Source organism: Cupriavidus sp. H39 (genome assembly GCF_050271075.1).
Classification (GTDB): Bacteria; Pseudomonadota; Gammaproteobacteria; order Burkholderiales; family Burkholderiaceae; genus Cupriavidus; species Cupriavidus necator_B.
On sequence record NZ_CP189848.1, the window covers coordinates 1,290,935 to 1,402,229 of the forward strand.

Sequence of the window (111,295 nt, forward strand, 5' to 3'; positions counted from 1 at the left end):
TACCTTGAATCTCGAAGCCTACTTCCCCGTTCTCATCTTCATCATTTTCGGTGTCGTGCTTGGCGTGGCGCTGATGTCGATCGGTCGGATCCTCGGTCCGAACAAGCCCGATCCCGCGAAGCTGTCGCCGTACGAGTGCGGCTTCGAAGCGTTCGAGGACGCGCGCATGAAGTTCGACGTGCGCTACTACCTCATCGCCATCCTGTTTATCCTGTTCGATCTCGAAACCGCCTTCCTGTTTCCGTGGGGTGTTGCCCTGAAGGATATCGGCTGGCCGGGTTTCATCGCCATGGGCGTGTTTCTGCTGGAATTCATCGTGGGCTTCGTCTACATCTGGAAAAAGGGCGCGCTCGATTGGGAGTGATGTGAAATGGCAATCGAAGGCGTTCTCAACGAAGGCTTTGTCACGACTACCGCTGACAAGCTGATCAACTGGACCCGCACCGGGTCGCTGTGGCCGATGACCTTCGGCCTGGCCTGCTGTGCCGTGGAAATGATGCATGCCGGCGCCGCGCGCTACGACATGGACCGCTTCGGCGTGATCTTCCGCCCGTCGCCGCGCCAGTCGGACGTGATGATCGTGGCCGGCACGCTGTGCAACAAGATGGCCCCCGCGCTGCGCAAGGTCTACGACCAGATGGCGGAACCGCGCTGGGTGATCTCGATGGGCTCGTGCGCCAATGGCGGCGGCTACTACCACTATTCGTATTCGGTGGTGCGTGGCTGCGACCGCATCGTGCCGGTGGATATCTACGTGCCGGGCTGCCCGCCGACGGCCGAAGCGCTGATCTACGGCGTGATCCAGCTGCAGAACAAGATCAAGCGTACCAACACCATCGCGCGCAAGGGCTGAAATGGCGAAGCTCGATACCCTGAAGGCCGCGCTCGAGAAAACTCTCGGCAAGCGCGTGCAGAAACTGGTCGAGGCGACCGGCGAACTGACGCTGATCGTCAAGGCCGACGACTACCTGGAAGTTGCCCAGATCCTGCGCGACGATCCGTCGCTGCGCTTCGAGCAGCTGATCGATCTGTGCGGCGTCGATTATTCCGAATACGGCGATGGCGCCTGGGACGGCCTGCGCTTTGCCGCGGTCTCGCAGCTGCTGTCCATTACGCATAACTGGCGCCTGCGCCTGCGCGCGTTTGCGCCGGACGACGACTTCCCGGTGCTGCCGTCGCTGATCAACGTGTGGAACGGGGTCAACTGGTTCGAGCGCGAAGCCTTCGATTTCTACGGCATCGTGTTCGATGGCCATCCCGACCTGCGCCGCATCCTGACCGACTACGGTTTCGTCGGCCATCCGTTCCGCAAGGACTTCCCGGTTTCCGGCTTTGTCGAGATGCGCTACGACCCCGAACAGAAACGGGTCATCTACCAGCCGGTCACGATCGAGCCGCGCGAACTCACGCCGCGCGTGATCCGCGAGGACAAGTACGGCGGTGTGGAGTACTGAGAACGCGTCATGGCAGATATCAAGAATTACACCCTGAACTTCGGCCCGCAGCACCCGGCCGCGCACGGCGTGCTGCGCCTGGTGCTGGAACTGGACGGCGAAGTGATCCAGCGCGCCGACCCGCATATCGGCCTGCTGCACCGTGCCACCGAGAAGCTGGCCGAGCAGAAGACCTGGATCCAGAGCGTGCCGTACATGGACCGCCTCGACTACGTGTCGATGATGGTCAACGAGCACGCCTACGTGATGGCCATCGAGCGGCTGCTGGGCCTCGAGGTGCCGGTGCGGGCGCAGTACATCCGCGTGATGTTCGACGAGATCACCCGCCTGCTGAACCACCTGATGTGGATCGGCTCGCATGCGCTCGACGTGGGCGCGATGGCGGTGTTCCTGTACGCCTTCCGCGAACGCGAGGACATGTTCGACATGTACGAGGCGGTGTCGGGCGCGCGCATGCACGCGGCCTACTACCGTCCGGGCGGCGTGTATCGCGACCTGCCTGACACGATGCCGCAATATCGCGCGTCCAAGGTACACAACGAGCGCGCCATCAAGGCCATGAATGAGGCGCGTTCGGGCTCGCTGCTGGATTTCATCGAGGACTTCACCAACCGCTTCCCGAAGTACGTCGACGAATACGAGACGCTGCTGACCGACAACCGGATCTGGAAGCAGCGCCTGGTGGACATCGGCGTGGTCAGCCCGGAACGCGCGCTGCAGATGGGCTTTACCGGCCCGATGCTGCGCGGCTCGGGGATTGCGTGGGACCTGCGCAAGAAGCAGCCGTACGAGGTCTACGACAAGCTGGACTTCGACGTGCCGGTGGGTGTGGGCGGCGACTGCTACGCGCGCTACCTGGTGCGCGTGGAAGAGATGCGCCAGTCCAACCGCATCATCCGGCAGTGCGTGGAATGGCTGCGCCGCAACCCGGGGCCGGTGATCACCGAGAACCACAAGGTGGCACCGCCCTCGCGCGTCGAGATGAAGTCCAACATGGAAGAACTGATCCACCACTTCAAGCTCTTCACCGAAGGCATGCACGTGCCCGAAGGCGAAGCATACGCAGCGGTGGAACACCCGAAGGGCGAGTTCGGCATCTATGCGATCTCGGACGGCGCGAACAAGCCGTACCGCCTGAAGATCCGTGCGCCTGGCTTCCCGCACCTGGCCGCGCTCGACGAAATGGCCAAGGGACACATGATTGCTGACGCGGTAACGATCATCGGCACGCAAGACATCGTCTTCGGCGAGATCGACCGCTAATCACGGACCGCCGGCCCGGACGACGATCCGGGCGCTTTCCGAGGGCTCCGCCGGGCGGAGCAGCCCGGAAGACCCGCGGCGGACCGGCACGGCCTAAGGCCCGCCGGCGGAACGGCAGCGACGGCTGCAAACCTGCGGAAGCTCGCACCAGTGCGCTGGCTCCGCCGTTTTACTGCAATGACCATGCTATCAGCAGAAGCTCTCAAGGAAATCGATCGCGCGATCGCGAAGTATCCGGCCGACCAGAAGCAGTCGGCCGTGATGGCGGCGCTTGCCGTGGCGCAGGGCGAGGTGGGCTGGGTTTCCCCCGAAGTCATGCAGTTCGTCGCCAACTACCTCGAGATGCCGCCCGTGTGGGTGGAAGAGGTGGCGACCTTCTACAACATGTACGACACCAAGCCGGTGGGCAAGTACAAGCTCACGGTCTGCACCAACCTGCCGTGCGCGCTGTCGGGCGGCGAGCGGGCTGGCGATTACCTGAAGCGCAAGCTCGGCATCGACTACAACGAAACCACCGCGGATGGCTGCTTCACGCTGAAGGAAGGCGAGTGCATGGGCGCCTGCGGCGATGCGCCGGTGATGATCGTCAACAACACCCGCATGTGCAGCTGGATGAGCGACGACAAGCTCGACGCCCTGGTCGACGAGCTCAAGGCCGAGGCCGCCAAGGGGGGCAAGTAACATGACCTGTCTGCACGACCGCCATATCCAGCCGCTGATCCTGGCCGGCCTGGACGGCAACAACTGGCACCTGGAAGACTACGTCAAGCGCGGCGGCTACCAGCAACTGAAGCGCATCCTGACCGGCAAGATCCCGCCCGAGCAGGTGATTGCCGACGTCAAGGCCTCGGGCCTGCGCGGCCGGGGCGGTGCGGGCTTCCCGACCGGCCTGAAGTGGAGCTTCATGCCGCGCACCTTCCCGGGACAGAAATACCTGGTCTGCAACACCGATGAAGGCGAGCCCGGCACGTTCAAGGACCGCGACATCATCCGCTACAACCCGCATGCGCTGATCGAGGGCATGGCCATCGGTGCGTATGCGATGGGCATCACCGTGGGCTACAACTACATCCACGGCGAGATCTGGAACGAATACAAGATCTTCGAGGAAGCCCTCGAAGAGGCGCGTGCTGCCGGTTTCCTGGGTGACAACATCCTGGGTTCGGGCTTTGACTTCCAGCTGCATGCCCACCACGGCTACGGCGCCTATATCTGCGGCGAGGAAACCGCGCTGCTCGAATCGCTGGAAGGCAAGAAAGGCCAGCCGCGCTTCAAGCCGCCGTTCCCGGCCAGCTTCGGCCTGTACGGCAAGCCGACCACCATCAACAACACCGAGACCTTCGCCGCGGTGCCGTTCCTGCTGGCGGTCGGCCCCGAGAACTACCTGAAGATGGGCAAGCCGAACAACGGCGGCACCAAGATCTTCTCGATCTCGGGCGACGTCGAGCGGCCCGGCAACTACGAGATCCCGCTGGGCACGCCGTTCGCCAAGCTGCTGGAGCTCGCCGGCGGCATGCGCGGCGGCAAGCGCATCAAGGCGGTGATCCCGGGCGGCTCGTCGGCGCCGGTGGTGCCGGGCGACCTGATGATGGCGTCCGACATGGACTACGACTCGATCGCCAAGGCCGGCTCGATGCTGGGTTCGGGCGCGGTGATCGTGATGGACGAGACGCGCTGCATGGTCCGCTCGCTGCTGCGCCTGTCGTACTTCTATTTTGAGGAATCGTGCGGCCAGTGCACGCCGTGCCGCGAAGGCACCGGCTGGCTCTACCGCATGGTCAATCGCATCGAACACGGAGAGGGGCGCCAGGAAGACCTGGACCTGCTCAACAACGTCGCGGAAAACATCATGGGCCGCACCATCTGCGCGCTCGGCGATGCCGCGGCGATGCCGGTCCGCGGCATGCTCAAGCACTACTGGAAAGAGTTCGAATATCACGTCGAACACAAGCAGTGCATGGTTCCGGCCTACATCTAAGCGTGGCAGAACATGGTTGAACTAGAGATCGACGGCAAGAAGGTTGAGGTTGCTGAGGGCAGCCTAGTGATGGAAGCCGCCCGCAAGCTGGGCACCTACATCCCGCACTTCTGCTACCACCGCAAACTGTCCATCGCGGCCAACTGCCGCATGTGCCTGGTCGAGGTCGAGAAGGCCCCGAAGGCGCTGCCTGCCTGCGCCACGCCGGTGACCCCCGGCATGAAGGTCTTCACCAATTCGGAGAAGGCGGTCAAGGCGCAGAAGTCCGTGATGGAATTCCTGCTGATCAACCACCCGCTGGATTGCCCGATCTGCGATCAGGGCGGCGAGTGCCAGCTGCAGGACCTGGCCGTGGGCTACGGTGCCTCGGAGTCGCGCTACAAGGAAGAGAAGCGCGTGGTGTTCCACAAGAACGTGGGCCCGCTGATCTCCATGGAAGAGATGACCCGCTGCATCCACTGCACCCGCTGCGTACGCTTCGGCCAGGAAGTGGCCGGCGTGATGGAGCTGGGCATGCTCAACCGCGGCGAGCACTCGGAAATCACCACCTTCGTCGGCAAGACCGTCGACTCGGAACTGTCGGGCAACATGATCGACCTGTGCCCGGTCGGCGCGCTGACCAGCAAGCCGTTCCGCTACTCGGCCCGCACCTGGGAACTGGCCCGCCGCAAGTCGGTGTCGCCGCACGACGGCCTGGGCGCGAACCTGGTGGTGCAGACCAAGAACCAGCGCGTGATGCGCGTGCTGCCGCTGGAAAACGAAGACATCAACGAGTGCTGGATCTCCGACAAGGATCGCTTCTCGTATGAAGGCCTGAACAGCGCCGACCGCCTGACCCGCCCGCTGCTGAAGCAGGGCGGCGAATGGATGGAAACCGACTGGCAGACCGCGCTCGAATACGTCGCCAACGGCCTCGCCGGCATCAAGCGCGAGCATGGCGCCGACCAGATCGCCGCGCTGGCCAGCCCGCACAGCACGCTGGAAGAACTGTTCCTGCTGGGCAAGCTGATTCGCGGCCTGGGCAGCGACAATGTCGATTTCCGCCTGCGCCAGACCGATTTCTCGGCCGCGCTGAAGGGCGCGCCGTGGCTGGGCCTGCCGGTGGCCGACGTGACCACGCTGCAACGCGTGCTGGTGATCGGCTCGTCGCTGCGCAAGGACCATCCGCTGCTGGCCGCGCGCCTGCGCCAGGCGACCAAGAAGGGCGCCCGCGTGACCGTGCTGGGCGCCGGCGGTGAAGACCTGCTGATGCCGGCCACCCGCATCGACGTGGCCCCGTCGGGCTGGACCGCCGCGCTGGCGGGCGTGGCCCGTGCCGTGGCCGCCGCCAAGGGCGTGGCCGCTCCGGCCGGCACCGAAGGCTTCGATGGTGGTGATGCCGCCACCAAGGCTGCCGACGCGCTGCTGTCGGGCGAGCGCCGCGCCGTGTTCCTCGGCAACGAGGCCGTGCGTCATCCGCAGTTCTCGGCGCTGCACGCGCTGGCGCAGTGGATCGCCACCGAAACCGGCGCCACGCTGGGCTTCCTGACCGAAGCCGCCAACACCGTCGGTGGCTACGTCGCCGGCGCGCTGCCGAAGCAGGGCGGCGCCAATGCGCAGGCGATGCTGGACACGCCGCGCAAGGCCTACATCCTGCTGAACACCGAACCCGAGTTCGACGCCGCCGACCCGCGCAAGGCGCTGGCCGCGCTGGCCCAGGCCGGCACGGTGGTGGTGCTGTCGCCGTTCCGTTCGGAAGCGGCGCTGCAGTACGCCGACGTGATCCTGCCGGTGACGCCGTTCACGGAAACCGCCGGCACCTTCGTCAATTGCGAAGGCAAGCCGCAGAGCTTCAACGGCGTGGTGCGCGCCCTGGGCGAATCGCGCCCGGGCTGGAAGGTGCTGCGCGTGCTGGGCAACCTGCTCGACGTGGCCGGCTTCGACTACGAGACCGCCGAGTCGGTGCGCGCCGAAGTGCTGTCGGCTCCGGTCGAGTCCCAGCTGGACAACGCCACCGACGCGCCGATCCGCGTTGCCGCCGCTGCCACCAACGGCATCGAGCGCATCGCCGATGTGCCGATCTACCATGCCGACCCGATCGTGCGCCGCGCCGAGTCGCTGCAGCTGAGCGCGGCCGCGCGGCGCGCCATGCAGATCGCGCTGCCCGCCGACCTGTTCGTCCGCCTGGGGATCCAGTCCGGCGACCCGGTGCGGGTCACGCAAGGGCAGGGCAGCGTGGTGCTGCCGGCCGTGCTCGAAGCCACGCTGCCGGCCAACACCGTGCGCGTGCCGGCGGCAACGCCGGCGGCGATGAGCCTGGGCGCGATGTTCGGCACGGTCACCGTAGAGAAGGCCATTGACCTGGCGCCGGCCACCGGCACCGTGGCCACGGCGTAAGAACAAGAGCGAGAACAAGACATGATTGACTGGATTACCTCGCAAGGACACGGTCTGCTGGGCGCCTACTGGACGCCGCTGTGGATCCTGATCCGCGCCGTGATCATCGTGGTGCCGCTGCTGCTGTGCGTGGCTTACCTGATCCTGTGGGAGCGCAAGCTGATCGGCTGGATGCACGTCCGTATCGGCCCGAACCGCGTCGGCCCGCTGGGCCTGCTGCAGCCGATCGCCGACGTGCTCAAGCTGCTGCTCAAGGAAGTCATGATGCCCACGCAGGTCAGCCGGGGCATGTACCTGATTGCCCCGCTGATGGTGCTGATGCCCGCCGTGGCGATCTGGGCCGTGATTCCGTTCCAGGCCGAAGTGGTGATGGCCGACGTCAACGCCGGCCTGCTGTACGTGATGGCGATCAGCTCGGTGGGCGTGTACGGCGTGATCCTGGCCGGCTGGGCCTCGAACTCCAAGTACGCGTTCATCGGCGCGATGCGCGCCGCGGCGCAGATGGTGTCGTATGAAATCGCCATGGGCTTTGCCCTGGTGACGGTGCTGATGGTTGCCGGCAGCCTGAACCTGTCGGCCATCGTCAACAGCCAGAACACCGGCTACTTCGCCGACATGGGCATCAACATCCTGTCGTGGAACTGGCTGCCGCTGCTGCCGATGTTCGGCGTGTACTTCATCTCGGGCGTGGCCGAAACCAACCGCCACCCGTTCGACGTGGTCGAAGGCGAATCGGAAATCGTCGCCGGCCACATGATCGAATATTCGGGCATGGGCTTCGCGCTGTTCTTCCTGGCCGAGTACATCAACATGATCGTCATCTCGACGATGACCGCGCTGATGTTCCTGGGCGGCTGGGCGCCTCCGTTCGAGAGCGTGGTGACCAACGCGGTCCCGGGCTTCTTCTGGCTGCTGATCAAGGTTTTCCTGCTGCTGTCCGTGTTCATCTGGATTCGTGCCTCGTTCCCGCGCTACCGCTATGACCAGATCATGCGCCTGGGCTGGAAGGTGTTCATTCCCCTGACCGTGGCCTGGCTGATCATCGTGGCGATCTGGATCAAGTCGCCGTGGAACATCTGGCACTGAACGGCCAAACGACGGTGCGCCTGCCGCAGCCCGGCAGCGCGCGCACCGTGTGGAAATACTAGGAAGCATCATGCTGCTCGCCATCAAGGACTTCTTCAACAGCCTGCTCCTGAAGGAACTCTTCAAGGGCATGGCCCTGACCGGCCGCTATCTCTTCGCGCGCAAGATCACGGTCCAGTTCCCGGAAGAGAAGACGCCGATCTCGCCGCGTTTCCGCGGGCTGCACGCGCTGCGCCGCTACCCCAACGGGGAAGAGCGCTGCATCGCCTGCAAGCTGTGCGAGGCGGTGTGCCCGGCGCTGGCCATCACGATCGAGTCCGACGCGCGCGCCGACGGCACGCGCCGCACCACCCGCTATGACATCGACCTGACCAAGTGCATCTTCTGCGGCTTCTGCGAAGAGGCCTGCCCGGTCGACGCCATCGTGGAAACGCAGATCCTGGAGTACCACGGCGAGAAGCGCGGCGACCTGTACTTCACCAAGGACATGCTGCTGGCAGTGGGCGACCGCTACGAGCCGCAGATCGCCGCGGCCAAGGCGGCCGACGCCAAGTACCGCTAAGCCGGGATGCCGGCCGGAAGTCTCGGCCACAGAAGTACCGCCGGTTGGCGGCTGCCGCAAGCAACAGACCTGGCAGCCGCCGCCACCCGAATTTGAATGCGGCCCCTGCATGGCAGGGGCCAATGCAAGGATGCCGCAGGCGCGGGCCACCCGAGGGGGCGGCTTGTGCCGGACGGCCCAGAGAGGATCCGATAGGGACCATGGAACTCACGACCACCATCTTCTACGTCTTTGCGCTGGTGCTGGTGCTCTCCGCACTGAAAGTCATCACTGCGAAGAACCCGGTGCACTCCGCACTGTTCCTCGTGCTGTCGTTCTTCACGGCCGCGGCGATCTGGATGCTGCTGCAGGCGGAATTCCTCGCCATCCTGCTGGTGCTGGTCTATGTCGGCGCGGTGATGGTGCTGTTCCTGTTCGTGGTGATGATGATCGATATCGACATCGAGCACCTGCGCCGCGACTTCTGGACCTACGTGCCGATGGCCTCGATCGTCGGCGCGCTGATCATCGCCGAGATGGCGATCGTGCTGGTGCGCAACTTCATCGGCACCACCGCGCCGGTGGTGGCGAGCGGCTCGCAGGAGCCGGGCTACTCGAACACCGCCGCGCTCGGCAGGCTGATCTACACCGACTACATCTACGCCTTCGAAGTGGCCGGCATCATCCTGCTGGTGGCGATCATCGCCGCCGTGGCGCTGACCCTGCGCCGCCGCAAGGACGTCAAGGCGCAGGACGTGTCGGCGCAGCTGCGCACCCGCCGCGATGACCGCGTGCGCCTGGTGCCGATGCAGTCCGAAGGCCAGACCCAGCAGACGGAAGCCGCGGCTGCCGCCAATAAGAACTAAAGCCCGGAGAAATCGCTGTGCTCTCTCTCGCTCATTTCCTCGTGCTCGGTGCGATCCTGTTTGCGATCAGCATCGTCGGCATCTTCCTGAACCGCAAGAACGTGATCGTGCTGCTGATGGCGATCGAACTGATGCTGCTTGCGGTGAACATCAACTTCGTCGCCTTCTCGCATTACCTGGGCGACCTGGCTGGTCAGGTTTTCGTTTTCTTCATCCTTACGGTGGCCGCCGCCGAGTCGGCAATCGGTCTGGCAATCCTGGTCGTGCTGTTCCGCAACCTGGATACGATCAACGTGGACGACATGGACACCCTGAAGTACTGATCCGTGCCGCACTACACAGATAACCCAGACTCACCGACCGCACCCCAATAAGCGTCCTATGGCAACCACGCTCAACCCCAACCTGCTGCTTGCGATCCCGCTGGCGCCGCTAGTCGGCTCCGCGATCGCCGGCTTGTTCGGTACCAAGTTCTTCGACCTGTTTTCCTCGGAGTCGCGCGGCGGCCGGGTCGTGGCGCATACCGCCACGATTCTGGGCGTTGCCATTTCCTTCGTGCTGTCGGTGATGGTGCTGCTCGACGTGATCAACGGCGCCGGCTACAACGGCACCGTCTACGAATGGATGGCCATCGGCAGCCTGAAGATGGAGGTCGGCTTCCTGGTCGACTCGCTGACCGCGATGATGATGGTGGTGGTGACCTTCGTCTCGCTGATGGTGCACATCTACACCGTCGGCTACATGGACGGCGACCCCGGCTACAACCGCTTCTTTGCCTACATCTCGCTGTTCACCTTCTCGATGCTGATGCTGGTGATGAGCAACAACTTCCTGCAGCTGTTCTTCGGCTGGGAAGCGGTGGGCCTGGTGTCGTACCTGCTGATCGGCTTCTGGTACACCCGCCCGACGGCGATCTTCGCCAACCTGAAGGCGTTCCTGGTCAACCGCGTCGGCGACTTCGGCTTCATCCTGGGCATCGGCCTGCTGCTGGCCTACGCCGGCAGCATGAACTACACCGACGTGTTCGCCGCGCGCGACCAGCTGGCCACCGTGATCTTCCCGGGCACCGACTGGATGATGATCACCGTGGCCTGCATCTGCCTGTTCATCGGCGCGATGGGCAAGTCGGCGCAGTTCCCGCTGCACGTCTGGCTGCCTGACTCGATGGAAGGCCCGACCCCGATCTCCGCGCTGATCCACGCGGCAACGATGGTGACCGCCGGCATCTTCATGGTGGCACGCATGTCGCCGCTGTTCGAGCTGTCCGACACCGCGCTGTCGTTCGTGCTGGTGATCGGTGCCATCACGGCGCTGTTCATGGGCTTCCTGGGTATCATCCAGAACGACATCAAGCGTGTGGTCGCGTACTCGACGCTGTCGCAGCTGGGCTACATGACCGTGGCGCTGGGCGCTTCGGCCTACTCGGTGGCGGTGTTCCACCTGATGACGCACGCGTTCTTCAAGGCACTGCTGTTCCTGGGCGCGGGCTCGGTCATCATCGGCATGCACCACGACCAGGACATCCGCAACATGGGCGGCCTGCGCAAGTACATGCCGATCACCTGGATCACCTCGCTGGTTGGTTCGCTGGCGCTGATCGGCACGCCGTTCTTCGCCGGCTTCTACTCCAAGGACTCGATCATCGAGGCCGTGGCCGAGTCGCACATCGCCGGTTCGGGCTTTGCCTACTTCGCCGTGCTGGCGGGCGTGTTCGTGACCGCGTTCTATTCGTTCCGCATGTACTTCCTGGTGTTCCATGGCAAGTCGCGCTGGGGCCAGAACCATGTCCACCAGCACCATGAGGGCGACCACGAGGACGAGGAAGTCTCGCACGACCATCATCATGGCCTGGCCGCCGGCGAGACGCCGCACGAGTCGCCGTGGGTGGTGACGCTGCCGCTGGTGCTGCTGGCGATCCCGTCGGTGGTGATCGGCGCGCTCGCGATCGAGCCGATGCTGTTCGGCAACTTCTTCAAGATGGGCATCGCCTTCAAGGACGTGATCTTTGTCGGCGAGAACCACCACGCCATGGCGGAGTTGACGGAAGCCTTCCACGGCTGGGTGCCGATGGCGATCCACTCGCTGACCACGCCGGTGCTGTGGCTGGCCATCGCCGGGGTGGTGCTGTCGTGGTTCTTCTACATGAAGCGCCCGGACATCCCCGAAGCGATCAAGAGCCGCTTCTCGGGCCTGTACAAGCTGCTCGACAACAAGTACTACATGGACGCCATCAACCAGGCCGTGTTCGCCCGCGGCGCACGCCTGCTCGGTACCGGCCTGTGGAAGGGCGGCGACCAGAGCCTGATCGACGGCATGTTCGTCAACGGCGCGGCGCGCGTGGTGGCATCGTTTGCTTCGGCCAGCCGCTACCTGCAGTCGGGCTACATCTACCACTACGCGTTCGCGATGATCGTCGGCATGCTGGTGCTGCTGACGCTGACGATCACGGGCGTGATCGGCACCAAGTGATAGGCACCAAGTAAGGAAAACATAGAAATGGTTCTGTCTTTCTCAATCTGGCTGCCTGTCTTTTTCGGCCTGCTGATCCTGGCCTTCGGCTCGGACCGCAGCCCGGGCTTCGTGCGGTGGATGTCGCTGTTCGGCTCGATCGCCAGCTTTGTCGTCACGCTGCCGCTGGTATTCCACTTCGACCGCGCCACCGCGGCCATGCAGTTCGTCGAGAAGATGAACTGGATCGAGCGCTTCAACATCCACTACCTGCTGGGCGTTGACGGCCTGTCGATGTGGTTCGTGGTGCTGACCGCCTTCATCACGGTGATCGTGGTGATCTCGGCCTGGGAGGTGATCACCGAGCGCGTGGCCGAGTACATGGCCTCGTTCCTGATCCTGTCGGGCCTGATGATCGGCGTGTTCTGCGCGCTCGACGGCATGCTGTTCTACGTGTTCTTCGAAGCCACGCTGATCCCGATGTACATCATCATCGGCGTCTGGGGCGGCCCGAACCGCGTCTACGCAGCGTTCAAGTTCTTCCTGTACACGCTGCTGGGCTCGCTGCTGACGCTGGTCGCGCTGCTGTACCTGTACAACAAGACCGGCACCTTCGAGATCCTGCAATGGCACCAGGCCAGGCTGTCGATGAACGAGCAGATCGCGATCTTTATCGCCTTCTTCGTTGCCTTCGCGGTGAAGGTGCCGATGTGGCCGGTGCACACCTGGCTGCCCGACGCCCACGTGGAAGCGCCGACCGGCGGTTCGGTGGTGCTGGCCGCCATCATGCTGAAGCTGGGCGCCTACGGCTTCCTGCGGTTCTCGCTGCCGATCGCGCCTGACGCCAGCCACTACCTGGCCCCGTTCATCATCACCATCTCGCTGGTGGCGGTGATCTACATCGGCCTGGTGGCACTGGTGCAGGCCGACATGAAGAAGCTGGTGGCGTACTCGTCGATCGCCCACATGGGCTTCGTCACGCTGGGCTTCTTCATCTTCAGCGACATCGGCATCGAAGGCGGCATCGTGCAGATGATCTCGCACGGCTTTATCTCCGGTGCGATGTTCCTGTGCATCGGCGTGCTGTACGACCGCGTGCATTCGCGCCAGATCGCCGACTACGGCGGCGTGGTCAACACCATGCCGAAGTTCGCCGCGCTGTCGGTGTTCTTCGCCATGGCCAACTGCGGCCTGCCGGCCACCTCGGGTTTCGTCGGCGAGTTCATGGTGATCCTGGGTGCGGTCAAGTTCAACTTCTGGATCGGCCTGCTGGCCGCCACCGCGCTGATCCTGGGCGCCGCCTACTCGCTGTGGATGGTCAAGCGCGTGATCTTCGGCGACGTCGTGCACCAGCACGTGCGCGAGCTGGCCGACCTGAACAAGCGTGAGTTCGTCATGCTCGGCCTGCTGGCCATCATGACGCTGTACATGGGCCTGCACCCGAAGCCCTTTACCGACGTGATGCACGCGTCCGTGGTGAACCTGCTGTCCCACGCGGCGCAGTCCAAGCTGTAATCGGGGAGAGAAATCAACATGCAACCGTCCTCGACACTCGGCCCCGTGGCGCCGATCATCTTCCTGGCGATCGCCATCGCCGCGGTCAACTGGATCGACCTTGCCCGCGGCAAGGGCCGGCAGAGCGTGGCCTACCCGCTGTCGCTGCTGACCACGCTGGTACTGACGGTCTGGTTCGGCATGAATGCCGCCACCGGCCAGACTCACTACGCGTTCGCCAACCTGGTCGTGATCGACCCGATGGCCAACGTGCTGTCCGCGTTCTGCGCGGCCGGCCTGTTCGTCACGCTGGTTTACACGCGCCGCTACCTGGCCGAGCGCGACATGTTCGCCGGCGAGTTCTACATGCTGGCGCTGTTCACGCTGGGCGGGCAGATCGTGATGATCACCGGCAACAACTTCCTGACCCTGTACCTGGGCCTGGAGCTGCTGTCGCTGTCGTCGTACGCGCTGGTGGCGCTGCGCCGCGAGTCGCGCGTAACCTCCGAATCGGCGATGAAGTACTTCGTGCTGGGCGCGCTGGCTTCGGGCTTCCTGCTGTACGGCATCTCGATGATGTACGGCGCCACCGGTTCGCTGAACCTGGGCGAGGTGTTCCGCGCGGTCGAGTCCGGCCGCATCAACACCACCATGCTGGCCTTCGGCGTGGTCTTCATTGTCGCCGGCCTGTCGTTCAAGCTGGGTGCCGCGCCGTTCCACATGTGGATTCCGGACATCTACCAGGGTTCGCCGACCGCGGTGACGCTGCTGATCGCCGGCGGCCCGAAGGTGGCGGCGTTCGCACTGTTCGTCCGCGTGCTGGTGGAAGGCCTGCTGCCGCTGGCCAGCGACTGGCAGATGATGCTGGTGGTGCTGTCGATCGTCTCGCTGGCGATCGGCAACCTGACCGCCATCGTGCAAAGCAACCTGAAGCGGATGCTGGCGTACTCGACCATCTCGCACATGGGCTTCGTGCTGCTGGGCCTGCTCTCGGGCGTGGTCGCCAACAAGGCTGACGGCGCCGCCGATGCCTACAGCTCGGCGATGTTCTACTCGGTGACCTACCTGCTGACCACGCTGGGCACGTTCGGCATCATCCTGCTGCGTACCACCAAGGGCTTCGAGGCCGAGACGCTGGAAGACCTGAAGGGCATGTCGCGCCGCAACCCGTGGTTTGCCTTCCTGATGCTGGTGATGATGTTCTCGCTGGCCGGCATCCCGCCGACCGTGGGCTTCTACGCCAAGCTGGCGGTGCTCGACGCGGTGGTCAAGGCCGGCATGACCTGGCTGGCGGTGGTGGCGGTGCTGTTCTCGCTGATCGGCGCGTTCTACTACCTGCGCATCGTCAAGCTGATGTACTTCGATGCGCCCGCCGGCGAAGAAGAGCTGGAAGCCACCTTTGGCCTGCGCTCGATGCTGAGCGTGAACGGCGCCGCGGTGATCCTGCTGGGCCTGTTCCCGGCCGCGCTGATGAACCTGTGCTACCAGGCCATCCGCTCGACCCTGGGCTCCTGACCCGCCACGCAATATGAGCGCCTCCGCAAGCGGCTGGTTTGTCATCCTGCTGGCACTGGTCTGTGCGAACCTGCCGTTCGTGAACCAGCGCCTGTTCGTGGTGATCCCGCTGCGGCAGGCGCGCAAGCCGCTGTGGCTGCGCCTGCTGGAACTGGTGGTCTGGTTCGCGGTGGCGGGCGCCGCCGGTTTTGCGGCGGAAGCCAACCTGGGCGGTACCTTTACGCAGGGCTGGCAGTTCTATGCCATCACTGCCTGCATGATGCTGGTGTTTGCCTTCCCGGGCTTCACCTGGCAATACCTCGTCAAACACCGCACGGCCTGAAGCCGGTCTTGTCGGCGCCGGGCCCTGCCTGATCCGGAGCGTCCATGACCGACAAGATCCAACGCGGTACCCCGTCTGACCTGTCCGAGCACGACGACGCGCTGAAAGAAGTATGCGTCGCCTCGGCCACGGTCCATCGCGGCAAGTTCCTTACCCTCAAGCAGGACATCGTCCGGCTGCCCGACGGCAAGCAGACCGGGCGCGAGTACGTGGTCCATCCCGGTGCGGTGATGATGATCCCGCTGTTCGACGACGGCACCGTGCTGATGGAGCGCCAGTTCCGCTACCCGGTGGGCGAGGTGATGCTCGAGTTCCCGGCGGGCAAGCTCGACCCGGAGGAGGGCGCGCAGCGCTGCGGCGAACGCGAGCTGCTGGAGGAAACCGGCTACCGCGCCGCGCGCTGGGACTACCTGACGCGCATCCATCCCGTCATTTCATACTCGACTGAATTCATCGATATCCTGCTCGCCCGCGACCTGACGCATGGCGAGGCGCAACTCGACGACGGTGAATTCCTGGAAACCTTCATCGCGCCGGTCGGGCAGGTGATCGATTGGGTGCGCGGCGGCCGCATTACCGACGTAAAGACCATCATCGGCGCATTCTGGCTCGAGAAAGTGATCTCGGGTGCCTGGCAGCCCGGGGAGCAGCCGATGCCGGGATACGGCGCTTCGCATGGGTGATGCGCGCGTCTTGTGTGCCGGAGTGCGCTTCCGAACGGTCGTTCTAAAAAATTTAGCACGACCGTTCACAAAATTTGAATTCGCGGATAATATAGCTTTTGACGGGCTGGAAAGATCATGAAGGTGCTCGACCTGTGCTGCGCGCATGACCATCGTTTCGAGGGCTGGTTTGCCTCGGAGGAAGAAGCGCAGTCGCAAATTTCGCGTGACCTCGTCCAATGCCCGGTCTGTGGCGACCACGCCGTGACCCGGCTGCCCAGCGCGCCGCGCCTGAACCTGTCGGGCGCGACCGCGCGCGAAGGCAGCGCCGGGCCGGCGCGGCAGGCCGCCGCCCCCGTGACACTGCAAGCGCTCTATTTGAAGGCAGTGAAGCAGGTGCTGGCGCAGACCGAGGACGTTGGCGACCGCTTTGCCGAGGAGGCAAGGCGCATGCACTATGACGAGGCGCCGGAACGCGGCATCCGCGGTTCGGCCTCGCCGGAGGAGGTGCAGGCGCTGGCCGAGGAGGGCATCGAGACTTTTCCGCTCGTGGTGCCGGCTGCGCTGAAGCAGACGGCTCACTGAATTGCGTCCTGTGCCCGTTGCTGTCGGCGCATGACGCGCAGGCAGAACAAACCGCCGGCGGCCCCGCGCCATGCCGGCACCACTGGAGACGGGCATGGATCTCAACTACTCGGCGTCCGACGACGCCTTCCGCGAGGAAGTGCGTAGCTGGCTCGAAGCCAACTTGCCGGCGGATATCCGCAGCAAGATTCTCAACCACCGCCGTCCGAACCGCGACGACCTGGTGCGCTGGCACAAGCTGCTCGCCGGCAAGGGCTGGTCGGCGCCGCACTGGCCGGTCCAGTACGGCGGCACCGGCTGGAACGCCACCCAGCGCCATATCTGGGATGAAGAGAATGCCCGCGTCGGCGCGCCCGGCGTGTTGCCGTTCGGCGTGGCCATGGTCGCGCCGGTGATCATGAAATACGGCAACGAGCAGCAGAAGTCGTACTACCTGCCGCGCATCCTGGATTGCACCGACTGGTGGTGCCAGGGCTATTCCGAGCCGGGCTCAGGTTCGGACCTGGCCTCGCTGAAGACCCGCGCCGAGCTGACTTCCGACGGCAAGCACTACATCGTCAACGGCCAGAAGACCTGGACCACGCTCGGCCAGCACGCCGACATGATCTTCTGCCTGGTGCGCACCGACCCCGAAGCCAAGAAGCAGGAGGGCATCTCGTTCCTGCTGATCGACATGAAGACCCCGGGCATCACCGTGCGCCCGATCATCATGCTCGACGAAGAGCATGAGGTGAACGAAGTCTTCTTCGACAACGTCAAGGTGCCGGTCGAGAACCGCGTCGGCGAAGAGAACAAGGGCTGGACCTACGCCAAGTACCTGCTCGGCCACGAGCGCACCGGCATTGCCCGCGTCGGCAATTCCAAGCGCGAGCTGGGCTTCCTCAAGCGCGTGGCGCGCCAGCAGCAGAAGAACGGCAAGCCGCTGCTGGAAGATCCGGTGTTCGGCGCCAAGGTGGCGGCGCTGGAGATCGAACTGATGGCGCTGGAGATCACCGTGCTGCGCGTGGTGTCGAGCGAAGCGGCAGGCAAGGGCCCCGGCCCCGAGGCCTCGATGCTGAAGATCAAGGGCACCGAGATCCAGCAACTGCTGACCGAGCTGATGGTCGAGGCCGTCGGCCCGTACGCGCAGCCGTTCGATACCGCCTACCTGGAGTGCGAGACCGAGCATGCGGTGAGCGGCTACGACGATGCCGCGCCGCTGGCCGCGTACTACTTCAACTATCGCAAGACCTCCATCTACGGCGGGTCCAACGAAATTCAGAAGAACATCATCAGCCAGATGATTCTGGGGCTGTGAGGAGACACGCATCATGAACTTCAATCTCAGCGACGAACAGAAGCAGCTGGCCGACGCCGTCCGCCGTTTCATCGACAAGGACTACGGCTTCGAGTCCCGCAAGAAGAACTACGAAAGCGCCGCCGGTTACGGCGACGCCGCCTGGGGCTCGCTGGTCGAGCTCGGCCTGACCGCGCTGCCGGTGCCGGAAGCGCAGGGCGGCTTCGCGGGCAAGGCCCTGGACATGATGGTGGTGCAGCAGGAGCTGGGCCGCGGCCTGATCGTGGAGCCATACCTGGCCACGGTGGCGGGCGCCTACGCCCTGGGCCTGGCCGGTGGCCAGGACGCGCTGCTGGAGCAGGTCGCCGGCGGCGAGCTGAAGCTGGCGGTGGCCTTCAATGAGCCGCAGGCCCGCTATGAGCTGAACAACGTGCGCGTCACCGCCCGCGATGGCAAGCTCAACGGCCGCAAGACCGTGGTGCTGCACGGCGGCCAGGCTGACAAGCTGATCGTGTCGGCGCGCAGCAGCGGCGGCGATGCCGACCAGGATGGCATCTCGCTGTTCCTGGTGGACGCGAAGGGCGCCGGCGTCAGCATCAAGGACTACCGCACCATCGACAACCTGCGCGCCGCCGATATCACCTTCCAGGATGCCCCCGCGCAATCGCTGGGCGAGGCAGGCAAGGCCTTCGCGCTGGTGGAGCAGGTGGCCGACTACGCCGCGGTGCTGCTGTGCGCCGAGGCGGTGGGCGTGATGGACAACCTCAACGCCGCGACGCTGGAATACGCCAAGACGCGCCAGCAGTTCGGCGTGCCGATCGCGCGCTTCCAGGCGCTGCAGCACCGCATGGTCGAGATGTTCATCCACGCGGAGCAGTCGCGCTCGATCACGCTGCTGGCCGCCGCGCGCTTCGAAGAGGCCACGCCGGAACAGCGCCGCCGCTACGTGTCCGCCGCCAAGGCGCGCGTGGGCCAGGCGGCGCGCACGGTCGGCCAGGAGGCGGTGCAGATCCACGGCGGCATGGGCGTGACCAACGAACTGCCGGCCGCGCACATGTTCAAGCGGCTGACGATGATCAACACCACCTTTGGCGATGTCGATCATCACCTGGGCAGGTTTGCTGCCCAGCCGGGGTTCCAGGAAGCTGCCTGAGCCCGCCAGTCCAGTCAAAACCGCGCTGTAGTCCAGGCGCGGTTTTTTTCTTTGCGCGCTGTTAGGGGCGGGTTCGGCAAATACGGACGCGCGCGCCCGCCTGCCATGCGATCATCGTGCGGACAAGTCAACCGCCATCCACAACGGAGACACCCCCATGCTGTATTTCGAGGATTTTGAAGTCGGCAGCCGCCGTGAGCTGGGCTCCTACCTCGTCACCGAGGAAGAGATCCTGGCCTTCGCGCGCCAGTACGATCCGCAACCATTCCATATCGACAAGGAAGCCGCCGCCAACAGCATCTACGGCGGGCTGATCTCGAGCGGCTGGATGACGTGCTCGATCATGATGCGCCTGCTGGTGCTGAGCACCACCGGCAAGTCGGCCAGCATGGGCTCGCCCGGCGTCGACGAGATCCGCTGGCTCAAGCCCGTCTATGCCGGCGACACGCTGACGGTCGTGCTGAATGTGCTGGACACCCGTGCGTCGCAGTCCAAGCCTGACCGAGGCATCGTGCATACCCAGTGGGAGGCCACCAACCAGCGCGGCGAGCTGGTGTGCACCGTCAAGGGCATGGGCATGTACGGGCGCCGGCCCGCGTAACCACACTTAACCGTCACGAGGAGACAATCGACATGCGTACCATCGCAACGCTGGAAGAACTGGAAGGGCTGCAGGGCCAGGAAGTCGCGGTCAGCGACTGGATCGAGGTAACCCAGCAGCAGGTCAACCAGTTTGCCGAGGCCACCGGCGACCATCAGTGGATCCACATCGACGTGGAGCGCGCGAAAAAGGAATCGCCGTATGGCGGCCCGATCGCGCACGGCTTCCTGACGCTGTCGCTGCTGCCCAAGTTCATGCACAACGCGCTGAGCATGCCGTCGAAGATCGGCGTCAACTACGGGCTGAACCGCGTGCGCTTCACGGCTCCCGTGCCGGTGGGCAGCAAGCTGCGCGCGCGCATCAAGCTGTTGAAGGTAGAGCGGCTTGACCCCCTGCCGAAATCGCCCGAACTGGTCGGGGCGCAGTCCACCTGGGAGGTCACCGTAGAGCGGGAGGGGAGCGAGCGGCCGGTGTGCATCGCCGAGTCGATCACGCGCCGCTACGGCTGAGGCGCGGCGCGCTTTGCCGCGCTGCGACAATATGCCACAGCGCAGTGTCGCACCCTCGAGAGCCGCGCAAAGCGCGGTTTTCTGCATATTTACCTTCGTTTTTGTGATGTTGACGTGGGTCAAAGAGAACGCGGTGCAGCAAGTGAGGGATTGTCCGTTTTGATGAACAGTGTGTTCTGTGTCGTTGGGTTTACCCCTAATGTTGCGTTGCGGTACATTCGCGCCCACGATGTTTTACGTGTTGCGCTCCCCGGCCGAAAACCGCGCCTGCCCTGACGGCAGGTCTGTCGGGAGGCGCAAAAGCCTCGTATTCCAACGCTACCCGGCCGCTGTTGTGAGCCGGGACCGTTCGCGGTTTCGGTCAGGTGCCGCAGCGCCGGCAAGGTCCTACAGGGCCTGCAGCGCGCGCAGTCAGTCCTTCCGTGTTCATGGCGTTGCAAGGCCGCATGGTCTCCCGGCGCACGATCCGCCCCCAGACCGCAACGCCAGCTAAGGACACGTCCTTCCGGTTTTCCCTCAGCCCCACGCCTCTTGCGCAAGCATCAGGCGGTTTAGCCGCGCTTTTGCCCGAAGCGCGGTGTAACCAAACCAGTCGTGACATGAAGAAACCCATACTGCCGCGTTGGACGCGGTTCCTGCCTTGCCTTGGCCTGCTCCTGCTGGCCGGCTGCAACATGACGCTGCTCGACCCGAAAGGGCAGGTCGGCGTCGACATCAAAGGCATCATCCTGATCGCCACCTGGCTGATGCTGCTGGTGGTGGTGCCGGTGATCGTGCTGACGCTGGTGTTTGCCTGGAAGTACCGCGCCAGCAATACCTCGGCACGCTATGAACCCGACTGGTCGCACTCGACCGCGATCGAAGTGGTGGTGTGGCTGATCCCCTGCCTGATCATCATCGCGCTGGGCATCATCACCTGGAAGTCTTCGCACGACCTGGACCCGTACAAGCCGCTGGAATCCAGCAAGAAGCCGGTCACGGTGGAGGTGGTGGCGCTGAACTGGAAGTGGCTGTTCATCTATCCGGAGCTGAAGATCGCCACCGTCAACCAGATCGCCTTCCCGGTCGACACTCCGGTGAACTTCAAGATCACCTCGGATTCGATCATGAATTCGTTCTTCATCCCGCAACTGGGCAGCCAGGTGTACGCCATGGCCGGGATGGAAACCAAGCTCCACCTGATCGCCAACCAAGCCGGCAGCTATGACGGCGTGTCCGCCAACTACAGCGGCGGCGGCTTCTCGGGCATGAAGTTCAAGGCGGTCGCCATGTCGAACTACGAGTTCGACCAGTGGGTCGCCAAGGTTCGCGCCTCGTCCACCGAACTGGGCGTTGAAGGCTACAAGACGCTGGCACAACCGAGCGAGAAGGAGCCGGTCACGTACTACGGCAAGGTGGAGGACCAGCTCTTCCACAACATCCTGCACAAGTACATGGACCACAGCGGCACGGCGCTCGCCGCCGACGGGTTCAGGGGCGGCCCGATCTGCACGTCGCGCAACACCCTCGGTGAAGAGCAGCTGTCCATGACCACGCCGGCGAAGCTGCCGGCGCTGGGCGCGCAATCCTAGGAGCAATGATGTTTGGCAAGTTGAGTTTGTCGGCGATTCCGTTTCACGAGCCGATCATCATGGTCGTGCTGGCCGGCGTCGCCCTGGGCGGTGCCGCGCTGTTTGGCGCGATCACCTATTTCAAGAAGTGGGGCTACCTCTGGAACGAGTGGTTCACCTCGGTCGACCACAAGAAGATCGGCGTGATGTACTGCCTGGTGGCGCTGGTCATGCTGCTGCGCGGCTTTGCCGACGCGGTCATGATGCGCACCCAGCTGGCGCTGGCCACCAATGGCGCCACCGGCGTGCTGCCGCCCGAGCACTACGACCAGATCTTCACCGCCCACGGCGTGATCATGATCTTCTTCGTGGCCATGCCGCTGATGACCGGCCTGATGAACCTGGTCGTGCCGCTGCAGATCGGCGCGCGCGACGTGGCCTTCCCGTTCCTGAACACGCTGTCGTTCTGGCTGTTCGTGGCGGGCGCCATGCTGGTCAATGTCTCGCTGGGCGTCGGTGAGTTCGCCAAGACCGGCTGGCTGGCCTACCCGCCGCTGTCGGGCCTGGACTTCAGCCCGGGCGTAGGGGTGGATTACTACCTCTGGAGCTTGCAGATCTCAGGCCTGGGCACGCTGCTGACCGGCGTGAACTTCCTGGTGACGATCCTGCGCATGCGCGCCCCGGGCATGACGCTGATGCGCATGCCGGTGTTCACCTGGACCGCGCTGTGCACCAACGTGCTGATCGTCGCTGCCTTCCCGGTGCTGACCGTGACCCTGGCGCTGCTGGGCCTGGACCGCTACCTCGGCATGCACTTCTTCACGAACGACGGTGGCGGCAACGCCATGATGTACGTGAACCTGATCTGGATCTGGGGCCACCCCGAAGTGTACATCCTGATCCTGCCGGCGTTCGGCATCTTCTCTGAAGTGATCGCCACGTTCTCGGGCAAGAAGCTGTTCGGCTACAAGGGCATGGTGTACGCGACCGCCGCGATCATGGTGCTGTCGTTCATCGTGTGGCTGCACCACTTCTTCACGATGGGCTCGGGCGCCAACGTCAACGCGTTCTTCGGCATCACCACCATGATCATCTCCATCCCGACCGGGGTGAAGATCTTCAACTGGCTGTTCACCATGTACCGCGGCCGCGTGCAAATGACCACGCCGGTGCTGTGGACGCTGGGCTTCATGATCACCTTCGTGATCGGCGGCATGACCGGCGTGCTGATGGCCGTGCCGGCGGCTGACTTCGTGCTGCACAACAGCCTGTTCCTGATCGCCCACTTCCACAATGTGATCATCGGCGGCGTGCTGTTCGGCTACCTGGCCGGCATCACCTACTGGTGGCCGAAGGCGTTCGGCTTCAAGCTGAACGAGCGCCTGGGCAAGTACGCGTTCTGGTGCTGGCTGGTGGGTTTCTACTTCGCCTTCATGCCGCTGTACGTGCTGGGCCTGATGGGCATGACCCGTCGCCTGAACCACACCGACAACCCGGCCTGGACGCCGTGGCTGTACCTGGCCGTGGTGGGCGTGGTGTTCGTCGCGCTGGGCATCTTCTTCCAGGTGCTGCAGATCGTGGTGTCGATCCGCGACCGCAAGCAGCTGGCCGACGTGACCGGCGACCCGTGGGGCGGCCGCACGCTGGAGTGGGCCACCTCGTCGCCGCCGCCGTTCTACAACTTCGCGCACACCCCGGTGGTGCGTGACCTGGACGCGTTCGCCGACATGAAGGCCCGTGGCGAGACCCTGCCGACCGAAGGCTACGAGAAGATCCACATGCCCAAGAACACGGGCGCGGGCTTCTACATCGGCGCCTTCAGCCTGGTGTTCGGCTTCGCCCTGACCTGGCACATCTGGTGGCTGGTGGTGGTTGGCCTGGTCGGCATGATCTGGGCGTTCATCCACCGCAGCAACGACGACCACATCGACTACTACGTGCCGGCCACCGAGGTCGAGCAGATCGAAACGCGCCATCTGCAGCGCATTGCTTCGCAAGCCTGAGAACCATGTCGACTCAAGTCCTAGACCGCATCCCCGCGCAGGCAGGCGCCCCGGCTCACGCCGGCGCGCACGGCCATGACCATGCGCACCACGATACCAGTGCCAATACGGTGTATGGCTTCTGGATCTACCTGATGAGCGACTGCATCATCTTCGCCGGGTTGTTCGCGGCCTTCGCCGTGCTGCGCGGCGAACTGGCAGGCGGCCCGTCGGCGAAGGAGCTGTTCGAGCTGAACTACGTGCTGGTGGAGACCTTCATCCTGCTGTTCTCCTCGATCACGTACGGCATGGCGATGATCTCGCTGCAGAACCGCAGCCTGAAGCACGTGCAGACCTGGCTCGGCATCACGTTTCTGCTGGGCCTTGGCTTCATGGCGATGGAAATCAACGAGTTCCACCACCTGATCGCCGAAGGCGCCGGCCCGGGCCGCAGCGCGTTCCTGTCGTCGTTCTTCACGCTGGTCGGCACCCACGGCCTGCACGTCGCCAGCGGCATGCTGTGGATGATCGTGCTGATGTGGCAGCTGGGCAAGAAGGGCATCACCCCGACGCTCAGCAAGCGCCTGATGTGCCTGTCGCTGTTCTGGCACTTCCTGGACGTGGTCTGGATCGGCGTGTTTACCGTGGTCTACCTGATGGGACATCTGTGATGGCACAACACAACGCACCGGCGGCGCACGGCGCCCACGACTCGCACGCGCACGACAGCCACGCTGGCGGCCACGCCAGCTTCAAGTCCTACGCGATCGGCTTCATCCTGGCCGTGATCCTGACGGTGATCCCGTTCAAGATCGTGATGGACGGCACCATGGACAAGGGCACCATGCTGTGGATCATCCTGGGCATGGCCGTGGTCCAGATGATCGTGCACCTGAAGTACTTCCTGCACCTGGACTCGTCGTCCGAACAGCGCAGCAACGTGATCGCGCTGCTGTTCACGGCGCTGATCCTGGTGATCGTGGTGGCGGGTTCGCTGTGGATCATGCACAACCTGAACGCCAACATGATGGTGATGTAAGGGCTGCGCGGTCCTGGCATCCTGGCATCGACAAACGGGGCCCCGCGAGGGGCCCCGTTTTTCTTTGCCGCGACCTCGTCACGGCTTGAAGGTATCGCCTAGCACCACGCCCTCGCGGCGCGGGTCCGCGCCGCCCACCAGCACGGCGGAGCCGCCGATGGTGGAGCGGATGATCGCGCTCAAGCCGCTCGACTGCGCCGCGACATTCACCGTATGGCCCAGGTTGCGCAAGCCCCGCACCAGCGGGTCGTTGTCGCCCGGCAGGCCGCCGGCCGGCGTGCTGGTGTCGACATTGGGATGCTCGCCGCCGACGATCATGGCCGAGCCGGCACCGTTGGAGCCGCCGAAGTCGATCATCGACACCGCCTGCTGCGCATCCATGCCCCAGTCCAGCGAAGCCACCAGGGTCTTGGCCACGTACTGGATGATGGTGGCGCCGCCCGGCGAACCGGTGGTCATGTAGAAGTCGCCGCGCGAGCCGTCGCCGTTGCGCCTGAACACCAGCGTGGGCGCCATCGAACTGCGCGGGCGCTTGCCCGGCTGCAGCCGGTTGGCCACCAGCACGCCGCCAGGCGCCGGATCGGCATTGAAGTCGGTCAGCTCGTTGTTGAGCAGGAAGCCGTTGGTCATGTGGTACGACCCCAGGCCCGACTCGATGGTGGTAGTCATCGCCACCACGTTGCCGTACTTATCGTGCAGCGACAGGTGCGTGGTACCGCGTTCTTCCACCATCGACGGCGCCAGCGGCACGTCGCCGAGGTTGCCCGCTGCCACCGGCGTCACCATCGAGCTGGTGGTGCTGATCAGGCTGGCACGCTGGCTCAGGTAGGGCTTGTTCAGCATGGTGTCCCAGGTGCCGCCGGGCAAGGGGATGAAGTCGGTGTCGGCCACGTACTTGTTGCGGTCGGCGTAGGCCAGGTGTCCGGCTTCGCCCATCAGGTGGACGCCCAGCACGCTGGGCCGGCCGCCGTTCTGGTCGACCAGGGTGGGCTTCTGCGCCGCCATGTCGAAGTTCTCGACGATGCCCAGGATCTGCGCCACCGCGATGCCGCCCGACGACGGCGGCGGCATGCCGCACACCTCGTACTGCCGGTAGGTGGTGCACACCGGCGTGCGTTTCTTGGCTTGGTAGTTGGCCAGGTCGTCCAGCGTAGTCACGCCGGGCGTGGTGGTGCCGTCGTAGGTGGTCTGGATCTTGTTGACGATGGCCTGGGCGATCGGGCCGTTCTTGTAGAACGCGTCGGCGCCGCCCACGGCAATGGCGGTAAACACCGCCGCCAGGGCGGGATTGCGCAGCATGGTGTTGACCGCGCGCGGCGTGCCGTCGGGGTTCAGGAAGTAGGCGGCCATCTCGGGATCGCGCTTGATGTTGGCCACGGTGGCGCTGTCCGAGATCGCGGCGGCCATGCGCGGCGGAATCGCAAAGCCGTCGGCGGCCAGCTTGATCGCCGGCGCGAACAATTCCTTCCACGCGGTCTTGCCGTAGTCGCGGTGGGCCAGTTCCAGCACGCGCAGCGTGCCCGGGGTGCCGATGGAGCGGCCGCTGCGAATCGCGGTGGGCAGCGGCGCGGTCTGGTCGGTGGCGGACTTCCAGCGCAGGTAGTTTTCATCGGCGGCGGCGGGCGCGGTCTCGCGGCCGTCGTAGGCGGTGACCTGCCGGGTCGCGGCGTCGAAATGCAGGATGAAGGTGCCGCCGCCGATGCCGGACGATTGCGGCTCGACCAGGTTCAACACCATCTGCGCCGCCACGGCGGCGTCGATGGCGGTGCCGCCGGCCTTCAGCACGTCGCACGCCGCCTTGGTCGAGACCGGATTGTTGGTCACGGCCATATAGGTCTTGCTATAGACGGTGACCTTGGGCGCATAGCCGGTCGCCTGCTCCGGCGCGTTGGGGTCGCCCGGCAGGACCACGGCCTGGCCGCCGGTGCTGCCGTCCAGTTCGCAGCCGGCGGTCGGCGTGATCGGCGGCGGTGGCGGTGGCGGCGAGTCGCCGCCGCCGCCACCGCAAGCGCCCAGCGTCAGGGCAAATGCCGCCAGGGCCAGCTTGCCGCGGCGCTGGCGCCAGGGAGGGGTGGCGCGCAGCGGCAGCTGCGGTTCGGCGGAGGATGCGTTGGGATCGGCAGCGTACGGCATGATTTCTCCTTCCTTGTGTGGTCCGGGAAATGCCTGGGCCGTCGTCGTGGGCAAAGACCGCGGCCAGCTTTCACCGTAGTCGGGCGGCGCTCAGGTCTTAATCATTGAATGTACGGATTTACATGCATTCGAATCCGGGTTTAAGCGGTTGATTAATTGCGCCCCGGCCACGGTGCCGGCAGGTCGGCACTTGCCAACGGCGCCACGGTGGCGCAAGCCGGATCCGGCCGGGTGCGACATGCACCGGGATCGCCCGCCATGGCTGGCACGCACTGTCACAGTGCGTAGTTGCGTTGCACGGCGATGGTGCGCGCGGGCACTGCAGCCGGCATCCGGCCGCCCGCGCCGCCTGTGGCCGCGCCGCGCGGGGCTTGTCGCCGTGGCACGCTAGTTGCAGATGCATCACCCCGGGGAGCGTAGTCCCTGACCTACACCATAAACGGGAGCTGCAAATGCAACGACGTGACATGCTGAAGCTGTCGGCGATAGCCGCCGCGGCGATGATCGGTACCAGCCCGCTGGCGCTGGCGCAGTCCAAGGAGCCGATCAAGGTCGGCATCCTGCATTCGCTGTCCGGCACCATGGCGATTTCGGAAACGTCGCTGAAGGACGTGGCCCTGATGACCATCGACGAAATCAACAAGAGCGGCGGCGTGCTCGGGCGCAAGCTGGAACCGGTGGTGGTCGACCCGGCGTCGAACTGGCCGCTGTTCGCCGAGAAGGCGCGCCAGCTGGTCAGCAAGGACAAGGTGGCGGTGACCTTCGGCTGCTGGACCTCGGTGTCGCGCAAGTCGGTGCTGCCGGTCTACGAAGAGCTCAACGCGCTGCTGTTCTACCCGGTGCAGTATGAAGGCGAAGAGATGTCGAAGAACGTCTTCTACACCGGCGCCGCGCCCAACCAGCAGGCCATTCCGGCGGTGGAATACCTGATGAGCAAGGAGGGCGGTGGCGCCAAACGGTTCTTCCTGCTCGGCACCGACTACGTCTACCCGCGCACCACCAACAAGATCCTGCGCGCCTTCCTGAAGAGCAAGGGCGTCGCCGACAAGGACATCGAAGAGGTCTATACCCCGTTCGGCCACAGCGACTACCAGACCATCGTCGCCAATATCAAGAAGTTCTCGCAGGGCGGCAAGACCGCGGTGATCTCCACCATCAACGGCGATTCCAACGTGCCGTTCTACAAGGAACTGGGCAACGCCGGGCTCAAGGCCAAGGACGTGCCGGTGGTGGCGTTCTCGGTCGGTGAAGAAGAGCTGCGCGGTATCGACACCAAGCCGCTGGTGGGCCACCTGGCCGCGTGGAACTACTTCATGTCGGTCAAGAATCCCGAGAACGATGCTTTCCGCAAGCAGTGGGCGGCCTGGGTCAAGGCCAACAACCTGCCCGGCGGCGACAAGCGCGTGACCAACGATCCGATGGAAGCCACCTACGTCGGCATCCACATGTGGGCGCAGGCCGTGAAGAAGGCCGGCAGCACCGACACCAACAAGGTGCGCGCCGCCATGTACGGCCAGACCTTCAAGGCACCGGACGGCTTCACGCTGACGATGGGTGAGAACCACCACCTGTACAAGCCGGTGATGATCGGCGAAGTCAAGGGCGACGGCCAGTTCTCGGTGGTGTGGAAGACGCCGAAGGCGGTGCGTGCGCAGCCGTGGAGCCCGTTCATCGCGGGTAACGAAGGCAAGCCGGACAAGGTGATGTAAGCGGACGCCAGCCTGGCTCCGTGACGATGGCTTCCCTCTCCCGCAAGGCGGGGGGGAGGGAGCACATCGCCCCCTTTCGCACACCAGAACAACAAGGCGCTGAAGCGCCGCCACTGCGCCAGCCACTATGCCCAAACTACTTCCGACAATGGCCATGCCATGGCTGCGCGCCCTGCTGGCGGCGTTGCTGCTGGCGGCTGCGCCGTGGGCCGCGGCGCTGACGCAGGCCGACCTGAAGCCGCTGGCCGAAGACGATTTCGATGCCAAGACCGCGGCACTGACCGCGCTCGCGAAGGCCCCGCCCGATCAGGCCGGCCCGATCCTGAAGGCCCTGCAGGACGACGCGCTGCAATACGCAGCGTCGGTCGGCATGGTGCGCCAGGACGGCGATAAGACCGTCGATGCCATTACCGGCAAGCCGGTCGCGGTGAAAGCCGACGAACTGGAGTCCCTGACCCTGAACAACAGCCTGCGTGCGCTGGTCGACAGCGCCGCCAGCAGCCTGCTGCTGCAGTCACCCGACATCGCGGTGCGTGCGCAGGCGGTCGCCACGCTGCGCGCCCAGCCGGAAAGCGCCTCGCGCGCCGCGGTCGAAGCCGCGCGCAAGAATGAGGCCGATGCCGGCCTGCGCACCAGCCTGGACGTGATCTGGGCCAACCTGGTGCTGGCCGAGCCGGCTGACCCCGCAGCGCATGACGCGCGGCTTGAAGCCATCCGCATCCTCGGCAGCGACAGCAACCCGCAGAGCCGCCAGAAGCTGGCGCCGCTGGTGGAGCGCAACAGCGCCGGCAACTACCGCGAGCCCGATGCCGACGTGCGCCTGGCCGCGCAGCAGGCGCTGGACACGCTGCGCAGCGACCAGCGCCGCGCCGAGCTGATCGGCAACCTGTTCGCCGGACTGAGCCTGGGCAGCGTGCTGTTGCTAGCCGCGCTCGGGCTGGCCATTACCTATGGCCTGATCGGCGTCATCAACATGGCGCACGGTGAATTCCTGATGATTGGCGCCTATGCGACCTACGTGGTGCAGTCGCTGTTCCGCGCCTACGCGCCGGGTGCGTTCGACTGGTACCTGCCGGCGGCGCTGCCGGCTTCGTTCCTGGCCGCGGCGGCGGTGGGCTTCGTGCTGGAGCGGCTGGTGCTGCGCCACCTGTACGGCCGCCCGCTGGAAACACTGCTGGCCACCTTCGGCGTGAGCCTGCTGCTGATGCAGGCGGTGCGCACGCTGTTCGGTGCGCAGAACGTCGAGGTGTCCAATCCCGGATGGATGAGCGGCGGCTTCGAATCGATGCCGGGGCTGGTGATCCCGTACAACCGCGTGGTCATCATCCTGTTCGCGCTGGCGGTGGTGGCGGTGGCGTGGGCGGTGCTGAACCGCACGCGGCTGGGGCTGTTCGTGCGCGCGACCACGCAGAACCGCACCATGGCAGCGTGCGTCGGCGTGCGCACGTGGCAGGTCGACAGCTACGCCTTTGCCTTTGGCGCCGGCATTGCAGGGCTGGGCGGCTGCGCGCTGTCGCAGATCGGCAATGTCGGGCCCGACCTGGGCCAGGCCTACATCATCGATTCCTTCATGGTGGTGGTGCTGGGCGGGGTGGGGCAGCTGGCGGGCACCATCGTCGGCGCCTTCGGGCTGGGCATCATCAACAAGTTCATCGAGCCGTTCTATGGCGCGGTGCTGGCCAAGATCTTTGTCCTGGTGCTGATCGTGCTGTTTATCCAGAAGCGGCCGCAGGGACTTTTCGCGCTCAAGGGGCGCAGCGCGGAGGCATGATGCAGCGAGTCCAATCGAATTCTTCCGCCACCCCGTTCCGGCTCGCCGTGCCTGAGCGGCAGGCGCTGTTCTCGCGGCGCGGCTGGATGGCGCTGGCGGCGCTGGTGGTGATCGTCGGCATCGGCGTGCCGGTGTGCGCGCTGGTGTTGCCGGAGGGCCATCCGCTGCACCTGTCGGCCTATGCGCTGACGCTGGTCGGCAAGATCATGTGCTTTGCGCTGGCGGCGATCGCGCTGGACCTGGTGTGGGGCTACTGCGGCATCCTGAGCCTGGGCCACGGGCTGTTCTTCGCGCTGGGCGGCTATGCCATGGGCATGTACCTGATGCGGGCTATCGGCCGCGAAGGCGTATACAAGAGCGAGCTGCCGGACTTCATGGTGTTTCTCGACTGGAAGGAGCTGCCGTGGTTCTGGCAGGGCACCGGGCACCTCGGCTACGCGCTGCTGCTGGTGGTGCTGGTGCCGGGCGTGCTGGCGTGGCTGTTCGGCTTCTTTGCCTTCCGCTCGCGCATCAAGGGCGTGTACCTGTCGATCATCACGCAGGCGATGACGTATGCGGCGATGCTGCTGTTCTTCCGCAACGAGACCGGCTTCGGCGGCAACAACGGCTTCACGGACTTCAAGCGCATTGCCGGCTTTGCGATCGCGGCGCCGCAGACGCGCACGGCGCTGTTCGTGCTGACTTTCCTGGCGCTGCTGGCGGGCTTCATCGCCTGCCGCTACATCGTCACGTCCAAGCTTGGCCGCGTGGTCACCGCGGTGCGCGATGCCGAGATGCGCGTGATGTTTTCCGGCTACAACCCGCTGGGCTACAAGCTGTTCGTGTGGACCTTCTCGGCGGTGCTGTGCGGCATCGCGGGAGCGCTGTACGTGCCACAGGTGGGCATCATCAACCCCGGCGAGATGTCGCCCGGCAACTCGATCGAGATGGCGGTTTGGGTTGCCGTGGGCGGGCGCGGCACGCTCATCGGGCCGGTGATCGGCGCGTTCCTGGTCAATGGTGCCAAGACCCTGTTCACCGCCCACTTTGCCGAATACTGGCTGTTCCTGCTGGGCGCGATGTTCGTGCTGGTGACCTTGTACCTGCCCGATGGCGTGACCGGGTTGTGGAACCGGTTGCGCGAGCGGCGCGCGGCCGCACCACCAGCCGCTGCAGACCCTGTTTCAGCGCCTGCTGTGGCAGGCCGCACCGGAGGTGACGCATGAATGCCGCACTCCAGCACGGCCAGGCCGAAAGCGGCGATGCCACCGGCCTGGGCCGCATCGTCGAGCCCGGCACCATCGATGTGTCGCATGGGCCGATCCTGTACCTGGAAGACCTGACGGTGCAGTTCGACGGCTTCCGCGCGCTGAACCAGCTGACCTTGTCGATCGACCATGGCGAGCTGCGCTGCGTGATCGGCCCTAACGGGGCCGGCAAGACCACGATGATGGATGTCATCACCGGCAAGACCGGGCCGCGCAATGCCAATGTCAGCGGACGCGTGTTCCTGGGCCAGACCATCGACCTGATGCGGATGACCGAGCCGCGCATCGCTCAGGTGGGCATCGGCCGCAAGTTCCAGAAGCCAACCGTGTTCGAGCAGCACGCGGTGTGGGAGAACCTGGAACTGGCGATGAAGGCCGACAAGCGCTGGTGGTCGTCGCTGCGCGCGCGGCTGACGGCAGAGGGGCATCGCCGCATCGAGCAAACGCTGGCGCTGACCGGACTGGAGGCCGAGGCCTACCGGCCCGCCGGGCTGCTGTCGCACGGGCAGAAGCAGCGGCTGGAGATCGGCATGCTGCTGATGCAGCAGCCGCAGCTGCTGTTGCTGGACGAGCCGGTGGCCGGCATGACCGATGAAGAGACCATGCAGCTGGCGGCGCTGCTCAACGGCCTGCGCGGCAGCTGCTCGATGATAGTGGTCGAGCACGACATGGAGTTCGTCGCCGCACTCGCGGGAGATGCCGGCCAGGTCACGGTGCTGGCAGAGGGCAGCGTGCTAGCCGAAGGCACGCTCGACAGCGTCAAGCGCGATGAGCGCGTGATCGAATCCTACCTGGGGAGATAGGCATGTTGCAGGTCAATGCACTGAACCAGTTCTACGGCGGCAGCCATATCCTGCGCAACGTCAGCTTCGACGTGGCCGCCGGCAAGCTGACCACGCTGCTGGGCCGCAACGGCGTGGGCAAGAGCACGCTGCTCAAGTGTCTGATGGGCGTGGTGCCCACGCGCAGCGGCAGCATCCAATGGGAAGGGCAGGCGCTGGAGAAGAAGGCGCCGTATGAGCGCGTGTCTGCCGGGCTGGCCTATGTGCCGCAGGGCCGGGAGATCTTCCCGCGGCTGACGGTGGAAGAAAACCTGCTGATCGGCGCCGCCAGCCGGGCGCGGCCGTCCGGCGTGCCGGACCGGATCTACCAGTTGTTCCCGGTGCTGCGCACCATGCGGCTACGCCGCGGCGGCGACCTGTCCGGCGGCCAGCAGCAGCAACTGGCAATCGGGCGCGCACTGATGAGCGAGCCGGGCCTGCTGATCCTGGACGAGCCCACCGAGGGCATCCAGCCTTCCATCATCCAGGACATCGGCCGGGCGCTGCGCCTGCTGGTCGACGAGTTTGGCATGACGGTGCTCCTGGTCGAGCAGTACTACGAGTTCGCGCGGCATATTGCCGACCACTACGTAGTGATGAGCCGCGGCGAAGTGGTGGCGCGGGGTGCCGGCGCCAGCATGGAGCAGGATGGCGTGCGGGAGCTGATTGCGGTGTAGGCCGGCCGCGTGGCAGCGTCGGGATTTGTGAGTCGCGCGCTGCTTCCGCCAAGACGGGCGGCGCGCTATGATTGCTTGCAACTCCCGCCATTGCGCGCGCCCCCACCGCCGGCTGTACTTGCCATGCGCCATCCCGATTTTCCTTCCGCCCTCGCCGTGCCCGCCGCATGGCAGGCCACCCTGCGGCTGCGCTTTGCGCAGCGCGGCGAACGCACGGCGCTGACCGAGCGGCGCCACCAGGGGCCGCTGCTGGTGCAGAAGCCGCTGTATCCGGAGGGCGGCATCTGCCACGCTGTGATCCTGCATCCGCCAGCGGGCGTGGCAGGCGGCGACAGCCTGGATATCGACGTGACAGTGGAGGCTGGCGCGCACGCCGTGCTGGCTACGCCGGGTGCCACCAAGTGGTACAAGTCGCTCGGCCGCGAGGCGGCGCAGCATGTGCGCCTGACGGTGGGCGCAGGAGCGCGGCTGGACTGGCTGCCACAGGAGAACATCGTTTTCGACGATGCGCGCGCACGTATCGCGACGGTGCTCGACGTGGCGCCGGGCGGCAGCGCGATCGGCTGGGATGCGGTGGTGCTGGGCCGGCAGGCATCTGGCGAGCAGTGGGCCAGCGGCGCGCTGTGGCTGGATACCCGCATCGGCATTGGCGAACGCGCGCTGTGGATCGAGCAGTCTCATCTTGAGGCCGCGTCGCCGCTGCGCGCCGCGGTGGCCGGGCTCGATGGACTCAATGTGCTGGGCACGCTGTGGGCGGTAGGCGAGGGCGCGACGCAGGAACTGGCCGAAGCGCTGGCGGGACAGCTGCCCTATACGCCGGAGCTGCGCGCCGGCGTGACCTGCCTGGCCGCCAACGGCCAGTCGATGCTGCTGCTGCGCGTGCTGGGCCGGCAGATGGAAACCGTGCGCCACGTCATGACCGACAGCTGGCAGGCGCTGCGCATGCCGATCCATGGCGTCGCGGCGCGGCCGCTGCGGCTGTGGGCCACGTAGCCCGCCAAACGACAATCGAGCAATGACGAGGAACCAGACATGGAACTGACGCCGCGAGAGAAAGACAAGCTGCTGATCTTCACCGCCGCGCTGCTGGCCGAGCGGCGCAAGGCCCGCGGGCTCAAGCTGAACTACCCGGAAGCGGTGGCGCTGATCACCGCCGCCATCATGGAAGGCGCTCGCGACGGCAGCACCGTGGCCGAGCTGATGCACGCCGGCACCACCGTGCTGCAGCGCGAGGACGTGATGGACGGCGTGGCCGAGATGATCCCCGAGATCCAGGTCGAGGCCACCTTCCCGGACGGCACCAAGCTGGTCACGGTGCACCATCCGATTGTTTGAATACGCATTGATAACCGCAGCCCACAACCCGTCCAATCCGATGACCGCGATGACCCGTACCGCTTGCCTGCGCCTTGCCCTGGGCGCTTCCCTGACCGTTGCCGCCGGCGCCGCGCTGGCGCATCCCGGCCACGATGCCGCCACCGTCGGCGCCAGCCTGTGGGCCGGCCTGACGCACCCGTTCACCGGCGCCGACCACCTGCTGGCGATGGCCGCGGTGGGTGTATGGAGCGCGCTGGTGGCGCGTTCCGCCGCCGATGCGCTGCGCCTGCCGCTGGTCTTCGTGGGGTGGATGCTGGCGGGCGCTACGCTTGGGCTCGCGGGCCTGGCGCTGCCTGCGGTGGAGCCGATGATCGCGGTTTCGCTGCTGGTGGTGGGGCTGCTGCTGGCGTTGCGCGCACAGCTGCCGGCCTGGGCCGGCACGCTGCTGGTGGGCGGCTTTGCCGTGTTCCACGGCTATGCGCACGGCGCGGAACTGCCCGCCAGCGCGGGCGCGCTGCCGGCGGTGCTGGCCTACGTGGGCGGCTTTGCCGCGGCCACCATGGCGCTGCACGTGCTGGGCATCGGCGCCGGCACGCTGCTGCGCCGCCGTGCCGGCTGGCTGGCGCGCGCGGCCGGCGCGGGCGTGGCGCTGTACGGTGCCGGCCTGCTGGTGGCCTGAGGAGGAGCGCGATGATCCCCGGTGAACTGATGCCTGCCGACGGCGAGATCGAACTCAATGCCGGCCGCGCCACGGTCAGCGTGACCGTGGCCAATACCGGCGACCGACCGATCCAGGTCGGCTCGCACTTTCACTTCTACGAGACCAACGCCGCGCTTGCGTTCGAGCGCGAGGCCGCGCGCGGTTTCCGCCTGAACATCGCCGCGGGCACTGCGGTGCGCTTCGAGCCCGGGCAGACACGCACCGTGGAACTGGTGGCACTGGCGGGCGACCGCATCGTCTACGGCTTCAACGGCAAGATCATGGGAGCGCTGTGATGGCATCGATCTCCAGGCAGGCCTATGCCGAGATGTTCGGCCCCACCACCGGTGATCGCCTGCGGCTGGCCGATACCGGCCTGATCATCGAAGTCGAGCAGGACTTCACCATCTACGGCGAGGAAGTGAAGTTCGGCGGCGGCAAGGTCATCCGCGACGGCATGGGCCAGAGCCAGCGCATGGCGAAGGACTGCGTCGACACCGTGATCACCAATGCGCTGATCGTCGACCACTGGGGCATCGTCAAGGCCGATATCGGGCTGAAGCACGGGCGCATCGCGGCGATCGGCAAGGCCGGCAATCCCGATATCCAGCCGGGTGTCACCATCGTGGTGGGTCCGGGGACCGAGGTGATCGCGGCCGAGGGCATGATCGTGACTGCCGGCGGCATCGACAGCCATATCCACTTCATCTGCCCGCAGCAGATCGAAGAGGCGCTGATGAGCGGCGTCACCACCATGATCGGCGGCGGCACCGGCCCGGCCACCGGCACCTTCGCCACCACCGTGACGCCGGGGCCGTGGTACATGGAGCGCATGCTGCAGGCGGCCGACGCCTATCCGATGAATATCGGCCTGCTGGGCAAGGGCAACGCCAGCCAGCCGGGGCCGATCCTGGAGCAGGTGGAAGCCGGCGCCATCGGCCTGAAGCTGCACGAGGACTGGGGCACCACGCCGGCGGCGATCGACACCTGCCTGTCGGTGGCGGACGCGACCGACACCCAGGTGGCGATCCACACCGATACGCTCAACGAGGCCGGCTTCGTCGAAGCGACCATTGCCGCGTTCAAGGGCCGCACCATCCATACTTACCACACCGAGGGTGCGGGCGGCGGCCATGCGCCGGACATCATCAAGGTATGCGGCGAGGCCAACGTGCTGCCGTCTTCGACCAACCCGACGCGCCCGTACACCGTCAACACGCTGGACGAGCATCTCGACATGCTGATGGTGTGCCACCACCTGGACCCGTCGATCGCCGAGGACATCGCCTTCGCCGAAAGCCGCATCCGCCGCGAAACCATCGCCGCCGAGGACATCCTGCACGACCTCGGCGCGTTCTCGATGATCTCGAGCGATTCGCAGGCGATGGGGCGCGTGGGCGAGGTCATCATCCGCACCTGGCAGACCGCGCACAAGATGGCGGCGCAGCGTGGCAAGCTGCCCGGCGATCCGCACGATGCGCGCGGCGGGCACGACAACTTCCGCGTCAGGCGCTATGTCGCCAAGTACACCATCAATCCGGCGCTGACCCATGGCATCGCGCATGAAGTCGGCTCGGTCGAAGTCGGCAAGTGGGCCGACCTGGTGCTGTGGCGCCCGGCATTTTTCGGGGTCAAGCCCAGCCTGATCCTGAAGGGCGGCATGATCGCCGCGGCCGCGATGGGCGACCCCAATGCCTCGATCCCGACGCCGCAGCCGGTGCACTACCGGCCCATGTTTGCCGCGGCCGGCGGCGCGCTGCATCGTTCCTCGCTGACCTTTGTCTCGCAGGCGGCGCTGGCTGCCGGCATCGGCGAACGCTACGGCCTGGCCAAGACGCTGTCCGCCGTGCGCGGCACCCGCACGGTCAGCAAGCGAGACATGGTTCACAATGACTGGCAGCCGCACGTCACGGTCGATCCCGAGACTTACCAGGTCGTCGCCGATGGCCAGTTGCTGATGTGCGAGCCCGCCACCGAGCTGCCCATGGCGCAGCGCTACTTCCTGTTCTGACCGGCCGGGGCAGTTGCCCCGGAATGCCCATGCTGAAGATCAACAAACTCCTGACCGCGCCGCACGGCATTGCACCGGTGCTGGTGCGCCGCGCCCCCAAGCTGGTGCTGCCCTTCGCCGACCGCAGCAAGAGCCGCCTGCGCGCGGTGCTCGACAACGGCGCCGACGCCGCGCTGTTCCTGCCGCGCGGCACGGTGCTGCGCGGCGGCGACCTGCTGGTGGCGGAAGACGGCAGTTTCATCGAGGTGCAAGCCGCCGCCGAGTCCGTGCTGCAAGTGCGCGCGCATGACCCGCATGCGCTGATGCGCGCTGCCTACCACCTTGGCAACCGGCACACGCCGGTGGAGATCGGGCGCGACTACCTGCGGCTCGAATATGACGCGGTGCTGGCCGACATGCTGCAGCGGCTGGGCGTGCGCGCCGAGCGCGCCGAACTGCCGTTCGAGCCGGAGGCGGGCGCCTATGGCGGCGGCCACAAGCATGGGCATGACGCGACGTTTGCGGAGGACTATGCGGCGGCGCAGGCGGTGTTTCATGAGCATCATGGGCATTCGCATGGGCATTCGCATTCGCATGGGCATGACCACGATCATGGCGACGCGGATCCTGTTGAGGACGCGTCGTGCGCGCATAAGCATTAGTTCCCGCTAGCGCTGAGACATGAAGGTACGTTGTGAACCGGCCTGAGAACCTCGCCCACACCGACACCGCGCTCCCCTCTCCCGCTTGCGGGAGAGGGGAGCGAACCGTCGCAAAGTGCAGGACCGTGTGATGACCCATCTCCCCCAACTCATCTCGCTGCTCCACCTTGCCTCGCCCGCATTGCCGATCGGCGGCTTTAGTTATTCGCAAGGCCTCGAGGCCGCGATCGAATGTGGCAGCGTGCAGGATGCGCCGAGCGCCGAGCGCTGGATCCGCGACAACCTGCTGCAGGTGCAGGCGCAATGCGAGGCGCCGCTGTGGCTGCTGCTGCATCGGTACTGGCAGGCGGGCGACACCGCACAGGTACAGGCACGGAATGACTGGTTCCACGCCACCCGCGAAACCTCCGAGTTGCGGCTGGAGACGGCGCAGATGGGTTGGTCGCTGGCCAAGCTGATTGCGCAGATGGAGTGGGGCACGCCGGCGCTGCGCGATGCGCTCGCGATGCTGTCGCCGGCATGCCTGCCGACGGCTTTCACGGCCGCCTGCGTGGCGCTGGAGATCGGCGCGCGCGACGGCCTGGCCGCCTACTGCTTCAACTGGGCCGAGAACCAGGTGGCCGCGGCGATCAAGGCGGTGCCGCTGGGCCAGGTGGCTGGCCAGCACATGCTGCGGCGCCTTCACGGCGCGGTGCTCGATACCGTTGCAGAAGCCGCGCGCCGCGCCGACGCCACGCCGCCGCAACTGTCGACGTTTTCCCCGATGCTGGGCCTGCTGTGCGCACGGCACGAAACGCAGTACTCCCGGCTGTTCCGATCCTGAACCGATACCCACCATGACCAACGCCCGTACCAAGAACAACCCTCCGCTGCGCGTCGGCGTCGGCGGCCCCGTCGGCTCCGGCAAGACCACGTTGCTGGAAATGCTGTGCAAGGCGATGCGCGACCGCTATGACCTGGTCGCGATCACCAACGACATCTACACCAAGGAAGACCAGCGCCTGCTGACGATCTCCGGCGCGCTGCCGGCGGAGCGCATCCTGGGCGTGGAAACCGGCGGCTGCCCGCACACCGCGATCCGCGAGGACGCATCGATCAACCTTGAAGCGGTGGATCGGATGCTGTCGCGCTTCCCGGATGCCGACGTGGTCTTCATCGAGTCCGGCGGCGACAACCTGGCCGCGACCTTCAGCCCAGAACTTTCTGATTTGACGATCTACGTCATCGACGTCGCCGGGGGCGAGAAGATTCCTAGGAAGGGGGGGCCGGGCATCACCAAGTCGGACCTGCTGGTGATCAACAAGACCGACCTTGCGCCGTATGTGGGCGCGTCGCTGTCCGTGATGGAAAGCGATGCGCGCAAGATGCGTGGCACCCGGCCGTTCGTGATGGGCAGCGTCAAGTCAGGGCAAGGCCTGGACGAGGTGATCCGCTTTATCGAACGGCAGGGCATGCTGGGGGTCTAGCCTTCGGGGTTGGCCTCGGCATCGGGTGCGGAGCGCGCGCCGGGACTGGCGTGTCCCAGCGCCGGGCGGAAGCTGCCCTTGCCCGCCAGCGCCCGCGCCACCGCGGCCACCAGGTTCAGCTCGGGCTCGCTCAGCTCGGCCATGTGGTGCACCGTGGCCTCGATCGCCGCGCGCTGGCGGTTGCCGAACGGCGCGCGGGATTGCTCGACCTGGAGCTGGCTGGCGTCGTGGCGGCTGAAGTCGAGCATCTCGGCGGTGGGTACGGCAAGGGTCTCGGCCAGCCTGCAGATGTTGGCCAGCGCCAGGTTGCGCTTGCCGCTTTCAATGCCGCTCAGGTACGAGCGCGACAGCCCGCTTTCGAGCGAAAGGGTCTCTTGGGACCAGCCTCTTTGCTTGCGTAGCCAGGCGAGATGCAATCCGAAAAGTCTGAGATTTCGAGTAGGCATGGGATCATGAAAAGTTCGGAGTGGTCTGAGGCTAAGGGTTTGACCTTGAGGCAACGACAACTTATCCTCTTCCTCACTATCGGTGTCCGATCCGCAAATTGAGGGGCGCGCCAGGCATTGGCGCGGCACGATGGCATCAACCGGGCGGCCTGCATCGCGGCGCCGCGCCAGACGGGTTATTGCGCCAGACCGAGCGTCACGCCGCCACGCGTGCGCCGGCTGCGCGGACAGGCGCATGGCGCCTGTCGCCCTGCAGGGGGATTGCCATGCAGATCTTCACGCTGTTCGAGGCGCGCATGCGCGCCAGCGATGCCGACCGCCGCGCGCCGTCGGATTTCATTCCCGGATTCCAGCCACGCTTGCTTGCCGCCGCTGCCGGCCTCGGCTGCACCTGCGACTACGTCTTCCTCTGCGCCGGCGAGCGCCAGCCTGAATTTTCAGCGGATTGCCATGAATGGTGGGCTTGCCTGCGCGGCGGCCTGCGGTTGTCTTCGCCCGGCCGCGGCAGCTTGCTGGTGGGCGGTGGTGAACTGTTCGCACCCGCGCCGGGCGTGCCGATGCAGGTGCAGGCGGTGGCCGACACCATCCTGGTGCGCGCGGTGCCGCAAGGCCTGGACGATGCCGCGCGCCCCGTGGCCATGCCCGCGGGCGCGTGGCACTGCGCGCTGGGCGCGCTTGCTCCCGCCGGTGCCGAGGGCGGGGCGCCAACGCAGGCGCTGGCGGATGTGCCGGATGCGGATGACCGGCCAGCGCAGCAGGCTATGCGCCCGGAGTTTGTCCAGCTGGATGGGCCGGCGGATGACTGGGGCCGGCGCCTGCAGGCGCGCGGGCTGCGATGGGCGCTGTGTTACCGGGGTGCCATCGCCCTGCACTGGCAGGGGGCGCTGGTACGGGCCGGGGGCGACATGGCCTTCCTGCAGCCTGGCACGCTCTACGCGCCGGACGCGCATGAGTCGTGCCGGCTTGATGTGCTGGTGCCGGGCACCGGCCTGCTGTGCTGCTTCGGGCCGGGCGATGCCCCGCACGACGGCGTGGCCTGCGGCGGCGGCCGGCGCGCGGATGGCCACGCCGTGGGGTGCGCTGCGCTGGCACCGGCCTGATGGCCGGCTGGCGCGCGGCGTTCAGTGACGCTTGTACTGCGTGGCGCCAAACAGCACTTCGCGCGCCTTGTCGTCCTGCAGCGCCTTGCGCGCGCTGGCCAGCACCTCCACGCCGCGCTTGACCGCGGGACGTTCGGCGATCCCGTTGAACCAGCGTTTCAGGTGGGGGTAGTCGTCCAGCTCCACGCCCTGGTTCTGCCAGCTGCGCAGCCAGGGGAAGGTGGCGATATCGGCGATGGTGTACTGGTCGCCGGCCAGCCATTCATGCTTCGACAACTGCGTGTCGATCACGCCGTACAGGCGCCTGGCTTCATTGGTGTAGCGGTTGACCGCGTACTCGATCTTCTCGGGCGCATAGATGCGGAAGTGGTGCGCCTGGCCCAGCATCGGGCCCACGCCGCCCATCTGGAACATCAGCCACTGCAGCGCCTCGTACTTGCCGCGCACGTCCTCGGGCAGGAACTTGCCGGTCTTGCCGGCCAGGTAGAGCAGGATCGCGCCCGATTCGAACAGCGAGATCGGCTTGCCGTCGGGCCCGTCCGGGTCGACGATGGCGGGGATCTTGTTGTTGGGGCTGATCTTCAGGAAGTCCTCGGCGAACTGGTCGCCGGCGCCGATGTTGACCGGGTGGACCTGGTATTCCAGCCCGCATTCCTCCAGCATGATGTGGACTTTGTGGCCATTGGGCGTAGCCCAGCTGTAGACGTCGATCATTGCAAAAGATCTCCTGGCTTCATTCGTGGGAGCGGCCACATCAACCACTGACGTGGCGAACCGCGCGATTTAAGCACAGAAGAAAAAAACGCGCAGCCAGGCTGCGCGTTTTCCACACTGCCGGCAGGGGCGGGCCCCGCCGGCGCGTACGGGCGGTCAGAAGCCGCGTGCTACCGGCATCTTGATGGTGTCCGGATTGACGTTCATGTGCTTGGCCAGCTCCAGCTTGGCGATGGCGTTGCGGTGCACCTCGTCCGGGCCGTCGGCCAGGCGCAGCGTGCGCTGGTGCGCCCACCAGTTGGCCAGCGGAAAATCGCTGGACACGCCGGCGGCGCCATGGACCTGGATGGCCCAGTCGATCACCTTCAGCGCCACGTTGGGGGCCACCACCTTGATCATCGCGATCTCGGCCTTGGCCACCTTGTTGCCGACCGTATCCATCATGTACGCAGCCTTGAGCGTCAGCAGGCGCGCCATCTCGATCTCGCAGCGGGCTTCGGCGATGCGCTCCTGCGTCACACCCTGGCTCGACACCGGCTTGCCGAACGCCACGCGCGACAGCGCGCGCTTGCACAGCAGTTCCAGCGCGCGCTCGGCCACGCCGATGCTGCGCATGCAGTGGTGGATGCGGCCCGGCCCGAGGCGGCCCTGCGCGATCTCGAAACCACGGCCTTCGCCCAGCAGGATGTTCGAGACCGGCACGCGCACGTTCTTCAGTTCGATTTCCATATGGCCGTGCGGCGCGTCGTCGTAGCCGAACACCGGCAGGAAGCGCTTGATGGTGATGCCCGGGGTATCGGCCGGCACCACGACCATCGACTGCTGCTCATGGCGGCCGGCGTCGGGATCGGTCTTGCCCATCACGATATAGACCTTGCAGCGCGGGTCGCCCGCGCCCGACGACCACCACTTGGTGCCGTTGATCACGTAGTGGTCGCCATCGCGCTCGATGCGGCATTCGATATTGGTCGCGTCCGACGAGGCCACCGCGGGCTCGGTCATCAGGAAGGCCGAGCGGATCTCGCCGGCCAGCAGCGGCTCCAGCCACTTGTCCTTCAGTTCCTCGGACGCGTAGCGCTCCAGCGTCTCCATGTTGCCGGTGTCGGGGGCCGCGCAGTTGAACACCTCGGCCGACCAGGGCACCCGGCCCATGATCTCGCACAGCGTGGCGTATTCCAGGTTCGACAGGCCCTGGGGGGCGCGCGGCGAACGCGGCAGGAACAGGTTCCACAGGCCGGCAGCGCGGGCCAGCGGCTTCAGTTCCTCGATCACCTTGGTCGGGATCCAGGCGTTGCCGGCGCGACGGTTGGCGTCGATTTCCTCGGCGAAACGCTTTTCGTTCGGATAGATGTGCTGGTCGAAGAAGGCCAGCAGCTTGGCCTGCATTTCCTTGACCTTCGGGCTGTAATCGAAATCCATGTGGTCTCCTCGCTACGGGATCAGTGGGCGCCGGCATTGCATCGGCGCCGAAAGGCTTCATCGCCGAATTGGGACTGGGCCGATGCAATGCACTCTATCTGAAAGACGTTAATTAGAAAAATGAATTTTCTGGATTTGACAGTATCAATTCCCTGCATTCCGTGCCAGAATCACCGGCATGCAGCTCGCCCGCATCGATCTCAACCTCTTCGTCGTGTTCGACGCCATCTACAGCGAAGGCAGCATCACCGCGGCCGCGCGCCAGCTCAACCTGACGCAGCCGGCGGTCAGCCACGCGCTGGGCCGGCTGCGCACGCTGTTCGACGATCCGCTGTTCGAGCGCCGCGGGCAGGGCATGGCGCCCACGCCGCTGGCGCGTTCGCTGGCGGCCGAGGTGCGCAGCGCGCTGCAGTCGTTCGCGCGCACGCTGCAGGATACCCCGCACTTCGACCCCACCAATACCGTGCGCCGCTTCACCATCGGCATGCGCGACGCGCTGGAGTCGACGCTGCTGCCGCCGCTGATGAGCCGCGTCACGGCGATGGCGCCGCAGGTGGAGATCGCCGCAATCCGCTTCGACCGGCGCGAGATGGAATCGGAACTGCTCGCCGGCACGCTCGACGCCGCGCTCGACATCCTGCTGCCGGTGTCGCCCGCGATCCATCACGCGCCGTTCATGGCCGACCCGATGGTGGTGCTGGCGCGGCGCGACCATCCGCTGGTGAAGAAGGAACTGACGCTGGAGCGCTACTTGGCGGCCGAGCACGTGCATGTGTCGTCGCGCCGACGCGGGGCCGGACTGGAAGACCAGGCGTTGCATCGCATGGGCCTGACGCGTCGGGTGCGGCTGCGCTGCCAGCATTACGCTGCGGCGTGCCGCGTGGTCAGCTGCACGGACCTGCTCGCCACGCTGCCGCTGCGCTATGCGCGCATCGCCAATGAACCCTATGCCAACCGGCTGCTGTCGCTGCCGTTCAAGGTGCCGTCGCTGGAACTGCACCTGTACTGGCACGCGGGCGGCGAGAACGACGGCGCCAACCGCTGGCTGCGCGAGCAGTTGATGGCGGTGATGGCCTCGCTCGGCAGCGGCATGGCCGACGTGGCCGCGGCGGGCTGAAGAGGCCTCGCCGTACCTTGGCGCAACACCAGGTAGCCGCGGGTGCGGCGCGCGCGGGTCACACGTAAGCAATTGTTCGCGGGCTAGACCCTCGCGGTCCCGGCCCATACCATCTTCCGGCTTTTCTGCCCCGGCGCAGCCACAGCGAGCCCGTCCTCTGCACGGTGCCCGCGAGGTTTTGCCGCGCCGGTTGTCCGCTGCCGCGGATCCCCCGGGCAGACCAATTCGCCGAACTCCACCACGACGCCTCAGACCGATGATTGGGAAACGCTTGCCTGCCGATTGCCATGCCATGCCGCCGCGCCGCGCGCGGCGCACCACGCTGGCCCTGACCACGCTCTGTACCGCCGCGGCGCTGGCCCTGGCCGCCTGCGGCGGCGGTGGCGACGGTGGCGCGTCCGCCAGTGCCGCGCCAGGCGGATCGGCCCCGTCCGGCGCGCAAGCCAGCGCGCCGGCTGGCGGCCAGAGCGGAGCCACGTCTGCGTCTCCGACATCCCCCACCGGTTCTACGATCACCACGGCCGGGGCCTGCTATACCGTCAGCGGTCCGGCGCCTGCCGCCGCATCGGGCAGCGGCGTCTCGCTGCTGCCGGCGCGCGGCAGCGCGGTCAGCGACTATCGCGTGCTGGAAGAGCCGCGCACCGCGGGCCTGTGCTATGCCAACTATCGCCGCGAGCAGGTGGGCCTGCCGCCGCTGGTCGCGCGCGACCCGCTCAACGCTGCCGCACAGGCCCACACGGACTATATGCTGGCCAACGCCACGTTGACCCACGACGAAAACAGCGCCAATCCGGGCTACACCGGCGCCACCGCCAATGAGCGGATCCAGGCCGCCTATCCGACCGACGCCACCGCCGAAGTGGTGGCCGGCGCCAACCGCTGGACCTCGCTGGCCAATGCCCAGCTGTCGATGTCGCCCAAGGATGCACTGGTGTCGGACCTGGTGGACGCGCCGTTCCACCGCGCCGCCTTGCTGGGCAGCTATGGCTCGGCCGGCAGCGGCTTTGCCGAGCGCGTTGGCGCCAACGGCAGCGGCACTTCGGCCAGCTACTACCAGACCGTCGACCTCGCCGACCCGATCAGGGGCGGCAGCGACAACCAGATGGTGGCCTATCCGTTCGACGGCCAGAACGACGTGCCGGTCAACTGGGTCAACACGGAAAGCCCCAATCCGGCACCGGGCTATGAAAGCCGCACCATGGGCTACCCGGTATCGTTGCAGGCGATCAATACCGCGCTGCAGTTCGATGCCGACAACTTCGTCATTACCGATGCGCAAGGCAACAACGTCAACTGCATCAAGGTCGACAGCCGCTCCTCGGGCCTGAGCAGCGCGGCGCACGGCCTGGCCTTGTGCACGCCGGTAGCGCCGCTGGCGAGCCAGCAGCGCTATACCGTGCGGGTCACGGGCCGGCTTGGCGCGCAGCCGGTGGACCTGAGCTGGTCGTTCACCACGCGCTGACCCTTGCTTCAGCGCCTGCGGCGCCGCTGCGCGGGGTTGCATGCTGTTCTCCTAAGTGAAGTGGCCGCGGGCAGGTGGCCGGCAGGACGGCCTGTCGATGAAACCGGCCACCCAGGCCAGGCGGGGTTGAGGCGGGCGAAATATTCTTTTCTCGCCGCCCGGTGCCAGGCCGGATAGGGCGAATGCCAGACTTTCGCCTCCCGGGATGCCCGGATCGCCACTACAATCGTTTGATCCTTTTCCCCGGAGATAGCGCATGGCTCACCCTGACCTCACTTCGATGGCATGGCGCGGCGCGCTGGCGCTGGCCCTGTCGGCGCTGCTCGGTGCCTGTGGTACCCCGGGCGCAGGCACGGCCATGCCGGCCGCTGCAGCTGCGCCCGGGGCCGCGACCCCGCCCGCGGCGATGCCGCCTGCGCCGGAAGTGGCCTCGGGCTACCGCCCCGGCATGGCCACCGTCTACGCGCAGCGCCATATGGCAGCCGCGGCCAACCCGCTCGCCACCGAGGCCGGGCGCGCCATGCTCCGCCAAGGCGGCTCGGCGATCGATGCCGCCATCGCCATGCAGGCGGTGCTGACGCTGGTCGAGCCGCAGGCCACTGGCATTGGCGGCGGCGCCTTCATCATGTACTGGGACGGCAAGAACGTGCAGGCCTTCGACGGCCGCGAGACCGCTCCTGCCGGCGCCACCGAAAACCTGTTCATGCGCCCGGACGGCAAGCCGATGGCGTTCAGCGAAGCCCAGATCGGCGGGCGCTCGGTCGGCACGCCGGGCGTGATGCGCGCGCTGGAGATGGTCCATCGCAAGCACGGCCGCCTGCCCTGGGCCAGGCTGTTCCAGCCCGCCATCGACCTGGCGGAGAAAGGCTTCCCGATCTCGCAGCGGCTCTACACGCAGGTCGCGGCCGACAAGTTCCTGGCCGGTTCGCCGGAGATGGCCGCGTACTTCCTCGATGCCCAGGGCAAGCCCAAGCCGGCCGGCACGGTGCTGAGGAACCCGAAGCTGGCGCAGACGCTGCGCGATCTTGCGCGGCGCGGCGCCGGCGTGCTCTACGGCGGCCCGATCGCGCGCGATATCGTGGCAAAGGTGAACAGCGGCAGCAATGCCGGCTCGCTGTCGCTGGCCGACCTGGACAACTACCGCGCGAAGCAGCGCGTGCCGGTGTGCACCGACTACAAGCGCTGGAAAATCTGCGGCATGCCGCCGCCGTCGTCGGGCGGCATCGCCATCGCGCAGATCCTCGGCACGCTGCAGGCGCTGGAAACCAGGAACCCCAAATACGCGCTCGCCGCGCTCAAGCCGCAGGCCGTGAACACGCCGGCGGTGCTTGAGGCCCATCCTGACGCCGTCCATGCGATAGCTGAGGCCGATCGCCTGGCATATGCCGACCGCGGCCTGTACGTCGCCGATGCGGACTTCGTGCCGGTCGACGTCAGCGGCATGGTCAACCCGTCTTACCTCGCCGCGCGCGCCGAACTGATCGGCGAGCAAAGCATGGGCAAGGCCCAGCCGGGTACGCCGCCGGGGGCCGCCGTGGCCTACGCGCCGGACCGCTCGCCGCCGCGCATTTCCACCTCGCAGATCGTCGCCGTCGACGATCGCGGCGGCGCCATCTCGATGACCACCACGATCGAGTCGTACTTCGGCTCGCATCTGATGGTGCGCGGCTTCATGCTGAACAACCAGCTGACCGATTTCTCGTTCGTGCCGAGCGAGGATGGCAAGCCGGTGGCCAACCGCGTGCAGCCGGGCAAGCGCCCGCGTTCGTCGATGGCGCCGACGCTGGTGTTCGACCGCGAGAGCGGCCAGCTGGTGGCGACGGTCGGCTCGCCGGGCGGCTCGCAGATCATCGAGTACGTATCCAAGACGCTGGTCGGCATGCTTGACTGGAATCTGGATCCGCAGGCGGCAATCGGCATGGGCAACTTCGGCAGCCGCAACGGCCCGACCGAGGTCGAGAAGGGCCTGGTGTCGCCGGGCCTGGTGCAGGCGCTGCAGCAGCGCGGCCACCAGGTGGCGGAGATCGAGATGACCAGCGGCACGCAGGCCATCGTGCGCCGCCAGGGACCGGACGGGAAGACGGTGTGGGCGGGCGGCGCGGATCCGCGGCGCGAGGGGGTGGCGCTGGGGGATTGAGCGCGCTGGCGCGCGAGGTCACCAGGACGAAAGCCTGGGATGGCGTCGGTCCGGTCGTCAGCTTCCGGATCGAGTCATTCCCGGCTATGCGTCCATATAGCTCTGGTATTCGTACCGCGCGCCGAGAACTCGGGCAATCTCTGTCAACGCGGCAGCGATGGCCTGGGAGCGCGAGTCTGAACGGCTGAGCAACAGTTCGAATCGGCTCGACCGATAGAGTTCGGCGTTCGTACCCGGCGGCCGGTCCCGGGCGGCAACCTTGAACTCGAGCTCCACCTCGTAGTAGCCACTGCCCTTGGCCGGAAGGACGTCGGTGAAATGCACTGCGCAGATCACCCAGTAGCGGAAGCGGAAACTTTCGTTGCCGAGCCGGAATCCGGACCAGGCAAGGTCCCGCGAGCGGAACACCACGAGCGCATCGTCCGCATGCGTCGTCGCATCATGCTGATCCGCCAGTTCCATGCCGGAAACCATTGCGGCATCGGAACCATCGCTGCCGGTCTCGACTTCAAGATATTTGTCGATCGTCGCCATCAGGTCTTCATAGAAGCGGCGGGTGGCTTCGCGCCGGCCTTCCGCCTCGTCCGTCAGCAGCAGCCGCTTGAAGCGCGCCCGCTCTCCGAGCTGGAGTGGCACTTCAGGTCGTTGGTGGGGTGTCTCTTCAGCGGGGGCAGTAGCGAGCATGCCAGTGACGCGATCCGAAACCCAGAACAGCAAGGCTGACTGCAGGGCCGGCACCACGATCAGGGTGGCCAGGCCGGCGAGGGCGCCATAGTCTGACCACACCATCGACGCTGCGATGGCGGCAGGGAGCAAGTAGTAAAGCCAGAACATCCTGCGATTTCATTGTTTCTGTGGATTCTGGCGATTATGCCGGGCTTTGCCGCGCCGAAAAGAAAACGCCCCTGCAAGCCTGCAGGCTTGCAGAGGCGTAGCGATGGATCTCTCCGGCCTCAGACCTCAGCTCTTCGCCTTCTTCGCATACTCCCATCCCATCTCGGCCATTGGCCGCGCGCGTTTGCCCGCGTCGGTGGCCTGCGCCGACGACGCGGTGCCGTCCACCACGCGCTTCATGATCCCCTGCAGGATGCCGGCGATGCGGAACATGCTGAAGGCCAGGTAGAAGTTCCAGTCGCCGGTGATGGGGCGGCCGGTGCGCTGCTCGTACAGGCGGCGGTAGCTGGCTTCGTCGGGGATGCCGAGGGCGGCGAAGTCGAGGCCGGCGATGCCGCGGAACTGCCCCGGCGCGATATGCCAGCTCATGCAGTGGTAGCTGAAGTCCGCCATCGGGTGGCCCAGCGTGGACAGCTCCCAGTCCAGCACCGCCAGCACGCGCGGCTCGGTCGGGTGGAACATCAGGTTGTCGAGCCGGTAGTCGCCATGCACGATCGAGGTCAGGTCGGCGTCTTGCTGCGGGATGTGCTGCGGCAGCCAGTCCATCAGCGCGTCCATTGCCGGGATCGATTCGGTCTCGGACAGCTTGTACTGCTTGGTCCAGCGCTCGATCTGGCGCTGGAAGTAGTTGCCGGGCTTGCCGTAGTCGCCCAGGCCGATGGCGTTGTAGTCCACCGAGTGCAGCGCGGCGATGACGCGGTTCATCTCGTCATAGATGGCGCTGCGCTCGGCCGGGCTCATGCCCGGCAGCGACTGGTCCCACAGCACGCGCCCGGCGACGAATTCCATGATGTAGAAGGCGCGCCCGATCACGGCTTCGTCCTCGCACAGCGCATACATGCGTGCCACCGGCACGTCGCTGCCGGCCAGCGCCGCCATCACGCGGTATTCACGCTCGATCGCATGCGCCGACGGCAACAGCTTGCTCTTGGGGCCGGGCTTGGCGCGCATCACGTAGGTCTGCCCGGGCGTGACCAGCTTGAAGGTCGGGTTCGACTGGCCGCCCTTGAACTGCTCCACGGTCAGCGGGCCGGCAAAGCCGTCCACGTGCTGGCGCAACCAGGCTTCCAGCGCGGCGGTGTCGAAACGCTGCTGGTCGGACACCGGGCGCGTGCCCTCGAAGTGCGATACGTTGCTCGTCATGCTGTCTCCGTTGGTTTTCTGTTCGGGTTTGATGATGGAATCGGGGGCCGGGAGCCTCAGCCGGCGGGCTGCCGTCCGCGCAAATACTGGTGCAGCAGCACTTCCATGGTGGTGTGGCGCGAGCCGCTGTGCACCGGCGTGGGCGGCGAGTAGTTGGTCATGCGCACCACCCAGTCGAGCGGGCCGTCGCCCATGTCGAGCACGTTGATGCAGCCGGCGGTCTGCAGCAGCGAGCCGAAGAACACACGCCGCCCGCAGGTGATGGCCTGCGACAGGATGGCGCGGTTGGTGCCGCCATGCAGCACCATCAGCACGGTATCCCAGTCGGGGTCGTCGCGCAGCCGCGCCAGCGCGGGCAGCACGCGGTCCAGGAAGGCGCCGATGGTCTCGCCGTTGAGAAAGCGCTTGTGTTCGGGCACTTCGCCTTCGAAGGCGCCGACGAAGGCGTCGCGCAAGTCTTCGCTGGCAATCGCGGACAAGTCGCCGCCGCGAATTTCCTGCAGCGCGGGCCAGACCTCGGGAACGATGCCGTCCATCTGCGGCAGCTCCGCCAGCACGCGCTCGGCGGTCTCCACCGTGCGCGGCAGGCCGCTGACAATGACGCGGTCGAAGCGGACCTGCTCGGCGGCAAAGGCGCGGCCGGCGGCGGTGGCCTGCATGCGGCCGGTCTCGTTCAGGGGCACCATCTCGGGCAGGCTGGTGCGGCGCCCGGCCTCGTCGAAGTAGGAAACGGCACCATGCCGCATCAGGTAGATGCGGCGACGCGAGGACGGCGGCAATTCCATGCGGGGTCTCCTTGCATAGTGTCGGCATGCCCGTCTGGCGCGGGCTGGCCGTCGTGATGATCCGCGCGCGGATCAGCGGTATTGCGGCTTGCGCTTCTCCAGGAAGGCGCTGATGCCTTCGCCGCCGTCGGGGTGATGCAACGCGGCCACGAAGCTGTCGCGCTCGGCCAGCAGGTGTTCGGCGCGCGAGGCGGTGGCGGCATGGTTGATCAGCGCCTTGATGCGGCCCACCGCGTGCGGCGACTGGCGCGCCAGCCCGGTTGCCAGGCGCAGCGCCTCGTCCAGGGCCTGGCCGGGTTCGGTGACCCGGTTGACCAGCCCGAACTGCGCCAGCCGGCCGGCGTCGACCGGCTTGCCTTCCATCATCAGCTCGCTGGCCAGCGGCCGCGGCAGCGCGCGCGCGATCTCGTACGAGCCGCCGCCGTCGGGCGTCAGGCCGACCGAGACATAGGCCATCACGAACTTCGCATCGCTTGCCGCCACCACGAAGTCGCAGGCCAGCACCACCGAGAAGCCCGCGCCCGCCGCCGCGCCTTCCACCGCCGCGATGATCGGCTTGGGAAAAGCGTGCAGCGACTCGATCCAGCCGTTCAGCAGCGCAATGCTGGCGGCCTGTACCTGGGGCGGCTGGCTGCGGTTGCCGAGCAGACGGTTCAGGTTGCCGCCGGCGCAGAAGATGCCGTCGGCGCCGGTGATGATGACCGCGCGCAGCGAGTCATCCGCCGCGGCCTGCTCCAGCGCCTGCTGCGAGGCCGCGTAGATATCCGGGTGCAGCGCGTTGCGTGCCTCGGGGTTCGAGATGGTCAGCACCAGCGTCGAATCGACGCGGCGGGAAAGCAGCTGTGCGGGCATGGGCGGGGCTCGGTGGGGCGGGCTGTGGGGGCGGCCGCGAAGGCGGACGGCTTACTGCTCTTCGGCCAGCAGCGACAGGCCCAGGCCGGCACGGCGCCACAGCCACGGGCTCGGGCGGTAGCGCATGTCGCCGGTCAGCGCCTCCATGTTGCGCAGCGTCTCCAGCACCAGTTGCGGGCCGACCGCGTCGCCGAGCGCCAGCGGGCCCTTCGGGTAGCCGAGGCCGAGGTTCACGGCGAGGTCGATGTCCGCCGGCGTGGCGATGCGCTGCTGCGCGATATCGCTGGCGATGTTGATGATGCAGCAGAGCACGCGCTGCGCGATGAAGCCGGCCGAGTCGCGGATCACCGTGACCGGCACGCCGTCGCTCGCGAACAGGCCGTGCGCGGCGTCGCGCGCGGCGGCGCTGGTGGCCGGCGTCGTCATCAGCGTGCGGCGCTTGGTGGCTTCGAACGGCAGCAGCGTGTCGATGGCGACGGTGCGGGCCGGGTCCAGCCCCTGCTGCAGCGCGCTGGTGGTGGCGTCCAGGCCCAGCGGCGTGACGATGATCAGCGCCTCGGCCGACGGCTGGTTGCCGCCTTCCGGCGTCACGCCCAGCGCGCCCAGCAGCTTGGTCACCATGGCATGGCCACGCTCGCTGGCGTGGCTGACCCACACGCTCGACGGGCGCGCGGCCGGCACCGCGGCGGCGGCCGGCACTTGTTTCTGGCCATCGGCGTAGGCATAGAAACCGGCGCCAGCCTTGCGGCCGATCAGACCGCCGACCGCGCGGATCGCGGTGATCGGCGAGGGACGGTAGCGCGGTTCCTGGTAGAACTGGTTGTAGATCGATTCCATCACCGGGTGCGACACGTCGAGCCCGGTCAGGTCCATCAGCTCGAACGGCCCCATGCGGAAGCCGGCCTGCTCGCGCATGATGTTGTCGATGTCGGCGAATTCAGCCACGCCTTCCTGCGCGGCCTTCAGGCCTTCAATATTCATGCCGCGGCCGGCATGGTTGACGATAAAGCCGGGCATGTCCTTGCAGCGCACCGGCGTATGGCCCATGCGGCGCGACAGCGCCATCAGCGCGTCGCCCACCGCGGGGTCGCCCGACAGGCCGTCGATGACCTCGACCACCTTCATCAGCGGCACGGGGTTGAAGAAGTGGTAACCGGCAATGCGGGCGGGGCGCTTCGACCCCACGGCGATCGCGGTGATCGATAACGACGACGTGTTCGAGGCGATGATGGCGTCCTCGCGCAGGATCGCTTCAAGCTTGGCGATCAGGTCGCGCTTGACTTCCAGCTTCTCGACGATGGCCTCCAGTACCATGTCGCAGCCGGCCAGGTCTTCGAGCGTGCCGCACGGTTTGACGCGGCCCAGCGTGGCCTCGGCCTCGGCGGTGCTGATCTTGCCCTTGTCGGCCAGCCTGGCCAGCGTGTCCTGCAGGTACTTGCGCGCGGCTTCCACCGCTTGCGGGTTGGCGTCGTACAGGTTGACGGTCAGGCCTGCCTGCGCGGCGATCTGCGCGATGCCCCGGCCCATGGCGCCGGTGCCGACGATACCCAGCGTATCGATGGTGAAAGTGCTCATCATTTGTCCCAAGAGTTGTGGTTAAATTAGCACGATCGTACGTTTTTTGCACCTTCCGCGACAGACCGGCAGGGCAGGCGGCGTGCGCTGATCGGACAGCCGGTTCACTGCGAACGCCGGATGGTCCACAATCACCCGATCCACGCCGTGCGATGCGGGGACCTTTCCTATAACGGAGACAGACGACATGCTGAAGCTCTGCGGTTTCGCCGCCAGCAACTACTACAACAAAGTGAAGCTGGCGCTGCTGGAAAAGAACGTGCCGTTCGAAGAAGTGCTGGCCTGGCTCGGCGAGACCGACCCGGCGGCCACGCCCGCGGGCAAGGTGCCCTACATCATCACCGAATCCGGCCCGCTGTGCGAGTCCGAGGCGATCGCCGAATACGTCGAGGCGGCGTATCCGCAGAAGCCGCTGCTGCCGGCCGATCCGTTCCAGGCCGCCAAGGTGCGCGAGCTCATCGTCTTCATGGAGCTGTACCTGGAGCTGACCGCGCGCGAGCTGTACCCCGAGGCTTTCTTTGGCGGCAAGGTCAGCGACGGCGTCAAGGAGCGCCAGCACAAGCTGCTGAGCCGCTATATCCCCGCCTTCTCCAAGCTGGCCAAGTTCTCGCCGTATATCGCCGGCGACAGCTTCACGCTGGCCGACTGCGCCGCCGCGGCGCACCTGCAGCTGGTGTCGTCGTGCACCAAGATCATCTACGGCACCGACATGCTGGCGGACCTGCCGATCAAGGACTACCTGAAGACGCTGTCGGCGCGCGAATCGGTGCAGAAGGTCAACGCCGACCGCAAGGCCAATCTCGAGCTGATGATGAACCGCAACAAGTAAGGCACGTCAGCCGCCAAGGCAAAAAACGCCCGCGATGGCATCGCGGGCGTTTTTTGCTTGGGCGCGGGGCTGGCGCTTACAGTTTGCCCAGCCGCTCGAGCGCCAAGGCCAGCGTCTCGTCCTTCTTGGCAAAACAGAAACGCACCACGCCCGATTCACGCGGCTGCGTGTAGAAGGCCGAGACCGGGATCGCGGCCACGCCGATCTCGCGCGTCAGCCACATGGCGAAATCGGCCTCGCTCAGGTCGGAGATGGCGGAGTAGTCGACGCACTGGAAATAGGTGCCGTCCGACGGCAGCAGCTTGAAGCGGCTGTCGGCCAGCCCGGCGCGGAACAGATCGCGCTTGGCCTGGTAGAACGCCGGCAGCTGCAGGTAGGGCGCGGCATCGGCCATGTAGTCGGCCAGCCCGTGCTGCACCGGCGTGTTCACCGTGAACACGTTGAACTGGTGCACCTTGCGGAACTCGGCCATCAGCGCGGCCGGCGCGGCGACGTAGCCGACCTTCCAGCCGGTGACGTGGTAGGTTTTGCCGAAGCTCGAGATCACAAAGCTGCGGCGCGCCAGCTCCGGATGGCGCGACACCGAGGCATGCGGCTGGCCGTCGTAGACCATGTGCTCGTAGACCTCGTCCGACAGCAGCAGGATGTCGGTGCCGGCCAGGATCTGCGCCAGCCGCTCCATGTCGGCCGCGCGCCAGATCGTGCCGGTGGGGTTGTGCGGCGTGTTGACGAGGATCATGCGCGTGCGCGGCGTGATCGCGGCGGCGAGCTTGTCGAAGGGCACGCGGAACGCCGGCGCTTCCAGCGTGACCGGCACCGCGGTGGCGCCGGCCAGTTCGATCGCCGGCAGGTAGCTGTCGTAGCACGGCTCCAGCACGATCACCTCGTCGCCGGGATGCACCGCGCACAGGATGGCGGTCAGGATGCCTTGGGTGGCGCCCGCGGTGACGGTGATCTCGCTGTCCCAGTTGTACTGGTGGCCATACAGGCTGGCGATCTTGGCGGCAATGGCCTGGCGCAGGCGCGGCACGCCCGCCATCGGCGGGTACTGGTTGTGGCCGGCGCGCATCGCGCCGGTCACGGCATCGATAATGCGCGGGTCGCAGTCGAAGTCCGGGAAGCCCTGGCCCAGGTTGACCGCGTTCTTCTCTGCGGCGAGTGCCGACATCACGGTGAAGATGGTGGTGCCGACGCCGGGCAGGCGCGAAGGCGGCGGCGTCAGTGGGGCGAGCGTGGTGTCTGCGGACATAGGGCGCGAGTCGATGCGATGGGAACGGTAGGCGGTCAGGCGGGCGGCACCGCATGGCGGCGCCGCGAGCCGCCATTCTAAAGCGGATCGGCGGCCGCGGCCGGGGCCAGCGCGGCCAGCCAGGCGCCGAATGCCGGCGGCGTCATCACCTCCACGCCGCTGCTGCGGCGCAGGCGGGTGCGCAGCTTGAGCACGGCCTTGTCCTTCGAGACCAGGCAGGCGGCGCCGGCAAAGTGGGCCAGCTCGATGAACTTCTGGTCGTCGGTGTCCTTGCAGCGCGGCAGGCAGATCGCGTCGCTGTCGGCTTGCGGCGGCGCCGCTTGCAGGGTGGCGAGCCGGTCGACGGTGGCCAGCGCTGCGCCGATATCGACCTCAAAGCGGGCAAATTGCGGATAGGCCAGCACCCGGCGCAGTTCCTCGCGGCAGTCGGCGCGGATCACGGGAGCGATGGTGCCGGCTTCCAGCGCGGCGCGGATCGGCTCGACGTGCGGATCGCGGAACACCAGCAGGTCGACCCAGATATTGGAGTCCAGCACCACGCGCGGCGCGGATGTGATGCCGGCGCGGCGGTTGGCCGTGGCGGCGGGCGGGGTGGGTGCGGTGGGGTCGAGGCGCATTCGCTACAATCTTGGCTTGTTTGTCCTTGGCTACTGCCGCGATTTTGCCATGCTCATCGTTTTGTCTCCCGCCAAGTCGCTGGACTACGAGACTCCCGCCCGCATCAAGACCCATACGCTGCCGCGCTTCATCGACCGTTCCGCCACGCTGATCGAGCGCCTGCGCCAGCTGGCGCCGCAGGACGTAGGGGCGCTGATGGATATCTCGGACAAGCTCGCGGTGCTCAACGTGACCCGCTACGCGGACTGGTCGCCCACGTTCACCGCGGCCAACAGCAAGCAGGCGGCGCTGGCCTTCAACGGCGATGTCTACGACGGCCTGGACGCGAAGTCGCTGTCGGCCGAGGACCTGGGCTTTGCGCAGAAGCACCTGCGCATCCTGTCCGGCCTGTACGGCGTGCTGCGGCCGCTGGACTGGATGCAGCCATACCGGCTGGAAATGGGCACGCGCCTGGACAACGCCGCCGGCAAGGACCTGTACGCGTTCTGGGGCGACGACGTCACGCAACTGCTCAACACCGACATGGCCGCGCTCAAGCAGGAAGGCGCGCCTGTGCTGGTCAACCTGGCCTCGGAAGAGTATTTCAAGGTGGTGCGGCCCAAGGTACTGCAGGCGCGCATCGTCACGCCGGTGTTCGAGGACTGGAAGGGCGGCCGCTACAAGATCATTTCGTTCCATGCCAAGCGCGCGCGCGGCACCATGGCGCGCTATGCGGTGACACACCGCGTGACCGAGCCCGAAAAGCTCAAGCGCTTCGCGGAAGACGGCTATGCCTTCGACAAGGCGACCTCGGACGCGAGCCGCTGGGTGTTCCGCCGCCGCCTGGAAGACTGAACACCGCGCATCCCGGTACTGAACCCACCGCCACGAGACCGCCAGCCATGCCCGCTGCCCTGCATATCTCTTCGCATTTCGATTCCGGCGCCATCGAGGTCGAGGCGCTCGACCGCGCCGACGATATCCGCCTGCGCATCCGCGCCGACTCGAACGCCGACTTCCGCCAGTGGTTCCATTTCCGTCTGCAAGGCGCGGAGGGGCAGGCGTGCCGCATGCACTTCCTGAACGCGGGCGATTGCACCTATCCGGATGGCTGGCGCGACTACCGCGCGGTGGCGTCGTACGACCGCGCCCACTGGTTCCGCGTGCCGACGCGTTTCGACGGCCAGGTGATGACGGTGGATTTCACGCCCGAGCACGACAGCATCTGGTTCGCGTATTTCGAGCCGTATCCGGACGAGCGCCACCTGTCGCTGCTGGCCAGTTGCCAGCGCTCGCCGCTGGCGCGGCTGTCGCACCTGGGCAGCACCGTCGACGGTCGCGACATGACGCGCGTCACCATCGGGCAGCCCGGCGCGGGCAAGTCGACCATCTGGATGATCGCGCGCCAGCACCCGGGCGAGAGCATGGCCGAATGGTTTGTCGAGGGCGTGCTGCAGCGGCTGACCGGCACCGGCATGTGGGCAGGCGACCCGGTCGCGCGCAAGCTGCTCGAGCGCGCGGTGTTCCATATCGTGCCGAACATGAACCCGGACGGCTCGGCGCGCGGCAACCTGCGCACCAACGCCGCCGGCGCCAACCTGAACCGCGAGTGGATGGCGCCGAGCGCTGCCACCAGCCCCGAGGTCTATCACGTGCGCCGCGCCATCGAGGCCAGCGGCTGCGACATGTTCTTCGACATCCATGGCGACGAGGGCCTGCCGTACAACTTCGTCGCCGGCAGCGAGATGCTGCCGGGCTTCACCGAGGCGCGGCGGCGCGAGCAGCAGCGCTTTATCGAGGCCTTCAAGCGGGCCTCGCCGGACTTCCAGGACGTGCATGGCTATGCGGCCAGCAAGTACAACGCCGACGCGCTCAAGCTGGCCTCGAAATACATCGGCCATACCTTCGGCTGCCTGGCGCTGACGCTGGAGATGCCGTTCAAGGACAATGCCGACCTGCCAGATCCGGCGGTCGGCTGGAACGGCGCGCGCAGCGCGCTGCTGGGGACGGCGATGCTGCAGGCGATCCTGGATTATCTGGGCTGAGGCCGGCGGTGAGTTGGCTCCCCTCTCCCGCTTGCGGGAGAGGGGCAGGGGGTGAGGGCAGGCGCATGGCAAGCACGAGGCTGCTGCACTTCGTGGAAACGCCCGCCCTCACCCCAGCCCCTCTCCCATAAATCGGAGAGGGGAGAGCCCAAGCACGCGCCCAGGCGCCCGCCATTTCATTGCGCCTATTGCTTCTTCTTGCTCTTGCCGCTCGTCTTGCCCGAGGCGGAAGTGGACTTGGCCGAGGTGGACTTCACCGACTTGCCCGAAGCCTTGCCCGACGTCGACGCCGTGCTCTTTCCCTTCGCGCCCTTGCGGCTCTTGCTGGCCGACGCGCGCGTGGCGGTCGGCACCGCCGGCGCGGCCGCCGGCTCGCTGATGGTGGCGCCGCTGCTGTCCAGCAGTTCATACGCCAGCATCATGCCGTCGTCATAGCCGCAACGCACCTTCACCGGCTGCCAGTCGTCGCTGCCCTTGCGCTTGTGCGCGGTGGCGGCAAAGGTGACCACCGAGGTGACCGGCACGGCCTGCTTGCCCGGCGAGAAGCGGCCGCTCCACGATTCGGTGGTGGCCTGCCCCGCGGCGAGGGCGCCGGTCGGGATCTTCAAGGCATCGTAACTAGCCGAGCGCGGCACCACCCAGCTGGCGTGGGCGGCGCAGTCGGCCACGTCGCTGGTGGCGTTCTCGGTCTTCATCAGCTGCTCGCGCATGCGCGCGCGGTACTCGGACAGGCTGACGCGGCCGCGGTCGGGCAGGTTGATGGTCTTGATGGGAGGCGAGGCGGAGACTGGCGGGGTAGGGGCAGCGGCGGGGCGGGCGGGCGCCGCGGCGGGCGCAGGGGCCGGCGCGGGACTGGCGGCGCTGGTGCCGCCAGCCTCGTCCGGCAGGTTGGCGCAGCCAGCCAGCGCGATCGCACCGGCTACTGCGGCGGCCACCATGCGGAGCCGGCCGCCGAGCATTGCGGAAATTCGTCGGATCACGGTGTGAGCGGTGTGTGCTTGCCTGGGATTGCCTGACGGCGCGAAGGGCCGGCAGCCAGGATGGGTTCGCAAAGGATTGCCATGATAGAGGAAACCCATCTGCCAAAGTTCCTAAATCTTGTTACCCATTCTTCTAACGCATCGCCAACACACTACCGCCCGCGTCAAGTGATCCCGGCGCGGGTGGGAATGGTCCGACCCGCCTCACGGCGGCGACACCGCGCGCCGGCGCGCGGCCGTGTCAGGCCACGCGCGACGGCATCGCGCGCGTAAAGCGCAGCAGCTCGTCGAGCAGGCTGTTCAGGTCGTGCCGCAGCCTGGCAAAGCCGGCGCTATGCGTCAGGCCGGCCTCGTCCATGTAGAGCTTGCGGTTGACCTCCAGCTGCAGGCTGTGGCGGCCGGCCTGCGGCTGGCCGACCACGCGCACGATCTCGACGCCCTTGTACGGGTGGTTGCGCCAGACCTCGTAGCCCATCTCCTTGAGCACGCCCTCGACCCGGTCGGTAAAGCGATGGTCGCAGGTGGTGCCGTCGCGGTCGCCGACGACGAAATCCGGATGCTCCAGGCCGGGGAATTCGGTCGCGAACGGCGCCGCGTGGCTCGGCATCGAATGGCAGTTGATATGCCAGGCGCTGCCATGGCTGGCGACAGCGCGGTCGGCCAGCTTCTGCAGCTGCGCGTAATAGGGCAGGTAGCAGCGCTCGATGCGGGCCTGCACCTCGGCCACGCTCAGCTTGCGGTCGTAGATGGCTTCACCGGTGTCCAGCACGCGCCAGACCAGGCCCTTGCCCAGCCGGGTCTTGGAGGTTTCCCGCTTCGCGCCGGGCCACGGCGCGTCGAGCAGGGTTTCGTCGATTTCTTCGAGCGCGCGGTTGGCGTCCAGGTAGCTGCGCGGAAAACCCGCGCACAGCAGCGGGATGCCGCGCGCCGGGGCGCCGGCGTAGAGCTCGTCGACGAAGGTGTCCTCGGCCTGGCGCAGCAGCGGCAGCGGCAGCGCGGGATCGGGGCGGAAGTCCGTCGGGTACGTGGTCGCGCTGTGCGGCGAGTCCAGGAACAGCGCCGCGGGCTCGCCCTCGGGCTGGTACAGGCAGAACGGACGGTCCGCGATGGTTCGGTCGGTGTCGGTCATGGTGTGCGGTGCGTTCAGTCGAGCGAGATCTTGGCGGCGGCGGCGACGCGCTTGTTCTTGGCCACTTCGCTCTTGATCTGGGCGGCAAAGTGCGCCGGGGTGTCGCCTACCGGCGTGGCGCCCAGCTTTTCGAGCTTGGCCTTGACCTCCGGCAGCGCCAGCACCTTGACCGCGGCGGCATGCAGCTTGTTCTGCAGGTCGGCCGGCAGGTTGGCCGGCGCGATCAGGCCGAACCAGGCGGCGTCGTTGACTTCGCCGAGGCCGAGTTCGGCAAAGGTCGGCACATTGGGCAGCGCGGCCACGCGCTTGGGCGCGGCCACCGCGAGCGCGCGCAGCTTGCCGCCTTCGATGAACGGCAGCGACGACGGCAGGTTGTCGAACAGCACCTGCACCTGGCCGGCCAGCGCGTCGTTCAGCGCCGGACCCACGCCCTTGTACGGCACGTGCAGCAGTTCGGTCTTGCTGCTCATCTTGAACAGTTCGCCCATCATGTGCGAGACGCTGCCGTTGCCGGCCGAGCCATAGGCCAGCTTGTTCGGCTGCGACTGCGCCAGCGCGATAAAGGACTTCATGTCGGTGGCCTTGACCGCCGGGTTGATGCTCATCACGTTCGGCACCGAGGCCAGGTTGGTGATGGGGGTGAAGTCCTTGGTGGCATCGTAGGACAGGCGGGGGTAGACCGCCGGGTTGATGCCATGGGTCGAGGCCGTGGCGATGCCCAGCGTGTAGCCGTCTGGCGCGGCCTTGGACAGGAACGCGGTGCCGATGCTGCCGCCGGCCCCGCCGCGGTTGTCGACCACCACGGCCTGGCCCAGCTGCTGGCCAAGCTTGTCGGCGACGATGCGCGCGACGATGTCGGTGGTACCGCCGGCCGGGAACGGCACCACCAGCGTGATCGGCTTGGTGGGGTAGCCGGACTGCGCCGCGGCGCTGAGGGAGAAGCCGGCGGCGACGGTGGCCGTTGCGGCGGCCAGGACTCGGAGAAGATGGCGACGTTGCATGAGGGGATCCAGGGCAAGGGGGAGAATTAAGTGGATTTCACGATTCTGCGCGACCGAGCAAGCGCGCCGCAAACGAAATAAAATCCCTAGCTCATTCCATCTGGTCGTGAAGTAGAGGTGATTTATGCGACGCCTATGTCCGTCGCTGACCGAGTTGCACGCCTTCGAAGCAGCGGCGCGCCATAACAGTTTTACCGTAGCCGCTCGTGAGCTGCATGTCACGCAAGGCGCGGTCAGCAAGCAGGTGCGCAGCCTGGAGGCCTACCTCGGGGTCGAGCTGTTCCAGCGGGTACGCCAGCGGCTGGTGCTGACTACCGCCGGCGAGCGCTACCTGGAGCGCATCGCTCCCAGTCTGAACGAGCTCGAGGCCGCCACCGTGGAGTTGATGGCGGGGCAGGGGCGGGGCGGCGTGCTGCATATCGCCAGCATGCCGACGCTGGGCGCCAAGTGGCTGATCCCGCGCCTGCCCCAGTTCTTCGCGCGCCATCCGGAGGTGACGCTGGAGTTCGTGCCGCACGCCCAGGGCTACGATTTTTCCGAACCGGAGCTCGATGCCGCGATCCGCTTCGGCGACGGCGTCTGGCCCGGCAGCCTGGCCGACTACATGACCGGCCGCGAGGTCTTGCCGGTATGCCGGGCGGGCCTGCTGGCGTCGGAGCCTGATGGCGTGGCGCCGACGCCCGCGGCGTTGCTGCGCTATCCGCTGTTGCACCACACCACCGTGCCCGAGGCCTGGCCCGACTGGTTCGCCACGCTGGGCCTGCCAACGCGCGACGCCTGGAGCGGCGCGCGCTTCGACCAGTTTTCACTGCTGACGCAGGCGGCGCTGTCGGGACTGGGCATTGCGCTGATCCCGCGCTGCCTGATCGAGGAAGAGCTGGCCACCGGCGCGCTGGTGGTGGCGCATCCTGCGCAGGTGCTGGCCAAGAAGGGCTATTACCTGTGCTACCCGGAGCAGAAGCAGCACCTGCCGGCGCTGAGGACGTTCCGTGCGTGGGTGATGGAGGGGGCGGACCTGGCGCGGCCAGGGTGAGGCGGAGGTTCCAGCATGCCGCCGGTTTGCTCCCTCTCCCGCAAGCGGGCGAGGGGAGCCAGCGCTAGCCTCGCTGCGGCGCGCATTCCAAGCCTTACTTTGACAGCACCTTCATCGCCTGTTCCAGCCCGGCGAGCGTGACCGGGTACATGCGGCCCTTCATCAGCTGGTTGATCACTGTGATCGACTGCCGGTACTGCCACAGCCCTTCGGGTTCGGGATTGAGCCAGACGAAGTGCGGAAACTGCTCGGTCATACGGTTCAGCCACACCGCGCCGGCCTCGGCATTGTTGTACTCGACCGAGCCGCCCGGCTGCAGGATCTCGTACGGGCTCATGGTGGCGTCGCCGACGAAGATGATCTTGTAGTCGGGCGTGTACTTGTGCAGCAGGTCCCAGGTCGCCAGCTTCTCGGCGTGGCGGCGGCGGTTGTTCTTCCACACGTAGTCGTACAGGCAGTTGTGGAAGTAGTAGTACTCGAGGTGCTTGAACTCGGTCTTGGTGGCCGAGAACAGTTCCTCGACGCGCTTGATGTGGTCGTCCATCGAGCCGCCCACGTCCATCAGCATCAGCACCTTGACCTTGTTGTGGCGCTCGGGCCGCAGCTTGATGTCGAGCAGGCCGGCATTGGCCGCGGTGGCATGGATGGTGTCGTCCAGGTCCAGCTCGGTGTCGGCGCCTTCGCGGGCGAAGCGGCGCAGCCGGCGCAGCGCCACCTTGATGTTGCGCGTGCCCAGTTCGACCTGGTCGTCATAGTCCTTGTAGGCGCGCGCCTCCCATACCTTGATGGCGGTGCGGTTGCCCTTGGACGGGCCGCCGATGCGGATGCCCTCGGGGTTGTAGCCGCCGTGGCCGAACGGCGAGGTGCCGCCGGTGCCGATCCACTTGTTGCCGCCTTCGTGCTTTTCCTTCTGTTCCTCGAGCAGTTGCTTGAGGCGCTCCATCAGCTTGTCGAGGCCGCCCATGGCCTCGATCTTGGCCTTTTCCTCGGGCGACAGCTCGCGCTCCAGCGTCTTCTGCAGCCAGTCGAGCGGAATGTCGGACTTCCAGTCGACCAGGCTTTCCACGCCCTTGAAGTAGGCGGCGAAGGTCTGGTCGAACTTGTCGAAGTGCTTCTCGTCCTTGACCAGCGTCATCCGCGACAGGTAGTAGAACTCGTCGATCGACGGCGAGATGACCTGGGCCTTGAGCGCTTCCAGCATGGTCAGGTATTCCTTGACCGAGACCGGCAGCTTGGCGTGGCGCAGCGAGAAGAAGAAATCGATCAGCATGATGCCTCGCTTTCAGTCGGCGGGCGCGTCAGCGCGGCCGCTCGAGCTGGAATTGCAGGTGTTGCCGCACCGCCGGCCATTCGCTGGCGATGATCGAAAACACCACGGTGTCGCGCAGCGAGCCATCCGGCATGCGCATATGGTTGCGCAGCACGCCGTCCTGCCTGGCGCCCAGTCGGGCGATCGCGGCGCGGCTCTGCTGGTTCATCCAGTGCGTGCGGAATTCCACGGCGATGCAGTCGAGGTGGTCGAAGGCATGGCCCAGCAGCATTAGCTTGCACTCGGTGTTCAGCGGCGTGCGCTGGACCCGCCGCGCATACCAGGTCGAGCCGATTTCCACGCGCCGGTTGGCGGCGTCGATGTTCATGTAGGTGGTCATGCCGGCCAGCTCGCCCGCGGCATCACGCACCGCGAATGGCAGCATCGCGCCCTGCTGCTGCAGGTCCAGGCGCCGCGCGATCTCGGCCTCCATGCGCTCGGGCGCCGGCACGCTGGTGTACCAGAGCTTCCACAGTTCGCCGTCGGCGCAGGCAGTGCGCAGGCCTTCGGCGTGTTCGGGGCGCAGCGGTTCCAGCGTGGCGTGCCGGCCCACCAGCGTGACAGGTTTGACGAACGCGGTCATGGCGGTGCGGCCCGTCAGCGGTTGGCGCGGTTCATGAACACCAGGCGCTCGAACAGGTGCACGTCCTGCTCGTTCTTCAGCAGCGCGCCGTGCAGCGGCGGGATCGCGGCCTTCTTGTCCGGGCTCTTCAGCGCCTCGGGCGGGATGTCCTCGGCCATCAGCAGCTTGAGCCAGTCGATCAGCTCCGACGTCGACGGCTTTTTCTTCAGGCCCGGCAGGTTGCGCATCTCGTAGAACGATTCCAGCGCGGCGGCCACCAGCTCGCGCTTGATGCCGGGGTAGTGCACGTCGACGATCTGCTGCATCGTCTCGGCATCGGGAAACTTGATGTAGTGGAAGAAGCAGCGGCGCAGGAAGGCGTCGGGCAGTTCCTTCTCGTTGTTCGAGGTGATGATCACCAGCGGGCGATGCTTCGCCTTGACCAGCTCGCGGGTCTCGTAGACATAGAACTCCATGCGGTCGAGCTCGCGCAGCAGGTCGTTGGGGAATTCGATGTCGGCCTTGTCGATCTCGTCGATCAGCAGCACCACCTGTTCATCGGCCTCGAAGGCCTGCCACAGCACCCCCTTGACGATGTAGTTGCGGATGTCGTGGACGCGGTCGTCGCCCAGCTGCGAGTCGCGCAGGCGCGACACCGCGTCGTACTCGTACAGGCCCTGCTGCGCCTTGGTGGTCGACTTGATATGCCATTGCAGCAGCGGCATGCCCAGCGCCGCGGCGACTTCCTCGGCCAGCATGGTCTTGCCGGTGCCGGGCTCGCCCTTGATCAGCAGCGGGCGCTGCAGCGTGCGCGCGGCGTTGACGGCCAGCTTGAGGTCGTCGGTGGCAACGTACTGGTCGCTGCCTTCGAAGCGGACCGGCTGGGAGGAGGCTTGGGCGGAAGCGTTGGCGGTGTTTGACATGAGGCAACCTGAGGTGGCGGCCGCTCGCAGGCGAGGGCCGGGTTGGCGTGCTTGGCGCGGTCTCTTCGCGCTTTGACGCGCGCTTTCGTTATGGAAACAGGGGCCGGTGCAGGGCGCGCTCGCGCGGCTGGCGGCGGCGTCCGCGAACGGTCGTGCAGATTCCCGGGATCGGCCAGTATAAAAGACCTTTGCGGTTCGTGTTGGGGCGGGCAGACGGCGTTCCGCCGTCACCGGCCGCTGGCTGGACTGGCAGGTGCCGGCTGCGGTACAATGCGCCGGTTTGACGCGCCCCCACGTCCAGTTCTCCAGTATCCGGCAGTCCGCGTTCAGAAGTCCCAGCGGCCCTTCCGGGTCGCGGCGATTGCGCGAGGTGGTTCCAGAATGGTGTTCCACACCCCGGCAACCGACCGGATGCGACATGTCTGGCGGGTTGCTCCTCGGCAATCCATCCGGCTGCCCTGGTTGCCCTGCAGAAGCATTCTGAAACCGTCTCCGCCCGGCAGGGCAGGTCACACGGTTAACTTCCAATCCGCAAAGACAATGAAAAAGCTCCTCACGATGGTGGTGCTGGGCGCGGCTGCAACGGCCGCGCAGGCACAGGAAGTCAAGGGCAATGGAGACGCTGCCAAGGACAAGGTTGCAATGTGCATTGGATGCCACGGCATTCCGGGCTACCGTGCGTCCTTCCCCGAGATCTATGAAGTGCCGATGCTGGGCGGCCAGAGCGCCAAGTACATCGAGAATGCGCTGAAGGCCTACCAGAAGGGCGAGCGCAAGCACCCCACCATGCGCAGCATCGCCGCGACGCTGACCGAGCAGGACATCGCCAACGTGGCGGCCTACTACTCGCAGCAGAAGACCGGTACGCAGAACAATGCCCTCAAGTAAGAGAACCCACATGAAGACGCTCAAGACGCTTTCGTTCGCGCTCGGCGCACTCGTGCTGGGTGCTGCCGCCATGCCGGCCTCGGCCGCCGACCTTGCCAACGGCAAGACGCTGGTGGAAAAGGGTAACTGCGTGGCCTGCCACGGCGCCGGCATGAACAAGCCGATCTCGCCCGACTACCCCAAGCTGGCCGGCCAGCATGCCGACTACCTGTATCACGCGCTGATGTCCTACCAGGTGTCGGGCAATGCGCTGGTGGGCCGCTCCAACGCGATCATGGCCGGCCAGGTCAACGCCAACCCGGCGGTCACCGACAAGGCCGGCAAGCCGCGTCCGTTCACGCGCAAGGAGTTGAAGGACATGGCCGCCTACATCGAGTCGCTGCCGGGCGACCTGGTGCTGAAGAAGTAACGGCCGGCGGCGCTGGCCGCCTGCATCAAGAAGCCGCTTCGCTGAAGCGGCTTTTTTTTGTCCGCGGCGCCCAGGGCACGAGACGCATCGCGGGCGTCGACGGTCGGCAGCTGGCAATGCCGCTTAGCGCCAGGCGCATGCCCGGGCGGGCCAGCATCGCCGCCGCCGTCCTGCCATCAGTTGCCGCTGCCCGACACCAGCCGGCGCTGGCGCACCGACTCGGCCAGCCCTTCGAGCACCTTGACCGAGTCGTCCCAGCCGATGCATGCATCGGTCACCGACTGGCCGTAGGTCAGTTCCTCGATCGGCTGGCCCTGCGCGTGGTCCTGGCGGCCCGCCACCAGGTGCGATTCGACCATCACGCCGATGATGCGCTGGTCGCCGCCGGCAATCTGGCGGCCGATGTCGGCGCACACCGGGATCTGGTTTTCATGCTTCTTGCTGCTGTTCGCGTGCGAGGCGTCGATCATCAGGCGCGAGGCCAGGCCGGCCTTGGCGATGGCATCGCACGCTTCCTGCACGCTGGCGGCGTCGTAGTTGGGCGCCTTGCCGCCGCGCAGGATCACGTGGCAGTCCTCGTTGCCCGAGGTCGATACGATCGCCGAATGGCCGCCCTTGGTCACCGACAGGAAGTGGTGCGGCTGCGATGCGGCCTTGATCGCGTCGACCGCGATCTTGACGTTGCCGTCGGTGCCGTTCTTGAAGCCCACCGGGCACGACAGTCCCGAGGCCAGCTCACGGTGCACCTGCGACTCGGTGGTGCGCGCCCCGATCGCACCCCAGCTGACCAGGTCGGCGAGGTACTGTGGGCTGATCATGTCGAGGTACTCGGTGCCGGTGGGCACGCCCATCTCGGTGATGTTCAGCAGCAGTTCGCGCGCGGTGCGCAGGCCGTCGTTGATCTTGAAGCTGCCGTCCATGTGCGGGTCGTTGATCAGCCCCTTCCAGCCCACCGTGGTGCGCGGCTTCTCGAAGTACACCCGCATCACCACCTCAAGCTCGCCGGCGAAGCGGTCGCGCTGTACCTTGAGCAGCTTGGCGTATTCCAGCGCGGCACGGGTATCGTGAATCGAGCACGGGCCGATGATGACGATCAGGCGGTCATCCATGCCGTGCAGGATGCGGTGCATGGCCTGGCGCGCGCCGTAAATCACGTCCGAAGCCTGTTCGGAGCAGCCGAACTCGCGGATCAGGTGCGCGGGCGGCAGCAGCTCCTTGAGTTCGCGGATGCGCAGGTCGTCGGTGTTCTTCAGCATGGTGGCTCCAGGATTCTTGTGAGGTCGTGACAGTGTGGGAAAACAAACGGGTATAAAAAAACCGCCAGGGTCGCTGGCGGTTTTTTTGTATTCGGGGCGCTGCTTACAGCCATCCCTCCCTATCCGCCAGCGGTGTGAGATCGCTAAAAAAGTAAAAGTAAAACTTAGCGGACATGGCGGAAAAAGGCGTTGGCTTGGGTCAGCTTGAATCGATTTTCTTCGCGGGCGCCGGATTTATGCTGCACTGCGTGGCAGAAGGGCAGGAAATTGCGCGCCGCTTGGATGATTTTCGCTTCGTATCGGCCTCGGGCCGTACGGCGAAGCATCTTTATAGCGCCTTTTCCCGGGGTTGGCAAGTGTCGCGGCAGCCATGCCGTGCGCTGGCACACCAAGTCCGCTTGCTTTCCGGGGCGGCCTCGTCAGCCTGGTTTCCCCGTTGCTTTCGGGCTTTCCCCGACATAGGCGGGGGCTATATTTGAAAGCGGGGAGCCGTGGCACGGGGAGGTGCATCATGAGCGTCGATGAGGCGAGGCTGAATGCCTTTATGGAAAAATTCGTCGGCGATATCGGGGCGGTGATGCATGCCGCGACCGTGGTCGTCGGCGATGAACTCGGCCTCTACAAGGCCCTGGCGGAAAAACCGATGACCGTCGCCATGCTGGCGGCCAAGACCCATACCGACGAGCGCTACCTGCGCGAATGGCTGTCGGCGCAGGCCGCCAGCGGCTACGTCGACTACGACGCGAGCTCGTGCCAGTTCAGCCTGAACGAAGAGCAGGCCTATGCGCTGGCGCAGGAAGGCAGCCCGGCCTTCATCCCGGGGGCGTTCCAGATCGCCGTGGCGCAGTTCCGCGCGATTCCGAAGATGATCGACATCTTCCGCAATGGCCGCGGGCTGGGCTGGCATGAGCACGATCCCGCGCTGTTCCATGGCACCGAGCGCTTCTTCCGGCCCGGCTATGCGGCGCACCTGGTGTCGGAATGGATCCCGGCGCTGGACGGCATGGCGGCGCGGTTAAAAGCGGGGGCCATGGTGGCCGACGTGGGCTGCGGCCATGGCGCGTCGACCATCATCATGGCGCAGGCGTTTCCGGCGTCGCGCTTTGTCGGCTTCGACTACCACGAGCCGTCGGTGCGCCATGCCGCCGAAACCGCGCGCCGCGCCGGCGTGGCCGAGCGCGTGCGCTTCGAGGTGGCCAGCGCCAAGGACTATGGCGGCAAGGACTATGACCTGGTGGCGGTGTTCGACTGCCTGCACGATATGGGCGACCCGGTCGGCACCGCACGCCACGTGCTCGAGACCCTGCGCGCCGACGGCGCCTGGATGATCGTCGAGCCCTTCGCCAACGATGCGCTGGAGCAGAACCTGAACCCGGTGGGGCGGGTGTTCTATTCCGCCTCCACCTTCATCTGCACGCCCGCATCGCGCTCGCAGGAAGTCGGCCTGTGCCTGGGCGCGCAGGCGGGCGAGGCACGCATGCGCGCGGTGGCGCAGCAGGCGGGCTTCCGCAGCTTCCGCCGCGCGGCGCAGACGCCGTTCAACCTGGTGTATGAAGTGCGGCCGTGAGGGATGGCCGTCTTGCTTGCCTGGCCTCAGGCAGTCCCGCCCACCGTCATGTTCTCGATGCGCAGCGTCGGCTGCCCCACGCCCACCGGCACGCTCTGGCCTTCCTTGCCGCACACGCCGACGCCCGAGTCGAGGCGCATGTCGTTGCCGATCATGGTTACGTCCTTGAGCGATTCCGGGCCGTTGCCGACCAGCGTCGCGCCCTTGACCGGGTACGTGATCTTCCCGTCCTCGATCATGTAGGCCTCGCTGGCCGAGAACACGAACCTGCCATTGGTGATGTCCACCTGGCCGCCGCCGAAGTTGACCGCGTACAGGCCTTTCTTGACGCTGGCGATGATCTCCTGTGGGTCCTTGTCGCCGTTGAGCATGTAGGTGTTGGTCATGCGCGGCATCGGCAGCGCGGCATAGCTTTCGCGGCGCGCGTTGCCGGTGACCGGCATCTTCATCAGGCGCGCGTTGAGCGTGTCCTGGATATAGCCGCGCAGGATGCCATCCTCGATCAGCGTGGTGCACTGGGTCGGGTTGCCTTCGTCGTCCAGGTTGAGCGAGCCGCGGCGGTTGGCCAGCGTGCCGTCGTCGACCACGGTCACGCCCTTTGCCGCGACGCGTTCGCCCATGCGGCCGGCAAACGCCGACGAGCCCTTGCGGTTGAAGTCGCCTTCCAGCCCGTGGCCGACCGCTTCGTGCAGCAGCACGCCGGGCCAGCCCGGGCCCAGCACCACGGTCATCGCGCCGGCCGGGGCCGGGCGCGCATCCAGGTTGACCAGCGCCGACGACACGGCTTCATCCACGTATTGCTGCAGCAGGTCGTCGGTGAAATAGCCGTAGGCATAGCGGCCGCCACCGCCCGACGAGCCAATCTCGCGTCGCCCGCCCTGTTCGGCGATCACCGTGACCGAGACCCGCACCAGCGGGCGCACGTCGGCGGCGATCACGCCGTCGCTGCGCGCCACCAGCACCACGTCGTACTCGCCGGCCAGGCCTGCCATGACCTGGACCACGCGCGAATCCTTGGCGCGCGCCATCCGTTCGATGCGCTCCAGCAGCGCCACCTTCTCGGCCGCGCTCATCGAATCGAGCGGGTCGTTGGGCGCATACAGGTTGCGCCCCGCGTGCGTGGCCAGCTCGCCGGCCACCTGGACCCGGCCGCTGCCGGCGCGGCCGATGGTACGCGTGGCCGCGGCCGCCTGCGACAGCGCCGCCAGGCTGATGTCGTCCGAATAGGCAAAGGCGGTGCGGTCGCCCGAGACCGCGCGCACGCCCACGCCCTGGTCGATGCTGAAGCTGCCCGACTTGACGATGCCTTCTTCGAGGCTCCAGGCCTCGTTGCGGGTGTACTGGAAGTACAGGTCGGCGTAGTCGACCTTGTGCGTGAAGATATCGGCCAGCACGCGCTGGAGCCTGGCTTCGTCCAGGCCGTACGGCGCCAGCAGCAGTTGCTGCGCGGTGGCCAGGTTGCGGATTCCGAGATCGCCGGCGTTCATGAGAGGTCCTTTCTTCCTTGGGACGCGCCGGGGGGGCGGCGCGCCAAACTATCCTGTGGGCGAGGGCCATCCTGGACCCCCGCGCTTGCGTACATGCTACAGCACCCGGTGCCGCAGTGCCGGCAGGTTCTGCCGGACTTCCTCGAGCCGCGCCGGGTCGATCACGCCGCCGACCACGCCTTCGCCTTCGGGCAGCATCGCCAGCACTTCGCCCCACGGGTCCACCAGCATCGAATGGCCCCAGGTGCGCCGGCCGTTCTCGTGCTTGCCGCCCTGCGCCGCGGCCAGCACATAGCACTGGTTCTCGATGGCGCGGGCGCGCAGCAGGATTTCCCAGTGGGCCTGCCCGGTGGTGTAGGTGAAGGCGGCCGGCATCAGGATCAGGCTGGTGCCGCCATCCGCGGCAAGGCCGCGGTACAGCTCGGGAAAGCGCAGGTCGTAGCACACCGACATCGCCACGCGGCCGCATGGCGCATCGAAGCTGACGGGGGTGCGCCCGGCCAGGATGGTGCGCGACTCGTCGTAGCTTTCGGTGCCGCGGGTGAAGCCGAACAGGTGGATCTTGTCGTAGCGCGCCACGCGCTCGCCGTGCGGGTTGAAGGCGAGCGAAGTGTTGTACACGCGCTGCGGGTCGTCGCACCACATCGGCAGCGTGCCGCCGACCAGCCAGATGCCATGGCGGCGCGCCGCGTCGGCCAGGAACTGCTGTACCGGGCCGTCGCCATCGTGCTCGCGCACGGCGACCTTGTCGGATTCGGCGCGGCCCATCATGCAGAAGTACTCGGGCAGCAGCACCAGTTCGGCACCGCCGGCGGCGGCCTCGGCAATGCGCGCTTCGGCGCGCGCCAGGTTGGCGTCGAGCGAGGTGCCGGTCACGGTCTGGACCGCGGCAACGCGGAACGGGGCAGGGCTGGCTGGGGTCATGGGGGCGGCATCTTCTTCTAGCGCGGGAAGGCCGGGTCCGCGCGGTTCTGGAAGGTCGGGCCTTGCGCCTTATTGTCCTCCACTTTGCCGACCTGTGGGTTGGCCCAGCTGCCCGAGATCCGGTAGTGCTGGGTGAACATCTTGGAGAACTCGTCGGCGAACAGCAGTTGCGCGGCGAGCGTGCCGATGCCCAGCGCCGGGTTGATGAAGGCCGCGGCGATCGAGGTGGTGGTGGCGTTGATGCGCGGCACCACTGCCACGTGCAGGTCCTGCGTCTCGCGCAGCAGGTTGGCGCTGCCGCTCATGCTGGCAATGATCTGCGGGCTGCGCAGATGGAAGTCCTGGATCGTGCCGACCCCGTTTTCGATGGTGCCGCTGCCGGCGATGCGGTCGAACAGCAGCCCGCGCCCCGACAGCGTGCGGAAGTCCAGCGTGGCAAAGCGCAGCAGGCCCTGCAGGCTGAGCACGCCCAGCAGGCGCGCCGCGCCCGGCTCGACGCTGAGGATCTGGCCATTCTCCAGGTCCAGCGACAGCTTGCCGGTCAGCGTCGGGTAGTCGATCGACAGCGGCGAGCCGCGCCACGCCACGCGGCCCTCGAGCTTGCCCTTGCCGTCGCTGAGCGTATGCGGCAGCCCGAGCCGGTCCAGCGTGGCGCCGGCATCGCGCACATCGATGGCGAAGGACAGCAGCGTGCGGCGCTCGGCACTGGCGTCGGCGCGCAGGCGGCGCGGCACGCGCCAGCTGCCGTTGCCGGTCAGGGTGGCGCCGGGCTGTTCGATCTGCAGCTTGTCCAGGGTCCAGACCGGATCGGCGCCGCCCGCGCCGAGATCCGTATGCGCGTTGACCTCGAGCTTGCCGAAGTCGTGGCCGCGCAGCATGAACTGGTCGGCGACCAGGTCGATCGCGGGCAAGGCGTCGATGCTGCTGGCCAGGGCATCGACCACGTTGTGCTCGTCGTTGGCATCGGGCACGTTCAGGCGCGCCAGGCGCAGCCGCAGCGAGCCGGCGGCCGACGGCCCGCCGTGGCGCCACTGCACCGCGCCGGCAATCTGGCGCGAGTCGACCCGGGCGTTCCAGCCGTCGGCTTCGCGGCTGGCATCGAGCGAGACCTCGTCCAGCGTGCGGCCCATGCCGTGCAGCGTGCGCGCACGCAGCGCGATGCGGCTCGGCAGGAACGGCGAGGGCGGCTCGCCGGCGCCGGCAACGGCGCTGCTGCCGCTGCCGGCGTTGCCACCGGCGAAGGCTGCGCGCCAGGCATCGATATCGAGCTGGTCGACGGTGGCCGCGGCGCTGACGCCGGCGGCTGGCAGTGGCGCCGCCTGCTGCACGCCGATGCCGCCCGCCAGCACTTCGAAGCCGTTGCTGCCGCTGTCGCGGCGCAGCAGGTAGCGTGCATTGAGCACATTGCCCAGCTGCACCGACAGCTCGTCGGTGCCGGCACGGGCAGCGCCGGCGGCATTGGACGCATGCGTGGCCGGACGCAGCTCCACGCGCAGCGGCAGTGCCGGTGCGGCGGCCTTGGCCAGCGGCGCCGGCAGCTGCAGCGCCATGCCGTTGAGCTCCGTGTTCAGCTGGACCTGCACCTGGCGCTCGCGCACGGCGACCACCGCGCTGTAGCCGGTGCTGCCTTCCATCCGCGCTGCCAGGGGCGCCAGCGCCGTGCCCGCCGCGGCCTCGCGCAGCCCGGTGCCCGAGGCCTGGCCGCTGGCGCTCACGCGTGTGGTGCCGTCCGGCTGCGTGCCGCCGCCCAGGCGCACCTCGCCGCCAAGCAAGCGGGCGCGCAGGTTCTCCAGCCCGAAGCCATGCTCGTTGAAGGTGATGACGCCGCTGGCATTGCCCAGCGCGGGCAGTTGCGGGCTGAGCACGACATCGTTGCCAGGAAAGCGGAAGCGGCCATCGACCCGGGCCGCGTCGGCGTGCTCCAGCGGCATCTCGAGGCTGAGCTTCAGTTCGCCGTGGCCGCTGGCCTTGGCCGCGTCGGCCACGTGTCCCGTCCATTCGCGCACCGGCGAGGCGTTGATGTAGCGCACGAAGCCTTGCACCGGGCCCGCGGCGCTGCCGTCGATGGCCAGCTTGCCGCGCGGGCTCAGGTCGTCGATGCGGCCGCTGACCTCTTGCAGCGTGACGCCGGCAATGTCCTGCACCGTGGCCCGGCGCGCCAGGAAGGTCATGCCGGCGCGGTCGAACACCACGCGTCCGGCGATCTCGGTGAACACCGGCCATGGCGATGCGCCGCCCGCGGTGCCGGGGGCCGGCTCGTGCGGGGTTTGGGTGGAGTCATGCGGGGCGATCTGGTAGCTGACGTGTTCGATCGGCACCTCGACGCGGAACTCGCCGGCCTTCTCGTGCGGCGCCTGGAACGGGAAGTGGGCCAGATCGCCGCGCAGCACGAAGCTGACCCCCGCGGCTTCGCCGCCCGCGAGCGCGCCGGCCAGGTAGTGGCGGGTGCCGGCGGGAATGCTCAGCGGCAGGTAGCGCGGCACGCGCGCCACTTTGGCGCGGGTCATCTCGCCAGCCAGGTCGGCAATGCCCGAGACACCATCGCCGCCTTCCCGCCAGCTGCCGCGCACCGAGCCGGCCGCGTCGGCATTGGCAAAGCGCACGCTGTCCAGCGTCACCGCGAGCTTGCCGTTGCGGTGTTGCCAGCGCACCTCGCCGCCGATCTGGTCGAACGACAGGCGCGGGTCTTCGAACAGCCCCGGCAGCACCAGCGCCGCGTCGTTGCCCTCGAAGCGCGCAGTGCCCTGCTGGTCGTCGAAGGCAAAGGTGCCGGACAAATGCGAGAAGCCCGGCGTGCCCAGGCGCGGGTGGCCGGCGCCGTCCAGCGCCGGCACGGCGGGCTGGCCGTTGACGGAGACATCGCGCAGCGTGCCCTGGATGCTGTAGTGCGGCTTGCCGCCGCCGCGCTCGAGCATGCCGGCGCGCGCGCGGGTCCAGTTGACGTTGAGGTTGTCGAGGTGGCCGGCCGGCTGCAGCGCGCGCAGGCGGCGCAGCACCGCGGTGTCCAGCGGCATCGAGGTGGCCAGCGCACGGACCGTGTTCAGGTCCAGCGAGGGCGCCTTCAGCGAAAACTGGTTCAGGGTGCCGTCCCTGGCCCGGGCCCAGCCGATGGCGACCTTGCGCATGCCTTCGCGCCAGCTGCCGTCGGCCACGGGGGGTGCATTGCTGTGATCGGGCACCGCGGGCTGTTGGGCCTGCAGCGGCTGCCACAGCAGCGTGTCGACGGTCAGCAGGTTGCTGCCGTCGCGCTCGGTCCGGTGCAGCAGCAGGGCCTGTGCATTGGCCAGCCGCAGCGGCGCCTCGGCGCCGGCCAGTTGCAGGTCGACGCCGCTGGCACGCAGCCGGGTCTGGCTGCGCACGATGCGCCCCTGGCGGAATTCAATGCTGCCGTCGGTGCTGAAGGTGCCGCTGGCGACCCGCTCGAACATCGCCAGGTAGCGCTGCAGCACCGGCAGCTGCAACTGGCTGAGGTCCCAGGTGGCCTGGCCGGTCCAGTGGCGCCAGTTGCCGGCGCTGTGCAGGTAGTCGTCGCGGAAGGTGGAGCGCACCTCCAGCGGGCGCGGGCCCAGTGCCGGCGAGCGCGCTTCGAGGTGGAAGGTGTGGCGTGCGCCGTCGCGGCGGGTGTCTAGGCGGATTTCGCCGATGTCGAGCCGGGGCAGGCCTGCCTTCTCGTCGAGCCAGCGCAGCTTGCCGTCGGACAGCGCCACGCGTCCCTGCGACATCAGCCAGCCCAGGAAGCGGTCGTCGTCCTGCTGGCCGCCGGTGGCGTCGACCACCATGCCGCCGACCAGCAGGCGGCCCTCGGGGGTACGGCGCACCAGGATGTCGGTGCCGCTAGCGCTCAGGCTGACAAATTGCAGGTTCATGCTGACCAGCGAACGCCACGCCAGCTTGCCGTCCAGCGTGGCGGCCGACAGCAGCACGCGCTGCTGGGCGTCCACCGCGCTCAGGCCGCGGGCGCGGAAGGCGGGATGCCAGCCGTCCCAATACGTATCGAGCGAAGCGATCCTGACCTGGGCCGAGAGCGCCTGCGCGCCGCGCTGTTCCAGCCACTCGCGCGCGGCGGATGCCTGCGGCCACAGTACAAAGCGGATCAGCAGGCCCGCCGCCAGCGCCAGCATGGCCAGCACCAATGCCAGACGCAGCAGGGCGCGCCCCAGGCTGCGCCAGAACGGATGGCGCACGGCCGCCGCGGCGGTCCGGGCACCGGCGCGGGCCAGCCCCCGGGCGCGGGTCCAGCCGGAGGCCTGGGGCGAGGCGCCGGGGGCTTCAATGCCAGGGGGACTGCCGGGCCGCGCGGCAGGCAGTGTGGGCAGCGTGGTGGCGGCCTCGTGCCCGCCCGCGCCGCCATTGGGGGGAGAACCGTCAGCGGGTTGTGGGGCGCGGCTGGACATGCGCAGATTATCCGACAATACTAGCCGCTCTCCAATCTGGTGCCCGGCCGGCTGAAACAAGAACGCGCAAGCTGCGCGCACCGCGGGGGGCGATGGCACGTCCGCAGCGCGAGCAGCGGGGCGCAGCCGCGGGGTACCCCTGGCCGCACCTTTTCTCGCATTTCAAATACTGGAATGACTGCCTCTGATCCGACGAGTTCCGCCGCTGGCGACGCTGCCGACCAACATGGCGCGCGCGCCACCCCGGAACCCGCCCAAGCGGCGTCCGTCGCACCGGGGCAGGGCCCCGGTACCATGGCTGCCGGCGCCTTTGCCGTCACCGCGGCGCAGGCACTGCAGCCGGGCGCCGAAGGCACCCGGACAGGCGGCGACGTATTGTACTCGGCCGCGTACTCGCACTACGTGCGGCGCGTGCTGCAGGCCCGCCCCGACCTGCCGGAAATCCTCGCCGCCGCGGTGGCGCGGCCGCTCACGCGCGCCTGGATGGCAGCGCGGCTGCAGGCGCTGCACGCGCCTTCGGCCGACGCCGAAGACGCCGCCAAGCGCGCGCTGCGCCGTCTGCGCGCCGAGGTCATGTGCGCGGTGATCGAGCGCGACCTGCGCGGCCTGGCCACGCTGGGCGAGGTCACGGGCGCGATGACCGACCTGGCCGAACTGGCGATCCAGCATGGCCTGGCGGTGCTGGGCGACGATCTTGCCGCCACCTTCGGCCGCCCCGTCGGCGCCCACAGCGGCGAGGTGCAGGAACTGGTGGTGGTGGGCATGGGCAAGCTGGGCGGGCGCGAGCTCAATGTCTCGTCCGATATCGACCTGATCTTTCTCTACGACGAGGACGGCGACACCGAGGGCGGGCCACGCAGCCTGTCCAACCACGAGTACTTCATCCGCCTGGGCCGCCGGCTCATCAACCTGCTCGCCGACGTGACCGCCGACGGCTATGTGTTCCGCGTCGACATGCGGCTGCGCCCCAATGGCGATGCCGGTCCGCTGGCCTGCAGCCTGGGCATGCTCGAGGAATACCTGGTGGTGCAGGGCCGCGAGTGGGAACGCTATGCCTGGATCAAGGGGCGCGTGGTATCCGCGCTGGACTCGCCCCATGCGCAGCGTACCGCCGGCCTGCTGGCGCGGCTCACGACGCCGTTCGTGTTCCGGCGCTACCTGGACTACGGCGTGATCGCGGCGATCCGCTCGCTGCATGCGCAGATCCGCAGCGAGGCCGCCAAGCGCAGCGGCGGGCTGGCCGGGCATGGTGTCAACCAGCGCTCGTTCAATATCAAGCTGGGCCGCGGCGGCATCCGCGAGATCGAATTCATGGCGCAGGTGTTCCAGCTGATCCGCGGCGGACAGGATCCCGCGCTGCGCCTCCGGCCGACGCTGGAAGTGCTGGCGGTGGCGGTCGAACGCGGCCTGCTGCCCGCCGGCCAGGCCGCGCAGCTGGGCGATGCCTACCGCTTCCTGCGCCAGCTCGAACACCGGCTGCAATACCGCGATGACGCCCAGACCCACCACCTGCCGACTTCCGCCGACGAGCAGCTGGCGGTCGCGCAGATGATGGGCTGTGCCGACTGGCCAGCATTGCTGGCGCGGCTTGCCGAACTGCAGGAACCGGTCGCGCAGCAGTTCGAAGCCACCTTCTCCAACCCGGACGCCGGCCCATGCGAGGCCCTGTGGCCGGACCTCGTCATGGACGACAGCGCCGCGCGCGCGCAGGACAATCCGCGGCAAGACCCGTCGCACAGCGAAGCCGACAGCGCCGTGCCGTGCCAGCGGCTGCAGGCGGCCGGCTTTACCGACTGCAATGCGCTGCTGGACCGGCTGCGTGCGATTGCTGCGTCGCTGCGCTATCGCGCGCTGTCCGAATCCAGCCGCGCGCGCTTCGACCAGCTGGTCAACCGCGCGCTCGACCTGGCCGCGCGCCAGGACGACCCTGACAGCACCATCGGACGCTTCATCGATTTCCTCGAAGCGATCAGCCGGCGCGCCTCCTACCTGTCGCTGCTGTCCGAATACCCGCAGGCGATGGATCGCGTCGCGCAGACCCTACATGCCTCGCGCTGGGCCGCGGCCTACCTGACGCGCCATCCGCAACTGCTGGACGAACTGCTCGACAGCGACGCGCTGGCCGGTGCGCCCGACTGGGCCGCGTTCCGCAAGCGCCTGCATGAACGACTGCTCGCCGCCGAGGGCCAGGTCGAGCAGCAGATGGACATCCTGCGGCGCGAACACCATGTCGAGACCTTCCGCGTGCTGTTGCAGGACCTGCAGGGCATGCTGACGGTGGAGCAGGTGGCCGACCGCCTGTCGGACCTTGCCGATGCCATGCTCGAGGCGACGCTGGCGACGGTCTGGCGCCAGCTGGCCACGCGCCACCGCGAGGTGCCGCGCTTCGCCGTGATCGCGTACGGCCGGCTGGGCGGCAAGGAGCTGGGCTATGCGTCGGATCTGGACATCATCTTCCTGTACGACGACGAACACGAGCGCGCGCCCGAGGTCTATGCCGCCTATGCGCGCCGCCTGATCACCTGGCTCACCAGCCATACCGCGGCCGGCGCGCTGTTCGACGTCGATACGCGGCTGCGGCCCAATGGCGCGGCCGGCCTGCTGGTGACCAGCTTCGACGCGTTCCGCCGCTACCAGCTGCGCGAGGGCGACAACACCGCCTGGGTCTGGGAACACCAGGCGCTGACGCGCGCGCGCTTCTGCGCGGGCGATGCCGCCATCGGCGAGCGCTTCGAGGCGCTGCGCGCCGAGGTGCTGTGCCAGCAGCGCGACGCCGCGGCGCTGCGCGGCGAGATCGCGCAGATGCGCCGCAAGGTGGCCGAAGGCCATCCCAACCCGACCGACCTGTTCGACCTGAAACACGACCGCGGCGGCATGGTCGACATCGAATTCACAGTGCAGTACCTGGTACTGCTGCACAGCCGCGCCCATCCGCAGCTGACGCGCAACGCAGGCAATATCGCGCTGCTGCGCGAAGCCGGCGAGCTGGGCCTGATCGATGCCAAGCTGGCGCTGGCGGTGGGCGACGCCTACCGGCTGTTCCGTGCGCGCCAGCACCAGCTGCGCCTCGATGGCCAGGCCCATGCGCGCGTGGCGCCGGCAGCGATGGCGGCGCAGACCGCATCGGTACGCACGCTGTGGCGCGCCGTGTTCGGTGAGGACTGAGGCAGCAGGCCAGCCGGCAACGGCCGGCGCAACGTGGCCGGGACTGCTGGCGGCGATGGTGCTGGTGTGGGGTCTGTCCGCGGCCTTCACCTTCATCCCCGCGTGGCACGCGCACGGCCTGTACCTGCGCGACGCGGTGCGCGTGGACGGGCAGTGGTGGCGCCTGGCCACGGCGATGTGGGTGCACCTGGATGGCCATCACTGGCTGGCCGACATGCTCGCCGCCACCGGCGTGCTGGCGATCTGCGCGCGCGTGGCGCGGGTGCGCAGCCTGTTGCTGGTGCTGGTGACGTGCGGCATCGCGGTGCAGGTGGCGCTGCTGCGCGTGCCGGCGGTTGCCTGGTACGGCGGGCTCTCGGGCGCGCTGCACGGGCTGGCCTTGTGGGGATCCCTGGGGTTGCTGCGCGCGCCGGGACTCGCGCGCGCCACGGGGGTGCTGTTGTGCCTGGGCGTGCTGGCCAAGGTCTGGGTGGAACAGTCGTGGCTGGCGCCGGTGGTATTCGATCCGGCCTGGGGCTTTGGCGTGGTGCGGGCGGCGCACGCGGCCGGCGCCGTGGCCGGCTTGCTGTGCTGGGTGTTGCAGGAATGGTGGCTGGCCCGAAGGCCGGCGCCCAGCAACGGCGCCGCCGCCTGAGCCGCCCGGCGCGCTGCTAGAAGCGGCGCCGCAGCGCGAAGCCCAGCAGGCCGGACAGTGCGAGCAGCATCGCGGCCCAGAGGGGCACCGCGCCACCGCCGCCACCGCTGCTCGAGGCCGGCGCCGGCGCGGCCTCCGCCGGCGGCGTCGCCAGCGCCGCTACCAGCGCACCGTCGGCATCGAGCAGGCCTGCGCCGCACACGCCCGGATTGGTCGTGCAGAACGTGCCGGACGGATGCGGACGCGCCGAGCTCTTCAGCGCCGCCGTGACCTGCGCCGGCGTCAGCGCGCCATTGAGCGTGAACATCATCGACACCACCCCCGAGACCATCGGCGCGGCGAAGCTGGTGCCCGCGGACGACGTCACCACGTAGTTGCCGAGCGCGGTCTTGCCGTCGTTGCTCAGCGTGCGGATTACCGACGGCGTCACCGTGCAGCGGCCTTCCACCACCTGCGAGTTGCCGCAGCCTCCGCCCGGCGCGCTGAGCGCGACCTGCGGTCCGACATTGGCATAGCTGGCGTTCTCGCCGTCGTTGGCGTGCGCGGTGACCGCGATCACGCCGCTGCAGTCGGCCGGCGCTTCGACGGCGCCGCGGTTGTTGCCGGCCGCGGCCACCACCACCACGCCGCGCGCATTCAGGTCGTTGACCGCCTGCTGCTCGATGCTGCTGCAAGTGCCGCCGCCCAGGCTGATATTGACTACGCGCGCCGGCGTGGGGTTGTCCGGCACGTTCGGCACCGGCAGGCCGCCGGCCCAGCGCATGCCGTCGACGGTGTCGGACAGCAGGGCGCCGCAGCGTCCCGAGACCCGCACCGGCAGGATGCGCGCATTCCAGTCGACGCCCGCGATGTCGCGCGCGTTGCTGGTCTGCGCCCCCAGCACGCCGGCCACGCGCGTGCCATGCCAGCTGTTGTTGGTCGGATCGGTAATGGGCGTGGTGCTGCCCGGGCAGGTGAAGCCGGCGGGCAGGTTGTCGCCGGTGTCGGTCGGATCGCCGTCGCGGCCGTCGCCGTCGTTGGAGACCGTGGCCGTGCTGATGAAGTCGAAGCCGGGCAGCAGCCGTCCCGCCAGGTCGGGGTGAGGCAGGATGCCGGTATCCACCACCGCCACCACCATGCCGTTGCTGCCGCGCGTGCGGTCCCACGCGCGCGGCAGGTTGACGCCGCCGACGACGGTGCCGGTGCCCTTCAGGTACGGCTGGTTGACCTGGAACTCGGGGTCGTCGGGCAGGGTGTCGTGCAGCCGCAGCCAGCGGTCGGGCACGGCATCGGCCACGCGCGGGTCCTGGCGCAGCCGCGCCGCCGCGGCTTCGGGGTCGGCGGCAAAGGCGTCGGGGACTTGCAGCAGTTGCAGGTTGCCGCCCATGGCCCGGCGTGCCGTGACGGCGATGCCGGTGCGTTCGCTGAGCTGCTTGAGGGCTTCGGCGGCAGCCGGCGATTTGGTGGCGCCGTTGCCATCGATTGCGGTGGTGCCGTCGCGCCAGCGCACGATGATGTGGCCGGTATAGGCCGGAGCAGACTGCGCACCGGCGGCGAGTGCCGCGCTGGTCGGGACCGCGCCGCAGGCAGCTGCGGCGGCCAGGGCGAGGGCCCGCCAGCGGCGGGCCGCGAAGTTGCGGCAGAACACGGGCAGCGCGGATTGCGGCATGGATTTCTCCTCCCTGGGGCGTAGCGCGCACTGGCGGGGCCGGCGCGTGGGCATCTTATGTAGCGAATACGATCCCGCCGGGTTGTGCAAGGGCGGCTTCGGGATCGCCTGCGTTCGTTAATGCGGCATTCCGTACAGATTCAGACCCGTCCTAACGCGCCGGCATATCACGGCTGGGGGGAATATTGCGGCTGGGCTTGAGCAGCCGGTCCGGTTCGGCGGTCTCGATGCGCGGCGTGGCGCGCAGCGTGTCGACGGCCTGGTAGAGGGTGGCATCCGCCGACGGCGAAATCGCCGTGACCAGCCAGACCCCGCCCGACATCGGCCGCTTGACCACATAGCGGATCGGGCCCTTGATCTCGGCCAGCAGCTTGCCGGCATCTTCGGACAGGTCTACCGCGGGCGGCTTGAAGCGGACCATGATGTCGCCGAGCGACCGGTCATCGCTGATGCTGCCCGGCGGCGGCGCCGAGGCCTTAGGCTGCGCCTGGCAGCCGGACAGCGCCAGCAGGGCGGCCGAGGCGGCGGTGGCAATGGCCAGCACGGCGCGCAGCGAGAGGCGGGGCCGGTGGCCGGCGGACGGCGCTGGGCGGGTCATGGGGAAACTCCTGTCAGTGTATGGAATGGGCGATGGCTCGCAAGCGGGCGCAATGGGTTGCAATCGGTCGCGCCGCTCAACCAACCGCGGCGCGGCGGCCGCGCTTGCCGTCCTTGCCCGCGCGCGCGGGCTGGCTGGTGCCGCTGTCGGCCATGCCCTGCGCCAGCATCTCTTGCGCATGTTGCAGCGTGGTGGCGGTGACGGTGGCGCCGCCCAGCATGCGCGCGGTCTCGACCACGCGCCCGGCCGGGTCCAGCACGCGAATGCGCGACCGCGTGACCGAAGCTTCGGCCTCGGCCGTGGTTTCCTTGCTGACCAGCAGGTGCGTGCCGGCCTGCGCCGCCACCTGCGGCAGATGGGTCACGCACAGCACCTGGCGCGCGCGGCCCAGTTCCTGCAGGCGCCGGCCCACCACCTCGGCCACCGCGCCGCCGATGCCGGTATCGACCTCGTCGAAGATTAGCGTGGGCGTGGGTGAGGCTTCGCTGGTGATCACCGAGATCGCCAGGCTGATGCGCGCCAATTCGCCGCCGGACGCCACCCGGGCCAGCGGCCGCGCGCTGACGCCGGCGTGGCCGGCCACCAGGAACTCGACCTGCTCGAGGCCGTAGCTCTGGCCTTCGTCGAGCGGATTGAGCGCCGCGACAAAGCTGCCGCCCGCCATCGACAAGCCCTGCATGGCTTCGGTAACCGCGCCGGACAGTGCCTGCGCGGCGATCGTGCGGGCCTGGCTGAGATGCTGCGCCAGCGTCAGGTAGGCGGCCTTGGCCGCGGCCTCGCGCGCCATCACCTTGTTGAGGTCCTGCGCGGCCTGCAGGTCGTCGAGCTGCTGGCGGCGCGCGACCAGTTCATCGGGCAACTGCTCGGGCGGCAGGCGGTACTTGCGCGCGGTGGCGTGCAGCGCCTGCATGCGCTCTTCCACCACCTGCAGCCGCTCGGGGTCGAGTTCGAGCCGGTCGACATAGCGCGTCAGCGAGTGCGCGGCTTCCTCGGCCTGCAGCTGCGCCGGCTCGAGCGCGGCCAGCACGTCGCGCAGGGCGGGATCGACATCGGCCAGCTGCTGCAGCCGGTGCACGATGCCGTTGAGCGCCGACAGCACCGAACCGTCGGCCTCGGACAGCGCGTCGAGCGCGGCGCGGCTGCCGTCGATCAGGCCGGCGGCGTGCGAGAGCCGGTTGTACTCCGACTGGATCTCGTCCCATTCGCCTGGCTGCGGGTTGAGCTTGTCCAGCTCGCCGACCTGCCATTCGAGGCGTTCGCGTTCCAGCTGCATCTCGCGCGACTGGTGCTCCACCGCTTCGCGCTGGCGCACGCAGGCACGCCAGGCGCGCCAGGCCTCGGCCACCGCTGCGGCCTGCTGCGTCAGGCCGGCGTGGGCATCGAACAGCAGCCGCTGCGCATCGGGACGCAGCAGTTGCTGGTGCGCATGCTGGCCATGGATGTCGACCAGCTGGTCGCCTACTTCGCGCAGTTGCGCCAGCGTAGCGGCCGCGCCATTGATAAAGGCCTTGCTGCGACCACCGGCATCGACGGTACGGCGCAGCAGCACGGTCGGCACGCCGCCATCGTCTTCGCTGTTGAGCTCGCGCTCGGCCAGCCACGCATCCAGCGCCGGATGGGTCGAGAAGGTGGCGCTGACGCTGGCGCGCGGCGCGCCTTCGCGGACCACGCCGGCATCCGCGCGTTCGCCCAGCACCAGCGCCAGGGCGTCGATGAGGATCGACTTGCCGGCGCCGGTCTCGCCGGTGAAGACGGTAAAGCCGGTGGTGAAATCCAGGTCGAGCGTGTCGACGATGACGAAATCACGGATGGACAGGCTGCGCAGCATCGTGGCGGGAAGGGTAGTCGGTCCGATGAAGTTCGGGCTCGGGCTGAGGGGCGGCTGGATGGCGCTCAGAGGCGGTTGTCTTCGGACGGGTATTCGTGCCAGTGCAGTTTCTTGCGCAGCGTGGCGTAGTAGTTGTAGCCCACCGGGTGCAGCAGGTTGATGGTCTTTTCAGAGCGCCGCACCACGATGCGGTCGCCCGGCAGCAGCGAGGTCAGCGACTGCATGTCGAAGTTGACGCTGGCATCGCGCGCGCTGGCCACCTCGATGGTGACCTCGGCGTCGTGCGGCAGCACGATCGGCCGGTTGGACAGCGCGTGCGGGGCGATCGGCACCAGCACTACACCCGACAGCGTAGGATGCAGGATCGGCCCGCCGGCCGACAGCGCATAGGCGGTCGAGCCCGTGGCGGTCGACACGATCAGGCCGTCGGAGCGCTGGTTGTACATGAAGTGGCCGTCCACGGAAACCGCCAGCTCGACCATGCCGGAGATGCCGGAGCGGTTCACCACCACATCGTTCAGCGCCAGCGCGGCGAAGATGTCCATGTCGTCGCGCACCACCCGCGACGCCAGCAGCAGCCGGGTCTCTGACTCGTAGCGGCCGTCCAGCATGTCGGGCAGCACCGTGTGCGCGTCTTCCAGGGCAATATCGGTCATGAAGCCGAGCCGCCCGTGGTTCACGCCAATCAGGGGCACGTCGTGCCCGGCGAGCTGGCGGGCAAGGCCCAGCAGCGTGCCGTCGCCGCCCAGCACCACGGCCACGTCGGCCTCGCGGCCGATCTCTTCGGCGGACAGGGCGGGGTAGGCGGTCAGCCCGGTGGCCAGTGCGGTCTCGCGCTCGAACACCACGTCCTGGCCGTTGCGCAGGATGTAGGAGGCGATCTCCTCCAGGGGCCCTTCGATGCCGGCGGTGGAGTACCGGCCCACCAGGGCGACGGTCTTGAATGGAGTGCGCACGGCGCTGGCTTTGGGTGGGGCGGACATGCCGGGATTAGACCATACCGCCGCGACGGTTGTCAGCAGGCGCCGGCGGCCCTTCCGCCCCGGGCGCCAGAAGGTCCAAAACTTGCGTAAAATCGGGGCATCATGGATGAACGCTCCAAAACGCTGCTCAAGACCCTGATCGAGCGCTACATTGCCGAAGGTCAGCCGGTCGGCTCCCGCACCCTGTCGAAGTACTCGGGGCTGGACCTGTCGCCGGCGACGATCCGCAATGTGATGTCCGATCTGGAGGAAATGGGATTTATCTCCAGCCCGCACACGTCGGCCGGCCGGATCCCGACGCCGCGCGGCTACCGGCTGTTCGTCGATTCGATGCTGACCGCCAAGCCGCTCGAGCGCAACGCCGACCTGGCCGAGCTGACCGGCCAGATCCAGGACCAGCTGGGTGGCCAGCAACTGGGGCCGCAGCGCATGATCACGGCGGCCGCGCGCACGCTGTCCAACCTGTCGCACTTTGCCGGCGTGGTGATGACGCCGCGCCGCGCGCAGGCGTTCCGGCAGATCGAATTCATGCGGCTGTCGGAGAAGCGCATCCTGCTGATCATCGTCAGCCCCGAGGGCGACGTGCAGAACCGCATCATCCAGACCGAACTGCCGTACACGCCGGCCCAGCTGATCGAGGCAGCCAATTTCTTCAACTCGCACTATGCCGGCATGAGCTTCGACACCGTGCGCAGCCACCTGCGGCTGGAGCTGCAGGACCTGCGCCGCGACATGTCGCAGCTGATGCAGGCCGCGGTCGAGGCCGGCAGCACCGCCGAGGACGAGGACGACGACCACGTCTACATCAGCGGCGAGCGCAAGCTGCTCGAAGTCGACGACCTGGCCTCGAGCATGGACAAGCTGCGGCGCCTGTTCGACGTGTTCGAGCACAAGACCAGCCTGCTGCAGTTGCTGGACGTGTCCAGCCATGCGCAAGGCGTGCAGATCTTTATCGGCGGCGAAAGCCGGCTGGTGCCGATCGAAGACATGGCGGTCATCACCGCGCCGTATGAGGTCGACGGGCAGATCGTCGGCACGCTGGGCGTGATCGGGCCCACCCGCATGGCCTATGAACGCGTGATCCCGATCGTCGACATCACCGCGCGGCTGCTCTCCAGCGCGCTGAGCCAGAACTAGTGGTCCGGCGCGCAGGTCTGGCCAGCGGCTCAATCCGCAGCGAGCATGGCCGGCGCCGGTGCGCCGCGCCCGCGCCATCCAGGCATCGTGCCTACCCGGAAGCCACATGACGTTTTCTCCCGAACCGGCCTACCAGCACGGCCAGGCGCCGCGCACGGCGATCGTGCTGGTCAACCTGGGCACCCCCGACGCCCCCACGCCCAAGGCGGTGGGGCGCTACCTGAAGGAATTCCTGTCCGACCCGCGCGTGGTGGAAATCCCGCGTGCGGCGTGGCTGCCGCTGCTGTACGGGGTGATCCTGCCGCTGCGTTCGCGCGCATCGGCGCTCAAGTACGAATCGATCTGGCTGCGCGAGGCCCATATGACGGGCTCGCCGCTGCTGGTCTACAGCGAGCGGCAGGCCCACGCGCTGCAGCGGCTGCTGCACCAGAACGGCCACGAAGTGACGGTGGCGTGCGCGATGCGCTACGGCAACCCCTCGATCCCATCGGTGATGGAAGCGTTGCGCCGCCAGGGCTGCGAGCAGGTTCTGGTGCTGCCGATGTATCCGCAGTACTCGGGCACCACCACGGCCACCGCCTTCGACGAAGTGTTCCGGGTGCTGGGCCAGTGGCGCAACCAGCCCGAGCTGCGCCTGGTCAAGCATTTCCATGACCATCCGGCGTATATCTCGGCGTTGCAGCAGCAGGTCAGCGCTTACTGGGGCCGGCACGGCATGCCGGATTTCAGCCAGGGCGACAAGCTGATCCTGTCGTTCCACGGCGTGCCCCGGCGCACGCTGGAGCTGGGCGATCCTTACCACTGCGAATGCCTGAAGACCGGGCGCTTGCTGGGCGAGGCGCTGGGCCTGCAACCCGGGCAATATCAGGTGACGTTCCAGTCCCGCTTCGGCAAAGCCGAATGGCTGCAGCCCTACACGGCGCCGACGCTGGCGGAGCTGGGAAAGGTCGGCGCGGGGCGGGTGGACGTATTCTGCCCGGGCTTCCCGGCGGACTGCATCGAAACGCTGGAAGAAATCGCCATGGAAGGCCAGACTGAATTCAAGGTCGCGGGTGGCAAGGAATTTCACTTCATTCCATGCATGAACGACGCCGCGCCGTGGGTCGCGGCCATGGCTGAGATCGCGCTGCAGCACCTGCAGGGGTGGCCGCTCGCCACGCCGCATCCGCATGAACTGGAGGCGCGGCGCACGCGTGCGCAGGCGCGGGGGGCGGCGGCATGAACGTGGATTTCGACGCGGATGCGCGCCAGCGCATCGACAAGTGGCTGTGGTGCGCGCGCTTCTTCAAGACGCGCTCGCTGGCGGCCGAAGCGGTGGAGCGCGGCAAGGTGCTGGTCAACGGCCAGCCGTGCAAGAACTCGCGCGAGGTGAAGCCCGGTGACAAGGTTGCGCTGGAAGCACACCAGCAGCGCTGGGAACTTGAAGTGAAAGGCATCGCCCCGGCGCGCGGGCCGGCGCCGGTGGCGCAGACGCTGTATCAGGAGAGGGCCGAGAGCCAGTCGCGCCGGGTCGCCGACGCGGAGCGCCGGCGCCTGCAGCCGGAGCCGTCGGCCCAGATCCAGGGGCGCCCGACCAAGCGCGACCGCCGCCGCATCGATGACTTCAAGGGCTGACATGGCAGCGCGGCGGCACCGTTTCCGGTGCCGCCGCGCTGCGGACAGCAAGGTGAGCGGGTCAGCCGGGCTTATTCCTGCGCGACGTCCGGGCTGACGAAGGGAACGATGTAGTGCTTGAACACCGCCTTGCCGCTGCCATACTCCGTATCGCGCGGGGTGAAGGCGCCGGACAGGCAGATAAAGACGGTCATGACCGCCAGCGCGGCCACGAAGCACAGCGTCACGACTGGAAGCTTATGCATGGCCAACCTTTCGGAAGCAGCACAATAATGAACCATCTCCTGCGCCCTCGACATTTTTGTCATTTTTCTTACTAAGAATCTTAGTGAGCGCGATGACGCAAAGCAATAAGGCGTCGATTGCATGGGGCTGCGCTTTGTAACCGTGTGTTTCGGCGTCGCGCCGGCGCCACTCTTGAAAAGCGGCGACCTGCCACCACCTGCATCGGACACACGCCGATTTACCACCCGCGGCCTGGCCCACGGCGGGCCGCGACACTGCATTGATACGGATCGACATGGAAGACCAGAAGCAGACGCCATCCAACCAGACTGCGACGCCTGCGGGCGATGAGGCGGCGAGCGCCGCTACCGCCAGCCCGGAGACCGGCGCGCCGGGAACTGCCGAAGTGGACGATGTGGCGGCCCGATTGGCCGCGCTGGAAGCCAAGGCGAGCGAGCACTACGACCTGTACATGCGCGCGGTCGCCGAAGGCGAGAACATCCGCCGCCGGGCGCAGGAAGATGTCGCCAAGGCGCACAAATTCGCCATCGAGAACTTCGCCGACAACCTGCTGCCGGTGATGGACAGCCTGCAGGCCGCGCTGGCCGACGGCTCCGGCGATATCGCCAAGCTGCGCGAAGGCGTGGAGCTGACCGCGCGCCAGCTGGCCACCGCCTTCGAGCGCGGCAAGATCGTCGAACTCAATCCGGTGGGCGAAAAGTTCGACCCGCACCGCCACCAGGCCATCTCGATGGTGCCGGCGGAGCAGGAGCCCAATACCGTGGTGAGCGTGCTCCAGCGCGGCTACACCATCGCCGACCGCGTGCTGCGGCCGGCGCTGGTCACGGTGGCGGCGCCGAAGTAAACGCCGCCGGTTCCAGGCGGGCGGGGCGCCGTGTCGTCCCGGCCTGGGGCCCGGTGCCTGCCGGCCCGGGCGTTCGTCATTGGGAGCGAACCATGAGCACCGAACCGCAAGCCGGCGCGCCGGACCCGTCCGCGGCCCCGCATCTCGACCAGCGCGCCTTTGACGCGTTTGGGATGCGCGAGGTCGACGACGCCACCATCGATGCCGCCATTGCCGCGGCCGGCGACGCCCTGGTGTGCGTGTTTTTCTGGGGCGTGGACTGCTTCAACTGCGAAATGGCCAAGCAGGCCATGCTCGCCAATCCCGAGCCCGTGCGCGCGCTGGAGCTGCACTGGCTGCACGCCAACGTCTATGCGCATCCGGCGCTGGGGCGGCGCTTCGGCCTGCACGGCATCCCCGTGTTCATGTTTTTCCAGAACGGCAAGAAGCTCGGCCGGGCCACCGGCTGGCACGGCCACGGGCAGTTTGCCGCGGCCGTGGCCAATGCACGGCTGAAGGCCAGCGGCAAGCCGCTGGCCGGCTAGCGCAATCCCGGCTTCAGCGCGACAGCGAGTAGCCGATGCGGAATTGCCACGGCAGCTTGTGGTTGTAGTCGAGCAGGCTCTCGCCGTAGCCGACGAAGTACCCCGCCATCAGGTAGCCGGCCGTGCCCGGGATCAGCCGCGCCATCGGATAGGTCAGCTGTGCGTCGACGCTGCCGTACCACTTGCGCGTGCCCTTGCGCAGCGTTGCCGAGAACTCCCATGAGTCCGGCCGCCCATAGGCGATGCCCAGGTCCATGAAGCCGCGGTAATGGGCGATGTCCGGGTTGTCGGCCTTTTCCACATAGGCATAGAGCTTGGGCGCGACGCGCCAGTGCCAGTCGTTCTGGTCGCCGAAATAGAAGGTCGGCTTGACGAAGACCGTATTGACGCTGCGCGACTCCGCGCCGCTGCGGCCGTTGGATTCGTGATCCAGGCCGGCGGCCAGCGACAGCCGGCTGATGACGTTGTTGCGCACCCCCGTGTCCGACAGATAGTAGAACAGGCTGGGCCGGTAGTTGGTGTCGCGGAACGGCGCCGATTCTTCGCTCCAGTCCCACAACGAGAACTGGGTATAGCTGAAGTAGAGGTTGTCGAACAGGCGCTTCGAAGCCGGGTCCTCGCCCTCGAAGATGCGGTACTTGAAGCTGAACTGGAACTTGGCGTTGGCGCCACCGTGCGCGCCGACGATGAAGTACATCGGGTCGTGGAACGAGAGCCGGGCGCTGTCGCGCAGGTCGGCCGGGGCGGGAGCCGCGGCCTCGGCCGTGGTGATCGGCGTCACCGGCACGGGAGCGCCTTCCACGCTTTCGGCAGCCGGTGCCTGGCTGGCGACCGGCGGCGCCGACGTGGCCGCCTCGCCCGGCTGCGGCAGCCGGTTCAGCGTGACCATCACCGGCGCGGCGTCGATGCCGGTGGCATCCAGGCGCACCTGCCCGCGCAGGACCGGGGGCAGGGCGACGGTGTAGCGGATGGCGCGATGCTCGCCACGGCGCAGGTTGACCACGGCCGGGCCCGAGACTTCGCGCCACAGCACCAGCCGCACCGGCGCCTGCATTTCGCCGGAGGCGGTCACTTCGAGCGTGTCGGGAATACGGTAGCGGCGGGTGGCGTTATCGGCCGACACCACCAGGGTCAGCGTCAGGGGCTGGTTGCCGTCGATCACGCGCGGCGGCTGCAGCAGCGCCACGCCGGCATGGCCGGCGAGCGGCCAGGCCAGCATCAGCGACAGGCAGAGCGGGGCGACGGCACGGCTGGCTGGCGCCAGACGCTGCCGCGGAAAAAGGGCAGTACGGGGCATGAAGAGGCGCGACGTTGCCAAGTGATGGCAACGCGACTAGGGAAAACTCGGAGCCCAAAGCCTACCACGCACGCCCGCAGGGGTTGTGAGGAATTGTACGCTGCACTTTTCGCGCGTACCGCGGGGCTTTCAGCGGCTGGCGCGGCGCCTGACGCAGTCGACGTAGCGGTCGCCGTCCGGGGGCTGGCCGCTGCGCTGCGCCTGCCACAGCATTTCGCCCAGGCATTCCATCACCTGGTGCTGGGCTTCATGCGGGGAATCGAGCCGGCGCGCCAGCGCCTCGTAGGCCTGGCGGATGCCGCGCGGCTGGTCGACCGAAACCTGCTCCGAAATCGACAGATGCATCGCCAGATGCAGGAAGGGATTGGTCTGGCCTTTCTCGGGGGTGTAGTCCTGCGCCAGCGCGCCTTCGGGGTCGCGCAGCAGGTCGTGGTACTCGGGGTGCTCGCCGATCCAGTCGACGGCGATGGCTTCCAGCGGGGTCAGCACGCCGCCTGCGATCTGCTTCTGCCAGGCATCGCAGAAGAACCGGCGGACTTCTTCTCTTGAGGGATTGAACATGGTGGCGCCATTGTAAACGAGGGTGGCGGCCCATGTGGGCTGGCCCGCCAGCTGCGCCGGCGCCGCGTAAAATGCGGCATCCTCGACTCCCTGCCTGCCTGATGCCCGCTTCCGCCCCTACCGCCCCGAGCGATGCCCGCGACAAGCTGGCCGGCGTGCTGCTGATCGCGGTCTCGGCCAGCGCCTTTGGGGCCATGGCAATCTTCGCGCGCTTCGCCTACGCCGCCGGTGCGGACGTGTACGGCCTGCTGCTGGTGCGCTTCATGCTGGCGGCCGCGGCGCTGGCGTGGGTGATGCGCACGCGCGGCATCGCGCTGCCGCCGTGGCGCCGCGTGCTGGCGCTGGCGGCGATGGGGGGCATCGGCTATGTCGGCCAGTCGTTCTGCTTCTTCAGTGCGCTCAACCATGCGCAAGCGAGCCTGGTCGCGCTGCTGCTGTACCTGTATCCGCTGTTCGTGACGATCCTGGCGGCCATCTTCCTGAAAGAGCGGCTGACCACCGCCGCGGTGGTGGCGCTGGTGCTGTGCTCGGTGGGTGCAGGGCTGACGGTGGGCGGCGGCGCCGGTTCGCCGCTGGGGATCGCGCTGGGGCTGGCGGCGGCGGTGATCTATTCCGTCTACATCATCGTCGGCGCGCGCGTCACCGCCGGCGTCAACCCGATCGCCACCACCACGGTGATCTGCGCCACGGCGGCGCTGGTCTACGGCACCGTCGGCATGCTGCGCGCCGGCGCGGGCACGCCGCCGCAGTTCCCGGCCGATGCCGGCGGCTGGCTGGCACTGGCGGGAATCGCGCTGCTGTCGACGGTGCTGGCGATCCTGACGTTCTTTGCCGGGCTGCAGCGGCTGGGCGCGGCGCAGGCGTCGATGCTGTCGACGCTGGAGCCGGTGGTTACCGTGGTGCTGGCGGCATTGCTGCTGGGCGAGCAGATCGGCGCGGCGCAGGCCGTGGGCGGCGGCCTGATCCTGGCGGGGGTGCTGTGGCTGACCCGCCGCGGCAGCGCACCTGCGCCGGCGCGCGCCGACATGCAAGGGAATTGAACAGGTTGCTCAAAGGCGCTGTCGTGAGGCAAGCCGGCCGTTGGGTACAATCGCGCCTTCTTTCACCTCCCGTACAGAAAGGACGCGCATGTCCCAGATCAATACCGCCGCGCTGGCGCAGCTGTTCACCGAAGCCCGCACGCACAATGTGTGGCAGGACCGCCACGTGGACGACGCCGTGCTGCACCAGATCTATGAAGCGATGAAGTTCGGCCCGACCGCTGCCAACAGCAGTCCCGCGCGCATCGTGTTCGTCAAGAGCGCCGCCGAGAAGGCGCGCCTGGTGGACTGCGTATCGGCCGGCAACGTCGACAAGACGCGCTCGGCGCCGGTGACCGCCATCATCGCCTTCGACACCGCCTTCCACGACCAGCTGCCCAAGCTGTTCCCGCATGCCGACGCCCGCTCGTGGTATGCCGGCAACGACGAGAAGATTGCCCGCGACGCCCTGATGAACAGCTCGCTGCAAGGCGGCTACTTCATCCTGGCCGCCCGCGCGCTCGGCCTCGACTGCGGCCCGATGGGCGGCTTCGATGCCGCCAAGGTCAACGCGGCGTTCTTCCCGGACGGCAAGTGGCAGGTCAACTTCCTGTGCAACCTGGGCTATGGCGTGGCCGAGAAACTGTTCCCGCGCGGTCCGCGCCTGTCGTTCGACGAAGCCTGCCGCATCGTCTGAACGCGCCCGGTACCGGCAAATAGAAAAAAAGCGACCCGCGCGGGTCGCTTTTTTTTGCTCGGGGTTTGCCAGGCGCGCGATCAGGCGGTCCATTGCTGCATCGGGTTGCAGGCCAGGTAGCGGCGCGGCGCGCCGATCCCGAGCCGCGCGCGCGCCGCGTCGATCGGTTCGTGCAGCAGCTTCTCGTAATCCTCGCCCAACAGCCAGCTGGCGCGGCGGCCCAGACGGTAGCCTTCCAGCACGGCGCGCGCAAAGGCCAGGCTGCCGGTGAGGCGCAGGCTCTTCAGCGACGCTGCGATGGCGATGAAGGCCCAGCCCTTGCCGCCGGTCTGCGCATAGCTGAACGCCACCAGCGCGGCTTCGCCCAGGCTCTCGTCGGCCCGGTAGCCGGTGAGCACGTGCCAGATATCGTGGATGTCGCGCGTACGCCGGCCGAACCACAGGTAGGCATCTTCCAGCACCGGTTCCTGGTCCAGGTTCGACACCTTGGCCAGTCCGTCCGCGCTGTACCCGGTCTGTTCGAGGAACGCGCGATAGGCCGCGCCGACCGTGCCCGGCGCGAACCCGGCGACGTAAGCGGGATCGGACAGGCGCTCGGCCAGTTCGACGCGCTGGTAGACCATGCGGCGCCCGTCGTGCGTGGCCAGCAGGCGGCTGAAGTTGCGCGGCATCGACGGGCCGTTGAGCGCGCGCATGATGCGGAACACCTGCTCGGTGTCGTTGCCGTCCGCCATCAGCTTGCGCACGGCGCGGAGCGCGGCGAAGACATCTTGCTTGTAGGGGTTGGAACCCGTCGTGGTGGTCATGGGCGGTCTCCCGGGATCAGGCAAACTGTGCCGGACGCGGCGCGGACACCTGCATCCGCGCCGCAGCCTCGCGCACGAAATCGACGCTGGCGGCGATGGCGGTCACCGGCAGCATATGCCCGCCGTTGACCAGGGTCAGCGTGGCGCCCGGCACCTTGGCCACCAGCGCTTCGCCGTGCTCGGCGAAGTTCAGGATGCGGTCGTCGCGGCCGTACAGCACACTGACGGGCACGCGCAACGTGCCATAGTCGCGCAGCAGGGCTGGCAAGCTCTGCGCGGCGCCGATCAGGTCTTCAGACGCCGCCAGGAAGTGGCGCGGGCGCAAGGCCAGCAGCCCGCCGCCGCGGGTCGGGAAATCGTCCGGGACCGGATCGGGGCCGAACACGAGATCCATGACCTCGGCGCGGTGCCGGATCGACATCGGCACCACCAGGGTCCAGGCCATCAGCCGGCGCTGCCATGCGCGCGGCACGGTCATGGCCCTGAACACCGGCGAGATCGCCTGGGGCGGATGGGTCAGCGGCGCGATCAGCGCCAGGCCGCCGACGCGCTCCGGATGGCGGATCGCCAGCGCCAGCGCAATCGCGCCGCCCAGCGAATGGCCCACCACCAGCGGCCGTTCCAGGCTCAGCTGGTCGCACAGCGCGGCCAGCGCGTCGGCCTGCGCGGGCAGGTCGGCAGCGCTGCCGGGCGTGCGCGTGGAATGGCCCGCGCCGGGGCGGTCCACGGCGATGACGCGGAAGTGCTCGGCCAGCGGCGCGATCATGCCGTAGCCAAAGTTTTCGAGCTGGCCCGACAGGCCATGCACCAGCAGCAGCGCCGGACCTTGCCCGCGCTCCACCACATGCAGCCGCGCGCCCGGCACGTCGACAAAGCGGCCGGGCGGCGGCATGGCGGCTTCGATGCGCCGCGCGGTACGCCACGTGTACAGCCACAGCGCGGCGCCGGACAGCAGCGTCAGCGCCATCGGCAGGCCCAGGGTGATGAGCAGGGCAGTCATGGCTGCACCTCGCTGGCGGACACGGCCGTATTGACGCCGCTTGCGTCCTGGTGGTTGCGCAGCGCCGGCGCTGCGGCAGGCGGGGCGCCGAACTGGAGTACGCCATCGGCGATGCGGCCGTGCCGGATGGTCAGCAGGTCTTTCAGGTAGTTCTGGTGCACGCGCCACGGCTTGCGGTCGCCTTGCCCCGGCAGCACGCCGGCGGCGCGCTGCACATAGCCCGAGGTGAAGTCCAGGAAGGGGGTCGGCTGCATCGCTGCGGGCGCGTGCGGCACGGCGATGCGGTGGCCATGGCGGTCCATGTGCCGCAGCAGCCGGCAGACATACTCGGCCGTCAGGTCGGCCTTGAGGGTCCACGAGGCGTTGGTGTAGCCGAAGGCCAGCACCAGGTTGGGCACCTCGCTGAGCATCATGCCCTTGTAGGCGAGGCATTCGGCGGGGCGGCGCGGGCGGCCGTCCACCGTGAGCGCAATGTCGCCCAGCATGTTCAGCTTCAGGCCGGTGGCCATCACCACGATATCCGCGGCCAGCGACTTGCCGCTGGCGAGCACGATGCCGTCTTCGGTGAAGCGCGCGATGGTGTCGGTGACCACCGAGGCGCGGCCCTCGCGCAGGGCGCGGAACAGGTCGCCGTCGGGCACCAGGCACAGGCGCTGGTCCCAGGGCTTGTAGCGCGGCGTGAAATGCGTCGCCACGTCGAAGCCCGGTGGCAACTGCGCCGCCGCCATGCCGACCAGGCGCGCCTTGACGCGTTCCGGCCGGCGCCGCGCCAGCTGGAAGAAGGTCATGCCGAGCAGCACGTTCTTCCAGCGCGTGACGGTGTAGGCCAGCCGTTCCGGCAGCACCCGGCGCAAGGTGCGGGCCATGGCGTCTTCGCCGGGGCGCGTCACGATATAGGTGGGCGAGCGCTGCAGCATGGTCACGTGCGCCGCGCGGCTGGCCATCGCCGGCACCAGCGTGACCGCCGTGGCGCCGCTGCCGATCACCACCACGCGCTTGCCGCTGTAGTCCAGCGCTTCGTCCCAGAACTGCGGATGCACGATGCGGCCGCGGAAACGGTCCTCGCCGTCGAACGCGGGCCGGTGGGCCTCGGCATAGCTGTAATAGCCGGCGCACACATAGAGCAGGCGTGCGCTTAGGCGTAGCCGGCTACGGTCGGCGCCGCGCTCGGCTTCGATGGTCCAGCACGCTTCGGCGCTGTCCCACGCCGCGCTGACCACGCGGTGGCCGAAGCGGATATGGCGCATGATGCCGGCTTCTTCGGCGGTCTCGCGGATATAGGCGCGGATCGACGGCCCGTCGGCGATGGCCTTGGCGCCGCGCCAGGGCTTGAAGCGGTAGCCCAGCGTGTACATGTCCGAATCCGAGCGGATGCCCGGGTAGCGGAACAGGTCCCAGGTGCCGCCGATGGCGTCGCGCGCCTCGAGGATGGCGTAGCGCTTGCCCGGGCAGCGCCTTTGCAGCTGGCGCGCGGCACCGATGCCGGACAGGCCGGCGCCCACGATCAGGACATCGAGAACTGCGTCATCGGTACTGGCGTCGCGCATTGGGGGCATCCGGACGAATGTCACTTCTGACAACATAGATTGTCAGAAGCGATCCGGCAAGTTTTCTGCGAGTTTTCGGACCCTAGGGAATGCCATAATGGCGCGCATGACACCCGAGCTGACCCCCGCGCGCCGCTACCGCGGCGCCGACGCCGAAGAGCGCCGTGCCCAGCGCCGCGCCCAGCTGATCGCCGCGGCCGTGCAGGTCTACGGCGAGCGCGGTTACCAGAACGCCACCGTCAAGGCCGTGTGCGAGGCCGCGGGCCTGACCGAACGTTATTTCTACGAGTCATTCGCCAACAGCGAGGCCTTGCTGCTGGCCTCGTTTCAAACGGTCACGCACCGGTTGCTGCACACCCTCATGATGGCGGGCGAGGGGGCCGGCAAGGGCGGCCCGCAACAGGCGCTGGCCATGCTGCGGGCCTATTTCGGCGCGCTGCAGCGCGAACCGCGCTCGGCGCGCGTGTTCCTGGTAGAGATCCGCGGGGTCAGCAAGCTGGTCGACGGCGCGCTGGCCGACTCGCTGGACGAATTCGGCGCGCTGCTGGCGCAAGCGCTGCTGCCGCCGGGGCGCGAGCGTGACCCGCTGCTGACGGCGGGCGTGGCGGGAGGCGTGGTTCACCTCGCCGTGCGCTGGATCCGCCACGGCTATACGCCTGATGTGGAAGTGGTGGCGCGCACCGCGCTGCAGCTGGCGATGGTGCTGGCGCAGGCGCCCGAAACGGCAGCTGCTACAGCTGCGGCGCCGGGGTTTTCTCCCTGAACTCGCACAGCGGTTCGATGGCGCAATGCCAGCATTCCGGCTTGCGCGCCTTGCACACGTAGCGGCCGTGCAGGATCAGCCAGTGATGCGCGTCGTGCAGGAATTCGTGCGGCACGCACTTGAGCAGCTTCTGCTCGACGACGTCCACGTTCTTGCCAGGTGCCAGCCCGGTGCGATTCGAGACGCGGAAGATATGCGTGTCGACCGCGATGGTGGGCTGGCCGAACGCCGTGTTGAGCACCACGTTGGCGGTCTTGCGGCCCACGCCGGGCAGCGCTTCGAGCGCCTCGCGCTCTGCCGGCACCTTGCCGCCATGGCGTTCGACCAGGATGCGGCAGGCCTCGATCACATGCCGCGCCTTGGTCTTGTACAAGCCGATGGTCTTGATGTATTCGCTCAGCCCGGCTTCGCCCAGGTCCAGCATCTGCTGCGGGGTATGCGCAATCGGGAACAAGCGGCGCGTGGCCTTGTTCACGCCGACGTCGGTGGCCTGCGCCGACAGCAGCACGGCGATCAGCAACTCGAACGGCGAGCTGTATTCCAGTTCCGTGGTCGGGGCCGGATTGACTTCGCGCAGCGTCTCGAAGATGGCACGGCACTTGGCGGCGTTCATGGTTCTGGTTTCTGGTCGATGGCCGGGTCCTGAGCGGCGTCGGGATCGACCTGCTGTGGCGTCAGCCCCATGCGCGCGCGCCGCGCTTCGGCGGCGTCGATCTGGGCCTGCACCGCGGCCGGGACGTTTTCGGTATTGCGCGGCTGCGCGGCCTGCTGCTTCTGCCGGGCGCGTTCGATCGCGGCCTGGATGATGGCGCGCTTGCGTTCCTGCGCGGCACGCTCGGCATCGGTCTGCGGCGCTTCGGCCTGCACCGCGGCGAGCTTGGCGGCGGCCTTGGCGGCGAGGCGCGCGTCGTTCTCCTCACGCTCGCGCGCCAGCCGCGCATTGCGCGCCAGGTAGCGGGCGTGCGCGGCATCGGCCTGCGCCTGCGACCACGCCTCCCAGCCGGTACGCGCGCCCGTCACCGGGACCATGTCGATGCAATCGACCGGGCAGGGCGCCACGCAGAGATCGCAACCGGTGCACAGGTCCGGGATCACGGTATGCATCTGCTTGGCGGCGCCGGCGATGGCGTCCACGGGGCAGGCCTGAATGCACAGCGTGCAGCCGATGCACAGGCTCTCGTCGATGCGGGCGACGGCGCGCGGCTGCTCGGTGCCGCGCTCCGGATCGAGCGGCAGCGGTTCGGTGCCCAGCAGCGCGGCCAGGCGCACGATGCCCTGCGCGCCGCCGGGCGGACAACGGTTGCAGGCGGCCTCGCCGCTGGCCATGGCTTCGGCATAAGGGCGGCATCCGCTGAAGCCGCACTTGGTGCACTGGGTCTGCGGCAGCAGCGCTTCGATACGGTCGGCAAGGGACTTGGCGGCGGGATTCACGACAACGGACAGCAATTCAGGGGACAAGAACGGACTAGAGCAGGGTCAGATTCATCACCAGCACGGCGCGAGCAAGAGATTTACGCGGCGCTGTGAGCGGTTGGCGACATAACGGCGGCCCGATCGGGGCGGACAATGTGCTGGCGACCCCTGCGGCACCCGGAGTCTCTGCGGACCCCTGCGGTTTTCGCGCCGCAAGGATTATCCCCGATTTCGCCGGCGGACAGAAACGGCGATGATGCGCGTCGCGCGGCCGGATTGCCGCATTCCGGCCTGTGCCATAATCCGCGCAACGATCCACCAGACCCCATGTCAACAGAGCCCAAGACCAAACGCGACCCGGAAGGGACGCGCCGACGCATCCTCGCTGCGGCCACCGAGGAATTCGCCAAGGGGGGGCTGGCCGGCGCCCGCGTCGACCAGATCGCCCGGCGCGCGGAAACCAACGAGCGCATGCTGTATTACTACTACGGCAGCAAGGAAGGGCTGTTCCTGGCGGTGCTTGAGAAGCAATACGCAAACTTTCGCGCCGCCGAAGAGCAATTGCACCTGGTCGACGAAGACCCGGTCGCGGGGGTGCGCGCGCTGGCCCGCTTTGTCTGGGACTGGTACTACGAGCACCCCGAGTTCATCCGCCTCGTCAACAGCGAGAACCTGCACGAAGCGCGTCACCTGAAGAAATCCGCCCAGCTGCAGCAGCTGATCAACCCGGTGGTCGACGTGCTCGCCGACGTGATCCGGCGCGGCCAGCAGCAGGGACTGTTCCGCGACCAGATTGACGTGCCGCAGTTCTACCTGACGATTTCTGCGCTGGGCTACTACGTGCTGTCGAACCGCTACACCATCAGCGCCGTGATCGGCCGCGACGTGGCGTCGCAGCAGGAGCATGAGCGCTTTGCCGAACTGCACACCGAGATGCTGCTGAGCTACCTGAAGAAGCCCTGAGCCCCGACAGCGCGCGCCAGACAGAAACGCCCGCATGCGCGGGCGTTTTTCGTTACTTGCTGGCCGCGGCCACCGGAACGTCGTGGTACTTGCGGATGAAGTCGCGCAGCTGCGGGTAGATGTCGTCGCGCCAGCGGCGTCCCGAGAAGATCCCGTAGTGGCCGCAACGCTCGGCGTTCAGGTGCTGCTTGCGGTTTTTCGGGATGCCGGCGCACAGGTCGTGCGCCGCGGCGGTCTGGCCCGCGCCGGAGATATCGTCCAGCTCGCCTTCGATGGTCATCAGCGCCGTGCTCTTGATGTCCTGTGGGCGCACCGGCTTGCCGTCGATGGCCCAGGTGCCGTTGGCCAGGCGGAATTCCTGGAACACCTCGCGGATGGTATCCAGGTAGTACTCGGCGGCCATGTCGAGCACCGCGTTGTATTCGTCGTAGAAACGCACGTGGGCCTCGGCGTCGTCGGCATCGCCCTCGACCAGGCTCAGGTAGTAGTCATAGTGCGACGACAGGTGCCGGTCCGGGTTCATCGCGACGAAGCCGGCATGCTGCAGGAAGCCCGGGTAGACGCGGCGGCCGTGGCCGGGGTAGTTGGCCGGCACGGTGTAGATGACGTTGTTCTCGAACCACTCGTAGGACTTGTTGGTCGCCAGCGAGTTGACCGCGGTCGGGCTTTTGCGCGCATCGATCGGGCCGCCCATCATGGTCATGGTGCGTGGGGTCTTTTCGCCGGCCGACGCCATCAGCGAGATCGCGGCCAGCACCGGTACCGTGGGCTGGCACACCGAGATCACATGCAGGTTCTCGGCGCCGATATGGCGGATGAATTCCTGGATGTAGTAGATGTAGTCAGACAGGTGGAAGGCGCCTTCCTCGACCGGCACCATGCGCGCGTCGATCCAGTCGGTGACGTAGACCTTGTGGTCCTGCAGCAGCGTGCGCACCGTGTCGCGCAGCAGCGTGGCATGGTGGCCCGACAGCGGCGCGGCCACCAGCACCACGGGCTCGTCCTTGAGCAGCTTGATGGTCTCGGGGTCGTCGGCATAGCGCTTGAAGCGCAGCAGCTTGCAGAACGGCTTTTCCAGCACGGTCTGCTCGACGATGGGGATGTCGCGCCCGTTGGAGCGCACCGACTTGATGTCGAACGCCGGTTTTTCGTATTCCTTGCCGAGCCGGTACAGCAGTTCGTAGCCGGCGGCGAGGCGGGGCGCGCCAGGTACCAGCGACATCGGGCTGAGGGGGTTGGTGAAGGTCTTGGCGGTCGCCTGGGCCCACGCGGTCAGCGGGTGCAGGATCGAGCGCTGGAACTCATGCAGTTGATAGAGCATGCCGTTTTTTGCCTGGTCTTACTGAGGATGCGTACCACCAAGTAACAATGTACTGACAATACACCTTGAATCGTGTGGCGCCGATTATGCCTGAATCGAACGACCGTGCTGACGATCTTGCTTTGCAGCATATACCTTAAAGTACTTCGGTATGCGCGGAACACAATAAGGCATAGGCCTGATTTTTCGGTGACAACGTCCTACAACATCGCAAACAAATGCAAAAAGCGGCCGAAGCCGCTTTTTTGCTATGGCATTGTGATGCCCGCGCCAGTTGCCGGCTGTTGCGGCACGGCAACCGTTGGCGTTACATCACGGCTGCGATCGCGTCGACCACCGCATCGATGTTGCGGCTGTTCAGCGCGGCCACGCAGATGCGGCCGGTGCCGACGGCGTAGATGCCGTGCTCGTTGCGCAGGCGGTCCACCTGGGCCGAGGTCAGGCCCGAGTACGAGAACATGCCGCGCTGCGCCTTGACGAAGGAGAAGTCGCCCGGCACGCCCTTGGCGGCCAGCTTGTCCACCAGCGCGTGGCGCATCAGCTTGATGCGGTCGCGCATTTCGGCCAGTTCTTCTTCCCACATGGCGCGCAGTTCCGGGCTGTTCAGCACGGTCGCGACCACGGTGCCGCCGTGGGTCGGCGGGTTGGAATAGTTGGTGCGGATCACGCGCTTGACCTGCGACATCACGCGCTGCGCTTCTTCCTTGCTGGTGGTGACGATCGACAGCGCGCCGACGCGCTCGCCGTACAGCGAGAAGCTCTTCGAGAACGAGCTCGACACGAAGAACGGCAGGCCGGAATCCGCGAACAGGCGCACCGCGGCGCCATCGGCGTCGATGCCGTCGGCAAAGCCCTGGTAGGCCATGTCCAGGAACGGGATCAGGTTGCGTTCCTTGACCAGTTCCACTACCTGCTTCCACTGCTCCGGGGACAGATCCACGCCGGTCGGGTTATGGCAGCAAGCGTGCAGCACGACAATGGTATTGGGCGCAAACGACTTCAGCGAGTCCACCATGCCGGCGAAGTTCAGGCCATGGCTGGGTGCGTCGTAGTAGGCGTAGTTGACCACCGGGAAGCCGGCGGATTCAAACAGGGCGCGGTGGTTTTCCCAGCTCGGGTCGCTGATGGCGACCTTGGCGTCCGGGTACAGGCGCTTGAGGAAATCGGCGCCGATTTTCAGCGCGCCGGTGCCGCCAAGTGCCTGCGCCGTCACCACGCGGCCTTCCGTAATCAGCGGCGATTCCTTGCCGAACAGCAGCGTCTGCACCGCCTGGTCGTAGGCCGCGATGCCTTCGATCGGCAGGTAGCCGCGCGGGGTGGCCGTGGTCAGCCGGGATTTTTCTGCCTCCTGGACGGCGCGCAGCAGCGGGATTTTCCCTTCGTCGGTGAAGTACACGCCAACGCCCAGGTTGACCTTGGTCGCGCGGGTGTCGGCATTGAAGGCTTCGTTGAGGCCCAGGATCGGGTCGCGCGGGGCCATCTCGACGGCAGAAAACAAACTCATTTGGAATCTCGTGGTCGGCTATGTGAAAAACGGAAGGCGTAGAATGCTCCGAACTGCGCTGGAGGCTGGCAGGCCCGGCCGCGCTCTTCTTGGCTTGAAGCGGGGGCTGACAGCCCCAAGATTCTAGCGTAATCCGCCCGTTTTCCTCAGGTATTTCCCTAGTCACGCCCCTATGACGAACCTTGCCGAAGCCGCGCCGGCCCTGGACGAAGACAAATTCGTCACATTTCCCGGTTCTCCGTTCCAGCTGTACCAGCCGTTCCCGCCCGCCGGCGACCAGCCGGAGGCGATCCGGCAACTGGTGGAGGGCGTGGAAGACGGCCTGTCGTTCCAGACCTTGCTGGGCGTCACGGGTTCGGGCAAGACCTTCACCATGGCCAACGTGATCGCCCGCATGGGGCGGCCGGCCATCGTGTTCGCGCCCAACAAGACACTGGCGGCGCAGCTCTACGCGGAATTCCGCGAGTTCTTCCCGCGCAATGCCGTCGAGTACTTCGTCAGCTATTACGACTACTACCAGCCCGAGGCCTACGTCCCGCAGCGCGACCTGTTTATCGAGAAGGACTCGTCGATCAACGAGCATATCGAGCAGATGCGGCTGTCGGCGACCAAGAGCCTGCTCGAGCGCCGCGACACCATCATCGTGGCGACCGTGTCGGCCATCTACGGTATCGGCAACCCGACCGAATACCACCAGATGATCCTGACGCTGCGGGCCGGCGACAAGATCAGCCAGCGCGACGTGATCGCGCGCCTGATCGCGATGCAGTACACCCGCAACGAGACAGACTTCCAGCGCGGCACTTTCCGCGTGCGCGGCGACACCATCGATATCTTTCCCGCCGAGCATGCCGAGATGGCGGTGCGACTGGAAATGTTTGACGATGAAGTCGAGTCGCTGCAGTTCTTCGATCCGCTGACGGGGCGGGTGCGGCAAAAGATCCCGCGCTTCACGGTTTACCCGTCGAGTCACTACGTGACCCCGCGCGAGACCGTGCTGCGCGCGATCGAGGCGATCAAGGCCGAATTGCGCGAACGGCTGGAGTTCTTCCATAAGGAAAACCGGCTGGTGGAGGCGCAGCGGCTCGAGCAGCGCACCCGCTTCGACCTCGAGATGCTGTCCGAGCTGGGCTTCTGCAAGGGCATCGAGAACTATTCGCGCCACCTCTCCGGCGCGCGCCCCGGCGACCCGCCGCCAACGCTGGTCGACTACCTGCCACCCGACGCGCTGATGTTCCTGGACGAGTCGCACGTACTGATCGGCCAGCTCAACGGCATGTACAACGGCGACCGCGCGCGCAAGACCACGCTGGTCGAGTACGGCTTCCGGCTGCCGTCGGCGCTGGACAACCGGCCGCTCAAGTTCGACGAGTTCGAGCGCAAGATGCGCCAGGTCATGTTTGTCTCGGCCACGCCGGCGCAGTTCGAGCAGGAGCATGCCGGGCAGGTGGTGGAGCAGGTGGTGCGTCCCACCGGCCTGGTCGATCCGATCATCATGGTGCGCCCGGCGACCACGCAGGTCGACGACCTGCTGTCCGAAATCCATGCCCGCGTCGAGGCTGGCGAGCGCGTGCTGGTGACCACGCTGACCAAGCGCATGGCCGAGCAGCTGACCGAGTTCCTGTCCGAAAACGGCGTCAAGGTGCGCTACCTGCACTCGGATATCGACACCGTAGAGCGCGTCGAGATCATCCGCGACCTGCGCCTGGGCACCTTCGACGTGCTGGTGGGCATTAACCTGCTGCGCGAGGGGCTGGATATTCCGGAGGTGTCGCTGGTGGCGATCCTCGATGCGGACAAGGAAGGCTTCCTGCGCGCCGAGCGCTCGCTGATTCAGACCATCGGCCGCGCCGCGCGCAATGTCAACGGCACCGCCATCCTGTACGCGGACCGCATGACCGACTCGATGAAGAAGGCCATCGGCGAAACCGAGCGCCGCCGCGCCAAGCAGATTGCCTTCAACGAAGCCAACGGCATCACGCCGCGCGGCGTGGTCAAGCGCATCAAGGACATTATCGACGGCGTCTACAACGTCAGCGACGCCAGGGCCGAGTTGCAGGCCGCGCAGGAGCAGGCCCGCTATGAGGAGATGAGCGAAAAGCAGGTGTCCAAGGAGATCAAGCGGCTGGAAAAGCTCATGCTCGACCATGCGCGCAACCTCGAGTTCGAACAGGCCGCGCAGGTGCGCGACCAGTTGGCCAAGCTCAAGGCGCAGGTGTTCGGCGCCAGCGGCGAGGGCGCGCTGCCACCTGCCTGATACGCCGCAACGCCTGGCGCGCTTCGCCTATAGTGAAATCCTCGGCGGCGCAGGGCAAAGGTGCAAGATCGCCGCGAAGGAGTCACGATGGAACGCCAGTTCGAATACGGCGGCTACGCGGTGGTGGTCACCGCGGTCCCGAATGCCGCCGGCGGCTTTGCCGCGCAGATGCGCATCGCCGACGCGTTCGGCGAGCCGACCGGCCCAAGCTTTGAAGCGATTGCCGGCGACGCGCCCACCCCGGAAGCTGCCATTGCCCTGGCGGAGGCCGGCGCCATGCGCGCAATCGACGCGGGCGAGGTCAGCTAGCCCGCCAGCCGGGCATCCCCATTTCCCGTGGAGAACCACAATGACCGACATCGGCGAATGGAAGAAGAAGGTCTATGAAACCCACGAAGTGCAAGTGCAGGTCAGGCAGCGTTCGCAGAGCGAATGGTCGTACACCGTGCGCGTCTGCCGTCCTGGCACCAACATCCGGGCCGCCGGCACGCTGACCGATGCCTCGCGCATCACCGACCACTACAAGTCGGCCGAGGCGGCGCAAGTGGCCGGGTTTGCGCATGGCGAGCGGCTGGCCAAGCAGCTCGCCTAGCGCCGCGAGCGGCGGCAAGAAGGGGGCGGAAAGGCGCCGCAGGTAGAATCGCGCCTGCCATGCCACCTTGCCAAGCCTTGATCCGATGAAGCCATACGCCATCCTGATGTGTTGCATGGGGAATATTTGCCGTTCCCCCACGGCGGAGGGCGTGCTGCGCGCCAAGCTGGCCGCCGCGGGGCTGGCGCCGCTGGTGGAGCTGGATTCGGCCGGCACGCATGAATACCACCTCGGCCGCGCCCCCGATCCCCGCACCCAGCACCATGCCCTGCAGCGCGGCTATGACCTGTCCGCGCTGCGCGCGCGCAAGGTGGGCGTGCCGGACTTCGACCGCTTTGACCTGATCCTGGCGATGGATCGCGAGAATCTCGCCGGCCTGCTGCGGCTGCGCCCGGATGCCGGTGACAAGGTACGGCTGTTGATGAGCTTCGCCACCCGCCACCACGCCGACGAGGTCCCGGACCCGTATTACGGCGAAGGCGATGGCTTCGAACGCGTGCTCGACTACATCGAAGATGCCTGCGACGGCCTGGTCGCCGAACTGCGCCAGCGCCTGCAGCCTCCGGCCGGCTGATCCGGCCCGCTGCACAGTCTTCCCTGGCCCCGCCGCGCGTCATGCGCCCGCGGCCGGCGGCCCGACCCCGACGAGAATCCATGCTTCGCAAACTATTCCGCAAGTGGCGCGAGTCGCGCAATGCCAGCCTGCAGCTCGACGCCATCCTGGCCGCGGCCGATCCGCAGGCACCGCTGGCCGAGCGCAACGGCTGGCTGATCGAACTGGCCTTCTGGATCCGGCGCGACGGCGGCCTCGGCGCCGATGCCGACAGCCAGGAAGACGGCGCGCCGCGCCGCCATCCGGAACTGGTGCGCCTGCGCTACCTGCTGCAGGTGCTGGAGCGGCATCCGGACTGGGCCGCGCGCTTTGCGCAGACGGTGCGCAGCCTGGTGCGCGAGAACGACCCCACTGGCCTGTTCTGCGATACCGGCGTGGCGCAGCATCCCGGCTTCGTCAGCGAGATGGTGAGCCGGCTGCAGAGTCGCTTCCTGCCGCCGCCGCCGAACCGCAGCGACATGGCCGCGCTGTTTGCGCTGGTGTTCGTCGGCGACGGCGATGCCGACTGGGTCGAGGCCATCGACGATGCGCTGATGGCGCGGCTGGCACACGTGCTGGACGCTGGCCACGCCGATGGCGCGACGACGGGGCTGGCGCGCCAGCGCGAGACGCTGGGCCAGACCCTGGCCACCAGCATCGCGGTGCTGGTCAGCCAGGTGCGCGCCACCGGCCTGAGTCAGGCGATCCGCTCGCGGCTGGCGGGGCGGGTCGAGGACACGCCCTTCTTTCGCCTGGACGAGGCCGTCCAGGCGCTGCGCGAGGAAGGCCTGCGCCGCGACCACCACAGCTTCGGGCACCGCCTTAACTATTTCCGCGGACTGCTGGATGGCTGCCACGCCGCCGCCCGCCACGTGTACGAAGACCTGGAGGAAAACGGCGTGTCGGTCGAAGTGGTATTCCAGATCGAGCGCATGAAGGTGCAGCTCAGCCGCATCGAGCTGCTGCTGGCGGCGTGGGTCGAGCCCGGCCGACCCGGCATGCCGGCGCACCTGGTGGCCGAGCTGATCCGCTCGACGCAGGCCCGGCGCAGCATTGCGCATCTGGCCGGGACCTCGTTCGCGCAACTGGCGCGCAAGGTGGTGGAGCGCTCGGCCGAGACCGGCGAGCACTACATTACGCGCGACCGCCGGGAATATGCCGAGCTGGTGCGCGCCGCGGCGGGCGGTGGCCTGGTCTCGGTGGTCACGGTGTACCTGAAATTCCTGATCTACGGGCTGCACCTGGACAAGTTCAGTGAAGGCCTGCTGGCCTCGCTCAACTACGCCGGCAGCTTCCTGGCCATCCACTTTGCGCATTTCACGCTGGCGACCAAGCAGCCGGCCATGACCGGGCCCGCGCTGGCGCACCGGCTCGATGGCGCCGGGCGGCCGGAAGGGCGCGAGATCTTCGTCGACGATACCGTCGCCATGATCCGCTCCAATGCGGCGGCCATTGTCGGCAACCTGGCGGTGGTGTTCCCGGTGGCGCTGGGCGTCCAGTGGCTGGCGCACAGGGTGCTGGGGACCAACCTGATCACGCCGGCCAAGGCCATTGCCACCATCGAATCATTCTCGATCCTGGGCCCGACGCCGCTCTACGCTGCCTTCACCGGCGTGCTGTTGTGGCTGTCCAGCCTGTTCGCGGGCTGGGCCGACAACTGGTTCGCGCTGCACCGCGTGCACGACGTGATGGCCTACCACCGCCGCCTGCAATATGTGCTGGGCGCGCGCGGCGCCACGCGCGTGGCGGACTTCTGGAAACGCAACCTCTCGGGCATCGTTGCCAACGTGTCGCTGGGTTTGCTGCTGGGCCTGGGGCCCGAGATCCTCAGCTTTTTCGGCCCCCATATGGAAGTGCGCCATGTGACGCTGTCGACCGGGTCGGTCGGCGCAGCGATGGGCGTGCTGGGGTGGGACGCGCTGCGCATGCCGGCGCTGTGGCTGGCGTTCGCTGGGATCGCGCTGATGGGCATGCTCAACGTGGCGGTCAGCTTCGCGCTCGCGTTCAATATGGCGCTGCGGTCACGCAATTTGCGGCGTGTCGATCGCGCCGAGCTGAGCGCGGCCGTGCGGCGGCGCATCCTGAAACAGCCGCTGTCGCTGCTGGTGCCGCCGCGCGCGGCACCGCCGCAGGCGGCTGCGGGCGGGCGCCAGGCCTGAGCGCGGGGTGGTGCGGTGCGGCAGGGGTAGTTGACTGAATTAGTCGGGTACCTTTATACTTGACGGAAACGATCAAGTATTAGCTTCACCCCCACGCTTCACCCACAGCCCTGCACCATGAGACTGACCACCAAAGGCCGCTTCGCGGTCACTGCGATGATCGACCTGGCCATGCGCCAGGACCAGGGGCCGGTCACGCTTGCCGGCATCAGCCAGCGGCAGAAGATCTCGCTGTCGTACCTGGAGCAGCTGTTCGGCAAGCTGCGCCGGCATGAGATCGTCGAGAGCGTGCGCGGCCCGGGCGGTGGCTACAGCCTGGCGCGCAAGGCCGAGGACGTCACCGTGGCGGACATCATCATTGCCGTGGACGAGCCGCTGGATGCCACCCAGTGCGGCGGCAAGGGCAATTGTAACGGAGATGACGGCTCCGGGCGCTGCATGACCCACGAACTGTGGGCCACGCTGAACCAGAAGATGGTCGAGTACCTGGACTCCGTTTCCCTCAAGAACCTGGTGGACCAGCAGCGCGAGCGCCAGCCCGCCGTGCTGCACGACATGCGCGAAGACGCCGCGCAGCCGGTCGCCGCCGCGCGCGGCAAGGCCGACAAGCAGGAAAAGCCGGTCCGGGCCAGAATGGTGAATTCAGTTTTCAGCCTGGCGCAATCCTGAGCGTACGGGCAAGACAGCAAGACAGATCAGCGGTCCCTTACAAGGCAGTCATAACGATGAGCACCCCACATTTCCCCATCTACATGGATTACTCGGCCACCACGCCGGTGGACCCGCGCGTGGCGGACAAGATGATTCCGTACCTGCGCGAGCAGTTCGGCAATCCCGCCTCGCGCAGCCATGCGTACGGCTGGGAAGCGGAGCGCGCGGTGGAAGAGGCGCGCGAGCAGGTGGCGGCACTGGTCGGCGCTGACCCGCGCGAGATCGTGTGGACCTCGGGGGCGACCGAATCGGACAACCTGGCGATCAAGGGCGCCGCGAACTTCTATTCGGGCAAGGGCAAGCACATCATCACCGTGAAGACCGAGCACAAGGCCGTGCTCGACACCACGCGCGAACTGGAGCGCCAGGGCTTTGAAGTCACCTACCTGGACGTGAAGGACAACGGCCTGCTCGACATGGATGTGTTCAAGCAGGCGCTGCGCCCGGACACCATCCTGGTGTCGGTGATGCTGGTCAACAACGAGATCGGTGTGATCCAGGACGTCGAGCAGATCGGCGAGATCTGCCGCGAGAAGGGCATCATCTTCCATTGCGACGCCGCGCAGGCGACCGGCAAGGTGGTGATCGACCTGAACAAGCTGAAGTGCGACCTGATGTCGTTCTCGGCCCACAAGACCTATGGCCCCAAGGGCATCGGCGCGCTGTACGTGCGCCGCAAGCCGCGCGTGCGCATCGAGGCGCAGATGCACGGCGGCGGCCATGAGCGCGGCATGCGTTCGGGCACGCTGGCCCCGCACCAGATCGTCGGCATGGGCGAAGCCTTCCGCATTGCCCGCGAAGAGATGGCGACCGAGAACGAGCGCATCCGCATGCTGCGCGACCGCCTGTGGAACGGCCTCTCGACCATGGAAGAGGTCTACCTGAACGGCGACCTGGAACAGCGCGTGCCGCACAACCTGAACGTCAGCTTCAACTTCGTCGAAGGCGAGTCGCTGATCATGGCGATCAAGGACGTGGCGGTATCGTCCGGCTCGGCCTGCACCTCGGCCTCGCTGGAGCCGTCGTACGTGCTGCGCGCGCTGGGCCGCAACGATGAACTGGCGCACAGCTCGATCCGCTTCACGGTCGGCCGCTTCACCACCGAGCAGGAGATCGACTACACCGTCGAACTGCTCAAGGGCAAGATCGGCAAGCTGCGCGACCTGTCGCCGCTGTGGGAAATGTTCAAGGACGGCGTCGACCTGAATTCGATCCAGTGGGCCGCGCACTAAGCCCCTGCCGGATCCAGCCAAAACAACAGCAAGACCCCCGAAAGCTACGCAAGAGGTAAGCCAAATGTCATACAGCACGAAGGTTCTCGACCACTATGAAAACCCCCGCAACGTCGGTTCGTTCGACAAGAGCGACGACGCGGTCGGCACCGGCATGGTCGGCGCCCCGGCTTGCGGCGACGTGATGAAGCTGCAGATCAAGGTCAACGAGGCTGGCGTGATCGAAGACGCCAAGTTCAAGACCTATGGCTGCGGCTCGGCCATCGCTTCGTCGTCGCTGGTGACCGAGTGGGTCAAGGGCAAGACCGTGGACCAGGCGCTGGAGATCAAGAACACCCAGATCGCCGAGGAACTGGCACTGCCGCCGGTGAAGATCCACTGCTCGATCCTGGCCGAAGACGCGATCAAGGCCGCCGTCGAAGACTACAAGAAGAAGCACGGCGCCGAGCAGAAGGCCGCCTGATCCTGCGCACTGACCACGGCATCGACGAAGGAACGCAACGATGATCACCATGACCGAGAAGGCCGCCAAGCATGTGGCGCGCTACCTGGAACGCCGCGGCAAGGGCGTGGGCCTGCGCCTGGGCGTGAAGACCACCGGCTGCTCGGGCCTGGCCTACAAGCTGGAATACGTCGACGAACTGCTGGCGGAAGACCAGGTGTTCGAATCGCACGGCATCAAGGTCATCGTCGACGCCAAGAGCCTGCCGTATATCGACGGCACCGAACTCGACTACGCGCGCGAAGGGTTGAATGAAGGGTTCCGCTTCAACAATCCCAACGTCAAGGACGAGTGCGGCTGCGGCGAGTCGTTCACGGTCTGACGCAGGCTGACGCGGGCCGGTCCGGTGGAGCGCAGCATCGTCGGCTTCCGCCGGGACGAGGAAGGCCACTGGGTGGCCGAGCTCGACTGCGGCCATGGCCAGCATGTGCGCCACGACCCGCCCTGGCAGTCGCGGCCATGGACGCAGAGCGAGGCCGGCCGCGCCGCCATGATTGGCACGCGGGTGAATTGCCTGAAGTGCGACCGCAACGAGCCGCCGGCCGAGTGGGCCAGCCAGCCCGCACGGTAGCGATGGCAGCACGGACGAAGGGCGGCGCGGCCGCTCTTTTTTCTTGGGGAAGCAGTTGAAAGACGATTTTTTTGCGCTGTTCGGCCTGCCGGTGCAGTACGGCGTCGACGAGGCCGCGCTGGACGCGGCCTATCGGACCGTACAGTCGCAGGCGCATCCGGACCGCTTCGCCAGCGCGGGCGATGCCGAGCGCCGGGTGGCGATGCAGTGGGCCGCGCATGCCAATGAAGCCTATCGCACGCTGCGCCAGCCGCTGCGGCGCGCGACCTACCTGCTGAAGCTGCGTGGCGTCGACGTGCAGGCGGAGAACAACACCGCCATGTCGCCGGCGTTCCTGATGCAGCAGATGGAATGGCGCGAGGCACTGCAGGACGCGGTGCAAGCGCGCGCAGTCGACCGGCTCGACGCGTTGCTGCGCGAGCTGCGCCAGGAAAAGCGCGAGCGCCATGCGGCGCTCGGCGCGCTGCTCGATGCCGGCGACAACGACGCGGCCGGCGGCGCGGTGCGGCAACTGATGTTTATCGAGAAGATCGAGCACGATACCAGCGAGGCCATCGACCGGCTGGAAGACTGACCGGCAAGACCGCCGGGGCCATGACACAATGGCGCCCGGCGCAAAAACCGCCCCCATGCCCCCGCATGGCGGTTTCCCTGCCGTACAAGACCGCGAAGAATTACCATGGCACTGCTCCAGATTTCCGAACCCGGCATGTCGCCGGCGCCCCACCAACGCCGCCTGGCCGTCGGCATCGACCTCGGCACCACCAACTCGCTGGTGGCCGCGGTGCGCAGCAGCATTCCCGAAGTGCTGGCTGACGAGCGCGGCCGCGCGCTGCTGCCGTCGGTGGTGCGCTACCTGCCGGACCGTACCGCACAGATCGGCTACCGGGCCCAGGAAGAAGCGGTGCGCGACCCCAAGAACACCATTGTCTCGGTCAAGCGCTTCATGGGCCGCGGCCTGCGCGACGTCGCCAACATCGAGCACAGCCCGTACGACTTCGTCGATGCGCCCGGCATGGTGCAGATCAAGACCGCGGCAGGCGTGAAGAGCCCGGTCGAGATCTCGGCCGAGATCCTGGCCACGCTGCGCCAGCGCGCCGAAGACAGCCTCGGCGACGACCTGGTCGGCGCCGTCATCACGGTGCCGG

General features: G+C 67.3%; 108 protein-coding genes (1 of these 108 only partly in view). 72 read left to right on the forward strand and 36 right to left on the reverse strand.

Going from position 1 to position 111,295, the window contains the following annotated elements; genetic code table 11:
- Window positions 1-4: 4 nt before the first annotated feature.
- From ACOCMH_RS21425 to cyoD, 25 genes are all read left to right on the forward strand, one after another.
- On the forward strand, window positions 5-364 hold the full coding sequence (locus ACOCMH_RS21425) for an NADH-quinone oxidoreductase subunit A (protein WP_012352330.1): 360 nt from the start codon (window positions 5-7) through the stop codon (window positions 362-364).
- A gap of 6 nt (window positions 365-370) precedes the next feature.
- A complete protein-coding gene (locus tag ACOCMH_RS21430) occupies window positions 371-853 on the forward strand; it encodes a NuoB/complex I 20 kDa subunit family protein (protein WP_008643342.1) in 483 nt (160 codons plus the stop codon).
- Between the two features lies 1 nt (window position 854).
- Window positions 855-1,454 (forward strand): NADH-quinone oxidoreductase subunit C, encoded by a 600-nt coding sequence (locus ACOCMH_RS21435; protein ID WP_427312908.1) that lies wholly within the window; start codon window positions 855-857, stop codon window positions 1,452-1,454.
- Between the two features lie 9 nt (window positions 1,455-1,463).
- On the forward strand, window positions 1,464-2,717 hold the full coding sequence (locus ACOCMH_RS21440) for an NADH-quinone oxidoreductase subunit D (protein WP_171517531.1): 1,254 nt from the start codon (window positions 1,464-1,466) through the stop codon (window positions 2,715-2,717).
- Between the two features lie 183 nt (window positions 2,718-2,900).
- On the forward strand, window positions 2,901-3,398 hold the full coding sequence (gene nuoE / locus ACOCMH_RS21445) for an NADH-quinone oxidoreductase subunit NuoE (protein ID WP_427312909.1): 498 nt from the start codon (window positions 2,901-2,903) through the stop codon (window positions 3,396-3,398).
- 1 nt (window position 3,399) lies between these two features.
- Window positions 3,400-4,695 carry an NADH-quinone oxidoreductase subunit NuoF gene (nuoF, locus tag ACOCMH_RS21450; protein WP_427312910.1) on the forward strand — a complete coding sequence of 432 codons (1,296 nt, stop codon included), beginning with the start codon at window positions 3,400-3,402 and terminating at the stop codon, window positions 4,693-4,695.
- Window positions 4,696-4,707: 12 nt separating this feature from the next.
- The gene (nuoG, locus tag ACOCMH_RS21455; protein ID WP_427312911.1) at window positions 4,708-7,071 is read left to right on the forward strand and encodes an NADH-quinone oxidoreductase subunit NuoG; all 2,364 of its coding nucleotides are present in this window, start codon (window positions 4,708-4,710) and stop codon (window positions 7,069-7,071) included.
- A 21-nt stretch (window positions 7,072-7,092) separates the two neighbouring features.
- Entirely contained in the window at window positions 7,093-8,157 is a 1,065-nt protein-coding gene (gene nuoH, locus ACOCMH_RS21460) for an NADH-quinone oxidoreductase subunit NuoH (RefSeq protein ID WP_427312912.1), read from the forward strand.
- A 70-nt stretch (window positions 8,158-8,227) separates the two neighbouring features.
- The gene (gene nuoI / locus ACOCMH_RS21465; RefSeq protein WP_010809124.1) at window positions 8,228-8,719 is read left to right on the forward strand and encodes an NADH-quinone oxidoreductase subunit NuoI; all 492 of its coding nucleotides are present in this window, start codon (window positions 8,228-8,230) and stop codon (window positions 8,717-8,719) included.
- Between the two features lie 200 nt (window positions 8,720-8,919).
- Window positions 8,920-9,564, forward strand: coding sequence for an NADH-quinone oxidoreductase subunit J (locus ACOCMH_RS21470; RefSeq protein WP_171517536.1), 645 nt, complete (start codon window positions 8,920-8,922; stop codon window positions 9,562-9,564).
- Window positions 9,565-9,581: 17 nt separating this feature from the next.
- Window positions 9,582-9,887: an NADH-quinone oxidoreductase subunit NuoK gene (gene nuoK, locus ACOCMH_RS21475; RefSeq protein ID WP_029044763.1), complete on the forward strand. Its 306-nt coding sequence runs from the start codon at window positions 9,582-9,584 to the stop codon at window positions 9,885-9,887.
- Between the two features lie 58 nt (window positions 9,888-9,945).
- Window positions 9,946-12,033, forward strand: a complete 2,088-nt coding sequence (nuoL, locus tag ACOCMH_RS21480; protein ID WP_427312913.1) for an NADH-quinone oxidoreductase subunit L — start codon at window positions 9,946-9,948, stop codon at window positions 12,031-12,033.
- 27 nt (window positions 12,034-12,060) lie between these two features.
- Window positions 12,061-13,527: an NADH-quinone oxidoreductase subunit M gene (locus tag ACOCMH_RS21485; RefSeq protein WP_427312914.1), complete on the forward strand. Its 1,467-nt coding sequence runs from the start codon at window positions 12,061-12,063 to the stop codon at window positions 13,525-13,527.
- An 18-nt stretch (window positions 13,528-13,545) separates the two neighbouring features.
- Window positions 13,546-15,021 (forward strand): NADH-quinone oxidoreductase subunit NuoN, encoded by a 1,476-nt coding sequence (gene nuoN, locus ACOCMH_RS21490; protein ID WP_427312915.1) that lies wholly within the window; start codon window positions 13,546-13,548, stop codon window positions 15,019-15,021.
- Between the two features lie 13 nt (window positions 15,022-15,034).
- Window positions 15,035-15,343, forward strand: a complete 309-nt coding sequence (locus ACOCMH_RS21495; RefSeq protein ID WP_306851348.1) for a DUF2818 family protein — start codon at window positions 15,035-15,037, stop codon at window positions 15,341-15,343.
- Between the two features lie 44 nt (window positions 15,344-15,387).
- Window positions 15,388-16,026: an NUDIX domain-containing protein gene (locus tag ACOCMH_RS21500; RefSeq protein ID WP_427312916.1), complete on the forward strand. Its 639-nt coding sequence runs from the start codon at window positions 15,388-15,390 to the stop codon at window positions 16,024-16,026.
- 117 nt (window positions 16,027-16,143) lie between these two features.
- Window positions 16,144-16,590 (forward strand): DUF1178 family protein, encoded by a 447-nt coding sequence (locus ACOCMH_RS21505; protein WP_427312917.1) that lies wholly within the window; start codon window positions 16,144-16,146, stop codon window positions 16,588-16,590.
- A gap of 94 nt (window positions 16,591-16,684) precedes the next feature.
- Entirely contained in the window at window positions 16,685-17,887 is a 1,203-nt protein-coding gene (locus ACOCMH_RS21510; RefSeq protein ID WP_427312918.1) for an acyl-CoA dehydrogenase family protein, read from the forward strand.
- 13 nt (window positions 17,888-17,900) lie between these two features.
- Window positions 17,901-19,019, forward strand: a complete 1,119-nt coding sequence (locus ACOCMH_RS21515; protein ID WP_427312919.1) for an acyl-CoA dehydrogenase family protein — start codon at window positions 17,901-17,903, stop codon at window positions 19,017-19,019.
- Between the two features lie 157 nt (window positions 19,020-19,176).
- On the forward strand, window positions 19,177-19,620 hold the full coding sequence (locus ACOCMH_RS21520; protein WP_171517545.1) for a MaoC family dehydratase: 444 nt from the start codon (window positions 19,177-19,179) through the stop codon (window positions 19,618-19,620).
- 32 nt (window positions 19,621-19,652) lie between these two features.
- On the forward strand, window positions 19,653-20,129 hold the full coding sequence (locus tag ACOCMH_RS21525) for a MaoC family dehydratase (RefSeq protein ID WP_062797794.1): 477 nt from the start codon (window positions 19,653-19,655) through the stop codon (window positions 20,127-20,129).
- 599 nt (window positions 20,130-20,728) lie between these two features.
- The gene (cyoA, locus tag ACOCMH_RS21530) at window positions 20,729-21,700 is read left to right on the forward strand and encodes a ubiquinol oxidase subunit II (protein ID WP_427312920.1); all 972 of its coding nucleotides are present in this window, start codon (window positions 20,729-20,731) and stop codon (window positions 21,698-21,700) included.
- 8 nt (window positions 21,701-21,708) lie between these two features.
- Complete coding sequence (gene cyoB / locus ACOCMH_RS21535) at window positions 21,709-23,682, forward strand: cytochrome o ubiquinol oxidase subunit I (protein WP_427313338.1); 1,974 nt, start codon at window positions 21,709-21,711, stop codon at window positions 23,680-23,682.
- A 5-nt stretch (window positions 23,683-23,687) separates the two neighbouring features.
- Window positions 23,688-24,332, forward strand: a complete 645-nt coding sequence (gene cyoC, locus ACOCMH_RS21540; RefSeq protein ID WP_427312921.1) for a cytochrome o ubiquinol oxidase subunit III — start codon at window positions 23,688-23,690, stop codon at window positions 24,330-24,332.
- Window positions 24,332-24,700, forward strand: a complete 369-nt coding sequence (gene cyoD / locus ACOCMH_RS21545; protein ID WP_171517549.1) for a cytochrome o ubiquinol oxidase subunit IV — start codon at window positions 24,332-24,334, stop codon at window positions 24,698-24,700. Before cyoC ends, cyoD begins: the two co-directional genes overlap by 1 nt.
- A 78-nt stretch (window positions 24,701-24,778) precedes the next feature.
- On the opposite strand, the gene ACOCMH_RS21550 is transcribed toward cyoD, so the two are convergent.
- A complete protein-coding gene (locus tag ACOCMH_RS21550) occupies window positions 24,779-26,833 on the reverse strand; it encodes a gamma-glutamyltransferase family protein (protein WP_427312922.1) in 2,055 nt (684 codons plus the stop codon).
- Between the two features lie 452 nt (window positions 26,834-27,285).
- Here ACOCMH_RS21550 and urtA point away from each other — a divergent pair, with 452 nt between their 5' ends.
- From urtA to ureG, 13 genes are all read left to right on the forward strand, one after another.
- Window positions 27,286-28,542, forward strand: coding sequence for an urea ABC transporter substrate-binding protein (urtA, locus tag ACOCMH_RS21555; protein ID WP_427312923.1), 1,257 nt, complete (start codon window positions 27,286-27,288; stop codon window positions 28,540-28,542).
- 148 nt (window positions 28,543-28,690) lie between these two features.
- Window positions 28,691-30,313 (forward strand): urea ABC transporter permease subunit UrtB, encoded by a 1,623-nt coding sequence (gene urtB, locus ACOCMH_RS21560; RefSeq protein WP_427313339.1) that lies wholly within the window; start codon window positions 28,691-28,693, stop codon window positions 30,311-30,313.
- A complete protein-coding gene (gene urtC / locus ACOCMH_RS21565; protein WP_018313219.1) occupies window positions 30,313-31,518 on the forward strand; it encodes an urea ABC transporter permease subunit UrtC in 1,206 nt (401 codons plus the stop codon). The genes urtB and urtC overlap by 1 nt, the downstream gene beginning before the upstream one ends.
- Window positions 31,515-32,363, forward strand: a complete 849-nt coding sequence (urtD, locus tag ACOCMH_RS21570) for an urea ABC transporter ATP-binding protein UrtD (protein ID WP_427312924.1) — start codon at window positions 31,515-31,517, stop codon at window positions 32,361-32,363. Before urtC ends, urtD begins: the two co-directional genes overlap by 4 nt.
- 2 nt (window positions 32,364-32,365) lie before the next feature.
- A complete protein-coding gene (gene urtE, locus ACOCMH_RS21575; protein ID WP_018313221.1) occupies window positions 32,366-33,058 on the forward strand; it encodes an urea ABC transporter ATP-binding subunit UrtE in 693 nt (230 codons plus the stop codon).
- A 123-nt stretch (window positions 33,059-33,181) separates the two neighbouring features.
- Entirely contained in the window at window positions 33,182-34,051 is an 870-nt protein-coding gene (locus ACOCMH_RS21580) for an urease accessory protein UreD (RefSeq protein WP_427312925.1), read from the forward strand.
- Window positions 34,052-34,090: 39 nt separating this feature from the next.
- Window positions 34,091-34,393, forward strand: coding sequence for an urease subunit gamma (locus tag ACOCMH_RS21585; protein WP_171517556.1), 303 nt, complete (start codon window positions 34,091-34,093; stop codon window positions 34,391-34,393).
- Between the two features lie 49 nt (window positions 34,394-34,442).
- Window positions 34,443-35,054, forward strand: coding sequence for a HupE/UreJ family protein (locus ACOCMH_RS21590; protein WP_427312926.1), 612 nt, complete (start codon window positions 34,443-34,445; stop codon window positions 35,052-35,054).
- A gap of 11 nt (window positions 35,055-35,065) precedes the next feature.
- Window positions 35,066-35,371 carry an urease subunit beta gene (locus ACOCMH_RS21595; RefSeq protein ID WP_012352362.1) on the forward strand — a complete coding sequence of 102 codons (306 nt, stop codon included), beginning with the start codon at window positions 35,066-35,068 and terminating at the stop codon, window positions 35,369-35,371.
- A complete protein-coding gene (ureC, locus tag ACOCMH_RS21600) occupies window positions 35,371-37,086 on the forward strand; it encodes an urease subunit alpha (protein WP_427312927.1) in 1,716 nt (571 codons plus the stop codon). Before ACOCMH_RS21595 ends, ureC begins: the two co-directional genes overlap by 1 nt.
- Window positions 37,087-37,115: 29 nt before the next feature.
- On the forward strand, window positions 37,116-37,727 hold the full coding sequence (gene ureE / locus ACOCMH_RS21605; protein WP_427312928.1) for an urease accessory protein UreE: 612 nt from the start codon (window positions 37,116-37,118) through the stop codon (window positions 37,725-37,727).
- A 130-nt stretch (window positions 37,728-37,857) separates the two neighbouring features.
- Window positions 37,858-38,550, forward strand: coding sequence for an urease accessory protein UreF (locus tag ACOCMH_RS21610; protein ID WP_427312929.1), 693 nt, complete (start codon window positions 37,858-37,860; stop codon window positions 38,548-38,550).
- 13 nt (window positions 38,551-38,563) lie between these two features.
- Window positions 38,564-39,193 carry an urease accessory protein UreG gene (gene ureG / locus ACOCMH_RS21615; protein WP_427312930.1) on the forward strand — a complete coding sequence of 210 codons (630 nt, stop codon included), beginning with the start codon at window positions 38,564-38,566 and terminating at the stop codon, window positions 39,191-39,193.
- Here the strand turns inward: ureG and ACOCMH_RS21620 are convergent.
- On the reverse strand, window positions 39,190-39,609 hold the full coding sequence (locus ACOCMH_RS21620) for a helix-turn-helix domain-containing protein (protein ID WP_427312931.1): 420 nt from the start codon (window positions 39,607-39,609) through the stop codon (window positions 39,190-39,192). The two genes, ureG and ACOCMH_RS21620, sit on opposite strands and share 4 nt — an antisense overlap.
- Before the next feature lie 296 nt (window positions 39,610-39,905).
- On the opposite strand from ACOCMH_RS21620, the gene ACOCMH_RS21625 reads away from it, so the two are divergent.
- Entirely contained in the window at window positions 39,906-40,739 is an 834-nt protein-coding gene (locus ACOCMH_RS21625; RefSeq protein ID WP_427312932.1) for a hypothetical protein, read from the forward strand.
- A 21-nt stretch (window positions 40,740-40,760) separates the two neighbouring features.
- On the opposite strand, the gene ACOCMH_RS21630 is transcribed toward ACOCMH_RS21625, so the two are convergent.
- Window positions 40,761-41,453 carry a glutathione binding-like protein gene (locus ACOCMH_RS21630; protein ID WP_427312933.1) on the reverse strand — a complete coding sequence of 231 codons (693 nt, stop codon included), beginning with the start codon at window positions 41,451-41,453 and terminating at the stop codon, window positions 40,761-40,763.
- A 156-nt stretch (window positions 41,454-41,609) separates the two neighbouring features.
- The gene (locus ACOCMH_RS21635) at window positions 41,610-42,872 is read right to left on the reverse strand and encodes an acyl-CoA dehydrogenase family protein (protein WP_427312934.1); all 1,263 of its coding nucleotides are present in this window, start codon (window positions 42,870-42,872) and stop codon (window positions 41,610-41,612) included.
- A 178-nt stretch (window positions 42,873-43,050) separates the two neighbouring features.
- Between ACOCMH_RS21635 and ACOCMH_RS21640 the strand changes: the two genes are divergently transcribed.
- The 3 genes from ACOCMH_RS21640 (at window position 43,051) to ggt (ending at window position 47,588) form a co-directional block, all read left to right on the forward strand.
- Window positions 43,051-43,989 carry a LysR family transcriptional regulator gene (locus tag ACOCMH_RS21640; RefSeq protein ID WP_171517567.1) on the forward strand — a complete coding sequence of 313 codons (939 nt, stop codon included), beginning with the start codon at window positions 43,051-43,053 and terminating at the stop codon, window positions 43,987-43,989.
- A 256-nt stretch (window positions 43,990-44,245) separates the two neighbouring features.
- A complete protein-coding gene (locus ACOCMH_RS21645; RefSeq protein WP_427312935.1) occupies window positions 44,246-45,451 on the forward strand; it encodes a CAP domain-containing protein in 1,206 nt (401 codons plus the stop codon).
- A gap of 256 nt (window positions 45,452-45,707) precedes the next feature.
- Window positions 45,708-47,588 (forward strand): gamma-glutamyltransferase, encoded by a 1,881-nt coding sequence (ggt, locus tag ACOCMH_RS21650; RefSeq protein WP_427312936.1) that lies wholly within the window; start codon window positions 45,708-45,710, stop codon window positions 47,586-47,588.
- 84 nt (window positions 47,589-47,672) lie between these two features.
- On the opposite strand, the gene ACOCMH_RS21655 is transcribed toward ggt, so the two are convergent.
- From ACOCMH_RS21655 to ACOCMH_RS21675, 5 genes are all read right to left on the reverse strand, one after another.
- Complete coding sequence (locus ACOCMH_RS21655) at window positions 47,673-48,422, reverse strand: hypothetical protein (protein ID WP_427312937.1); 750 nt, start codon at window positions 48,420-48,422, stop codon at window positions 47,673-47,675.
- A 126-nt stretch (window positions 48,423-48,548) separates the two neighbouring features.
- Window positions 48,549-49,625 (reverse strand): phosphotransferase, encoded by a 1,077-nt coding sequence (locus ACOCMH_RS21660; RefSeq protein ID WP_427312938.1) that lies wholly within the window; start codon window positions 49,623-49,625, stop codon window positions 48,549-48,551.
- Window positions 49,626-49,681: 56 nt separating this feature from the next.
- On the reverse strand, window positions 49,682-50,410 hold the full coding sequence (locus ACOCMH_RS21665) for a histidine phosphatase family protein (protein WP_427312939.1): 729 nt from the start codon (window positions 50,408-50,410) through the stop codon (window positions 49,682-49,684).
- A 72-nt stretch (window positions 50,411-50,482) separates the two neighbouring features.
- Window positions 50,483-51,262 (reverse strand): oxepin-CoA hydrolase, alternative type, encoded by a 780-nt coding sequence (locus ACOCMH_RS21670; protein WP_427312940.1) that lies wholly within the window; start codon window positions 51,260-51,262, stop codon window positions 50,483-50,485.
- 51 nt (window positions 51,263-51,313) lie between these two features.
- Window positions 51,314-52,837, reverse strand: coding sequence for a 3-hydroxyacyl-CoA dehydrogenase (locus ACOCMH_RS21675; RefSeq protein ID WP_427312941.1), 1,524 nt, complete (start codon window positions 52,835-52,837; stop codon window positions 51,314-51,316).
- 187 nt (window positions 52,838-53,024) lie between these two features.
- Between ACOCMH_RS21675 and ACOCMH_RS21680 the strand changes: the two genes are divergently transcribed.
- Window positions 53,025-53,666: a glutathione S-transferase gene (locus ACOCMH_RS21680; protein WP_427312942.1), complete on the forward strand. Its 642-nt coding sequence runs from the start codon at window positions 53,025-53,027 to the stop codon at window positions 53,664-53,666.
- Between the two features lie 76 nt (window positions 53,667-53,742).
- Here the strand turns inward: ACOCMH_RS21680 and ACOCMH_RS21685 are convergent, their stop codons facing one another.
- Window positions 53,743-54,915, reverse strand: a complete 1,173-nt coding sequence (locus tag ACOCMH_RS21685) for a pyridoxal phosphate-dependent aminotransferase (protein ID WP_427312943.1) — start codon at window positions 54,913-54,915, stop codon at window positions 53,743-53,745.
- A gap of 77 nt (window positions 54,916-54,992) precedes the next feature.
- Entirely contained in the window at window positions 54,993-55,532 is a 540-nt protein-coding gene (locus ACOCMH_RS21690) for a PIN domain-containing protein (RefSeq protein ID WP_427312944.1), read from the reverse strand.
- A 49-nt stretch (window positions 55,533-55,581) separates the two neighbouring features.
- Between ACOCMH_RS21690 and yaaA the strand changes: the two genes are divergently transcribed.
- Window positions 55,582-56,367 carry a peroxide stress protein YaaA gene (gene yaaA, locus ACOCMH_RS21695; RefSeq protein ID WP_427312945.1) on the forward strand — a complete coding sequence of 262 codons (786 nt, stop codon included), beginning with the start codon at window positions 55,582-55,584 and terminating at the stop codon, window positions 56,365-56,367.
- A gap of 47 nt (window positions 56,368-56,414) precedes the next feature.
- Window positions 56,415-57,557, forward strand: a complete 1,143-nt coding sequence (locus tag ACOCMH_RS21700; protein ID WP_427312946.1) for a M14 family metallopeptidase — start codon at window positions 56,415-56,417, stop codon at window positions 57,555-57,557.
- Window positions 57,558-57,742: 185 nt separating this feature from the next.
- Here the strand turns inward: ACOCMH_RS21700 and ACOCMH_RS21705 are convergent, their stop codons facing one another.
- From ACOCMH_RS21705 to ACOCMH_RS21715, 3 genes are all read right to left on the reverse strand, one after another.
- Entirely contained in the window at window positions 57,743-58,537 is a 795-nt protein-coding gene (locus tag ACOCMH_RS21705; protein WP_427312947.1) for a BspC domain-containing protein, read from the reverse strand.
- Window positions 58,538-58,778: 241 nt separating this feature from the next.
- The gene (locus ACOCMH_RS21710; RefSeq protein WP_427312948.1) at window positions 58,779-59,666 is read right to left on the reverse strand and encodes an N-formylglutamate amidohydrolase; all 888 of its coding nucleotides are present in this window, start codon (window positions 59,664-59,666) and stop codon (window positions 58,779-58,781) included.
- A 14-nt stretch (window positions 59,667-59,680) separates the two neighbouring features.
- Window positions 59,681-60,667, reverse strand: a complete 987-nt coding sequence (locus ACOCMH_RS21715; RefSeq protein ID WP_427312949.1) for a Bug family tripartite tricarboxylate transporter substrate binding protein — start codon at window positions 60,665-60,667, stop codon at window positions 59,681-59,683.
- A 124-nt stretch (window positions 60,668-60,791) separates the two neighbouring features.
- On the opposite strand from ACOCMH_RS21715, the gene ACOCMH_RS21720 reads away from it, so the two are divergent.
- A complete protein-coding gene (locus ACOCMH_RS21720; RefSeq protein WP_427312950.1) occupies window positions 60,792-61,700 on the forward strand; it encodes a LysR substrate-binding domain-containing protein in 909 nt (302 codons plus the stop codon).
- A 94-nt stretch (window positions 61,701-61,794) separates the two neighbouring features.
- Here ACOCMH_RS21720 and ACOCMH_RS21725 read toward each other — a convergent pair whose 3' ends face one another.
- From ACOCMH_RS21725 to ACOCMH_RS21735, 3 genes are read right to left on the reverse strand one after another with little or no spacing between them, the layout of a single operon-like run.
- The gene (locus ACOCMH_RS21725; RefSeq protein WP_427312951.1) at window positions 61,795-62,970 is read right to left on the reverse strand and encodes a vWA domain-containing protein; all 1,176 of its coding nucleotides are present in this window, start codon (window positions 62,968-62,970) and stop codon (window positions 61,795-61,797) included.
- Between the two features lie 28 nt (window positions 62,971-62,998).
- Window positions 62,999-63,592 (reverse strand): GNAT family N-acetyltransferase, encoded by a 594-nt coding sequence (locus ACOCMH_RS21730; protein WP_427312952.1) that lies wholly within the window; start codon window positions 63,590-63,592, stop codon window positions 62,999-63,001.
- A gap of 14 nt (window positions 63,593-63,606) precedes the next feature.
- The gene (locus tag ACOCMH_RS21735; protein ID WP_115706462.1) at window positions 63,607-64,494 is read right to left on the reverse strand and encodes an AAA family ATPase; all 888 of its coding nucleotides are present in this window, start codon (window positions 64,492-64,494) and stop codon (window positions 63,607-63,609) included.
- Between the two features lie 540 nt (window positions 64,495-65,034).
- Between ACOCMH_RS21735 and ACOCMH_RS21740 the strand changes: the two genes are divergently transcribed.
- Together ACOCMH_RS21740 and ACOCMH_RS21745 are read left to right on the forward strand one after the other, a co-directional pair.
- On the forward strand, window positions 65,035-65,382 hold the full coding sequence (locus ACOCMH_RS21740) for a c-type cytochrome (RefSeq protein WP_427312953.1): 348 nt from the start codon (window positions 65,035-65,037) through the stop codon (window positions 65,380-65,382).
- Window positions 65,383-65,392: 10 nt separating this feature from the next.
- Window positions 65,393-65,791: a c-type cytochrome gene (locus ACOCMH_RS21745; RefSeq protein WP_116336545.1), complete on the forward strand. Its 399-nt coding sequence runs from the start codon at window positions 65,393-65,395 to the stop codon at window positions 65,789-65,791.
- Window positions 65,792-65,967: 176 nt separating this feature from the next.
- Here the strand turns inward: ACOCMH_RS21745 and aroG are convergent, their stop codons facing one another.
- Both aroG and ACOCMH_RS21755 read right to left on the reverse strand, forming a co-directional pair.
- Window positions 65,968-67,047 carry a 3-deoxy-7-phosphoheptulonate synthase AroG gene (gene aroG / locus ACOCMH_RS21750; RefSeq protein WP_427312954.1) on the reverse strand — a complete coding sequence of 360 codons (1,080 nt, stop codon included), beginning with the start codon at window positions 67,045-67,047 and terminating at the stop codon, window positions 65,968-65,970.
- A 164-nt stretch (window positions 67,048-67,211) separates the two neighbouring features.
- Complete coding sequence (locus tag ACOCMH_RS21755) at window positions 67,212-67,373, reverse strand: hypothetical protein (protein ID WP_427312955.1); 162 nt, start codon at window positions 67,371-67,373, stop codon at window positions 67,212-67,214.
- A 185-nt stretch (window positions 67,374-67,558) separates the two neighbouring features.
- Between ACOCMH_RS21755 and ACOCMH_RS21760 the strand changes: the two genes are divergently transcribed.
- A complete protein-coding gene (locus ACOCMH_RS21760; RefSeq protein ID WP_427312956.1) occupies window positions 67,559-68,614 on the forward strand; it encodes a class I SAM-dependent methyltransferase in 1,056 nt (351 codons plus the stop codon).
- Between the two features lie 26 nt (window positions 68,615-68,640).
- Here ACOCMH_RS21760 and tldD read toward each other — a convergent pair whose 3' ends face one another.
- From tldD to ACOCMH_RS21775, 3 genes are all read right to left on the reverse strand, one after another.
- Window positions 68,641-70,101 (reverse strand): metalloprotease TldD, encoded by a 1,461-nt coding sequence (gene tldD / locus ACOCMH_RS21765; protein ID WP_427312957.1) that lies wholly within the window; start codon window positions 70,099-70,101, stop codon window positions 68,641-68,643.
- Window positions 70,102-70,197: 96 nt separating this feature from the next.
- Window positions 70,198-71,025 (reverse strand): carbon-nitrogen hydrolase family protein, encoded by an 828-nt coding sequence (locus tag ACOCMH_RS21770; protein ID WP_427312958.1) that lies wholly within the window; start codon window positions 71,023-71,025, stop codon window positions 70,198-70,200.
- Between the two features lie 17 nt (window positions 71,026-71,042).
- A complete protein-coding gene (locus tag ACOCMH_RS21775) occupies window positions 71,043-75,419 on the reverse strand; it encodes a YhdP family protein (protein WP_427312959.1) in 4,377 nt (1,458 codons plus the stop codon).
- 174 nt (window positions 75,420-75,593) lie between these two features.
- Between ACOCMH_RS21775 and glnE the strand changes: the two genes are divergently transcribed.
- Together glnE and rrtA are read left to right on the forward strand one after the other, a co-directional pair.
- Window positions 75,594-78,584 (forward strand): bifunctional [glutamate--ammonia ligase]-adenylyl-L-tyrosine phosphorylase/[glutamate--ammonia-ligase] adenylyltransferase, encoded by a 2,991-nt coding sequence (gene glnE, locus ACOCMH_RS21780; RefSeq protein WP_427312960.1) that lies wholly within the window; start codon window positions 75,594-75,596, stop codon window positions 78,582-78,584.
- Entirely contained in the window at window positions 78,574-79,218 is a 645-nt protein-coding gene (gene rrtA, locus ACOCMH_RS21785; RefSeq protein WP_427312961.1) for a rhombosortase, read from the forward strand. Before glnE ends, rrtA begins: the two co-directional genes overlap by 11 nt.
- Before the next feature lie 16 nt (window positions 79,219-79,234).
- Here rrtA and mprA read toward each other — a convergent pair whose 3' ends face one another.
- The 4 genes from mprA to ACOCMH_RS21805 form a co-directional block, all read right to left on the reverse strand.
- Entirely contained in the window at window positions 79,235-80,866 is a 1,632-nt protein-coding gene (mprA, locus tag ACOCMH_RS21790) for an MprA protease, GlyGly-CTERM protein-sorting domain-containing form (protein ID WP_427312962.1), read from the reverse strand.
- 151 nt (window positions 80,867-81,017) lie between these two features.
- The gene (locus ACOCMH_RS21795; RefSeq protein WP_427312963.1) at window positions 81,018-81,464 is read right to left on the reverse strand and encodes a hypothetical protein; all 447 of its coding nucleotides are present in this window, start codon (window positions 81,462-81,464) and stop codon (window positions 81,018-81,020) included.
- A 76-nt stretch (window positions 81,465-81,540) separates the two neighbouring features.
- The gene (recN, locus tag ACOCMH_RS21800; RefSeq protein WP_427312964.1) at window positions 81,541-83,292 is read right to left on the reverse strand and encodes a DNA repair protein RecN; all 1,752 of its coding nucleotides are present in this window, start codon (window positions 83,290-83,292) and stop codon (window positions 81,541-81,543) included.
- 65 nt (window positions 83,293-83,357) lie between these two features.
- Window positions 83,358-84,275, reverse strand: coding sequence for an NAD kinase (locus tag ACOCMH_RS21805; RefSeq protein ID WP_427312965.1), 918 nt, complete (start codon window positions 84,273-84,275; stop codon window positions 83,358-83,360).
- A 102-nt stretch (window positions 84,276-84,377) separates the two neighbouring features.
- On the opposite strand from ACOCMH_RS21805, the gene hrcA reads away from it, so the two are divergent.
- The 3 genes from hrcA to ACOCMH_RS21820 all read left to right on the forward strand — a co-directional run bounded on the left by hrcA (window position 84,378) and on the right by ACOCMH_RS21820 (window position 87,026).
- Window positions 84,378-85,412 carry a heat-inducible transcriptional repressor HrcA gene (gene hrcA / locus ACOCMH_RS21810; protein ID WP_171517605.1) on the forward strand — a complete coding sequence of 345 codons (1,035 nt, stop codon included), beginning with the start codon at window positions 84,378-84,380 and terminating at the stop codon, window positions 85,410-85,412.
- A 106-nt stretch (window positions 85,413-85,518) separates the two neighbouring features.
- Window positions 85,519-86,634, forward strand: a complete 1,116-nt coding sequence (gene hemH, locus ACOCMH_RS21815) for a ferrochelatase (protein WP_427312966.1) — start codon at window positions 85,519-85,521, stop codon at window positions 86,632-86,634.
- Complete coding sequence (locus ACOCMH_RS21820; RefSeq protein ID WP_427312967.1) at window positions 86,631-87,026, forward strand: RNA-binding S4 domain-containing protein; 396 nt, start codon at window positions 86,631-86,633, stop codon at window positions 87,024-87,026. The genes hemH and ACOCMH_RS21820 overlap by 4 nt, the downstream gene beginning before the upstream one ends.
- Before the next feature lie 71 nt (window positions 87,027-87,097).
- Here ACOCMH_RS21820 and ACOCMH_RS21825 read toward each other — a convergent pair whose 3' ends face one another.
- Complete coding sequence (locus tag ACOCMH_RS21825) at window positions 87,098-87,271, reverse strand: hypothetical protein (protein WP_427312968.1); 174 nt, start codon at window positions 87,269-87,271, stop codon at window positions 87,098-87,100.
- Window positions 87,272-87,546: 275 nt separating this feature from the next.
- Here ACOCMH_RS21825 and grpE point away from each other — a divergent pair, with 275 nt between their 5' ends.
- Window positions 87,547-88,116, forward strand: a complete 570-nt coding sequence (grpE, locus tag ACOCMH_RS21830; RefSeq protein ID WP_427312969.1) for a nucleotide exchange factor GrpE — start codon at window positions 87,547-87,549, stop codon at window positions 88,114-88,116.
- Between the two features lie 92 nt (window positions 88,117-88,208).
- Window positions 88,209-88,640 carry a thioredoxin family protein gene (locus ACOCMH_RS21835; RefSeq protein ID WP_427312970.1) on the forward strand — a complete coding sequence of 144 codons (432 nt, stop codon included), beginning with the start codon at window positions 88,209-88,211 and terminating at the stop codon, window positions 88,638-88,640.
- A 13-nt stretch (window positions 88,641-88,653) separates the two neighbouring features.
- Here ACOCMH_RS21835 and ACOCMH_RS21840 read toward each other — a convergent pair whose 3' ends face one another.
- Together ACOCMH_RS21840 and ACOCMH_RS21845 are read right to left on the reverse strand one after the other, a co-directional pair.
- Window positions 88,654-89,937, reverse strand: coding sequence for a phospholipase A (locus ACOCMH_RS21840; RefSeq protein ID WP_427312971.1), 1,284 nt, complete (start codon window positions 89,935-89,937; stop codon window positions 88,654-88,656).
- 129 nt (window positions 89,938-90,066) lie between these two features.
- Entirely contained in the window at window positions 90,067-90,498 is a 432-nt protein-coding gene (locus ACOCMH_RS21845; protein WP_427312972.1) for a DUF1841 family protein, read from the reverse strand.
- A gap of 101 nt (window positions 90,499-90,599) precedes the next feature.
- On the opposite strand from ACOCMH_RS21845, the gene ACOCMH_RS21850 reads away from it, so the two are divergent.
- Together ACOCMH_RS21850 and ACOCMH_RS21855 are read left to right on the forward strand one after the other, a co-directional pair.
- Entirely contained in the window at window positions 90,600-91,538 is a 939-nt protein-coding gene (locus ACOCMH_RS21850) for a DMT family transporter (RefSeq protein ID WP_427312973.1), read from the forward strand.
- An 88-nt stretch (window positions 91,539-91,626) separates the two neighbouring features.
- Window positions 91,627-92,214 carry a malonic semialdehyde reductase gene (locus tag ACOCMH_RS21855; RefSeq protein WP_427312974.1) on the forward strand — a complete coding sequence of 196 codons (588 nt, stop codon included), beginning with the start codon at window positions 91,627-91,629 and terminating at the stop codon, window positions 92,212-92,214.
- An 80-nt stretch (window positions 92,215-92,294) separates the two neighbouring features.
- Here ACOCMH_RS21855 and ACOCMH_RS21860 read toward each other — a convergent pair whose 3' ends face one another.
- From ACOCMH_RS21860 to ACOCMH_RS21870, 3 genes are read right to left on the reverse strand one after another with little or no spacing between them, the layout of a single operon-like run.
- Window positions 92,295-93,020, reverse strand: a complete 726-nt coding sequence (locus ACOCMH_RS21860; RefSeq protein WP_427312975.1) for a Coq4 family protein — start codon at window positions 93,018-93,020, stop codon at window positions 92,295-92,297.
- A gap of 16 nt (window positions 93,021-93,036) precedes the next feature.
- A complete protein-coding gene (locus tag ACOCMH_RS21865; RefSeq protein ID WP_427312976.1) occupies window positions 93,037-94,020 on the reverse strand; it encodes an alpha/beta fold hydrolase in 984 nt (327 codons plus the stop codon).
- The gene (locus ACOCMH_RS21870) at window positions 94,017-95,567 is read right to left on the reverse strand and encodes a flavin-containing monooxygenase (RefSeq protein ID WP_427312977.1); all 1,551 of its coding nucleotides are present in this window, start codon (window positions 95,565-95,567) and stop codon (window positions 94,017-94,019) included. The genes ACOCMH_RS21865 and ACOCMH_RS21870 overlap by 4 nt, the downstream gene beginning before the upstream one ends.
- A 97-nt stretch (window positions 95,568-95,664) precedes the next feature.
- Between ACOCMH_RS21870 and ACOCMH_RS21875 the strand changes: the two genes are divergently transcribed.
- Window positions 95,665-96,330 carry a TetR/AcrR family transcriptional regulator gene (locus tag ACOCMH_RS21875; protein WP_427312978.1) on the forward strand — a complete coding sequence of 222 codons (666 nt, stop codon included), beginning with the start codon at window positions 95,665-95,667 and terminating at the stop codon, window positions 96,328-96,330.
- On the opposite strand, the gene nth is transcribed toward ACOCMH_RS21875, so the two are convergent.
- Window positions 96,299-96,943, reverse strand: a complete 645-nt coding sequence (gene nth, locus ACOCMH_RS21880) for an endonuclease III (RefSeq protein WP_171517619.1) — start codon at window positions 96,941-96,943, stop codon at window positions 96,299-96,301. The two genes, ACOCMH_RS21875 and nth, sit on opposite strands and share 32 nt — an antisense overlap.
- Window positions 96,940-97,761: an electron transport complex subunit RsxB gene (rsxB, locus tag ACOCMH_RS21885; RefSeq protein ID WP_427312979.1), complete on the reverse strand. Its 822-nt coding sequence runs from the start codon at window positions 97,759-97,761 to the stop codon at window positions 96,940-96,942. Before rsxB ends, nth begins: the two co-directional genes overlap by 4 nt.
- A gap of 309 nt (window positions 97,762-98,070) precedes the next feature.
- Between rsxB and ACOCMH_RS21890 the strand changes: the two genes are divergently transcribed.
- Window positions 98,071-98,706, forward strand: coding sequence for a TetR/AcrR family transcriptional regulator (locus tag ACOCMH_RS21890; protein WP_427312980.1), 636 nt, complete (start codon window positions 98,071-98,073; stop codon window positions 98,704-98,706).
- 52 nt (window positions 98,707-98,758) lie between these two features.
- On the opposite strand, the gene ACOCMH_RS21895 is transcribed toward ACOCMH_RS21890, so the two are convergent.
- The gene (locus ACOCMH_RS21895) at window positions 98,759-100,027 is read right to left on the reverse strand and encodes a polyhydroxyalkanoate depolymerase (protein ID WP_427312981.1); all 1,269 of its coding nucleotides are present in this window, start codon (window positions 100,025-100,027) and stop codon (window positions 98,759-98,761) included.
- Window positions 100,028-100,334: 307 nt separating this feature from the next.
- Window positions 100,335-101,531: an amino acid aminotransferase gene (locus ACOCMH_RS21900; RefSeq protein WP_427312982.1), complete on the reverse strand. Its 1,197-nt coding sequence runs from the start codon at window positions 101,529-101,531 to the stop codon at window positions 100,335-100,337.
- Between the two features lie 172 nt (window positions 101,532-101,703).
- Here ACOCMH_RS21900 and uvrB point away from each other — a divergent pair, with 172 nt between their 5' ends.
- From uvrB to hscA, 12 genes are all read left to right on the forward strand, one after another.
- The gene (gene uvrB, locus ACOCMH_RS21905) at window positions 101,704-103,788 is read left to right on the forward strand and encodes an excinuclease ABC subunit UvrB (protein ID WP_171517358.1); all 2,085 of its coding nucleotides are present in this window, start codon (window positions 101,704-101,706) and stop codon (window positions 103,786-103,788) included.
- Window positions 103,789-103,875: 87 nt separating this feature from the next.
- Window positions 103,876-104,097, forward strand: a complete 222-nt coding sequence (locus ACOCMH_RS21910; protein ID WP_111519641.1) for a hypothetical protein — start codon at window positions 103,876-103,878, stop codon at window positions 104,095-104,097.
- A gap of 40 nt (window positions 104,098-104,137) precedes the next feature.
- Window positions 104,138-104,380, forward strand: a complete 243-nt coding sequence (locus ACOCMH_RS21915; RefSeq protein ID WP_427312983.1) for a hypothetical protein — start codon at window positions 104,138-104,140, stop codon at window positions 104,378-104,380.
- 85 nt (window positions 104,381-104,465) lie between these two features.
- Entirely contained in the window at window positions 104,466-104,954 is a 489-nt protein-coding gene (locus ACOCMH_RS21920; RefSeq protein ID WP_171517356.1) for a low molecular weight protein-tyrosine-phosphatase, read from the forward strand.
- 80 nt (window positions 104,955-105,034) lie between these two features.
- Window positions 105,035-107,131, forward strand: a complete 2,097-nt coding sequence (locus ACOCMH_RS21925; protein ID WP_427312984.1) for a site-specific recombinase — start codon at window positions 105,035-105,037, stop codon at window positions 107,129-107,131.
- Between the two features lie 117 nt (window positions 107,132-107,248).
- Window positions 107,249-107,800: a Fe-S cluster assembly transcriptional regulator IscR gene (iscR, locus tag ACOCMH_RS21930; RefSeq protein ID WP_012352431.1), complete on the forward strand. Its 552-nt coding sequence runs from the start codon at window positions 107,249-107,251 to the stop codon at window positions 107,798-107,800.
- A 50-nt stretch (window positions 107,801-107,850) separates the two neighbouring features.
- On the forward strand, window positions 107,851-109,074 hold the full coding sequence (locus ACOCMH_RS21935; protein ID WP_427313340.1) for an IscS subfamily cysteine desulfurase: 1,224 nt from the start codon (window positions 107,851-107,853) through the stop codon (window positions 109,072-109,074).
- A gap of 64 nt (window positions 109,075-109,138) precedes the next feature.
- Window positions 109,139-109,537: a Fe-S cluster assembly scaffold IscU gene (gene iscU / locus ACOCMH_RS21940; RefSeq protein WP_427312985.1), complete on the forward strand. Its 399-nt coding sequence runs from the start codon at window positions 109,139-109,141 to the stop codon at window positions 109,535-109,537.
- A gap of 40 nt (window positions 109,538-109,577) precedes the next feature.
- Window positions 109,578-109,898, forward strand: a complete 321-nt coding sequence (gene iscA, locus ACOCMH_RS21945) for an iron-sulfur cluster assembly protein IscA (RefSeq protein WP_427312986.1) — start codon at window positions 109,578-109,580, stop codon at window positions 109,896-109,898.
- A gap of 24 nt (window positions 109,899-109,922) precedes the next feature.
- Complete coding sequence (locus ACOCMH_RS21950) at window positions 109,923-110,147, forward strand: DUF3565 domain-containing protein (RefSeq protein WP_111519645.1); 225 nt, start codon at window positions 109,923-109,925, stop codon at window positions 110,145-110,147.
- A 55-nt stretch (window positions 110,148-110,202) separates the two neighbouring features.
- Entirely contained in the window at window positions 110,203-110,721 is a 519-nt protein-coding gene (gene hscB / locus ACOCMH_RS21955; protein WP_427312987.1) for a Fe-S protein assembly co-chaperone HscB, read from the forward strand.
- Window positions 110,722-110,826: 105 nt separating this feature from the next.
- Window positions 110,827-111,295 carry the start of a Fe-S protein assembly chaperone HscA gene (gene hscA / locus ACOCMH_RS21960; protein ID WP_427312988.1) on the forward strand. The gene runs 1,397 nt beyond the window's last position, so 469 of the gene's 1,866 nt are visible here — the first part of the coding sequence; the start codon lies at window positions 110,827-110,829; its stop codon lies beyond the right edge, outside the window.

What these genes read in the sequence shown, in the direction of transcription:
- ACOCMH_RS21770 (WP_427312958.1), bottom strand. Translation starts at nt 71,025, where the DNA reads ATGACCCCAGCCAGCCCTGCCCCGTTCCGCGTTGCCGCGGTCCAGACC.
- ACOCMH_RS21850 (WP_427312973.1), top strand. Translation starts at nt 90,600, where the DNA reads ATGCCCGCTTCCGCCCCTACCGCCCCGAGCGATGCCCGCGACAAGCTG.
- ACOCMH_RS21760 (WP_427312956.1), top strand. Translation starts at nt 67,559, where the DNA reads ATGAGCGTCGATGAGGCGAGGCTGAATGCCTTTATGGAAAAATTCGTC.
- ACOCMH_RS21835 (WP_427312970.1), top strand. Translation starts at nt 88,209, where the DNA reads ATGAGCACCGAACCGCAAGCCGGCGCGCCGGACCCGTCCGCGGCCCCG.
- ACOCMH_RS21845 (WP_427312972.1), bottom strand. Translation starts at nt 90,498, where the DNA reads ATGTTCAATCCCTCAAGAGAAGAAGTCCGCCGGTTCTTCTGCGATGCC.
- grpE (WP_427312969.1), top strand. Translation starts at nt 87,547, where the DNA reads ATGGAAGACCAGAAGCAGACGCCATCCAACCAGACTGCGACGCCTGCG.
- ureE (WP_427312928.1), top strand. Translation starts at nt 37,116, where the DNA reads ATGCTGAAGATCAACAAACTCCTGACCGCGCCGCACGGCATTGCACCG.
- ACOCMH_RS21640 (WP_171517567.1), top strand. Translation starts at nt 43,051, where the DNA reads ATGCAGCTCGCCCGCATCGATCTCAACCTCTTCGTCGTGTTCGACGCC.
- ACOCMH_RS21430 (WP_008643342.1), top strand. Translation starts at nt 371, where the DNA reads ATGGCAATCGAAGGCGTTCTCAACGAAGGCTTTGTCACGACTACCGCT.
- ACOCMH_RS21710 (WP_427312948.1), bottom strand. Translation starts at nt 59,666, where the DNA reads ATGACCGACACCGACCGAACCATCGCGGACCGTCCGTTCTGCCTGTAC.
- nth (WP_171517619.1), bottom strand. Translation starts at nt 96,943, where the DNA reads ATGAACGCCGCCAAGTGCCGTGCCATCTTCGAGACGCTGCGCGAAGTC.
- ACOCMH_RS21520 (WP_171517545.1), top strand. Translation starts at nt 19,177, where the DNA reads ATGCTGTATTTCGAGGATTTTGAAGTCGGCAGCCGCCGTGAGCTGGGC.
- ACOCMH_RS21890 (WP_427312980.1), top strand. Translation starts at nt 98,071, where the DNA reads ATGTCAACAGAGCCCAAGACCAAACGCGACCCGGAAGGGACGCGCCGA.
- ACOCMH_RS21515 (WP_427312919.1), top strand. Translation starts at nt 17,901, where the DNA reads ATGAACTTCAATCTCAGCGACGAACAGAAGCAGCTGGCCGACGCCGTC.
- ACOCMH_RS21870 (WP_427312977.1), bottom strand. Translation starts at nt 95,567, where the DNA reads ATGCGCGACGCCAGTACCGATGACGCAGTTCTCGATGTCCTGATCGTG.
- ACOCMH_RS21795 (WP_427312963.1), bottom strand. Translation starts at nt 81,464, where the DNA reads ATGACCCGCCCAGCGCCGTCCGCCGGCCACCGGCCCCGCCTCTCGCTG.
- ACOCMH_RS21630 (WP_427312933.1), bottom strand. Translation starts at nt 41,453, where the DNA reads ATGATCGACGTCTACAGCTGGGCTACGCCCAATGGCCACAAAGTCCAC.
- glnE (WP_427312960.1), top strand. Translation starts at nt 75,594, where the DNA reads ATGACTGCCTCTGATCCGACGAGTTCCGCCGCTGGCGACGCTGCCGAC.
- nuoI (WP_010809124.1), top strand. Translation starts at nt 8,228, where the DNA reads ATGCTGCTCGCCATCAAGGACTTCTTCAACAGCCTGCTCCTGAAGGAA.
- cyoB (WP_427313338.1), top strand. Translation starts at nt 21,709, where the DNA reads ATGTTTGGCAAGTTGAGTTTGTCGGCGATTCCGTTTCACGAGCCGATC.
- nuoN (WP_427312915.1), top strand. Translation starts at nt 13,546, where the DNA reads ATGCAACCGTCCTCGACACTCGGCCCCGTGGCGCCGATCATCTTCCTG.
- iscU (WP_427312985.1), top strand. Translation starts at nt 109,139, where the DNA reads ATGTCATACAGCACGAAGGTTCTCGACCACTATGAAAACCCCCGCAAC.
- ACOCMH_RS21730 (WP_427312952.1), bottom strand. Translation starts at nt 63,592, where the DNA reads ATGACCGCGTTCGTCAAACCTGTCACGCTGGTGGGCCGGCACGCCACG.
- hemH (WP_427312966.1), top strand. Translation starts at nt 85,519, where the DNA reads ATGACGTTTTCTCCCGAACCGGCCTACCAGCACGGCCAGGCGCCGCGC.
- ACOCMH_RS21660 (WP_427312938.1), bottom strand. Translation starts at nt 49,625, where the DNA reads ATGACGAGCAACGTATCGCACTTCGAGGGCACGCGCCCGGTGTCCGAC.
- ggt (WP_427312936.1), top strand. Translation starts at nt 45,708, where the DNA reads ATGGCTCACCCTGACCTCACTTCGATGGCATGGCGCGGCGCGCTGGCG.
- nuoF (WP_427312910.1), top strand. Translation starts at nt 3,400, where the DNA reads ATGACCTGTCTGCACGACCGCCATATCCAGCCGCTGATCCTGGCCGGC.
- ACOCMH_RS21470 (WP_171517536.1), top strand. Translation starts at nt 8,920, where the DNA reads ATGGAACTCACGACCACCATCTTCTACGTCTTTGCGCTGGTGCTGGTG.
- recN (WP_427312964.1), bottom strand. Translation starts at nt 83,292, where the DNA reads ATGCTGCGCAGCCTGTCCATCCGTGATTTCGTCATCGTCGACACGCTC.
- ACOCMH_RS21715 (WP_427312949.1), bottom strand. Translation starts at nt 60,667, where the DNA reads ATGCAACGTCGCCATCTTCTCCGAGTCCTGGCCGCCGCAACGGCCACC.
- urtE (WP_018313221.1), top strand. Translation starts at nt 32,366, where the DNA reads ATGTTGCAGGTCAATGCACTGAACCAGTTCTACGGCGGCAGCCATATC.
- ACOCMH_RS21625 (WP_427312932.1), top strand. Translation starts at nt 39,906, where the DNA reads ATGCAGATCTTCACGCTGTTCGAGGCGCGCATGCGCGCCAGCGATGCC.
- cyoC (WP_427312921.1), top strand. Translation starts at nt 23,688, where the DNA reads ATGTCGACTCAAGTCCTAGACCGCATCCCCGCGCAGGCAGGCGCCCCG.
- ACOCMH_RS21700 (WP_427312946.1), top strand. Translation starts at nt 56,415, where the DNA reads ATGCCCGCTGCCCTGCATATCTCTTCGCATTTCGATTCCGGCGCCATC.
- ACOCMH_RS21665 (WP_427312939.1), bottom strand. Translation starts at nt 50,410, where the DNA reads ATGGAATTGCCGCCGTCCTCGCGTCGCCGCATCTACCTGATGCGGCAT.
- ACOCMH_RS21635 (WP_427312934.1), bottom strand. Translation starts at nt 42,872, where the DNA reads ATGGATTTCGATTACAGCCCGAAGGTCAAGGAAATGCAGGCCAAGCTG.
- nuoE (WP_427312909.1), top strand. Translation starts at nt 2,901, where the DNA reads ATGCTATCAGCAGAAGCTCTCAAGGAAATCGATCGCGCGATCGCGAAG.
- ACOCMH_RS21645 (WP_427312935.1), top strand. Translation starts at nt 44,246, where the DNA reads ATGATTGGGAAACGCTTGCCTGCCGATTGCCATGCCATGCCGCCGCGC.
- ACOCMH_RS21740 (WP_427312953.1), top strand. Translation starts at nt 65,035, where the DNA reads ATGAAAAAGCTCCTCACGATGGTGGTGCTGGGCGCGGCTGCAACGGCC.
- ACOCMH_RS21840 (WP_427312971.1), bottom strand. Translation starts at nt 89,937, where the DNA reads ATGCCCCGTACTGCCCTTTTTCCGCGGCAGCGTCTGGCGCCAGCCAGC.
- ACOCMH_RS21920 (WP_171517356.1), top strand. Translation starts at nt 104,466, where the DNA reads ATGAAGCCATACGCCATCCTGATGTGTTGCATGGGGAATATTTGCCGT.
- ACOCMH_RS21855 (WP_427312974.1), top strand. Translation starts at nt 91,627, where the DNA reads ATGTCCCAGATCAATACCGCCGCGCTGGCGCAGCTGTTCACCGAAGCC.
- cyoD (WP_171517549.1), top strand. Translation starts at nt 24,332, where the DNA reads ATGGCACAACACAACGCACCGGCGGCGCACGGCGCCCACGACTCGCAC.
- ACOCMH_RS21595 (WP_012352362.1), top strand. Translation starts at nt 35,066, where the DNA reads ATGATCCCCGGTGAACTGATGCCTGCCGACGGCGAGATCGAACTCAAT.
- cyoA (WP_427312920.1), top strand. Translation starts at nt 20,729, where the DNA reads ATGAAGAAACCCATACTGCCGCGTTGGACGCGGTTCCTGCCTTGCCTT.
- ACOCMH_RS21670 (WP_427312940.1), bottom strand. Translation starts at nt 51,262, where the DNA reads ATGCCCGCACAGCTGCTTTCCCGCCGCGTCGATTCGACGCTGGTGCTG.
- ACOCMH_RS21485 (WP_427312914.1), top strand. Translation starts at nt 12,061, where the DNA reads ATGGTTCTGTCTTTCTCAATCTGGCTGCCTGTCTTTTTCGGCCTGCTG.
- ACOCMH_RS21685 (WP_427312943.1), bottom strand. Translation starts at nt 54,915, where the DNA reads ATGTCCGCAGACACCACGCTCGCCCCACTGACGCCGCCGCCTTCGCGC.
- ACOCMH_RS21875 (WP_427312978.1), top strand. Translation starts at nt 95,665, where the DNA reads ATGGCGCGCATGACACCCGAGCTGACCCCCGCGCGCCGCTACCGCGGC.
- ACOCMH_RS21610 (WP_427312929.1), top strand. Translation starts at nt 37,858, where the DNA reads ATGACCCATCTCCCCCAACTCATCTCGCTGCTCCACCTTGCCTCGCCC.
- ureG (WP_427312930.1), top strand. Translation starts at nt 38,564, where the DNA reads ATGACCAACGCCCGTACCAAGAACAACCCTCCGCTGCGCGTCGGCGTC.
- ACOCMH_RS21585 (WP_171517556.1), top strand. Translation starts at nt 34,091, where the DNA reads ATGGAACTGACGCCGCGAGAGAAAGACAAGCTGCTGATCTTCACCGCC.
- hrcA (WP_171517605.1), top strand. Translation starts at nt 84,378, where the DNA reads ATGGATGAACGCTCCAAAACGCTGCTCAAGACCCTGATCGAGCGCTAC.
- ACOCMH_RS21590 (WP_427312926.1), top strand. Translation starts at nt 34,443, where the DNA reads ATGACCCGTACCGCTTGCCTGCGCCTTGCCCTGGGCGCTTCCCTGACC.
- ACOCMH_RS21735 (WP_115706462.1), bottom strand. Translation starts at nt 64,494, where the DNA reads ATGTCAAACACCGCCAACGCTTCCGCCCAAGCCTCCTCCCAGCCGGTC.
- ACOCMH_RS21860 (WP_427312975.1), bottom strand. Translation starts at nt 93,020, where the DNA reads ATGACCACCACGACGGGTTCCAACCCCTACAAGCAAGATGTCTTCGCC.
- ACOCMH_RS21690 (WP_427312944.1), bottom strand. Translation starts at nt 55,532, where the DNA reads ATGCGCCTCGACCCCACCGCACCCACCCCGCCCGCCGCCACGGCCAAC.
- urtB (WP_427313339.1), top strand. Translation starts at nt 28,691, where the DNA reads ATGGCCATGCCATGGCTGCGCGCCCTGCTGGCGGCGTTGCTGCTGGCG.
- ACOCMH_RS21820 (WP_427312967.1), top strand. Translation starts at nt 86,631, where the DNA reads ATGAACGTGGATTTCGACGCGGATGCGCGCCAGCGCATCGACAAGTGG.
- ACOCMH_RS21910 (WP_111519641.1), top strand. Translation starts at nt 103,876, where the DNA reads ATGGAACGCCAGTTCGAATACGGCGGCTACGCGGTGGTGGTCACCGCG.
- ACOCMH_RS21755 (WP_427312955.1), bottom strand. Translation starts at nt 67,373, where the DNA reads ATGCTTCGCCGTACGGCCCGAGGCCGATACGAAGCGAAAATCATCCAA.
- iscA (WP_427312986.1), top strand. Translation starts at nt 109,578, where the DNA reads ATGATCACCATGACCGAGAAGGCCGCCAAGCATGTGGCGCGCTACCTG.
- ACOCMH_RS21580 (WP_427312925.1), top strand. Translation starts at nt 33,182, where the DNA reads ATGCGCCATCCCGATTTTCCTTCCGCCCTCGCCGTGCCCGCCGCATGG.
- urtA (WP_427312923.1), top strand. Translation starts at nt 27,286, where the DNA reads ATGCAACGACGTGACATGCTGAAGCTGTCGGCGATAGCCGCCGCGGCG.
- ACOCMH_RS21865 (WP_427312976.1), bottom strand. Translation starts at nt 94,020, where the DNA reads ATGACTGCCCTGCTCATCACCCTGGGCCTGCCGATGGCGCTGACGCTG.
- ACOCMH_RS21440 (WP_171517531.1), top strand. Translation starts at nt 1,464, where the DNA reads ATGGCAGATATCAAGAATTACACCCTGAACTTCGGCCCGCAGCACCCG.
- ACOCMH_RS21505 (WP_427312917.1), top strand. Translation starts at nt 16,144, where the DNA reads ATGAAGGTGCTCGACCTGTGCTGCGCGCATGACCATCGTTTCGAGGGC.
- aroG (WP_427312954.1), bottom strand. Translation starts at nt 67,047, where the DNA reads ATGCTGAAGAACACCGACGACCTGCGCATCCGCGAACTCAAGGAGCTG.
- nuoL (WP_427312913.1), top strand. Translation starts at nt 9,946, where the DNA reads ATGGCAACCACGCTCAACCCCAACCTGCTGCTTGCGATCCCGCTGGCG.
- ACOCMH_RS21500 (WP_427312916.1), top strand. Translation starts at nt 15,388, where the DNA reads ATGACCGACAAGATCCAACGCGGTACCCCGTCTGACCTGTCCGAGCAC.
- ACOCMH_RS21525 (WP_062797794.1), top strand. Translation starts at nt 19,653, where the DNA reads ATGCGTACCATCGCAACGCTGGAAGAACTGGAAGGGCTGCAGGGCCAG.
- ACOCMH_RS21435 (WP_427312908.1), top strand. Translation starts at nt 855, where the DNA reads ATGGCGAAGCTCGATACCCTGAAGGCCGCGCTCGAGAAAACTCTCGGC.
- nuoG (WP_427312911.1), top strand. Translation starts at nt 4,708, where the DNA reads ATGGTTGAACTAGAGATCGACGGCAAGAAGGTTGAGGTTGCTGAGGGC.
- ACOCMH_RS21805 (WP_427312965.1), bottom strand. Translation starts at nt 84,275, where the DNA reads ATGTCCGCCCCACCCAAAGCCAGCGCCGTGCGCACTCCATTCAAGACC.
- yaaA (WP_427312945.1), top strand. Translation starts at nt 55,582, where the DNA reads ATGCTCATCGTTTTGTCTCCCGCCAAGTCGCTGGACTACGAGACTCCC.
- urtD (WP_427312924.1), top strand. Translation starts at nt 31,515, where the DNA reads ATGAATGCCGCACTCCAGCACGGCCAGGCCGAAAGCGGCGATGCCACC.
- iscR (WP_012352431.1), top strand. Translation starts at nt 107,249, where the DNA reads ATGAGACTGACCACCAAAGGCCGCTTCGCGGTCACTGCGATGATCGAC.
- ACOCMH_RS21510 (WP_427312918.1), top strand. Translation starts at nt 16,685, where the DNA reads ATGGATCTCAACTACTCGGCGTCCGACGACGCCTTCCGCGAGGAAGTG.
- ACOCMH_RS21675 (WP_427312941.1), bottom strand. Translation starts at nt 52,837, where the DNA reads ATGAGCACTTTCACCATCGATACGCTGGGTATCGTCGGCACCGGCGCC.
- mprA (WP_427312962.1), bottom strand. Translation starts at nt 80,866, where the DNA reads ATGCCGCAATCCGCGCTGCCCGTGTTCTGCCGCAACTTCGCGGCCCGC.
- ACOCMH_RS21680 (WP_427312942.1), top strand. Translation starts at nt 53,025, where the DNA reads ATGCTGAAGCTCTGCGGTTTCGCCGCCAGCAACTACTACAACAAAGTG.
- ACOCMH_RS21895 (WP_427312981.1), bottom strand. Translation starts at nt 100,027, where the DNA reads ATGCTCTATCAACTGCATGAGTTCCAGCGCTCGATCCTGCACCCGCTG.
- ACOCMH_RS21925 (WP_427312984.1), top strand. Translation starts at nt 105,035, where the DNA reads ATGCTTCGCAAACTATTCCGCAAGTGGCGCGAGTCGCGCAATGCCAGC.
- ACOCMH_RS21550 (WP_427312922.1), bottom strand. Translation starts at nt 26,833, where the DNA reads ATGCCGTACGCTGCCGATCCCAACGCATCCTCCGCCGAACCGCAGCTG.
- urtC (WP_018313219.1), top strand. Translation starts at nt 30,313, where the DNA reads ATGCAGCGAGTCCAATCGAATTCTTCCGCCACCCCGTTCCGGCTCGCC.
- nuoH (WP_427312912.1), top strand. Translation starts at nt 7,093, where the DNA reads ATGATTGACTGGATTACCTCGCAAGGACACGGTCTGCTGGGCGCCTAC.
- ACOCMH_RS21775 (WP_427312959.1), bottom strand. Translation starts at nt 75,419, where the DNA reads ATGTCCAGCCGCGCCCCACAACCCGCTGACGGTTCTCCCCCCAATGGC.
- ACOCMH_RS21725 (WP_427312951.1), bottom strand. Translation starts at nt 62,970, where the DNA reads ATGCTGATCGATTTCTTCTTCTCGCTGCGCCACGCCAAGCTGCCGGTC.
- ACOCMH_RS21495 (WP_306851348.1), top strand. Translation starts at nt 15,035, where the DNA reads ATGAGCGCCTCCGCAAGCGGCTGGTTTGTCATCCTGCTGGCACTGGTC.
- ACOCMH_RS21825 (WP_427312968.1), bottom strand. Translation starts at nt 87,271, where the DNA reads ATGCATAAGCTTCCAGTCGTGACGCTGTGCTTCGTGGCCGCGCTGGCG.
- tldD (WP_427312957.1), bottom strand. Translation starts at nt 70,101, where the DNA reads ATGAACGCCGGCGATCTCGGAATCCGCAACCTGGCCACCGCGCAGCAA.
- ACOCMH_RS21900 (WP_427312982.1), bottom strand. Translation starts at nt 101,531, where the DNA reads ATGAGTTTGTTTTCTGCCGTCGAGATGGCCCCGCGCGACCCGATCCTG.
- ACOCMH_RS21915 (WP_427312983.1), top strand. Translation starts at nt 104,138, where the DNA reads ATGACCGACATCGGCGAATGGAAGAAGAAGGTCTATGAAACCCACGAA.
- uvrB (WP_171517358.1), top strand. Translation starts at nt 101,704, where the DNA reads ATGACGAACCTTGCCGAAGCCGCGCCGGCCCTGGACGAAGACAAATTC.
- ureC (WP_427312927.1), top strand. Translation starts at nt 35,371, where the DNA reads ATGGCATCGATCTCCAGGCAGGCCTATGCCGAGATGTTCGGCCCCACC.
- ACOCMH_RS21745 (WP_116336545.1), top strand. Translation starts at nt 65,393, where the DNA reads ATGAAGACGCTCAAGACGCTTTCGTTCGCGCTCGGCGCACTCGTGCTG.
- ACOCMH_RS21655 (WP_427312937.1), bottom strand. Translation starts at nt 48,422, where the DNA reads ATGTTCTGGCTTTACTACTTGCTCCCTGCCGCCATCGCAGCGTCGATG.
- ACOCMH_RS21720 (WP_427312950.1), top strand. Translation starts at nt 60,792, where the DNA reads ATGCGACGCCTATGTCCGTCGCTGACCGAGTTGCACGCCTTCGAAGCA.